94 protein-coding genes, 1 tRNA gene and 1 other RNA gene (1 of these 96 running past the window's edge) are annotated in these 115,343 nt (G+C 45.2%); 35 read left to right on the forward strand and 61 right to left on the reverse strand.

The genetic code is table 11. From position 1 onward, the window contains the following. Together AB4493_RS11970 and AB4493_RS11975 are read left to right on the forward strand one after the other, a co-directional pair. Window positions 1-607: hypothetical protein (locus AB4493_RS11970; protein ID WP_372155030.1), on the forward strand; the 607-nt coding region annotated here is incomplete at its 5' end. A gap of 410 nt (window positions 608-1,017) precedes the next feature. Then, window positions 1,018-1,863 (forward strand): LysR family transcriptional regulator, encoded by an 846-nt coding sequence (locus tag AB4493_RS11975; RefSeq protein WP_017059296.1) that lies wholly within the window; start codon window positions 1,018-1,020, stop codon window positions 1,861-1,863. Here AB4493_RS11975 and AB4493_RS11980 read toward each other — a convergent pair. The 22 genes from AB4493_RS11980 to rsmI form a co-directional block, all read right to left on the reverse strand. Next, the gene (locus AB4493_RS11980; RefSeq protein ID WP_372155032.1) at window positions 1,814-2,593 is read right to left on the reverse strand and encodes a TSUP family transporter; all 780 of its coding nucleotides are present in this window, start codon (window positions 2,591-2,593) and stop codon (window positions 1,814-1,816) included. The two genes, AB4493_RS11975 and AB4493_RS11980, sit on opposite strands and share 50 nt — an antisense overlap. A gap of 195 nt (window positions 2,594-2,788) precedes the next feature. Continuing rightward, on the reverse strand, window positions 2,789-6,019 hold the full coding sequence (gene carB, locus AB4493_RS11985) for a carbamoyl-phosphate synthase large subunit (protein WP_017059294.1): 3,231 nt from the start codon (window positions 6,017-6,019) through the stop codon (window positions 2,789-2,791). Between the two features lie 16 nt (window positions 6,020-6,035). Then, window positions 6,036-7,190 (reverse strand): glutamine-hydrolyzing carbamoyl-phosphate synthase small subunit, encoded by a 1,155-nt coding sequence (gene carA, locus AB4493_RS11990; protein WP_010434758.1) that lies wholly within the window; start codon window positions 7,188-7,190, stop codon window positions 6,036-6,038. A 503-nt stretch (window positions 7,191-7,693) separates the two neighbouring features. Beyond that, window positions 7,694-8,518, reverse strand: a complete 825-nt coding sequence (gene dapB / locus AB4493_RS11995; protein ID WP_020628676.1) for a 4-hydroxy-tetrahydrodipicolinate reductase — start codon at window positions 8,516-8,518, stop codon at window positions 7,694-7,696. A 92-nt stretch (window positions 8,519-8,610) separates the two neighbouring features. Continuing rightward, window positions 8,611-9,009, reverse strand: a complete 399-nt coding sequence (gene mutT, locus AB4493_RS12000) for an 8-oxo-dGTP diphosphatase MutT (protein ID WP_017062897.1) — start codon at window positions 9,007-9,009, stop codon at window positions 8,611-8,613. Window positions 9,010-9,357: 348 nt separating this feature from the next. Then, entirely contained in the window at window positions 9,358-12,084 is a 2,727-nt protein-coding gene (secA, locus tag AB4493_RS12005; protein ID WP_372155033.1) for a preprotein translocase subunit SecA, read from the reverse strand. Between the two features lie 390 nt (window positions 12,085-12,474). Continuing rightward, window positions 12,475-13,392: a UDP-3-O-acyl-N-acetylglucosamine deacetylase gene (gene lpxC, locus AB4493_RS12010; RefSeq protein WP_010434751.1), complete on the reverse strand. Its 918-nt coding sequence runs from the start codon at window positions 13,390-13,392 to the stop codon at window positions 12,475-12,477. Window positions 13,393-13,488: 96 nt separating this feature from the next. Further along, complete coding sequence (ftsZ, locus tag AB4493_RS12015; protein WP_017059291.1) at window positions 13,489-14,718, reverse strand: cell division protein FtsZ; 1,230 nt, start codon at window positions 14,716-14,718, stop codon at window positions 13,489-13,491. Between the two features lie 31 nt (window positions 14,719-14,749). Continuing rightward, window positions 14,750-16,018: a cell division protein FtsA gene (gene ftsA / locus AB4493_RS12020; RefSeq protein ID WP_010434747.1), complete on the reverse strand. Its 1,269-nt coding sequence runs from the start codon at window positions 16,016-16,018 to the stop codon at window positions 14,750-14,752. Next, window positions 16,011-16,703 (reverse strand): cell division protein FtsQ/DivIB, encoded by a 693-nt coding sequence (locus AB4493_RS12025; RefSeq protein ID WP_017059290.1) that lies wholly within the window; start codon window positions 16,701-16,703, stop codon window positions 16,011-16,013. Before AB4493_RS12025 ends, ftsA begins: the two co-directional genes overlap by 8 nt. 278 nt (window positions 16,704-16,981) lie before the next feature. After that, complete coding sequence (gene murC / locus AB4493_RS12030) at window positions 16,982-18,442, reverse strand: UDP-N-acetylmuramate--L-alanine ligase (RefSeq protein ID WP_017059288.1); 1,461 nt, start codon at window positions 18,440-18,442, stop codon at window positions 16,982-16,984. 13 nt (window positions 18,443-18,455) lie between these two features. Next, the gene (gene murG / locus AB4493_RS12035) at window positions 18,456-19,517 is read right to left on the reverse strand and encodes an undecaprenyldiphospho-muramoylpentapeptide beta-N-acetylglucosaminyltransferase (protein ID WP_017059287.1); all 1,062 of its coding nucleotides are present in this window, start codon (window positions 19,515-19,517) and stop codon (window positions 18,456-18,458) included. 12 nt (window positions 19,518-19,529) lie between these two features. Then, on the reverse strand, window positions 19,530-20,726 hold the full coding sequence (ftsW, locus tag AB4493_RS12040) for a cell division protein FtsW (RefSeq protein ID WP_017059286.1): 1,197 nt from the start codon (window positions 20,724-20,726) through the stop codon (window positions 19,530-19,532). 22 nt (window positions 20,727-20,748) lie between these two features. Then, complete coding sequence (murD, locus tag AB4493_RS12045) at window positions 20,749-22,065, reverse strand: UDP-N-acetylmuramoyl-L-alanine--D-glutamate ligase (protein ID WP_372155035.1); 1,317 nt, start codon at window positions 22,063-22,065, stop codon at window positions 20,749-20,751. Window positions 22,066-22,122: 57 nt separating this feature from the next. Continuing rightward, window positions 22,123-23,205 (reverse strand): phospho-N-acetylmuramoyl-pentapeptide-transferase, encoded by a 1,083-nt coding sequence (mraY, locus tag AB4493_RS12050; RefSeq protein WP_017059284.1) that lies wholly within the window; start codon window positions 23,203-23,205, stop codon window positions 22,123-22,125. Next, entirely contained in the window at window positions 23,202-24,575 is a 1,374-nt protein-coding gene (murF, locus tag AB4493_RS12055) for a UDP-N-acetylmuramoyl-tripeptide--D-alanyl-D-alanine ligase (protein ID WP_017059283.1), read from the reverse strand. The genes mraY and murF overlap by 4 nt, the downstream gene beginning before the upstream one ends. Next, window positions 24,575-26,059, reverse strand: coding sequence for a UDP-N-acetylmuramoyl-L-alanyl-D-glutamate--2,6-diaminopimelate ligase (gene murE / locus AB4493_RS12060; RefSeq protein WP_017062900.1), 1,485 nt, complete (start codon window positions 26,057-26,059; stop codon window positions 24,575-24,577). The genes murF and murE overlap by 1 nt, the downstream gene beginning before the upstream one ends. A gap of 18 nt (window positions 26,060-26,077) precedes the next feature. Continuing rightward, entirely contained in the window at window positions 26,078-27,835 is a 1,758-nt protein-coding gene (locus AB4493_RS12065; protein WP_017070830.1) for a peptidoglycan glycosyltransferase FtsI, read from the reverse strand. After that, a complete protein-coding gene (gene ftsL, locus AB4493_RS12070) occupies window positions 27,832-28,149 on the reverse strand; it encodes a cell division protein FtsL (RefSeq protein ID WP_019824585.1) in 318 nt (105 codons plus the stop codon). Before ftsL ends, AB4493_RS12065 begins: the two co-directional genes overlap by 4 nt. 3 nt (window positions 28,150-28,152) lie before the next feature. Further along, entirely contained in the window at window positions 28,153-29,103 is a 951-nt protein-coding gene (gene rsmH, locus AB4493_RS12075) for a 16S rRNA (cytosine(1402)-N(4))-methyltransferase RsmH (protein WP_017066240.1), read from the reverse strand. A gap of 228 nt (window positions 29,104-29,331) precedes the next feature. Continuing rightward, window positions 29,332-29,771: RNase P RNA component class A (rnpB, locus tag AB4493_RS12080), an RNA gene on the reverse strand. 176 nt (window positions 29,772-29,947) lie between these two features. Beyond that, window positions 29,948-30,814 carry a 16S rRNA (cytidine(1402)-2'-O)-methyltransferase gene (gene rsmI / locus AB4493_RS12085; protein WP_019824587.1) on the reverse strand — a complete coding sequence of 289 codons (867 nt, stop codon included), beginning with the start codon at window positions 30,812-30,814 and terminating at the stop codon, window positions 29,948-29,950. Window positions 30,815-30,875: 61 nt separating this feature from the next. Between rsmI and AB4493_RS12090 the strand changes: the two genes are divergently transcribed. From AB4493_RS12090 to AB4493_RS12105, 4 genes are read left to right on the forward strand one after another with little or no spacing between them, the layout of a single operon-like run. Next, the gene (locus tag AB4493_RS12090) at window positions 30,876-32,693 is read left to right on the forward strand and encodes a penicillin-binding protein activator (protein ID WP_137002193.1); all 1,818 of its coding nucleotides are present in this window, start codon (window positions 30,876-30,878) and stop codon (window positions 32,691-32,693) included. After that, a complete protein-coding gene (locus tag AB4493_RS12095) occupies window positions 32,680-33,078 on the forward strand; it encodes a YraN family protein (protein WP_372155079.1) in 399 nt (132 codons plus the stop codon). The genes AB4493_RS12090 and AB4493_RS12095 overlap by 14 nt, the downstream gene beginning before the upstream one ends. A 2-nt stretch (window positions 33,079-33,080) precedes the next feature. Further along, window positions 33,081-33,671: a phosphoheptose isomerase gene (locus AB4493_RS12100; RefSeq protein WP_004729817.1), complete on the forward strand. Its 591-nt coding sequence runs from the start codon at window positions 33,081-33,083 to the stop codon at window positions 33,669-33,671. Window positions 33,672-33,687: 16 nt separating this feature from the next. After that, a complete protein-coding gene (locus tag AB4493_RS12105; RefSeq protein WP_017062905.1) occupies window positions 33,688-34,293 on the forward strand; it encodes a BON domain-containing protein in 606 nt (201 codons plus the stop codon). A gap of 254 nt (window positions 34,294-34,547) precedes the next feature. Here the strand turns inward: AB4493_RS12105 and sspB are convergent, their stop codons facing one another. From sspB to zapE, 8 genes are all read right to left on the reverse strand, one after another. Further along, window positions 34,548-35,042 carry a ClpXP protease specificity-enhancing factor gene (gene sspB / locus AB4493_RS12110; RefSeq protein WP_017072808.1) on the reverse strand — a complete coding sequence of 165 codons (495 nt, stop codon included), beginning with the start codon at window positions 35,040-35,042 and terminating at the stop codon, window positions 34,548-34,550. A gap of 6 nt (window positions 35,043-35,048) precedes the next feature. Further along, window positions 35,049-35,684, reverse strand: coding sequence for a stringent starvation protein SspA (sspA, locus tag AB4493_RS12115; protein WP_009848943.1), 636 nt, complete (start codon window positions 35,682-35,684; stop codon window positions 35,049-35,051). 97 nt (window positions 35,685-35,781) lie between these two features. Next, window positions 35,782-36,519, reverse strand: a complete 738-nt coding sequence (locus tag AB4493_RS12120; RefSeq protein WP_017061436.1) for a cytochrome c1 — start codon at window positions 36,517-36,519, stop codon at window positions 35,782-35,784. Beyond that, window positions 36,516-37,781: a cytochrome bc complex cytochrome b subunit gene (locus tag AB4493_RS12125; RefSeq protein WP_017061435.1), complete on the reverse strand. Its 1,266-nt coding sequence runs from the start codon at window positions 37,779-37,781 to the stop codon at window positions 36,516-36,518. The genes AB4493_RS12120 and AB4493_RS12125 overlap by 4 nt, the downstream gene beginning before the upstream one ends. Beyond that, a complete protein-coding gene (petA, locus tag AB4493_RS12130) occupies window positions 37,781-38,371 on the reverse strand; it encodes a ubiquinol-cytochrome c reductase iron-sulfur subunit (RefSeq protein ID WP_017061434.1) in 591 nt (196 codons plus the stop codon). Before petA ends, AB4493_RS12125 begins: the two co-directional genes overlap by 1 nt. Window positions 38,372-38,701: 330 nt before the next feature. Further along, window positions 38,702-39,094, reverse strand: a complete 393-nt coding sequence (gene rpsI / locus AB4493_RS12135; protein ID WP_004740758.1) for a 30S ribosomal protein S9 — start codon at window positions 39,092-39,094, stop codon at window positions 38,702-38,704. Window positions 39,095-39,107: 13 nt separating this feature from the next. Further along, entirely contained in the window at window positions 39,108-39,536 is a 429-nt protein-coding gene (gene rplM / locus AB4493_RS12140; RefSeq protein WP_010434689.1) for a 50S ribosomal protein L13, read from the reverse strand. Window positions 39,537-39,783: 247 nt separating this feature from the next. Beyond that, window positions 39,784-40,887 carry a cell division protein ZapE gene (gene zapE, locus AB4493_RS12145; RefSeq protein ID WP_017061433.1) on the reverse strand — a complete coding sequence of 368 codons (1,104 nt, stop codon included), beginning with the start codon at window positions 40,885-40,887 and terminating at the stop codon, window positions 39,784-39,786. Between the two features lie 219 nt (window positions 40,888-41,106). Between zapE and zapG the strand changes: the two genes are divergently transcribed. The 3 genes from zapG (at window position 41,107) to degS (ending at window position 44,267) form a co-directional block, all read left to right on the forward strand. After that, the gene (gene zapG / locus AB4493_RS12150; protein WP_017061432.1) at window positions 41,107-41,562 is read left to right on the forward strand and encodes a Z-ring associated protein ZapG; all 456 of its coding nucleotides are present in this window, start codon (window positions 41,107-41,109) and stop codon (window positions 41,560-41,562) included. Window positions 41,563-41,688: 126 nt separating this feature from the next. After that, window positions 41,689-43,044 (forward strand): Do family serine endopeptidase, encoded by a 1,356-nt coding sequence (locus AB4493_RS12155; protein WP_017061431.1) that lies wholly within the window; start codon window positions 41,689-41,691, stop codon window positions 43,042-43,044. Between the two features lie 158 nt (window positions 43,045-43,202). Continuing rightward, entirely contained in the window at window positions 43,203-44,267 is a 1,065-nt protein-coding gene (degS, locus tag AB4493_RS12160) for an outer membrane-stress sensor serine endopeptidase DegS (RefSeq protein WP_171732331.1), read from the forward strand. 102 nt (window positions 44,268-44,369) lie between these two features. On the opposite strand, the gene parC is transcribed toward degS, so the two are convergent. The 6 genes from parC to nudF form a co-directional block, all read right to left on the reverse strand. Beyond that, entirely contained in the window at window positions 44,370-46,628 is a 2,259-nt protein-coding gene (parC, locus tag AB4493_RS12165; protein WP_017067236.1) for a DNA topoisomerase IV subunit A, read from the reverse strand. Window positions 46,629-46,631: 3 nt separating this feature from the next. Continuing rightward, window positions 46,632-48,512 carry a DNA topoisomerase IV subunit B gene (parE, locus tag AB4493_RS12170; protein WP_017061428.1) on the reverse strand — a complete coding sequence of 627 codons (1,881 nt, stop codon included), beginning with the start codon at window positions 48,510-48,512 and terminating at the stop codon, window positions 46,632-46,634. Between the two features lie 239 nt (window positions 48,513-48,751). After that, window positions 48,752-49,357: an esterase YqiA gene (gene yqiA / locus AB4493_RS12175; protein WP_102319687.1), complete on the reverse strand. Its 606-nt coding sequence runs from the start codon at window positions 49,355-49,357 to the stop codon at window positions 48,752-48,754. 15 nt (window positions 49,358-49,372) lie between these two features. Further along, on the reverse strand, window positions 49,373-50,197 hold the full coding sequence (cpdA, locus tag AB4493_RS12180; RefSeq protein WP_017061426.1) for a 3',5'-cyclic-AMP phosphodiesterase: 825 nt from the start codon (window positions 50,195-50,197) through the stop codon (window positions 49,373-49,375). A 59-nt stretch (window positions 50,198-50,256) separates the two neighbouring features. Further along, window positions 50,257-50,697 carry a DUF1249 family protein gene (locus AB4493_RS12185; RefSeq protein ID WP_008222561.1) on the reverse strand — a complete coding sequence of 147 codons (441 nt, stop codon included), beginning with the start codon at window positions 50,695-50,697 and terminating at the stop codon, window positions 50,257-50,259. 4 nt (window positions 50,698-50,701) lie between these two features. Continuing rightward, window positions 50,702-51,331, reverse strand: coding sequence for an ADP-ribose diphosphatase (gene nudF, locus AB4493_RS12190; RefSeq protein ID WP_017061425.1), 630 nt, complete (start codon window positions 51,329-51,331; stop codon window positions 50,702-50,704). A 227-nt stretch (window positions 51,332-51,558) separates the two neighbouring features. On the opposite strand from nudF, the gene tolC reads away from it, so the two are divergent. Continuing rightward, on the forward strand, window positions 51,559-52,884 hold the full coding sequence (gene tolC, locus AB4493_RS12195) for an outer membrane channel protein TolC (protein ID WP_017061424.1): 1,326 nt from the start codon (window positions 51,559-51,561) through the stop codon (window positions 52,882-52,884). A gap of 114 nt (window positions 52,885-52,998) precedes the next feature. Here the strand turns inward: tolC and hldE are convergent, their stop codons facing one another. The 3 genes from hldE to AB4493_RS12210 form a co-directional block, all read right to left on the reverse strand. Continuing rightward, window positions 52,999-54,429, reverse strand: coding sequence for a bifunctional D-glycero-beta-D-manno-heptose-7-phosphate kinase/D-glycero-beta-D-manno-heptose 1-phosphate adenylyltransferase HldE (hldE, locus tag AB4493_RS12200; RefSeq protein ID WP_372155038.1), 1,431 nt, complete (start codon window positions 54,427-54,429; stop codon window positions 52,999-53,001). Window positions 54,430-54,550: 121 nt separating this feature from the next. Beyond that, entirely contained in the window at window positions 54,551-57,400 is a 2,850-nt protein-coding gene (gene glnE, locus AB4493_RS12205; protein ID WP_372155040.1) for a bifunctional [glutamate--ammonia ligase]-adenylyl-L-tyrosine phosphorylase/[glutamate--ammonia-ligase] adenylyltransferase, read from the reverse strand. Window positions 57,401-57,625: 225 nt separating this feature from the next. Further along, a complete protein-coding gene (locus AB4493_RS12210) occupies window positions 57,626-58,882 on the reverse strand; it encodes a methyl-accepting chemotaxis protein (protein WP_372155041.1) in 1,257 nt (418 codons plus the stop codon). Window positions 58,883-58,979: 97 nt separating this feature from the next. Here AB4493_RS12210 and AB4493_RS12215 point away from each other — a divergent pair, with 97 nt between their 5' ends. Next, entirely contained in the window at window positions 58,980-59,729 is a 750-nt protein-coding gene (locus AB4493_RS12215; RefSeq protein WP_102321461.1) for a potassium channel family protein, read from the forward strand. 51 nt (window positions 59,730-59,780) lie between these two features. Here AB4493_RS12215 and AB4493_RS12220 read toward each other — a convergent pair whose 3' ends face one another. Further along, window positions 59,781-61,298 carry a CYTH domain-containing protein gene (locus AB4493_RS12220; protein WP_372129610.1) on the reverse strand — a complete coding sequence of 506 codons (1,518 nt, stop codon included), beginning with the start codon at window positions 61,296-61,298 and terminating at the stop codon, window positions 59,781-59,783. A 207-nt stretch (window positions 61,299-61,505) separates the two neighbouring features. On the opposite strand from AB4493_RS12220, the gene AB4493_RS12225 reads away from it, so the two are divergent. The 3 genes from AB4493_RS12225 (at window position 61,506) to AB4493_RS12235 (ending at window position 64,394) form a co-directional block, all read left to right on the forward strand. Continuing rightward, window positions 61,506-62,186: a TIGR00153 family protein gene (locus tag AB4493_RS12225; RefSeq protein WP_010434644.1), complete on the forward strand. Its 681-nt coding sequence runs from the start codon at window positions 61,506-61,508 to the stop codon at window positions 62,184-62,186. 128 nt (window positions 62,187-62,314) lie between these two features. Then, the gene (locus AB4493_RS12230; protein ID WP_017062916.1) at window positions 62,315-63,577 is read left to right on the forward strand and encodes an inorganic phosphate transporter; all 1,263 of its coding nucleotides are present in this window, start codon (window positions 62,315-62,317) and stop codon (window positions 63,575-63,577) included. Between the two features lie 205 nt (window positions 63,578-63,782). Further along, entirely contained in the window at window positions 63,783-64,394 is a 612-nt protein-coding gene (locus tag AB4493_RS12235; RefSeq protein ID WP_017062917.1) for a TIGR04211 family SH3 domain-containing protein, read from the forward strand. A 105-nt stretch (window positions 64,395-64,499) separates the two neighbouring features. Here AB4493_RS12235 and AB4493_RS12240 read toward each other — a convergent pair whose 3' ends face one another. Together AB4493_RS12240 and AB4493_RS12245 are read right to left on the reverse strand one after the other, a co-directional pair. Then, window positions 64,500-65,474, reverse strand: coding sequence for a general secretion pathway protein GspB (locus AB4493_RS12240; protein WP_372155043.1), 975 nt, complete (start codon window positions 65,472-65,474; stop codon window positions 64,500-64,502). Further along, the gene (locus tag AB4493_RS12245) at window positions 65,474-67,144 is read right to left on the reverse strand and encodes an AAA family ATPase (RefSeq protein ID WP_372155045.1); all 1,671 of its coding nucleotides are present in this window, start codon (window positions 67,142-67,144) and stop codon (window positions 65,474-65,476) included. The genes AB4493_RS12240 and AB4493_RS12245 overlap by 1 nt, the downstream gene beginning before the upstream one ends. Window positions 67,145-67,180: 36 nt before the next feature. Between AB4493_RS12245 and AB4493_RS12250 the strand changes: the two genes are divergently transcribed. After that, on the forward strand, window positions 67,181-68,497 hold the full coding sequence (locus tag AB4493_RS12250) for a multifunctional CCA addition/repair protein (RefSeq protein WP_372155047.1): 1,317 nt from the start codon (window positions 67,181-67,183) through the stop codon (window positions 68,495-68,497). 91 nt (window positions 68,498-68,588) lie between these two features. On the opposite strand, the gene AB4493_RS12255 is transcribed toward AB4493_RS12250, so the two are convergent. From AB4493_RS12255 to folB, 3 genes are read right to left on the reverse strand one after another with little or no spacing between them, the layout of a single operon-like run. Beyond that, complete coding sequence (locus AB4493_RS12255) at window positions 68,589-69,392, reverse strand: undecaprenyl-diphosphate phosphatase (protein WP_010434624.1); 804 nt, start codon at window positions 69,390-69,392, stop codon at window positions 68,589-68,591. 15 nt (window positions 69,393-69,407) lie between these two features. Further along, window positions 69,408-69,890 (reverse strand): 2-amino-4-hydroxy-6-hydroxymethyldihydropteridine diphosphokinase, encoded by a 483-nt coding sequence (folK, locus tag AB4493_RS12260; RefSeq protein ID WP_017062921.1) that lies wholly within the window; start codon window positions 69,888-69,890, stop codon window positions 69,408-69,410. Then, on the reverse strand, window positions 69,887-70,246 hold the full coding sequence (folB, locus tag AB4493_RS12265) for a dihydroneopterin aldolase (protein WP_017061412.1): 360 nt from the start codon (window positions 70,244-70,246) through the stop codon (window positions 69,887-69,889). Before folB ends, folK begins: the two co-directional genes overlap by 4 nt. A gap of 138 nt (window positions 70,247-70,384) precedes the next feature. Between folB and plsY the strand changes: the two genes are divergently transcribed. After that, the gene (gene plsY, locus AB4493_RS12270; RefSeq protein WP_009847793.1) at window positions 70,385-70,981 is read left to right on the forward strand and encodes a glycerol-3-phosphate 1-O-acyltransferase PlsY; all 597 of its coding nucleotides are present in this window, start codon (window positions 70,385-70,387) and stop codon (window positions 70,979-70,981) included. Between the two features lie 43 nt (window positions 70,982-71,024). Here plsY and AB4493_RS12275 read toward each other — a convergent pair whose 3' ends face one another. Together AB4493_RS12275 and tsaD are read right to left on the reverse strand one after the other, a co-directional pair. After that, entirely contained in the window at window positions 71,025-71,840 is an 816-nt protein-coding gene (locus AB4493_RS12275; protein WP_017061411.1) for an alpha/beta fold hydrolase, read from the reverse strand. Window positions 71,841-71,946: 106 nt separating this feature from the next. Further along, complete coding sequence (gene tsaD / locus AB4493_RS12280) at window positions 71,947-72,963, reverse strand: tRNA (adenosine(37)-N6)-threonylcarbamoyltransferase complex transferase subunit TsaD (RefSeq protein ID WP_372155048.1); 1,017 nt, start codon at window positions 72,961-72,963, stop codon at window positions 71,947-71,949. A 258-nt stretch (window positions 72,964-73,221) separates the two neighbouring features. On the opposite strand from tsaD, the gene rpsU reads away from it, so the two are divergent. From rpsU to AB4493_RS12310, 6 genes are all read left to right on the forward strand, one after another. Continuing rightward, window positions 73,222-73,437: a 30S ribosomal protein S21 gene (gene rpsU, locus AB4493_RS12285; RefSeq protein ID WP_004396009.1), complete on the forward strand. Its 216-nt coding sequence runs from the start codon at window positions 73,222-73,224 to the stop codon at window positions 73,435-73,437. 25 nt (window positions 73,438-73,462) lie between these two features. Further along, window positions 73,463-73,906 carry a GatB/YqeY domain-containing protein gene (locus AB4493_RS12290; RefSeq protein WP_372155050.1) on the forward strand — a complete coding sequence of 148 codons (444 nt, stop codon included), beginning with the start codon at window positions 73,463-73,465 and terminating at the stop codon, window positions 73,904-73,906. Between the two features lie 119 nt (window positions 73,907-74,025). Beyond that, a complete protein-coding gene (gene dnaG, locus AB4493_RS12295) occupies window positions 74,026-75,777 on the forward strand; it encodes a DNA primase (protein ID WP_102428404.1) in 1,752 nt (583 codons plus the stop codon). Between the two features lie 99 nt (window positions 75,778-75,876). Beyond that, the gene (gene rpoD / locus AB4493_RS12300) at window positions 75,877-77,721 is read left to right on the forward strand and encodes an RNA polymerase sigma factor RpoD (protein WP_017061407.1); all 1,845 of its coding nucleotides are present in this window, start codon (window positions 75,877-75,879) and stop codon (window positions 77,719-77,721) included. A gap of 163 nt (window positions 77,722-77,884) precedes the next feature. Further along, a tRNA-Ile gene (locus AB4493_RS12305) sits at window positions 77,885-77,960 on the forward strand. Between the two features lie 204 nt (window positions 77,961-78,164). After that, window positions 78,165-79,433, forward strand: coding sequence for an O-acetylhomoserine aminocarboxypropyltransferase/cysteine synthase family protein (locus tag AB4493_RS12310; protein ID WP_017061406.1), 1,269 nt, complete (start codon window positions 78,165-78,167; stop codon window positions 79,431-79,433). 102 nt (window positions 79,434-79,535) lie between these two features. Here AB4493_RS12310 and glmS read toward each other — a convergent pair whose 3' ends face one another. After that, entirely contained in the window at window positions 79,536-81,368 is a 1,833-nt protein-coding gene (gene glmS, locus AB4493_RS12315) for a glutamine--fructose-6-phosphate transaminase (isomerizing) (RefSeq protein ID WP_017061405.1), read from the reverse strand. A gap of 107 nt (window positions 81,369-81,475) precedes the next feature. Continuing rightward, a complete protein-coding gene (locus AB4493_RS12320; protein WP_017061404.1) occupies window positions 81,476-82,246 on the reverse strand; it encodes a DeoR/GlpR family DNA-binding transcription regulator in 771 nt (256 codons plus the stop codon). 429 nt (window positions 82,247-82,675) lie between these two features. Here AB4493_RS12320 and pykF point away from each other — a divergent pair, with 429 nt between their 5' ends. Both pykF and AB4493_RS12330 read left to right on the forward strand, forming a co-directional pair. Then, window positions 82,676-84,088 (forward strand): pyruvate kinase PykF, encoded by a 1,413-nt coding sequence (pykF, locus tag AB4493_RS12325; protein ID WP_017061403.1) that lies wholly within the window; start codon window positions 82,676-82,678, stop codon window positions 84,086-84,088. Between the two features lie 176 nt (window positions 84,089-84,264). Then, entirely contained in the window at window positions 84,265-84,936 is a 672-nt protein-coding gene (locus AB4493_RS12330) for a GntR family transcriptional regulator (protein WP_080582236.1), read from the forward strand. A gap of 580 nt (window positions 84,937-85,516) precedes the next feature. Here the strand turns inward: AB4493_RS12330 and AB4493_RS12335 are convergent. The 10 genes from AB4493_RS12335 to AB4493_RS12380 form a co-directional block, all read right to left on the reverse strand. Then, window positions 85,517-87,400: a diguanylate cyclase gene (locus AB4493_RS12335; protein WP_017068819.1), complete on the reverse strand. Its 1,884-nt coding sequence runs from the start codon at window positions 87,398-87,400 to the stop codon at window positions 85,517-85,519. Between the two features lie 113 nt (window positions 87,401-87,513). Then, the gene (gene ilvN, locus AB4493_RS12340) at window positions 87,514-88,008 is read right to left on the reverse strand and encodes an acetolactate synthase small subunit (protein WP_008219984.1); all 495 of its coding nucleotides are present in this window, start codon (window positions 88,006-88,008) and stop codon (window positions 87,514-87,516) included. 1 nt (window position 88,009) lies between these two features. Then, window positions 88,010-89,767 carry an acetolactate synthase 3 large subunit gene (locus AB4493_RS12345; protein WP_017062926.1) on the reverse strand — a complete coding sequence of 586 codons (1,758 nt, stop codon included), beginning with the start codon at window positions 89,765-89,767 and terminating at the stop codon, window positions 88,010-88,012. A 460-nt stretch (window positions 89,768-90,227) separates the two neighbouring features. Then, a complete protein-coding gene (locus tag AB4493_RS12350) occupies window positions 90,228-92,036 on the reverse strand; it encodes a long-chain fatty acid--CoA ligase (protein WP_372155052.1) in 1,809 nt (602 codons plus the stop codon). Between the two features lie 201 nt (window positions 92,037-92,237). After that, entirely contained in the window at window positions 92,238-93,197 is a 960-nt protein-coding gene (gene leuO / locus AB4493_RS12355; protein ID WP_372155053.1) for a transcriptional regulator LeuO, read from the reverse strand. Between the two features lie 346 nt (window positions 93,198-93,543). Then, a complete protein-coding gene (locus tag AB4493_RS12360; protein ID WP_372082794.1) occupies window positions 93,544-94,599 on the reverse strand; it encodes an MJ1255/VC2487 family glycosyltransferase in 1,056 nt (351 codons plus the stop codon). A 54-nt stretch (window positions 94,600-94,653) separates the two neighbouring features. Further along, on the reverse strand, window positions 94,654-95,178 hold the full coding sequence (locus AB4493_RS12365) for a phosphatase PAP2 family protein (RefSeq protein WP_372155054.1): 525 nt from the start codon (window positions 95,176-95,178) through the stop codon (window positions 94,654-94,656). Between the two features lie 306 nt (window positions 95,179-95,484). Further along, window positions 95,485-98,592, reverse strand: a complete 3,108-nt coding sequence (locus AB4493_RS12370; RefSeq protein WP_372155055.1) for an efflux RND transporter permease subunit — start codon at window positions 98,590-98,592, stop codon at window positions 95,485-95,487. Then, window positions 98,589-99,926, reverse strand: coding sequence for an efflux RND transporter periplasmic adaptor subunit (locus AB4493_RS12375; RefSeq protein WP_050053092.1), 1,338 nt, complete (start codon window positions 99,924-99,926; stop codon window positions 98,589-98,591). Before AB4493_RS12375 ends, AB4493_RS12370 begins: the two co-directional genes overlap by 4 nt. After that, window positions 99,926-100,585, reverse strand: coding sequence for a TetR/AcrR family transcriptional regulator (locus AB4493_RS12380; RefSeq protein ID WP_136973941.1), 660 nt, complete (start codon window positions 100,583-100,585; stop codon window positions 99,926-99,928). The genes AB4493_RS12375 and AB4493_RS12380 overlap by 1 nt, the downstream gene beginning before the upstream one ends. A gap of 568 nt (window positions 100,586-101,153) precedes the next feature. On the opposite strand from AB4493_RS12380, the gene leuA reads away from it, so the two are divergent. The 5 genes from leuA (at window position 101,154) to AB4493_RS12405 (ending at window position 106,976) form a co-directional block, all read left to right on the forward strand. Further along, window positions 101,154-102,701 carry a 2-isopropylmalate synthase gene (leuA, locus tag AB4493_RS12385; RefSeq protein ID WP_229647478.1) on the forward strand — a complete coding sequence of 516 codons (1,548 nt, stop codon included), beginning with the start codon at window positions 101,154-101,156 and terminating at the stop codon, window positions 102,699-102,701. A gap of 97 nt (window positions 102,702-102,798) precedes the next feature. Continuing rightward, complete coding sequence (gene leuB / locus AB4493_RS12390) at window positions 102,799-103,890, forward strand: 3-isopropylmalate dehydrogenase (protein ID WP_017061390.1); 1,092 nt, start codon at window positions 102,799-102,801, stop codon at window positions 103,888-103,890. A 117-nt stretch (window positions 103,891-104,007) separates the two neighbouring features. Continuing rightward, window positions 104,008-105,420: a 3-isopropylmalate dehydratase large subunit gene (leuC, locus tag AB4493_RS12395; protein ID WP_372073167.1), complete on the forward strand. Its 1,413-nt coding sequence runs from the start codon at window positions 104,008-104,010 to the stop codon at window positions 105,418-105,420. Window positions 105,421-105,434: 14 nt separating this feature from the next. After that, window positions 105,435-106,037 (forward strand): 3-isopropylmalate dehydratase small subunit, encoded by a 603-nt coding sequence (leuD, locus tag AB4493_RS12400; RefSeq protein WP_017062937.1) that lies wholly within the window; start codon window positions 105,435-105,437, stop codon window positions 106,035-106,037. Between the two features lie 156 nt (window positions 106,038-106,193). Next, a complete protein-coding gene (locus tag AB4493_RS12405) occupies window positions 106,194-106,976 on the forward strand; it encodes a DUF547 domain-containing protein (protein ID WP_017061387.1) in 783 nt (260 codons plus the stop codon). Between the two features lie 95 nt (window positions 106,977-107,071). Here the strand turns inward: AB4493_RS12405 and AB4493_RS12410 are convergent, their stop codons facing one another. Together AB4493_RS12410 and djlA are read right to left on the reverse strand one after the other, a co-directional pair. Continuing rightward, window positions 107,072-107,617, reverse strand: coding sequence for a DUF924 family protein (locus AB4493_RS12410; RefSeq protein WP_372155057.1), 546 nt, complete (start codon window positions 107,615-107,617; stop codon window positions 107,072-107,074). Window positions 107,618-107,674: 57 nt separating this feature from the next. Beyond that, window positions 107,675-108,529 (reverse strand): co-chaperone DjlA, encoded by an 855-nt coding sequence (gene djlA, locus AB4493_RS12415; protein ID WP_017061385.1) that lies wholly within the window; start codon window positions 108,527-108,529, stop codon window positions 107,675-107,677. Window positions 108,530-108,678: 149 nt separating this feature from the next. On the opposite strand from djlA, the gene lptD reads away from it, so the two are divergent. The 6 genes from lptD to AB4493_RS12445 form a co-directional block, all read left to right on the forward strand. Continuing rightward, the gene (lptD, locus tag AB4493_RS12420; protein WP_372155059.1) at window positions 108,679-111,009 is read left to right on the forward strand and encodes an LPS assembly protein LptD; all 2,331 of its coding nucleotides are present in this window, start codon (window positions 108,679-108,681) and stop codon (window positions 111,007-111,009) included. Window positions 111,010-111,052: 43 nt separating this feature from the next. Then, a complete protein-coding gene (gene surA / locus AB4493_RS12425) occupies window positions 111,053-112,351 on the forward strand; it encodes a peptidylprolyl isomerase SurA (protein WP_017062940.1) in 1,299 nt (432 codons plus the stop codon). Beyond that, complete coding sequence (gene pdxA / locus AB4493_RS12430; RefSeq protein ID WP_372155061.1) at window positions 112,338-113,330, forward strand: 4-hydroxythreonine-4-phosphate dehydrogenase PdxA; 993 nt, start codon at window positions 112,338-112,340, stop codon at window positions 113,328-113,330. Before surA ends, pdxA begins: the two co-directional genes overlap by 14 nt. Then, window positions 113,327-114,142: a 16S rRNA (adenine(1518)-N(6)/adenine(1519)-N(6))-dimethyltransferase RsmA gene (gene rsmA, locus AB4493_RS12435; RefSeq protein WP_017062942.1), complete on the forward strand. Its 816-nt coding sequence runs from the start codon at window positions 113,327-113,329 to the stop codon at window positions 114,140-114,142. The genes pdxA and rsmA overlap by 4 nt, the downstream gene beginning before the upstream one ends. An 88-nt stretch (window positions 114,143-114,230) precedes the next feature. Next, window positions 114,231-114,611, forward strand: coding sequence for a Co2+/Mg2+ efflux protein ApaG (gene apaG, locus AB4493_RS12440; protein WP_004735899.1), 381 nt, complete (start codon window positions 114,231-114,233; stop codon window positions 114,609-114,611). A gap of 29 nt (window positions 114,612-114,640) precedes the next feature. Then, window positions 114,641-115,343: the 5' portion of a symmetrical bis(5'-nucleosyl)-tetraphosphatase gene (locus tag AB4493_RS12445; RefSeq protein ID WP_017062943.1), read on the forward strand. Its footprint extends 101 nt past the window's final position; only the first 703 of its 804 coding nucleotides appear in the window; the start codon lies at window positions 114,641-114,643; its stop codon lies beyond the right edge, outside the window.

Here is a 115,343-nt window from a genome sequence, read left to right on the forward strand (position 1 = left end):
ATTTAGGCAACAACGCCGCCTGATTGTCATTGGTTCATTCTTACCAGCAATCACCATTAACATGTGGGGAATCTCTGACTCAGTATCAGGGTTAGATTTTTATGGGTTATTCGCCGTATTCTTAATGCTTGCTGGCTCAATTGCTTGTGCAGTAGGTTTGCCAAAGCTTGTTGCAAAAGGCCTTGGTGCGCTTTCTCTAGCCTACTTATATTACCATCTGTTCAAATTATATGGTGAATTAAGAGATATGTATGTTGAGCTAAAACAAATGGCACAGTTCATGGGCAGCAACAATAGTCCATTTGAACAAATTATCGAAATTGCTGCTAGTTCAGTGAGCATTGGCAGCTTTGTTCTAGTCTTAGGGTTTATTTTGCTTAATGTGTTCATTTTCATGCCGTATAAAATACACCCTCGTTTTGAAGCTCTAGATACTATTTTGATGCATTACTCTTCAAAACTCTCTGAACAAGCTAAAGTAAAATCTCAAGAAATAAAGGTTGCAGCAACGAAAAAAGCAGCTTCTGTTCAAGAAAAATCCAAACAGATAAAACAGGAAGCAAAAGCAAAAAGTAAGGCAACTGAAGACAACAAAACAGATAAGTAACTAAGCCTGATTTCAGATCATAAGTGCAACATTCATGGAAAGGTATAGAAGACGACAACTGCTGAAAGTAGTGCGCTCTTCTCACCAAAGAAACAAGCAGTTGTAGCATGAATTATCAGCAATTCCTGAAATAGCTAAAACAACTCAGTGCCATCGCTCTACGATATATCTGGAAGTTATCATTGCCGACCTTCGCCATCAAATAAGCTAACGTTACAAAGTGAAAGGCTCCGTAAAGGAGCCTTTCTTAATTTGAGCTCCCCAACACAATTATTATGCTCTCGCGCTACACGTGCGAGCATAGCTAAAAATACCTAACTTGGTTCAAAGCTTTAGTTTCAAGACTAGAGAATGAATGTTGTTTGAGGTAAGTTGAAACAATCATTCCCAAATTTCATGAATATAACCCAATGCTACTCGAAGGAATCGAAACTCTACTGGTATTGAGTAAAGCAAAGACCATGAGCCGCACAGGCAGTTTGCTTTATATCAGCCAATCAGCGGTCAGCAAACGGATTGCGAATTTAGAAAAGAAGCTAGGTAAAAAGCTCATTGAACCGAGTGGCCGACAGATAAAACTCACGCCAGATGCGATAGCATTAATAGAGAGTATTGGCCCGACATTCAATGAACTTCGCGGGCTTATTTATGAACAGCAAGAGTTGGAAGATACTACTCTCATCACCCTAGACAGCTCTAAGTCTCTGATAGCCGGTTATTTAGGTGAGATGATGGGCCAGTTCATCCAGCAAGATAAGTACATCACCATTACCACCAACCACACGCCGAGAATCATAGAGCGAGTGCAATCTGGTAAGGCGACCTTGGGGTTGTGTGCTGGCTTACTGCCACCGCATCATGGGTTGATGACCTTCCATCTATTTGATGAGCCGTTTTACATAGTGAGTAAGTCACCGCTAACGGAGCTTCCTCCAATGGTCATCACTAACGACATGACCAACCCTGCCAATTCTTATCAACTTTCTGTATTAGAGAAGTTTGGTATCAAACCCTTGATGGAGATGGATGCCTACACCGCAGCGGCTCAACTTGCATTGGGCGGGACTGGGCCAGCGTTAATACCGCTCTCTATCGTAAAAACACTCAATATTGAGCCTCAATATCTGTATAGCTTCACCGAATTAGCAGGCTTGATTCGGCCGATTCATATCTGTGTCAGACCAAATAGTTACCAGTCTCCACGAGTTAAAACACTGATAGAATCCATTGTTGATGCTGTTCCCAAAGCAGTTTAGACGCCATTAGCATCGACATCACGATCACAAGGGGGCGAATCCATTTTTGCCCTTTTATCACCACCACTTTAGCGCCAAGCTGAGCGCCCATAAATCCACCGACCGCCATCACTAATCCCAACTCCCAAATAGGCAAACCAGCCAAAATAAAGAAAATTAAGGCAGCGATATTCGAGGTAAAGTTAAGTACTTTAGTACGCGCCGTAGCATCGACTAACGAGAAGTGACCAATAGCAACAAAGCAGACGGTGAAGATAGAACCTGTTCCTGGGCCAAAAAAGCCATCATAGAAACCCACGCCGCCACCAATACACAGAGCAAACATGGCCTCAGAGATCTTCTGTTTTCCTTCAGACGCTCTAGTTTGGGGTGCCAACAGGAAATAGAGAGAGATAGCGATAAGCAGCAGTGGGATAACACTGGTCAGTAGGCTCGCATCAATGTGCTGGACTAACTCAGCGCCAATTGCAGAGCCAATAAAGGTACAAAAGATAGCAAGGCGCATCTCTTTGATGCTGACGATACCGTTGCGCACGAAATACCAACTCGCGGAGAAGCTGCCAAATGAGCTTTGGAGTTTGTTGGTTGCCAGTGCCTGCGTGGGTGGAACTCCAGCCGCTAGCAATGCAGGTAGAGTCAGTAACCCACCGCCGCCAGCCATTGCATCAATAAAGCCTGCTGCCGTTGCAACAACAAACAAGATAGCCAATATTTCTAGAGTGATTTCCATATACCCAACGCCTTAAAATCCTGTGTAGCGACAAGTTACCACTCACAGCAGACGAGCAATAACGAAACACAAGATTCTAACCTATTCCAAATATTCATCATTAAGCTACCGCGGAATAACAGACATAAAAAAGCCCACTCCGAGGAGTGGGCTTTGAGCATTTATATCCGCATATCAGCGATACACTTTAGGCGATTAAGCTTGAGAAGCTTTAACCTGAGCGTGTAGCTCTTGAACTGAAGTTACTGACGTTTTCGCGTCTGCAGTGTGCGCCATACAAGTCGCGAATGCAGCATTTAGCGTAGTCGTGTAGTTAACTTTCTCAGCAAGTGCACCACGACGAAGAACTTTAGAATCTTCAATCGCTTGACGGCCAGCTGCAGTGTTCACGATGTACGTATACTCGTTGTTCTTGATACGGTCAAGAATGTGAGGACGACCTTCGTGTACCTTGTTTACTAGACGTGGGTTGATGCCCGCTTCGCCAAGGATAACCGCAGTACCGTGAGTTGCGTCTAGCTGGTAACCAAGCTTAGATAGTTTAGATGCTAGGTCAACAACACGCTCTTTGTCGCCTTCGCGAACAGAAAGAAGTGCACGACCGCCTTCTGGGTAGATGTTGCCACAACCCAATTCAGCTTTAGAGTATGCTTCAGCAAACGTTGCACCAACACCCATAACTTCACCAGTAGAGCGCATTTCAGGGCCTAACAGTGGGTCAACACCAGGGAACTTGTTGAATGGAAGTACAACTTCTTTCACTGAGTAGTAAGGTGGGATGATTTCTTTCGTAAAGCCTTGAGACTCTAGAGATTGACCCGCCATTACACGAGCGGCAATCTTAGCGATTGGCGCACCAGTTGCTTTAGATACGAATGGAACCGTACGTGCTGCACGAGGGTTAACCTCGATTAGGTACACTTCATTGTTCTTAACAGCAAACTGCGTGTTCATCAGACCACGAACACCCAACTCGAACGCTAGCTTTTCAACTTGCTCGCGCATTACGTCTTGGATTTCTTGGCTTAGCGTGTATGCAGGAAGAGAACATGCTGAGTCACCAGAGTGAACACCCGCTTGCTCGATGTGCTCCATAATACCGCCGATTACAACGCGCTCACCGTCACAAATCGCATCTACGTCTACTTCAACAGCGTCATCTAGGAAGCTATCAAGTAGTACTGGAGATTCGTTTGATACGCTAACTGCTTCGTTGAAGTAGCGACGTAGGTCTTGCTCGTCGTATACGATTTCCATCGCACGACCACCAAGTACGTAAGAAGGACGTACAACAAGTGGGAAGCCGATTTCACGAGATTTCTCTACCGCTTGCTCCATTGTTGTTACTGTCGCGTTTTCTGGTTGAAGTAGGCCTAGACGGTCTACAGCAACTTGGAAACGCTCACGGTCTTCTGCACGGTCGATTGCGTCTGGGCTAGTACCGATGATTGGTACGCCAGCAGCTTCAAGAGCACGTGCCAGTTTAAGTGGCGTTTGACCACCGTACTGAACGATAACGCCTTTTGGCTTCTCAACACGAGCGATTGCTAGTACGTCTTCCAGAGTTACTGGTTCGAAGTACAGACGGTCAGACGTATCGTAGTCTGTAGAAACTGTCTCAGGGTTACAGTTAACCATGATAGTTTCGTAGCCATCTTCACGTAGCGCTAGTGATGCGTGTACACAACAGTAGTCAAATTCAATGCCTTGGCCGATACGGTTTGGACCGCCGCCTAGAATCATGATTTTTTCTTTGTCTGTTGGGTTTGCTTCACACTCGTCATCGTAAGATGAGTACATGTAAGCCGTATCTGAAGAGAACTCAGCTGCACACGTATCTACACGCTTGTATACCGGGTGGATATCGTATTGGTCACGTAGACGACGGATTTCGCTTTCCGCTACACCTAGAATCTTAGATAGGCGCGCATCAGCAAAACCTTTACGCTTAAGCTTGTTTAGCTCGTCTTTATTTAGACCAGCAAAGCCTTTCGCTTTAAGTTCTTGCTCTAGCTTAACGATGTCTTCGATTTGAACTAGGAACCAACGGTCGATTTGCGTTAGGTTGAATACACCATCTACCGACATACCAGCACGGAATGCGTCAGCGATGTACCAAATACGCTCTGCGCCAGCTTCTTTAAGTTCGTGACGGATAGTCGTTAGAGCATCTGGTGCGTCTAGGTCTACCATTTCGTCAAAACCAGTCGCGCCAACTTCTAGGCCGCGAAGTGCTTTTTGTAGAGATTCTTGTTGGTTACGGCCGATAGCCATAACTTCACCAACCGACTTCATTTGCGTCGTTAGGCGGTCGTTAGCACCTGCAAACTTCTCGAAGTTAAAACGAGGAATCTTAGTTACTACGTAGTCGATTGTTGGTTCGAATGATGCTGGAGTTGCGCCGCCAGTGATGTCATTCATTAGCTCGTCTAGCGTGAAACCAACAGCCAGTTTCGCTGCAATCTTAGCGATTGGGAAACCTGTTGCTTTAGATGCTAGTGCAGAAGAGCGAGATACACGTGGGTTCATCTCGATGATAACCATACGGCCATCTTTCGGGTTGATACCAAACTGTACGTTTGAACCACCTGTTTCAACACCAATCTCACGCAGTACTGCTAGAGATGCGTTACGCATTAGTTGGTATTCTTTATCTGTCAGCGTTTGAGCTGGAGCCACAGTGATTGAGTCACCTGTGTGAATACCCATTGGGTCGAAGTTTTCAATCGCACATACGATGATGCAGTTGTCGTTTTTGTCACGAACCACTTCCATCTCGTACTCTTTCCAACCGATAAGTGATTCATCGATAAGAAGTTCATTAGTTGGAGATAGATCCAAACCACGACGACAGATTTCTTCAAATTCTTCTTTGTTGTAAGCGATACCGCCACCAGTACCACCCATCGTGAACGATGGACGAATGATACAAGGGAAGCCAACCATGTCTAAAACTTTGTAAGCTTCTTCCATCGTTTTCGCTGTATCAGCAGTTGGACACTCAAGGCCAATTGCTTTCATTGCTTTATCGAAGCGTGAACGGTCTTCTGCTTTATCGATAGCGTCAGCCGTTGCACCAATCATTTCAACACCGAACTCTTCAAGAACGCCGTGCTTTTCTAGGTCTAGAGCACAGTTCAATGCAGTTTGGCCACCCATAGTAGGTAGAACTGCATCAGGCTTCTCTTTAGCGATGATGTTACGCACAACTTCCCATTGGATAGGCTCGATGTAAGTTGCATCTGCCATATCTGGGTCAGTCATGATTGTCGCTGGGTTCGAGTTCACAAGAATAACTCGGTAACCTTCTTCGCGAAGCGCTTTACAAGCTTGAGCACCAGAGTAATCGAACTCACATGCTTGGCCGATAACGATCGGGCCAGCACCTAGAATAAGAATACTTTTAATGTCAGTACGTTTTGGCATTGTCTACTACTCCGAATTACGCTGTGTGCTGTTTGATTAGTTCAATAAAGTGGTCGAATAACGGCGCTGCGTCTTCTGGACCTGGGCTCGCTTCAGGGTGACCTTGGAAGCTGAATGCTGGTTTGTCTGTACGGTGAATACCTTGTAGAGAACCATCAAATAGTGATTTGTGCGTTGCACGTAGTGTCTCTGGAAGGGTTTCTTCGTCAGCAGCAAAGCCGTGGTTTTGCGAAGTAATCATCACAACATCACGATCTAAATCTTTAACCGGGTGGTTTGCGCCGTGGTGACCAAACTTCATCTTCACTGTCTTAGCGCCTGACGCAAGAGCAAGAATCTGGTGACCTAGACAGATACCGAAGATTGGTAAGCCTTTTTCTAGGAACACTTTTGTCGCTTCAATTGCGTAAGTACATGGTTCTGGGTCACCAGGGCCATTTGAAAGGAAAACACCGTCTGGGTTCAGAGCAAGTACTTCTTCAGCTGAAGTCTCAGCAGGAACAACCGTTAGGCGGCAGCCGCGGTCAACAAGCATTCGTAGGATGTTTCGTTTTGCACCGAAGTCATAAGCAACAACGTGGTATGGCAATTCTGAGTCTGCTTTCGCTTCAGGAAGTCCACCCGTAAGCGTCCACGAACCTTGTTTCCATTGATACGCTTCTTTTGTTGTAACTTCTTTCGCAAGGTCCATACCTTTCAGGCCAGGGAATTCTTTTGCTTTAGCTAGAGCCAAAGCTTCGTCTAGGTTTCCGTCGTTTACTGAAGAGCCAGCTACAATACAACCGTTCTGTGCGCCTTTTTCACGAAGAATACGCGTCAACTTACGAGTATCAATATCAGCGATACCAACAACGTTTTGCGACTTAAGGTAATCAGAAAGGGATTGTTCATTACGGAAGTTAGAAGCGATTAGAGGGAGATCGCGAATCACAAGGCCTTGAGCGTGGATTGAAGAAGATTCTTCGTCTTCGGAATTGGTTCCGGTATTGCCAATGTGAGGGTAAGTAAGGGTAACGATTTGTTGAGAATAGGAAGGATCAGTGAGGATTTCTTGGTACCCCGTCATCGAGGTATTAAAAACGACTTCACCAACTGCAGAACCTACAGCGCCAATGGCTTCACCGTGAAATACTGTCCCATCTTCTAGGACGAGTAGTGCTGACTTCTTCAAGACAACCTCCAGAAATAAAAATGCATTAAAATTGATTTAATTTGCAAATCTACCTTCCTGCAACACCAAAAACTGCGTGTTTATGGAAATTAGACAAATTGGCGGTATTTTAGTGATCTGCGTGATACGTGTCAACATTTAACTCAAAAGAAATTAAACATTTGTAAGGACTAATTCAATTTACCCCCTCAAAGCTCCAAAAGTTCAACTTTCATGCGCATTTAGCTCGAATATTACGATTTTCTAATTTTCACTCCTCATTTTAGCCAACCATAGAGTGATAAAAATATCAGCAACAAAACGCAATCGATAAATACCAAGAGAAAACATGACAATTTAAAGATCTAAAACAAAAAACACACTAAAGACCACATAAACAGCATAGAAATGGAGTCAAAAAGGCGATAAGAAGAAAGTAGAAGGAAGATCGGAGAAGTGAGATTACTAAGGAAAATGCACCAAATAAAGAAAGCGCCGGCAATTGCCAGCGCATAAATATCTATCTATAGGTCATTCAAACCAAGCACATCCGTCATGGTATAAAAGCCTGCTGGTTTATCATTTAACCAAACCGCGGCCTTGATTGCGCCATTAGCAAAGGTCATTCGATCAGTGGCTTTATGGGTAATTTCCACTCGTTCACCGATATCAGCAAACATAGCGGTGTGTTCACCAATAATGTCACCGGCACGAATCGTCGCGAAACCAATCTCATCTTTAGTGCGCTCGCCAGTAATACCCTCGCGTGACCATACAGCTACATCGTTCAGCTCATTGCCCATAGCACCCGCAATAGCTTCGCCCATACCAATCGCAGTACCTGACGGTGCATCGACTTTATGACGGTGATGAGCCTCAACGATCTCGACATCACAGTAATCGCCCATCACTTTAGCGGCCTTCTCTAGCAGCTTAAAGACCAGGTTCACACCAACGCTGTAGTTAGGTGCCATTACGATAGCCATCTCTTTTGAAGCAGCATCAATCACCTGCTTCTCTTCTTCAGAGAAGCCCGTTGTACCGATGATCAGTTTTTTACCGTGACGTTTACAAAGTTCAATATTCGCTAATGTGCTAACAGGGGCAGTAAAATCGACAATCACATCAAACTCTTCGATGGCTTTAGACAAATCATCGACTAAAGCAACATCAAAACGACCTTCACCGCATAACTCGCCGACATCTACGCCGACCAAAGATGACTCTGGACGCTCTGAACCAGCTCCAACACTTGCTTCTGAATTATGATGAGCGGCTTTCACCAAGTTGCGGCCCATGCGGCCCGCTGCTCCTGCAATTGCAATTCTTACCACTGCGAATATCTCCATTGTTTTGGTTACCGTTGCCACTTATCTCTTGCAGCAACGTTCAATCGATTAATCTCTTTAAACTAACAACAATCTCAAACTCAGGCTAGCAATTACGAAAACTCTTTTATTACTCGCTCTAAAATTGGCACATTTGCCTCTGGGAAGGCGTATTGATTCAATGATTCAAGGCTTACCCATTCACCTTGCTGACCTTCTTTACCATAAGGCTGCTCTTCAAAATCAGTCACGAGAATGAAATCGAACTTAAGTGACTTATCCGTGTAATCAAATTCAAGATGCTCAAACAGAGACTGCTCGGTCACCTTGATACCGACCTCTTCATCAAGCTCGCGAGTCATCGCTTGCTCAATAGTTTCGCCCTCTTCAACCTTGCCACCTGGAAATTCCCAGAAGCCACCTTTGTGCTTGTCATCTGGACGCTTAGTGATAAAGACCTGTGACTTATCTTGATTGAAGATAATACCCGCTACGATATGGATTCTTTTCATTGATGGTGTTCCTTAATAAAACGCTGAACTCACATAGTCCCTAAATACGTCATCCTCAAGAAAGAGGAACGACTGAGTTGGGGATCTAAAACTACGCGAGCCTAACTAAACAAGATTCCCTACTACGCTCACTCCTCGCCATAGGGAATGACAACTTCCTTGCGTAACAAAGTAAGCCATGAAATTTACATACAAAAAGAGCCGCCTAAGCGACTCTTTATATTCTATTTGTCAGTTTTATGAAGCTAAGTTGTAGTGTATGAGAGCAAGGCGGTGGCACGGAGCTTACGACTTTAAGTGAGTACCACCAACGCAGCTATCATGCGCTACAGCAACGATTCATTAAACTTACGCGATTTTACCGTGACACTGCTTGTACTTCTTACCGCTACCACATGGGCATGCCTCGTTACGGCCCACTTTACGCTCGTCACGCACTACCGTTTGTGGAGATGCCGCTTCAGCTTCATCGTCAGCTAGCTGGTTTTCAGCTGTTGCATGTTGCGCTTGTGCACGACGCGCCGCTTCTTCAGCTTGAGCTTGACGTTGAGCTTCCATCTTTTCAACTTCTTCTTGTTGCTGAACACGCACTTTAGAAAGGATGGTAACAACGTCTGTTTTCAGTACATCTAGTAGGCCTTCAAACAGTTCAAACGACTCGCGCTTGTACTCTTGTTTCGGGTTCTTCTGAGCATAACCACGTAAGTGGATACCTTGACGAAGGTGATCCATCGCAGCCAAGTGCTCTTTCCAAAGGCCGTCTAGCGTTTGTAGCATCACAGATTTCTCGAAGTTACGCAGTACTTGAGCACCAACCACTTCTTCTTTCTGTTTGTACGAATCAACCGCCATAGCAAGAATACGCTCACGCAATGCTTCTTCATAAAGCTTGTCGTCTTCGTCTAACCAACCTTGAATATCAAAGTCTAGATCGAAGTCATTCTTCAGACGATCTTGCAGACCCGCGATATCCCACATATCTTCAAGAGACTGAGGTGCGATGTATTCATCAATCACTGATGCCAATACATCTTCACGGTTGTGTTCGATCATCTCGCTGATATCGTCAGAGCTCATCAGTTCATCACGAAGCTCATAAACCACTTTACGTTGGTCATTGGCTACATCATCGTACTCAAGAAGCTGCTTACGAATATCGAAGTTACGACCTTCAACTTTACGTTGTGCTTTTTCAATTGAGCGAGAAAGCATCTTAGATTCGATCGCTTCGCCTTCGTCCATACCACTTTGGATAAGACCAGCCATACGATCCGATGTGAAGATACGTAGCAGAGAATCTTCCATTGATAGGTAGAAACGAGAAGAACCCGCATCACCTTGACGACCAGAACGACCACGTAGCTGGTTGTCGATACGGCGAGATTCATGACGCTCAGTACCAATGATGTGCAGACCACCTGACTCAAGCACTTTATCGTGGATTACTCTCCAGTCAGCTTTGATCTTCTCGATCTGCTCTTTGGTTGGATTCTCTAGCTTCTCAACTTGTGCCTGCCAGCTACCACCTAATACGATATCGGTACCACGACCAGCCATGTTAGTTGCGATAGTTACCGCACTCGGCATACCAGCTTGTGCAACGATCTCTGCTTCCATTTCGTGGAATTTAGCATTTAGAACGCTGTGCTTAATTTTTGCTTTTTTCAGTGCGTTAGACAGTAGTTCAGACTTCTCGATAGAAACCGTACCAACCAATGATGGCTGACCAGCAGCTACACGGTCTTTGATGTCTTCAATGATCGCATTGAACTTGTCTTCTTCGGTACGATAAACCACATCTGGCATATCGTTACGAACCATAGGCTTGTTGGTTGGGATAACCACTGTTTCTAGGCCGTAGATAGACTGAAATTCGAAAGCTTCTGTATCGGCTGTACCTGTCATACCTGACAGTTTTTCGTATAGACGGAAGAAGTTCTGGAATGTAATCGATGCTAGCGTCTGGTTTTCATTCTGAATCTTCACACCTTCTTTAGCTTCAACAGCTTGGTGTAAACCTTCAGACCAACGACGACCTGGCATAGTACGACCAGTATGTTCATCAACGATAACCACTTCGCCTTCTTCAGTAACGATGTAGTCGACGTCTTTCTCAAACAGTACGTGTGCACGCAGCGCTGCATTAACATGGTGCAATAGGCTGATATTAGTTGGAGAGTAAAGCGTGTCACCCTCTTCCATCAGGCCGTTTTTGACCATTAGCTCTTCTACAAATTCTTGACCGTTTTCAGTCAGGTGAACCTGTTTCGATTTCTCGTCCATGGTGTAGTGACCTTCACCACGGTACTCTTCAGAATCTTCTTTATCTTGGCGCTCAAGGTTAGGGATCAACGTGTTAATACGCGTGTAAAGATCTGAACTATCTTCAGCTGGGCCAGAGATAATAAGTGGAGTACGAGCTTCATCGATTAAGATTGAGTCAACCTCATCGACAACAGCAAAGAAGCGCTCACGTTGAACACGATCTTCAGCACGGAAAGCCATGTTGTCACGTAGGTAATCGAAGCCAAACTCGTTGTTTGTACCGTATAGGATATCCGCTTGGTACGCTTCTTTCTTCTCTGGTGGAGCCATGTTTGGCACGTTTACGCCAACAGTCATACCAAGGAATTCAAATAATGGGCGGTTTGTTTCCGCATCACGCTTCGCTAGGTAGTCGTTCACCGTTACTACGTGAACACCTTTGCTAGGTAGGGCGTTAAGATAAGCTGGTAGGGTTGCTGTAAGAGTCTTACCTTCACCAGTACGCATTTCTGCAATTTGGCCAGCATTTAGAACCATGCCACCAATCATTTGCACGTCAAAGTGACGCATGCCGTAAACACGCTTAGACGCTTCACGTACCGTAGCAAATGCTTCAGGTAGAAGTTGGTCTAGCGATTCACCTTTATCTAAGCGCTCACGAAATTCAACCGTTTTTGCTTTTAGTTCTTCGTCTGAAAGTGCTTCAAACGTTGGTTCGAAGTTATTAATTTCTTTTACAATTTTTCTAAGGCGGCGCAGTGTTCTGTCATTGCGACTGCCAATTACCTTTGTCAGCAGCTTAGTAATCATGTGCTTGGAATCTCTTCGTTCTCAGATCGTCCGCGATCTATTTTAAATGCCGTCAGTGTCTCTACTAGCTATGAACTAGTCTTCAGTTACTAACCAAGGATACTGAGATAAATCTAGTATCTTTGATATTGTACTTGAGAGTAGAGTTTTCAAGGCTTGAGTTAAAATTAATGCCCTTTAGTGTAAGTAATTTTCACACCAACAACCATTTATAACCCCATTTGTTTGATGTGCTTGGAACTTTTCTTTCTAATTGCTGATGGATTAGCCAGACTGCAGCTCATTGGGAGACAACTTTCGGATGTTGACGACACTGTATCTGGAAAATAGATACAAAAAAACCAGGTCAATGACCTGGTTTTCGAAATCTTATATTGCTGTAAACAACAATTACGCTAGAACCATTCCTGGTTCAGCAAATGCAACAGGAGAGCCTACTTCTTCTTCGAATGTTGCCCATTCCCAAGCTTCTGCGTCAGCAAGTACTGCACGTAGTAGTTGGTTGTTTAGGCCGTGACCTGATTTGTATGCACGAAACTCACCAATAATAGCGTGTCCACACATGTACAAGTCACCAATCGCATCTAGTACTTTATGAGTTACGAACTCATTGTCAAAACGTAGACCCTCTTCATTAAGAATTCGGTATTCGTCAAGTACGATAGCATTATCAAAGCTACCACCAAGTACTAGGTTTTGAGATTGTAGATACTCAATGTCGCGCATGAAGCCGAAAGTACGAGCGCGAGAGATTTCTTTCACAAAACCTTGTGAAGAGAAATCAAACAACAAACGTTGCTCATCAGATTCAATTGCTGGGTGGTTAAAGTCGATCTCAAAGTCCATACGGAAGCCGTTAAATGGAACAAACTCTGCCCACTTATCGCCATCTTCAAAACGGATAGGCTTTTTGATACGAATAAAACGCTTCGCTGCATTCAGTGTTTCTACACCCGCTTGCTGTAGCAAGTATACGAATGGGCTTGCGCTACCATCCATAATTGGGATTTCAGGAGCATCTACTTCAACAATAATGTTGTCGATGCCCATACCCGCTAAAGCTGCGTTAAGGTGTTCCACTGTAGAGATACGTACGCCTTCGTCATTAACAAGAGCTGTACATAGCATAGTGTCACGAACTGACGCTGGATCAGCTGGGAAATCTACAGGTGGATTTACATCTGTACGACGATAAACAATACCTGTATTTGCAGCTGCCGGGCGAAGAGTAAGTGTGACTTTACGACCAGAGTGGAGACCCACACCAGTTGTTTTCACAATTTCTTTCAGAGTACGTTGTCTGATCATCTGCTTGCCTCGTTATCAGTGCTACAAATCACGGTCAGTATTTACCGACCGCGAATTTTACCATTAATTCGACGATAGTCAAATTTTGGGTATTTGTTAATCAGCCTGACGTCGTAAGAATGCTGGAATATCTAAGTATCCACTCTCTTTCTCAGCCTTAGGTGCTGCACTTTGGCTAGCGCCTGTACCTGAAGAAACAGGTGACGTTGTTGGTTGCGGCTTAACTTGAGGTTTAACCTCAGTTTTTTCTTGCAATGGTTGTGCCACTTTCTCTTCCACTTTTGGTGCAGTTTGAGCCGCTACCTGTGGTTGAGGAGTTGGTGCAACCTTAGCTTTACCACCAGCAACTAATGTAATGTCTGGTTTTTTCTCTGTGCCGATACCTGTTGCAACAACAGTTACGCGGATTTCATCTGTCATATCAGGGTCTAGAGAAGTACCAATCACAACTGTTGCATTATCAGATGCGAATGCCTTAACTGTATTACCTACTGTTTCGAACTCATCTAGACGCATATCTAGGCCTGCAGTGATGTTCACAAGAACGCCACGCGCGCCAGCTAGGTCGATGTCTTCTAGTAGTGGGCTAGAAATTGCTGTTTCAGCAGCTTCTTCAGCACGGTCTTCACCTTTTGCGATACCGCTACCCATCATTGCATGACCCATCTCAGACATTACGGTGCGAACATCCGCGAAATCGACGTTAATCATACCAGGGCGAGTAATTAGCTCAGCGATACCTTGTACAGCGTTTTTAAGTACATCATTTGCACTTGCGAAAGCTTCTAGCAGAGTTACGCCGCGGCCAAGTACTTTAAGTAGCTTTTCATTTGGAATCGTAATTAATGAATCCACATGTTTAGAAAGCTCTTCAATACCTTGCTCAGCAAACGCTAAACGCTTTTTGCCTTCAAAGCTAAATGGCTTAGTTACAACAGCAACCGTCAGCACACCCAACTCTTTCGCAACTTCAGCAATAACTGGAGCAGCACCTGTACCAGTACCACCGCCCATACCAGCTGCGATAAATACCATATCGGCGCCAGTTAGAACTTCTTTAATTCTTTCTCGATCTTCGAGAGCTGCATCACGGCCTACTTGTGGGTTTGCACCAGCGCCCAAACCTTTAGTGATATCACCACCAATTTGGATCACGCTGCTCACGCTTGTTTTACGAAGTGCTTGTGCATCAGTGTTAACACTGATGAATTCTACGCCTTCGATTGATTCACGTACCATGTGCTCAACAGCGTTACCGCCACCGCCACCAACTCCAACGACTTTAATTACTGCATCGTCAGACATTTCCATCATCGGTTCAAACATGTGTTATCTCCGTTTTTTCCTGCAACTCAGGTTAAAACTCTTTTTGTATCCAATTACGCAATTTGCCAAATAAACCAGACATAGAAGGTGCTGAACGCTTAGGTTCGCTGTAATCACCTTCATCACTGATCTGACAATCTCTTGCGTAATGAAGTAAACCAACCGCCGTAGAATGATACGGCTCTTTAACATAGTCAGTTAAGCCACTAACTTCTAACGGCTTACCAACTCGAACTTGATTGCGGAAAACACGTTCCGCACACTCTACCAATCCGTCAATTTGTGCCGCTCCACCAGTAAGAACGACGCCAGCTGCAAGGTGGTGTTTAATACCTTCATCTCGTAGCTGTAATTGAACCGTATCAATAGTTTGGTTAACGAGACCCATAAGTTCAGTGTAACGTGGTTCAATCACTTCCGACAAAGTTTGTCGTTGCAAACTTCTCGATGGGCGACCACCAACACTTGGGACGTTAACAGAGTCATCCTTGCTTACGAGTTCACTCAGAGCGCAACCATGGTTTACTTTTATCTCTTCAGCATCGCTCACTGGCGTGCCGAAAGCGAAGGCAATATCACTGGTTACTGCATTTCCTGCGTAGGAAAAGACTTCTGTGTGTCGAAGTGCGCCGCCAGTCCAAATGGAAATATCCATTGTACCCGCACCGATATCGACAACACATACTCCAAGCTCTCTCTCGTCTTCAGTAATTACCGCATTGCTTGAGGCAAGTCCTGAAAACACGATTTGTTCTACTGTGAGACCACATCGTTCAACAGCTTTAATAATGTTTCTCGCCATGTCGCTATGGCAAGAAATTAGGTGAACACTGACTTCCATTCGAACACCAGATAAGCCAAGTGGGTTCTTAATCCCTTCTTGATAATCAATGGTAAATTCTTGTGGGATCACGTGCAGAATTCTCTGCTCATCACCTATTTTAATTGATTTCGCGGTATGGATCGCTCGATCCATATCGTCTTGAGACACCTCTTCATCAGAGATAGTGCCCATGCCTTTTTCAATTCGGCTTGCGATATGTTTACCCGATAGCGAGATAAATACATTGCTGATTTGGCATTCCGCCATCAACTCTGCTTGATCAATAGCTCGCTGAACCGACTTAACTACCGACTCTAGGTCGTTTACACCACCTTTATCCATACCTCTGGATGGGCTTTGCCCAGAACCAATGATATTGATTTGACCATCAGGCAATATTTCACCAACCAGAGCTGATATGGTCGCAGTGCCTATATCAAGACCAACGATTATGTTGTCATCTGCGGTCTTAGTCATCTGTGCTCTCTTCTAACTCTTGCTCTGGAAACCAGCCTACAGCGGCTCCCGTATCATACCTGAGGTCGATGTAGCTCACTTGATTCGCTTTACTACCAAGTTCGTTGTAAAGCGAAATGAAGCGTTCAACACGCTCATCTAAAGAATCTTTACCTAGTTCTAAACGGATACCGTTATCTAGGATTATTTGCCAAGCGCGACGCTCATTGAGAACGAGAGAGGTAACGGTTAACCCTAGACTGTTAATCAAAGGGGTTATCTGTCGCCACTTTTCTATCACTTCTTGGCTGGTGCCGTCTGGGCCGTAAAGCTTAACTCTATCGCCCTTCAACAGGCCGATATCACCATTAAACACCTGACCATCGTCATTCAGCAGCATGTTACCGTTCCAGATTGCTGCCGCATGGTACTCAGTCAAAAATACTTTTATTGTGTCTGGCCACTGCTTACGAATGGAGACCACTGAAACCCAAGGTAACGCTTCTAAACTGTCTTGCAACACACCGATGTCTTGCGACATGAAGGTTCCAATGTGCTCTAGCTCGCTAAAGGCATGTTGAACATCACCAGCGGTTACGTAAGTTAAGTCGCCTTGAAGTACTATTTTGGAGAGAGGCAATCGCTGATCGTCCCACATCCAAGTTAGTGTGGTATAGAAAAGAAACCCAATGAATAGCAATACCATGACAAAAAAAGACCCGCCTAAGGCGTGTTTCTTGAGCGACGGTAAACTGAATAGGTGGCGGTTTTCGCTAAAAGTACTTTCTACCAAAGCCCGCATTCCCTGTCGTTGGTTCGCAATTCTATTCCCTATCTTCGTAATAGAGGTAAAAGCACTTACTTTAACCTATGAATTATACTGAGCAAAATCAAACTATCAAACGTTGATAATAAGATTTTTGGTCAATTTTAGGTCAATCGCAAGAAGTGAGCGATTGACCACAGTCTGTAGACAGTATTCTGTTACGCGTTCTGCATTTTATTAATGTCTAACTGTAACGATTCCAACTGCTTCGCTACTCGACCAACATCGCCTGCACCCTGCGTTAAAACAAGGTCACCGCCTTGAATTACGTTGGCTAAAGCCGATGGCAGTGCGTTGATATCGGCAACAAAGATTGGGTCTATCTTACCACGCCCACGAATAGTTCGACTTAATGAACGTCCGTCAGCCCCTGCAATCGGTTTCTCACCTGCAGAATAAACATCTAACAGAATTAGGACATCAACCTGCTCAAGAACGTTCGCGAAATCATCATACAGATCGCGAGTACGGCTATAACGGTGCGGTTGGAAGATCATAACAAGACGTTTATCAGTCCAGCCACTACGAGCAGCTTGAATCGTCACATCAACTTCGGTTGGGTGATGACCGTAATCATCGACCAGCATTGCAACGCCTTTACCTGTTTCATACTCACCTAGGTGATCGAAACGGCGACCCGTGCCTTCCGTTCCCGCCATCGCTTTGAGAATCGCTTCATCGCTGATGTCATCTTCTGTTGCAACAGCAATCGCAGCCGATGCATTCAATGCGTTGTGGCGACCTGGAATGTTCAACGTGATATCTAAGTTAGCTTTACCTTCACGTACAACCGTAAACTTGCCTTGTTGACCTTCTTGTACGTAGTTTTCAATACGAATATCTGCGTCTTCAGAGAAGCCGTAAGTAATCACTTGGCGGCTCACCTGAGGGATAAGTTCACGTACAACAGGATCATCTACACACATCACAGCCTGGCCGTAGAACGGCAGGTTGTGTAGGAAATCGATAAATGTCTGCTTTAGCGTTTCGAAATCGCCGCCGTAGGTATCCATATGATCCGCTTCAATGTTAGTTACGATACTAACCATAGGTTGCAGATGTAAAAATGAAGCATCACTCTCATCGGCTTCAGCGATAAGAATACGGCTTGAACCTAAACGTGCGTTAGTGCCAGCACTTTTAACCAAACCACCGTTTACGAAGGTTGGATCTAGGCCGGCTTCCGAGTAAATCTGTGTCACTAGCGCAGTCGTGGTTGTTTTACCGTGCGTACCTGCCACAGCAATACCGTGACGAAAACGCATCAGCTCAGCCAGCATTTCTGCACGACGAACGATCGGTGTGCGCGCTTCACGAGCTGCAATAATTTCTGGGTTTTCTTCGTTGATAGCGGTTGAAACAACCACCACACTTGCGTCGGCAACGTTACTCGCTTGGTGACCGATATAAACGGTCGCACCCTTGCTAACTAAACGATCAGTCACTGGGTTTTGAGCAATATCAGAACCCGTGATCTGGTAGCCTTCATTTAGCAAGACTTCAGCAATCCCGCTCATTCCGGCACCACCAATACCAATGAAGTGGATAGATTTAACACGGCGCATCTCTGGCACCATTGCACGGATTTGCGCTAAGTCTTGGGTATGTTCAATCGTCATCAATTCAATCTCATTATTTTGCTAAAGCTTTAATCGCTTCAGCGACGGTCACATCAGCATCAAGCTTGGCGGCTTGACGAGCTTTTGTTGCCATCATTTTTAATTCATTTCTATCAAGCTGCGTGATAGTGTTCGCTAGCTTATCAGCCGTTAGTTGAGGCTGTTCAATCATTAACGCTGCGCCACATTCAACTAAATGGTCGGCATTCAACGCTTGTTGTCTGTCTTTGTGCATAAACGGAACGAAGATAGAACCGACACCTGCCGCAGACACTTCTGATACGGTTAATGCACCTGAGCGACACACTAATAGATCTGCCCACTCATAAGCTTGCGCCACATCATCAATAAATTCAGTCACTTGAACATTACCAACAGAATGTGATTTGTATTGCTCAATAACTTGTTGTTGATTGTTCTTACCCGCTTGGTGCATCACAGTGAAGCCTTCACCAAGCTGCGCCATCGTTACTGGCAAGGTATCGTTTAGGATTTTTGCGCCCTGACTGCCGCCCATAACCAAGATGCGGATGTCACCATCACGCTCAGCCATGCGTTGCTCGGGTTCAGCTAAGGCAACCACATCTTCGCGTACTGGGTTACCCACCACTTCTGCGGTAGGGAAAGCACCAGGGAAAGCTTGGAAAACCTTTTTAGCAATCTTAGACAGCCATTGGTTGGTTAAACCTGCCACTGCATTTTGTTCATGCAGAACCACTGGAATGCCAGACAACCATGCCGCGATACCACCCGGGCCACTCACGTAACCACCCATGCCAAGTACCACATCAGGCTGCCATGCTTTAATGTGTTGTCTTGCTTGAAGTATGGCATTAATAATCTGGAACGGCGCTTTAATTAACTTGCTAATGCCTTGACCACGCAGGCCTTTCACTTTGATGAAGTCGATTTCAATGCCATGCTTTGGCACTAAATCCGCTTCCATTCTGTCTGCTGTGCCTAACCAGCGAATTTCCCAACCTTGTTGCTGAAGCTTTTTCGCTACTGCTAACCCTGGGAAAACGTGACCGCCAGTACCACCAGCCATCACTAAAAGTTTTTTGTTTTGTTTCATCACGTTAGATTCTTATTCTACTAATTCGTTTTGACTATCAGCTTGTTCTTTTTGTTGCATTCGGCATTCGTGGTCAATGCGCAGCAGCATTGATACCGCCACAGACATAACAATTAAACTCGAACCACCATAACTGATTAGCGGTAGGGTTAGACCTTTGGTCGGAACGATGCCAGATGCAGCACCTACGTTAACAAGCGTCTGAAACGCAAACCAAATACCAATACCAAAAGCCAGATAGCCGCTGAACACTTGATCGTGTTCAAAGGCTTTTTTGCCAATAAAAATGGCTTTAAAAACCAAGCTAAAGATGAGTATCAAGACCAAGGTCACGCCAACAAAACCCAATTCTTCTGCCAACACAGCAAATACAAAATCGGTGTGCGCTTCGGGTAAGTATTCGAGTTTCTGAATTGAGTTACCGAGCCCTTGCCCCATCCAATCACCACGGCCAAACGCCATCAATGACTGAGTTAACTGGTAACCACTGCCGAACGGGTCGTTCCAAGGTTCCCAGAATGAGGTAACACGTCGAACACGATAAGGTTCTATAACAATCAAACCAACGACCGCGGCAATACCTGCCACCATCAAGGCGATAAACTGTGAAAGCTTGGCACCAGCAATGAATAGCATGCCGAACAGGGTCACTAGCATTACGACCACAGTACCTAAATCGGGCTGGCCTAGCAGCAGCACGGCAAAAGCGCCGAATACCATGATCGGTTTACCAAAACCACCGAAGAAGGTTTTTCTCACTTCATCTTGCTTCCGAACCAAGTAGCCCGCCATAAAGATAAACAGCGATAACTTGGCGACTTCAGCGGGTTGTAAGTTAAATAGCCCTAATGGGATCCAACGCGATGCGCCGTTAACCGACTTACCGACGGCTAATACCACAATCAGCAAGAAGAAGGACAAGCCCAGTAGATACATACTGTATTGAAACCAGCGTTGCATCGGGATTTGCAATATGACGCTAGAGACACCTAACGCCAATACAAGGAAGATGGCATGACGGAACATAAAGTGAAACGGCTGATCGGTTAAACGAGCACTGATGGGGAACGAAGCAGACGTCACCATCACCAAACCTGTCAGCATTAGCCCAAGAGCAATCCACACCAATTGACGATCGTAAAGCGCCTCGGGAGTAGCACGGTTTAGCCACTGCCAGATGGATTGATTAATCTCTTTGACTCTTTGCACTGAATGTTAGTCCTTCAACACGTTAAGCATACTCATGAGCAAGCTCAGTGAACGCATCACCTCTTGCCATGAAATTATTAAATTGATCGAAGCTTGCGCACGCCGGAGACAGCATCACCATATCTCCAGCCACCAGCTGTGGCGAGATAGATTCGATTATCTGCTGCATGGTATCGAACTTTTGTGCCGATGGGTGCAGAGGCATGAATTGATCTGCATCTTCACCGAAACAACACAGCTGAACACGCTCAAGTTGCGCCAATACTGGTTCAAGCTCACTAAAGTCAGCACCTTTACCAACGCCGCCAACCAAAAGATATAACGTACCTTGATACTCCAACCCAGACAGGGCTGCCAATGTGCTGGCTACATTCGTTGCTTTGGAGTCATTAACCCATTTGATTTCGCGCTTGTCAGCCACGACTTGGCAACGATGCGTCAAACCGTTATAGGCCTTCAAAGCATCAAGACTTTTGCTGTAGTCGATACCAACTTGCTTCAATAGTGCAAGTGAGACTAACGCATTCGCCACATTGTGACGTCCAACCAATGTTAAATCTTGGGTAGCAAGGACAGGTTTACCGTTGTCCATTAGCCATTCGGTACCATCAACTGTCGCGACACCAAACTCTTGATCGTCGAGTCCGAATGTTACTAATGACATGTTGTGGTCTGGATACGTCTCTTTGTCGTCGCGGTTAACAATCGCACACTGCGCGTTATTAAAAATTCTTAACTTGGCTTCACGATAATCAGCCATACCCTGATAGCGATCCATATGATCTTCAGACAGATTTAAGAATGCCGCAGCGGCAAGTTTTAAATTCGATGTAGTTTCTAACTGAAAACTTGAAAGTTCAAGGACATATAAATCCGCATCAAGTTCTAGAAGGTCTAGGGCAGGAATGCCAATATTGCCGCCAACGCCAACATTAAGCCCAGCAGCCTTAGCAAGCACACCAGTCAGATCAGTCACGGTACTCTTACCGTTTGAACCAGTAATCGCCACAACAGGCTTATCTACAGCCCAACCAAACAGCTCGATGTCGCCAACGACAGGCGTACCCGCTTGAAGCACATCTTGAATTTCAGGTGTCGCTAAAGCAATGCCTGGGTTAGCAACCACCAGATCAGCCTCAGCTAGCCATTGGCTATTCCAGCTTCCAGAATGCAGCTCAACCGACTCAGGCAAAGATTCCTTTCCTGGTGGTAGCTCTCGCGTATCAATTACCTTTACGCAAGTATGGGGCTGATATTTTACGAGATGTTTAACGACAGAGAGCCCGGTAATACCGAGCCCCACAACCACTACATTTTGAATATTTTGCCAACGTTCCATTTAAACAAGATGCTCTTAATAGTTTTAAAGAGCCCCTATTCAGAGGCTCATACAGGATTAACGAACTTTCAGTGTCGCTAGGCCAACCAGTACTAATACCATTGAGATTATCCAAAAACGCACGATAACACGCGGCTCTGGCCAACCTTTAAGTTCATAGTGGTGGTGAATCGGTGCCATGCGGAAAATACGCTGACCACGCAATTTGTAAGAGCCCACCTGCAGAATCACTGACAGAGTCTCCATTACAAACACACCACCCATGATCACTAGTACCAACTCTTGACGAACGAGTACCGCAATCACACCTAACGCACCACCCAGTGCTAGAGAGCCAACATCGCCCATGAATACTTGTGCTGGGTAAGTGTTAAACCATAGGAAGCCAAGGCCTGCACCAACGATAGCAGTACATACCACCACCAGTTCAGAGGTGTATGGGATGTATGGAATGTGTAGGTATGCTGCAAAGTTAACGTTACCTGTCGCCCAAGCGATAACAGCAAAACCCGCAGCAACCATAACCGTTGGCATAATCGCCAAGCCATCTAGGCCATCAGTTAGGTTTACCGCGTTACTGGTACCCACAATAACAAAGTAAGTTAGAACAATGTACAGTAAACCAAGTTGTGGCATCACATCTTTAAAGAAAGGCACCACTAATTGTGTCGCAGCAGTGTCTTGCCCATGAGCATACAGAGCAAACGCCACAACCAATGCAATAGCCGATTGCCAGAAGTACTTCCAACGCGCAATCAAGCCATCAGTGTTCTTACGAACGACTTTACGATAATCATCAACAAAACCAACTGCACCGTAACCGCCTAGCACGACAAGTACGGCCCAAACGTAAGGGTTTGATAAGTCAGCCCAAAGTAAGACCGTAATGATGATCGCAGCAAGGATCATCACACCACCCATGGTTGGTGTACCACGCTTACTGAAGTGAGATTCTGGGCCGTCATTACGAACAACTTGGCCAATTTGCAGCATTTGCAGACGCTCAATTAAACGAGGTCCCATCCACAGCGACAGACATAAAGCCGTCAAAATGCTCGCGATTGCACGAAACGATAAGTATTCGAACAAACGGAAAAAAGAAAAGTGTGGCTGTAGTAGCTCTGCAAGCCAAATTATCATGAAAAGTTCTCCTTTAAAGCAGCGGCTATTTTACTCATTCCTGCACTATTGGCGCCTTTTACCAACAAGGTATGTGGCGCGTTTTCTGGCAAGCTCAAGTGCTGCTCTATGTGCGCGATCATCGCTTCATGCGTTGCAAAGTGAGTGCCGTTACACACTTCACTAATCACCTTGGTATCATCACCGTAAGTGAGTACATGCTCAAAAGCGAATGGGGCAGCATATTCACCGACTTGACGGTGAAGTGCAAGGCTTTCATCGCCTAATTCAGCCATATTGCCTAAAATCAACCAACGCTGACCTTTGAAGCTCGACAACAATTTAGCTGCAGCCTTCATTGCCGGTACACTGGCGTTGTAACTGTCATCTATCAGCTTGATATTCTGACTTAATTGTTGAACCTCAACTCGGCCTTTAACTGAGATAAGATTCGCTAAACCGCTTTTAATTTCTGCAAGCGTGGCACCGAATTGAATGCTCAGTGCTGCTGCGGCTAATGCGTTGGCTACATTGTGCTGACCAATAATGCCAAGTTCGACATCGATAGCACCTTGCGGGGTCTGCATATCAAAGCAAGCTTCACCCTGCTCGTTGATGCGAATATTCGTCGAAAAGTAATCCGCCGTGTCATCACTTTCAGAAAAGGTCAGTACGTTTTTGTCTGCAAGCACATCTTTCCAGAAGTCACCACCATTGCTCTCTAGGTTAACAATAGCAGTATCACCAGCAGCAAGCCCCTGAAAAATTTCGCCTTTCGCTTGTTTAACACCATCAATTGAGCCAAAGCCCTCTAGATGCGCGGCAGCAACGTTATTCACTAAGGCCACCTGTGGTTTCACAAGCTGCGTGGTATAGGCAATTTCACCAATGTGGTTCGCGCCCAGTTCGATCACGGCATAGTCGTCATTGGGTTCACTGCGCAGCAAGGTTAGTGGTACTCCAATATCATTATTGAAGTTACCCGCTGTAAACAGCACTTTGCCACGTTGTTGTAGAATACTCGCGACCATCTCTTTGACGGTCGTTTTGCCACAGCTTCCTGTTATCGCCATGGTTGGCACGTTACATTGTTTGTGGATCCAAGCACTTAGCTGACCTAAAGCAAGTTTAGTGTCTTCAACAACAACTTGAGTAATATTTAGGTCAAGTTTTCGTTGAACTAATAACGCACTCGCATTGGCCTCAACAGCCTGACCACAAAAATCATGCGCATCAAAACGTTCACCTACGAGAGCAACAAACAGTGCACCTTCTTCAACGGTGCGAGTATCGGTAGAAACCGCATTGATCAAACTATTGCTCGATTTGCCAGCCTCTATCAGCTGACCGTTCACCGCTGAGCAGATCTGCTCGAGTGATACATCAATCATTATGAAATACCTAAAAGTTGTAGTGCTGACTCTCGATCCGAATAGTGGATCGTTTTGTCTTTTAATACTTGGTAATCCTCATGGCCTTTACCAGCCAAAAGAATAATGTCATTGCTGTCTGCCTGTTCAAGCGCGAACTTAACCGCTTGGTAGCGATCGTGTTCAACAAAGGCGACTTCAGGCTCACTTAAACCTGCCAGCATGTCTTTAACAATCAATGCCGGGTCTTCACTGCGAGGGTTGTCATCTGAAATAATAATGTTATCGGCGAACTGCTCTGCGGTAACCGCCATCATTGGGCGCTTGCCTGTATCTCGATCACCACCGCAGCCAAAGATTGCCCATAGCTTTCCAGAGCAATGTACACGTAGTGCTGCCAATGCTTTCTCTAATGCGTCAGGTGTATGCGCGTAGTCGACAACCACTTTCGCTTTGTTTGGTACTTGGAACAGTTCCATACGGCCAATCACAGGTTGCAATTGAGGTGCTGTGTCGATCAAGGTTTGCTTGTCGATGCCTAGTACAAGTAGGGTCGCGAAAGCAACCAATACATTTGATGCGTTGAACTGGCCAATTAAAGGAACAGACAGTTGTCCCTGCCCCCAGCTACCATCAAAAGCGAGTTTGATACCCGTCTCTGCATAAGCAACATCCGATGCCCACACTGACTGCTGGTAGCCCGATAACGGAAGCAATGACACAGCTACTGCATTGGACAGATCAGCCATCCAAGCTTTACCGACTTCATCATCAACATTAATCACAGCGTGCTTACACTTATGCTGAGTAAACAAGCTCTTCTTAGCCAGAGCGTACTCTTGCATCGTGCCGTGGTAATCCAAGTGGTCACGGCTCAAGTTAGTAAATACACCAGCCTCAAAATCCAATGCCTTAACTCGGCCTTGAACCAAACCATGAGACGAGATTTCCATCGCGGTATAAACAGCGTTTTCTTCAGCCAACTCACTCAGCGTACGTTGTATTTCAATCGCACTACCGGTCGTATTCGCCGCCGTTTTAAGGTTGTCTAGAAAACCGTTACCCGTGGTGCCCATTACCGCAGAGCGTTGGCCGACTAAATCTAGCCACTGAGCAATCAATTGGGTGATAGTGGTTTTGCCATTGGTGCCGGTAACACCAATCAGCTTAGTCGCCTGAGACGAGTAAACACGACCGGCCAACTCAGATAACACCAAGTTAAGGTCTTTAATGTAAACAACCGGAACAGCATCCAACCACTCAATCAGACCATGGGCCTTTTCAGCATCAGCTTGTGCGATAACGGCATTGGCTCCCTGTGAGACCGCTTTGTCAATGAAACGACGGCCATCAACAGCATGCCCAACTACAGCAACAAAAATATCGCCGTCTTTGATGGCACGACTATCCAACTCCAACTGTTCAACGGCAATCGCATCCAGCTCAGGTGAACTAAAGTCACCCCAAGGAGAAAGTAAAGATGACAGCGTGAGGCTATTACTCATATTGAATCCTGATTGGCTCTATTCTTGAAACTTGTTTTCATCAGCAGGGACATTCAGAATTTGCAGTGCGCCCTTCATGATTTCAGAAAAAACAGGGGCTGCGACCGAGCCACCATAGTAGAGGTCACCTTGAGGTTCATTGATCATCACAACCAAAGAGACTCTTGGGTCACTCACTGGAGCAACACCTGCGGTATAGGCGAAGTACTCGTCTCCATAACCACCGGAAATCGCTTTTCTAGATGTACCTGTTTTTGCTGCTACTCGGTAACCCGGCACGGCAGCTCTTGTCGCTGTACCGCCCTTTTGGGTTACGCCTTCTAGCATGTTCAAAACCAACTCAGCATTTTCGCGCTTGATGATCTGTTTTGAGAAATCTTGGTCGTTGCTTTTAACGATATGGATAGGTTCGTAAACACCGTGATTCGCTAACGTCGCATAGGCATGAGCCAATTGCAGCGGAGTAATCGCTAGACCATAACCAAAGGATAAGGTAGCGATTTCAAACTTAGACCAGCGTCGACGGTTCGGGAAAATACCCGCGGTCTCACCGACTAGATTCAGCCCAGACATCTCGCCAAGACCAACAGAACTGTACATGCCCAGTAGCGCTTCAAGTGGCATATCCAGTGCTAACTTCGCCACACCGATGTTACTCGACTTCTTAAGGATTAACGCCAAGTCTGCCTTACCAACTTTGGAAGTATCACGTACACGGCTACCACCGATTTGCATGATGCCGTTACCCGTATCAATTACAGTATCAGCATCCGCGGTACCATTTTCGAGAGCGGCAAGAACAACAAACGGCTTAACCGTCGAACCTGGCTCAAAAGCATCGGTGATCACGCGGTTACGCATCTTAAAGCTTTGTAAATCAGCACGATTGTTTGGGTTGTAAGACGGTGCGTTAACCATGGCCAAAACCGCACCCGTTTTTACGTCTAATAAGATGGCAGATCCAGACGTCGCCTTGTGATCGGCTACCGCCTGTTTAATCGCTCGATAAGCGATGGCTTGTAAGCGCTGATCGATGGTCAATTCGAGTGGTTTACCTTCTTCACGCTCTTCTAGTGCAATGTTTTCAACTACTCGCCCGTAACGGTCTTTACGGATTGTACGTTTACCTGCTTCACCCGTGAGCCACTTATCGTAGCTGCGCTCGACACCTTCTAGGCCGTGTCCATCAATTCCGGTCACACCAATAAGATGCGCGCTGACTTCACCGGCTGGGTAATAACGACGTGATTCTGCTTTAAGACCAATACCCACCAGCTTTAAGTCGCGGATGTATTTCGCCATTGCTGGGCTAACTTGTCTTTGCAGGTAAATAAATCGACGGGATTTGTTGCTAGAGATCTTGTCGATCATCGATTGTCGCTCTAAGCCAAGTACATCGGCTAACGCGTACCAACGATCAATTTGGGCCATGCCGTTTTTATCGAAAATCGTTTTAGGATCGGCCCATACCGCTTCAACTGGAACACTCACAGCAAGCGGCTCGCCATTGCGGTCTGAAATAATACCGCGAGCAGAAGGAATGGCCTTAACACGTACTGAGCGAAGGTCGCCCTGACGAATTAAGTTATCTGGTTCAATAATTTGGATGTAAGCCACACGACCAACCAGCGCAGCAAAGGCAAGAAACACGAAAGCAATAACGACGTTGAAACGCCATTTAATAAGAATTGGATCCGAATCCTTTTCGCTCTTCACTCGCTCTTTCGTTGGTTTCTTAACAGCTTTTGCGGGTGCTTTTTCCTTTTTACCGGTCATTTCAGTGTGATCACAACTTCTTTTTCAGAGTCTGGACGTTTCATGTCTAGCTCTCTTTTTGCCGATGCTTGAACGCGACTATGTTCAGCCAGAGCCGTCTCTTCAAGCATTAAATTTCGCCACTCATCATCAAGCTGTTCTCGCTCCACCAACGCCGTGTCTTTTTGCGTGATCGCCTGACGTGACATATGTGTCGTAAGAACGACCCCCATCGCACTCGCGAAGATACAGATAAGAAGCATCAATGGGACCTTGCCCACGGAGATCAAATCAAAAAATATTATCTTGGCTAAGTTCGGTTTGGAGGTCTTCATTGACTATAGCTTTTCTGCGATTCGTAATACTGAGCTACGCGAACGAGTATTCTCATCCACTTCATCTTTAGAAGGCTTGATCGCTTTACCAACAGGCTTAAGATCAGCACTGCCTAGCGCTTTGATCTGCTCTTCTGTTAGTGGCAGGCCATGTGGTACTTGCGGACCTTGGCTCTCTTTACGGATAAAGCGCTTCACCATGCGGTCTTCAAGAGAGTGAAAGCTAATAACAGACAAACGGCCTTCAGGAGCAAGAATGCTTGCTGCGCCTTTCAGGGCTGTATCGATCTCTTCAAGTTCACTGTTGATGTAGATACGGAAGGCTTGGAAAGCACGTGTTGCTGGGTGCTTTTTCTCTTTGAAGCTTTTTGGAGCTACATCCGAGATAAGCTTAGCCAACTGACCAGTGCGCGTTAGAGGTTCGTTCTCTTCATTCTCTTGATAAGCGATGATGCCTTTCGCGATACGACGAGCGTGTTTGTCTTCACCGAACTCACGGATAACCCATGTGATGTCATCAAGATCGGCTTCAACTAACCACTGAGAGACAGGAATACCGGTTGTTGGGTCCATACGCATATCAAGCGGACCGTCTTTCATGAAGCTAAAGCCACGCTCAGCGTCATCTAGCTGTGGTGAAGAAACACCTAGATCCAGTAACACACCATCCACTTGACCGACTAAGTCATAACGCTCCGCATATTCAGCCATACCTGAGAACGGGCCGTGAATAATCGTAAAACGAGGGTCATCAATCTTTTGCGCTTCTGCAATCGCTTGTGGATCGCGGTCAATACTAAAGAGTCGTCCATTCTCGCCCAGTTTAGACAGGATTGTACGGCTGTGACCACCACGGCCAAAAGTACCATCGATGTAGGTACCGTCAGGTTTGATCGCAAGTCCGTCAATAGATTCGTTAAGCAATACTGAAATATGTTTGAATGCTTCTGTCATAGTCTTCTCAGTGAGTGGATTGAGCCATTAGTTCGGCAATAATTTGTTCTATTAACGTTTTAGTGTACTGATTTCACGCCGTATCTCCACCATATTGTGTATAGGCTTTGGGAATTTTTGACCCAAGCTCATATCAGGGTGAAGGATTCTAAGGAAATCTAAATAATTTACGTCAATATAAAGCAAAAAACCCATCACTACCGTTAAGTAATGATGGGTTCTTTATATAGGTGGAGTTGACACATACGCCGGGTTCTGTTCCGCTTGCGCGGCGGTAACCATTCGTCTAGGCCTGCAATCGCTCACAGGCTCAAGCAATCTACCCGCCCCCATACGCGAGCAACGCAATGTGAGGGCCTATTTGATCTTGCTCCGGGTGGAGTTTACCTTGCTACGAACTGTTGCCAGTCGCACGGTGCGCTCTTACCGCACCCTTTCAGCCTTACCTGTGCCCCTTCCGAAGAAATGAGGCCATCGGCGGTCTTCTCTCTGCTGCACTTGTCGTGGGCTCGCGCCCCCCAGACGTTATCTGGCACCCTGCTCTATGGAGCCCGGACGTTCCTCCCCTCTACCAGTCTCCCGAAGGACTTCAACGTCAGTTTCCCGAAGGACCTCAACGTCAGTCTCCCGAAGGACATCAGCAAAGCAGCGATTACCCGTTCAACTCCGAGGGCGGATTGTATAGAGATTAGGGTGCAGTGTCTAGCGAGATCACAAATATGGTGCAAACCTCTAAGCAACTGCGTAAATTTCACACAATTCAAACAAAAAAAGAGGAATGACGGCAATACCATCATTCCTCACAAGCTTTTCAATACAGGTTAGCTACTCTATAAAGAGGTTTCTAGTTGTCTAGATGCTCTAGGCCCCATTTGTATAACGCGTTCTTTTTCAGATTGTAGATTTCTGCCGTCATTGCCGCCGCTTTTTTAAGAGGCAGCTCTTTGGTTAGAATGCCTAGTGTGCGAGTCGCTTCGTCTGGCAATTCTGTGCTCGCTTCTTCACGGTGGCCGTGAATCAGTAACACCATCTCACCGCGTTTACGGTTCGCGTCTTCTTCAATCCACTCAATAAGTTCACCCAGTGGCAGCCCTTGGATGGTTTCGAAGGTTTTAGTTAGCTCACGCGCCAATACAACCTCACGGTCAGGGCCAAGAATCTCAAGCATATCTTGCAAAGAGTCTGAAATACGGTGTGGTGATTCATAGAAGATGCAGGTGCGCTCTGCCTTTGCGATCTCTAAGAACTTGTCTTTACGACCTTTGCTTTTGGGCGGTAAGAAGCCTTCAAAGCTGAAACGATCTGACGGTAAACCAGAAGCACTTAACGCGGTAATCACAGCACAAGCACCAGGAAGTGGCACAACTCTCACACCCGCTTGACGACATTGTGAGACAAGATGGTAACCTGGGTCACTAATTAAAGGAGTACCCGCATCAGAGACTAATGCGATAGACTGACCTTCTAATAACCTTTCGACTAGAACTTGCGCTTTAGTTTGTTCATTATGATCATGTAAAGCGAACGTTCTGGTTGATATATTGAAGTGAGCAAGCAGCTTACCCGTGTGGCGTGTGTCTTCGGCTGCAATAACATCGACACTTGATAAAATTTCAATTGCTCTTTGAGTGATATCTCCCAAATTTCCGATTGGGGTTGGCACAATGTAGAGAGTTGGGCTCTCTGTGAGCAAGGTTTTGTTATCTGTCATTTGTTTACCATCACTTCAACGATTAATATAGATACAAATTTATACGGAATTTAAAGAACTCATGGCAACGATGAACCATAAGAGACTCAGTGTACCACGCTTACTAACTCCAATTGCATTAGCAATTACATTGGCGGCTTGTTCTTCAGGTCCTCAAGCACCAACGAGCGTTGATATTACACTAGATCCAGCGCAATCAACTGAAAGTTACATGATGCAAGCGGATAGTAGCAAAGGAAGTCTACAAAACGACTGGTTAATCATGGCGCTTAAGGCTTCTGTGCAAGCTGGAAAAACCGATCAAGCAACTCTGCTTATTAAACGCTTAGCAAAACAAGAGCTGAGCGAAACGCAACAAGCGGAATGGCAATTAGCTCGCGCTCAACTGTTGGTGAATAACTCGCAGCCTGAACAAGCTTATAGCCAACTGAACTTCCAGCCTTGGTGGAAGCTTCCGAACGAGCAGTGGAAAGATTATCACGAGCTACGCGCGAACATCTCAGAGATGAAGAGTGAGTATTTCGAGGCAAGCCGTGAGTTAGTGCTCTATTCAGAGTACCTAGAGGCTGACGACGAGCTTCAACAGCAAACTGCCGACCGTATTTGGCAAAACCTGAATAGCTACTCTCAATACGAGATTCTAGAACTGAAAACATCACCGACAGAAGATGTGCTTTCAGGTTGGTTACAACTGGCAATCTACATGAAGACGCTGAACTCAAATCTTCCAAACCTGCAGGAAACCTTATCGGATTGGTTAGCCGAGAATCCTCAGCACCCAGCTGCTACTTACACACCTCAGGCGATCACCGACATCTTGGCGCTAGAGATCAGCAAGCCAACCAGCACTGCACTGTTGCTGCCGCTAACGGGTAAATACGGTAAGCAAGCACAACTGGTACGTGATGGCTTCATCTTTGCGATGATGAACGACAAAGAACGCGAAGAAGATGCAACGCTGACAGTAATGGATACCAACGTGCAAAGTGCTGCTGAGATTAAAGCGACACTGGAAGAGAACAACGTTGATTTCATTGTGGGTCCGCTGATCAAGAGCAACATTACTAAGCTTCAGCAAGCGCAGAAAAACCACGAGAATTCGATTCCAGCTTTAGCTCTGAACATTCCAACGCAACTAGAACCTGATACCAATATTTGCTATCTCGCTCTATCGCCTGAACAAGAAGTTGCTCAGGCAGCGAAACACCTATTTGCTCAAGGCTACAAGTATCCGCTTATCCTTGCGCCAAGAGGACGTTTAGGTGAGCGTGTTGAGCAAGCGTTTAAAGAAGAGTGGAAAAAATACAGCAGCAACGATGTGGCTATCAGCTTGTTCTCTGACAAACGCCAACTGCAACGTAATGTGAATCAGGTATTTGGCTTGCAAGAGAGCCAACAACGTATCGCTCAAATGGATGGGTTACTGAACCTAGACCTAGAAACAGAGCCACGCAGCCGTCGTGATATCGATTCTGTCTACATTGTGGCTAAGAACTCAGAGCTAACGCTAATCAAACCCTTCATTGAAGTTGCAATTAACCCTGATGCTAGCCAGCCCGCTCTTTTCTCAAACTCACGCAGCAACAGCGGTGATAAGCAGTATGAAGACCTAACCGGCGTGTTCTACAGCGACATCCCACTATTGGTTGAGAACAAAAACGAGCTTAATAAAGAGCTAAACGACCTATGGCCTGCACACTCAAACGGCCAAAAGCGTCTGCAAGCACTGGGAATGGATGCATACTACCTAATGGATGCACTGCCACAGATGAAAGCCGTACAGGGTTACAGCATTCCAGGTGAAACGGGTGTGCTAACCATCGATAACAACTGTGTGGTTCAACGTGAAATCAGCTGGGCAGAGCATGGGGCTTTTTAGCCGAAAGTTCCTACCCAAACCAACCATCACCCACAAACAAGTGGGTGATAAATACGAGGCCGTGGCAAAATCTTATCTGATTAACCACGGTTTATCGTTAATAGAAGAAAACTTCATAGCAAAATGTGGCGAGATTGATCTTATAATGCGCCATAACAATACGGTTGTGTTTGCTGAGGTAAAATACCGCAAGCAAACCCGCTACGGACATGCCGCTGAAATGGTGACTGCCAAGAAGTCACAGAAACTGCTCAAAACAGCCAATGTTTGGCTTATGCAGCAAGGCTTGTCGGTGCACTCTACAGATTTCAGGTTTGATATTGTTGCCATTGAAGGGCCGAATGACACTATCGACTGGATTCAAAACGCGATTACCCAAGGATAAACATGCTAGACAGCATTAAAGAAAGTTTCACAGAAAGTATTCAAATCCAAATTGCGGCTGCAGAAGCTCTGCCTGACGCAATCACGCATGCCGCTCAAGCAATGGTTGCGACCTTGCTTAACGGAAACAAAATTCTTTGTTGTGGTAATGGTGGTTCGGCGTCGAATGCTCAGCAATTTGTATCGTGCCTACTCAACCGGTTTGAAACAGAGCGCCCTAGCCTTCCAGCAATGGCACTCACAGCAGACAACACCACGCTAACGGCTGTGGCTAACGACTACCACTATGAAGAGATCTTCTCTAAGCAGGTGCGTGCATTCGGTCAAACTGGCGATATTCTGTTGGCTATCTCGACTAGCGGTAACAGCAAGAACATCATCAAGGCAATGGAAGCGGCGGTAACTCGCGACATGACCATCATCGCCTTTACCGGTAAAGATGGTGGTGAGATGGCAGGTTTGCTTGGTGAACACGATGTAGAGATTCGTATCCCGTCACACCGTACAGCGCGCATTCATGAAGTACACATGGTGACACTGCACTGCCTATGTGACCTAATCGATCAAGTACTCTTCCCTGCCCACGAAGAGTGATATACGGAGCATCACAATGAAATCATTAACCTCTATGAGGCTGTTTAAGCTGATTAATGTTTCGCTACTTACACTGTCTCTGTCTGGTTGTGCTGGCATTTTCATTGCTGGTGCTGCAACTACTGCAAACCTAGTCACAGATACGCGAACAACCAAAGAGATTTGGAACGACAACAACATCGAATTTGAAGTTGCAGCGATTACCAATAAACAACCATTCCGTGGCAATGTACGTGTCACCGCAAGCTCATACCGAGGTTCAGTGGTGTTGATGGGGCAAGCAACCACAGATTCAGAACGTCGCGCTTTTGAAAACCAAGCCAAAGAAGTGGCTGGCGTTGAGAGCATCCACAATCAAGTTCGAGTGAAAGAACCTTTGTCTGTAAGTGCTATCAGTAAAGACAGCTGGATTACCACTAAGGTGAAATCAGCTCTGCTTGCGAATGCTGAGCTTAACGGCATCAAAGTAAAAGTGATTACTGAGGATTCTGAAGTATTCCTACTTGGACTCGTGACTAGAGAGCATGCCGATATCGCGACAGAAGTTGCGCGTAACATATCTGGCGTAAAACAGGTTATTCGAGCGTTTGAATACGGTGAAGAAGAGACGGCTGTTAACTAGCCGTAAGCCAGTCAACTAAATGCGATATAGCAGAAAAGAAAAAGCAGCGACGAGTCGCTGCTTTTTTATTTGGTTCGTTATCTAATACCAATCGTAGTAAATAATCTATCATTCTAGCTTGTTAAAAATCTCGATAACTGCGTTAGAATTTTTGATTGTAGAATAACTACTTATCAAAAAATTCCGCCTTGCTCTCAAGCTTTTTTCCTGCGCTATTTCTGATCACTTACTTACTGTGATTGGTATAACTAACGTTATTTGATAACACGAAGGCTTGGGCGACCTTTCGCTGGACGAGGTGGCTCAGGATCTGAGTCTGGCTCTTCAGCATCTACGTCTGCCGTTGCTACGCTCAAAGATGGGCCTTTTTCTGGTTCTTCAAAAGGACTTTCTTCAATCCCTTCTTCAAACGCTTCCATGTAAGCCTCTTCAGGTTCAAACATGGTACCAGCACCATTTTCACGAGCATAAATCGCTTGTACTGCGTAAAGCGGAACGATCACAGAGTGTGGACGACCACTAAAGCGAGCACTAAACGTCACAGCTTCGTTACCCAGTTCAAGTTGTCCAACCGCACGAGGCGCGATGTTCAGAATGATCTGACCATCTTGAACAAACTCTTCTGGAACTCGCACACCCGGTAATGTTGCTTCAACAACAAGGTGTGGAGTTAGTTCGTTATCAACCAGCCACTCATAAAATGCACGAAGCATGTATGGTCGGCGTGGAGTCATATTAGAAATATCCATAAACGCTTAGCGAACGAGTCGCATCTCACGCTCAGCTTCAGTTAGAGAAGCTAGGAATGAATCACGTTCGAATACGCGGTTCATGTAAATCTTAAGCTCTTTAGAACCAGGACCAATTAGTTCGATACCAAGCTCAGGTAAACGCCATAATAGCGGAGCTAGGTAACAATCAATTAGGCTAAACTCTTCGCTCATGAAGTATTCATACTCAGCGAAGATAGGAGCAAGAGTCAGTAGGTCGTTGCGCAGTTTAACGCGAGCTGCTTCAGATTCTTCAGCGTTGCCTTTAACGATCTTCTCTGCAACTGAATACCAGTTACGCTCAATGCGGTACATCATTAGACGGCTGTTACCACGAGCAACCGGGTATACAGGCATCAACGGTGGGTGAGGGAAACGCTCATCTAGGTATTCCATGATGATCTTCGAGTCATATAGAGCAAGCTCACGATCAACAAGAGTAGGTACTGATTTGTACGGGTTCAGTTCAACAAGCTCTGCTGGTAGATTTTTTTCATCAACCAACTCAACTTCAACACTTACGCCTTTTTCAGCAAGAACGATGCGCACCTGATGGCTATACATATCAGAAGCACTTGAGAAAAGAGTCATTACAGAACGTTTATTGGCAGCTACAGCCATGGAGCCCTCCAGTACACTTTAAATAAAAACAATGGAGGCCTAAAGCCTCCATTGAACATTAACATAATTTGGGAATTAGCACGGTATTATAGCACAATTAGTGCACATCACGCCAATACTCTTTCTTCAGTAAAATCACGATGATAGTGAAGATTACTAAGAAGGCCATTACCCACCAACCCATAGCGTGACGCTCAAGTTGAACTGGGTCGCCCGAGTAAACCAAAAAGTTAACAAGGTCACGAACTGCTTCGTCGTATTCACCAGCACTTAATTCGCCAGAGCCGTCAGTCTCAGTGCCAACAACAACCGTCACTTCCTCGCCATCTACCATATGAGTATCGTAGATTGGTGTTGGGATACCTTGCAGTTCTTCAAGAACGTGCGGCATACCAACGCTTGGGAAAACAATGTTGTTCACGCCAAATGGACGAGACGGATCTTCATAGAAAGTACGAAGGTAAGTGTACAGCCAGTCTGCGCCACGAACACGAGCAACCAATGTTAGGTCTGGTGGCGGAGCACCAAACCAACTTGCCGCTTGATCAGAAGGCATAGCATTAACCATCAAGTCACCGATTTTCGCTTCAGGGTCGAAAATCAGATTTTCCTTCATAAGATCAACGGGGATCTCTAAATCATTCGCAACACGTTCATAGCGCTGGTACTGCGTTGAGTGACAAGCGAAACAGTAGTTCATGAACATCTTAGCGCCATTTTGCAATGAAGCTTTGTCTGTTAAATCATTGTTCGCTTTGTCTAATGGTACGTTTGCACCCGCTGCCATCACCAGTGACGGCAACATAGCAAATAAAATTACAATCCACTTTTTCATTTGAATGTCACCCTTTCTGGTAATGGTTTCGTCGCTTCATTTTTACTGTAGAACCACAGTAGAACGAAGAACATGAAGTAACCTAAGCTAAAGATTTGAGCCAGTAGCGTGTATGTTGGCGTTGCTGGAAGCGCACCAAGTACACCAAGCGCAATAAAGCTTATTGTGAATTGGATGATGTTAATCAAATGCAGTTTGCTACGGTAACGGTAAGAACGCACTTTACAACGGTCGAACCATGGTAGTAGGAATAGCACAACAATAGATGCGCCCATTGCTACAACACCTAGCAACTTATCAGGAACAGCACGCAGAATTGCGTAAAACGGCGTGAAGTACCATACCGGAGCGATGTGCTCTGGTGTTTTCAGTGGGTTAGCAGCTTCAAAGTTTGGCGGCTCAAGGAAGAATCCACCCATCTCTGGGTTAAAGAACAGCACATAACAGAAGAAGAATAGGAAACCGGCCACACCAACCATATCTTTCACGGTCCCGTATGGGTGGAAAGGAATAGAGTCAATGATGTCGTATTTCTTAGTGTAATCCTTGTGGAATGGGAACTGCGTTTTGTAGTCGTCGCCCATTGTGCCTTTAGGAAGTTTCGTCTCAATACCGTCTGGGTTGTTCGAACCCACTTCGTGCAGTGCTAGTACGTGAAGTACGATAAGCAGCAGAAGTACAATTGGTAGAGCGATAACGTGCAGTGCGAAGAAACGGTTCAGCGTTGCACCAGAGATGATGTAGTCACCACGGATCCAAAGCGTTAGGTCATCACCGATAACAGGGATCGCACCAAACAGAGAAATGATTACCTGAGCACCCCAGTAAGACATTTGACCCCATGGTAGTAGGTAACCCATGAAAGCCTCAGCCATAAGCACTAAGAAGATCAACATACCGAAGATCCAAAGTAGCTCACGAGGCTTTTGGTAAGAACCATAGATTAGGCCACGGAACATGTGCAGGTAGATAACAACGAAGAATGCCGAAGCACCTGTTGAGTGCATGTAACGTAGTAGCCAACCGTATTCCACATCACGCATGATGTATTCAACAGAAGCAAATGCACCCTCACCTGACGGTACGTAGTTCATTGTTAGCCAAATACCCGTAAGGATTTGGTTAACCAATACCAACATTGCCAAAGAACCGAAAAGGTACCAAAAGTTAAAGTTCTTAGGCATTGGGTATTCAGATAAATGCTTTTTATACGCATTCATCGCGGGTAGACGTTTCTCTACCCAATCAAGCAATCCTTGCATTACGCGTCTCCCTCGTCCACACCGATCATGATCTTAGTGTCACTCAAATACATATGCTTTGGTACAACAAGATTCAATGGAGCTGGTACGCCTTGGAATACTCGACCTGCCATATCAAACTTTGAACCATGACAAGGACAGAAGAAACCAGACTTAACACCCTGAACTTGTTCTGCAAAAGAATCCGGCAGGTAAGTTGGAGAACAACCTAAGTGCGTACAGAAACCAACAGCAACGAAGAATTCCGGCTTAATTGAACGGAACTCGTTCTGTGCGTATTCTGGTTGTTGTTCAGCTTCAGATTGAGGGTCACGAAGTTGACCACCGATCGATTTTAGGTTTTCTAGTACCGACTCAGCACGGCGTACAACCCATACAGGTTTACCTTGCCACTCGACACGAACCATTTGTCCCGGTTCTAACTTACTGACTTCCACTTCCACCGGCGCGCCCGCAGCTTTCGCCTTGGCACTCGGATTCCATGATTTAATAAAAGGCACGGCTACAGCAGCTGCTCCTAAACCACCAACAACGGCTGTTGTTGCGGTTAAGAAACGCCTGCGACCGTTATTTAAAGGCGCGTTGCTCATCCAAACATTCTCCCATTTGCTCCTTGTGGATTGAAATAATTCCGATTAAAGAGCATGGCTAACAAAATATGTATTTAGTTCTATTTATTGACGGCAAATGATAAATAAAACCCTACTTTTTGACAAGATAAAGCTACCTTTTTGTAACAATCATGAGGCAAAGCGCACATTGGGTTACAAAAGCTTTCAAAATATAAGAATTTGGAAATAAAACGAGGAAGGGAAAGCGTTTAGAGGGGGTATAAAAACAAAAAGCCCGGCATATAGCCGAGCTTTGAACCACAATTCCAGTCGTAAAACTGGGGGCGTGTACTTTTTCGTAAAGAAAAATTAACGCTTAGAGAATTGAGGTTTACGACGTGCTTTACGTAGACCAACTTTCTTACGTTCAACGCAACGAGCGTCACGAGTAACGTAGCCAGCTGCACGTAGAGCAGGACGTAGAGTTTCATCGTACTCCATAAGAGCGCGAGTGATACCGTGGCGGATTGCGCCAGCTTGACCAGAAATACCACCACCAGAAACAGTGATGTAAAGGTCAAGTTTCTCAGTTAGTTCAACTAGCTCAAGAGGTTGCTTAACAACCATACGAGAAGTTGGACGACCGAAGTAAACATCAAGGCTACGCTTGTTGATTACGATCTCACCAGAGCCTGGTTTGATGAAAACACGAGCTGCTGAGCTTTTGCGACGACCAGTGCCGTAGTATTGATTCTCTGCCATTTTCATAATCCCCTTAGATGTCTAGTACTTGTGGCTGTTGAGCAACATGGTTGTGCTCAGTACCAGCGTACACTTTAAGCTTACGGTACATCGCGCGGCCTAGAGGACCACGTGGAAGCATACCTTTAACTGCTAGTTCTAGAACCATTTCTGGTTTCTTAGCAATTAGCTTTTCAAAAGTGATAGTTTTAAGACCACCTGGGAACTCTGAGTGACGGTAGTAAACCTTACCCTTAGCTTTGTTACCAGTTACAGCAACTTTCTCAGCGTTAACAACGATGATGTAATCACCAGTGTCTACGTGAGGAGTGTATTCTGCTTTGTGCTTGCCGCGTAGGCGAGAAGCGATTTCACTTGCTAGACGGCCAAGAGTTTTGCCTTCAGCGTCTACAACATACCAGTCGCGTTTTACAGTTTCTGGTTTAGCAACGAAAGTTTTCATGCTAATAATTACCTATTTAAAAAATTTACACTTAAGGAATACTCGCGTATTCCCACTGTCTAAGAGTTACCATTCATCACCCCTTCGAGTGTTGGAAAACTCTTGGCATAACGTGATTTTACTCATCGCTAGAGGCCCGCAGTAACGGTAGGTCGCAGGATTATAGAGAAGAGCGAAGAAAAAATCACCTCTTTTTGAACAAAATCACGATTTTTTTAATTCTATTTCTTATTCGAGATAATCAAAGCTAACTTAAGTGTTCTTTTGCCAAATATTCATGGCTCTGCATTTCAATTAAACGCGACTGACAACGTTTAAATTCAAACTCTAGCTGACCATGGGTGTATAGCTTTTCTAGCTCCACTTCCGCTGAAATAATCAGCTTCACATTGCGCTCGTAGAACTCATCAACTAATGCAATGAAGCGCCTCGCAGCGTCATCTGAAGTCGCGCCCATTTGCAATACATCCGCCAATAGAACTGTGTGATAAACCCGAGACAACTCAATATAGTCGTTCTGGCTACGAGCCGACTGACAAAGCTGAGCAAAGGTACCATGCAGTACGCCATCACTCGCTTCGACTACATCTAATTGACGGTGGTTAACCTCTATCTGCTTAAGCTTCTCTTTATCTTCACCAACGAGCTGAGCGTAATACTTTTCGAGATTAATATTCGCTTGGCTATCTAGCGGGTAATGGTAAATCTCAGCCTGTTCTAAGGTACGTAGACGATAGTCAATACCACTATCGACATTAAGGATATGACAGTTGTCTTGAATGAGCTTGATGGCAGGTAAGAAACGCGCTCGCTGTAACCCGTTGCGATACAGATCCGCAGGTGGAATATTAGAGGTCGCAACCAAGATAGCGTTTCGAGCGAATAACTCTTGGAACAAGGTTCCTAGGATCATCGCATCGGTGATGTCTGAAACAAAGAATTCGTCGAAACAGATAATGTCCGCTTCTTCCTTCAACTTGTCTGCGACTAAAGGCAATGGATCACTCACATTACCTAGCGCCTTTAGCTCATCATGAACTCGATACATAAAGCGGTGAAAGTGAACACGCATTTTTTTAGTGGTCGGTAAGGCATCATAGAACGTATCCATTAAGTACGTTTTTCCTCGCCCTACGCCACCCCAAAAATAGAGACCTTTCGGTGGTTGTGGCAGTTCTGGCTTTTTGCCTAGTAATTTCTGGAAGCGAGTCAGTTGAGGAATGGGCGTATTCATGTAATCTTGAAATTGATGAAAGAGTTCATCTAAAGATTTTACGGCTTGCTCTTGTGCTGGATCTCTTTGAAATCCATGTTCTTTTATATCTTGTTCGTATTTTTTAATGGGATTCATGACGACATTTCCACAATGAAAGCAATATCAGACAACAACTAAAAATGAGCCCAAACAGTACGAGGAATAACGTGATGTGGTGAATAATGCAGCATCAAACTGCTAACTAGCGCACACGCATTTCTCTTTATACTGCGGCTTTCTCATAGTACCATGGAGCTGTATCACGTGTAACTAAGTAGTAACAAACATGTTAAAAAACAATAATAAGGAGCTGTTATGCCTTGGATGTATGCCGTTGCCGGTTTACTAGTCGGAGTTATTTTAGGGGTCGCTATTTCTCGTCTCATGACACCTGAATACAAAAAACAAAAGAACGTACAGAAAGAATTGGATAGCGCAAAGTTTGCCCTTGAGCAGCAGCGACAAGAGCTGGCTGATCACTTTGCGAAATCAGCAGAAATGTTGGACACATTAGGTAAAGACTACACAAAACTGTACCAACACATGGAAAAAACAAGCTCAGAGCTGATTCCTAACCTGCCAGAGCAAGATAACCCGTTTGTGAAAACAGCCGCTGCCCATTCGGACAAGCCACAAGAGAAGCCTTCAGTAAAAGAGGCGACACTTGAGGAACAACCGAAAGATTACGCTAATGGCGCAACCGGTTTATTTACAGAGCAGAAGAAAGAAATCATGAATGCTCCCGATGTTGTTACAGCAAAAGCATCGTAAACATTTAACAACTCTGTGAACTTTACAAAGGTTTTTGAGTCATAACTTTCACTCAGGTCATTTGAAACTTATCATACTTATTAAACGTATAAGAGGGTTAAGACCTTAACTAGAGAGGAGTTTATGATGAAAAAACCTTTGCTTGCTTTATCAGTGCTAACTTTAAGCTTAAGTTCAATCATCACCCCCATTAAAGCAACAGCCGCACTGCCATTAAGTGTGGGTAATGAACAATTACCGAGCCTTGCTCCTATGCTTGAACAAGTGACCCCCGCTGTGGTTAGTATTGCCGTAGAAGGCAAACAGGTACAACGTCAGCAAATCCCTGAACAATTTCAATTCTTTTTTGGTCCAGAACAAACACGAGAGCGTCCCTTCCGCGGATTAGGCTCTGGTGTCATCATTGACGCCGAGAAAGGTCATATCGTGACCAATTACCATGTCATTAATGGTGCGGACGATATCAAAGTAAAACTGCATGATGGTCGAGAGTACGATGCTGAGCTAATCGGCGGCGACCAGATGTCTGATATCGCACTGCTAAAATTAGAAGAAGCCAAAAACCTGACCCAGATAAAAGTCGCAGACTCAGACAAACTAAGAGTTGGTGATTTTAGTGTCGCGATCGGTAACCCATTCGGACTTGGGCAAACCGTGACATCCGGTATTGTTTCTGCACTCGGCCGTAGCGGCCTGAATCTAGAAAACTTTGAAAACTTCATTCAAACCGATGCAGCAATCAACAGCGGCAACTCTGGTGGTGCGCTAGTGAACCTTAACGGTGAGCTAATTGGTATCAACACCGCCATTCTTGGCCCTAACGGAGGTAATGTCGGTATCGGCTTTGCAATCCCTTCTAATATGATGACAAACCTGACAGAACAAATTCTCGACTTCGGTGAAGTAAAACGCGGCATGCTTGGCGTTCAAGGCGGAGAAGTGACCTCTGAATTGGCAGAAGCACTCGGTTATGAATCAAGCAAGGGCGCCTTTGTTAGCCAAATCGTCCCTGACAGCGCAGCCGATAAAGCAGGACTGAAAGCGGGCGATATTATTGTCTCTATTAATGGCAAACGCATTGATACCTTCAGCGAGTTAAGAGCTAAGGTCGCAACACTCGGCGCTGGTAAGCAGATTGAACTGGGTGTGGTTCGTGACGGTAAGAGCAAAACCTTTGATGTGACGCTTGGTGAATCCACCAATAATAAAACACAAGCTGAGAAGCTCCATGAAGGACTAGCTGGTGCTGAGTTAACCAACACAACAGAGAGTGACTCTGCAACGGGCGTCAAGGTATCGAATGTTGCTCAAGGTTCACCAGCCGAAGCCTATCAACTCCTGAAAGATGACATCATCATCGGAGTAAACCGCCAGCCCGTTAAGAACCTTGCTGAGTTTAGAGAGATTCTTGAAAAACAACCTGGTGTACTGGCGCTTAATATCCAGCGAGGCGACCGAACTATCTATCTTGTGATTCGATAGTCTTACGTCAGCGCAATTACAGGGAGGCTCAGTAAGTTTGCTTTAAACTTACTCAGTCTCCCTTTTCTTTAGATCAATCAAAATGCTATGCTTCACTTGTAATCAAATCAGTCATCCATTGATGGAGGCTTCACACCTTACTTGTTGAAGAGGGAAACATGCTGTCCTTTCTATTTCGTTCTATTTCCCTTGGACTCGTTTCAGCGGCGCTTATTCTTCTCGCCTTCCCGAGCTTAAGACCAGCGATTGTCGCTGACGTCACTAGCCCTAAAGTCGATAATATTGGCTCTCTTCAGATTTCATTTAACCAAGCAGTTCGCCGCGCGGCGCCTGCAGTGGTTAACATTTATAGCCGTAAATACGCTGAAAGCGATCGAAACAAACTGCTCACACAAGGTTTGGGCTCTGGGGTGATTGTTAGCGAGAAAGGCTACATCATTACCAACTTCCATGTGGTGGCTCAAGCAGACCAAATAGTTGTGGCACTTCAAGATGGCCGAGTAGCAGCTGCGCAACTTGTCGGTTCAGACAAACGCACCGATATCGCGATACTTAGAGTCAGCGGTGATAATCTACCGGTGATCCCACTCAATCCTAATTACAAAGCCAATGTCGGTGATGTTGTACTGGCTATCGGTAACCCATACAACCTAGGTCAAACAACAACCTTTGGTATCATCTCTGCAACCGGCCGTTCTTCGATCAGTGCCGATGGCCATCAAGCCTTTATCCAGACCGATGCGGCAATCAATGAAGGTAACTCAGGTGGCGCACTGGTGAACTCACAAGGTGAGCTAGTCGGTATCAATACCGCCTCTTTCCAGCAAGCTACCGACATGGAAACCTATGGGATCTCATTCGCTATCCCCTATCCGCTTGCTAATAAAATCATGGAAAAGATCATCGCCGATGGTCGTGTGATTCGTGGCTATATTGGTATCGATGGACAAGACATCAACTCAGTCACCTCACGCATGTTGGGTACTAAGAATATCGGCGGGATCGTTGTGTTGGGGATAGACCCTAATGGTCCGGCTGCCGATGCGGGTTTTGAAGCTCAAGACATTATTGTCAGTATCAACGATAACCAAGTAAATGGTCGCCAGAGTGTAATGGACATCGTTACCGACCTGCGACCTGGTACAGTTATCGATGTGGGTATATTGCGCCAAGGTGAAAGCAAAACCTTAAAGGTGACCATCGCCGAAGATGCTCGCCTGTAGAGCAAACTCTGTAAGCAATGATTCAAGCTGCTAATACACAAGTACAAAAAACCCAGCTCATAGGCTGGGTTTTCTTTTATCTAAAGATTGTTTCAAGTATCTCTACGATTCACTTTGCTCTTCGATATCGATGCGAGTCACTCGCTGTAGTCCTCTAGGCAGTAGACCACCACGACGACCACGTTCACCACGGAAGTTTTCAAGATCCGCAGGTTTCAAACCAAGCTTACGTTTACCGGCGTAGATAGTCAGCGTCGCATTCTCTGGGATAGCCATAAGATGTGAGACAAACTCTTCACGCTCTTTTGCTTTCGCAGAAGGGATGTTGATGATCTTGTTGCCTTTACCTTTGCTCAGCTGAGGGAGATCTTTAATCGGGAACAACAACATACGACCTTGGTTAGTAATCGCCAGAATCTGATTACTGTCCAAGTCAGCAATAGGGCTTGGCATCATCACTTCAGAAGCTTGTGGCAAGTTAACCAAGGCTTTACCGCTCTTGTTCTTGGACAGCAGATCGCTACCCTTACAAACAAAACCATAACCTGCATCAGAACCGACTAACCATAATTGTTCATTCTCTCCCATCACCACTTGGCGAATAGAAGTACCTGGGCTGACGTTCAAGCGGCCTGTAATTGGCTCACCTTGGCTTCGCGCCGACGGTAATGAATGTGACTCAAGGGAGTAGCTTCGACCATCACTGCCGAGGAACACCGCTTGTTGGTTACTCTTACCCTTAGCACTCGCTAAGAATTTATCACCCGATTTGTAGTTCAAACCTTCAGCGTCAACTTCATGCCCCTTGGCATGACGAATCCAACCTTTCTCAGACAACACAACCGTGATTGGTTCGCTTGGTACTAAGTCGCGCTCTGTTAGCGCTTTCGCTTCAGCGCGCTCAATCAGAGGTGAACGACGATCATCGCCGTATTTATCCGCATCTGCTTGGATTTCTTTCTTGATCAGCGTATTCAAGCGACGCTCTGAACCGAGTAGCTTTTCAAGCTTCTCACGTTCAGCTTCAAGCTCTTCTTGTTCCGCTCGGATTTTAAACTCTTCTAACTTAGCTAAGTTACGAAGTTTAATATCAAGAATCGCATTGGCTTGAATTTCAGAAATGTTGAAACGGCTCATTAGGACAGGACATGGTTCGTCTTCTGTACGAATGATCTCAATCACTTCATCGATATTAAGATAAGCAGCAAGCAAACCTTCTAAGATGTGCAAGCGTGCCAGTACTTTATCTAAACGGTACTGCAAACGACGGCGAACCGTTGTGCGACGGAACTCGATCCACTCTTTCAGGATTTGAACTAAGCCTTTAACTTGAGGACGATTATCTAAACCAATCATGTTCAAGTTAACGCGGAAGTTTTTCTCTAGATCCGTCGACGCGAACAGGTGACTCATCAATTGGTCACAGTCGATACGATTCGAACGAGGAACGACAACGATACGCGTTGGGTTCTCGTGATCCGATTCATCTCGCAAGTCGTCAACCATTGGCAGCTTCTTAGCGCGCATCTGGTTAGCGATTTGCTCAAGTAACTTCGCACCTGACACTTGATGAGGTAAAGCCGTGATAACAATATCAGAGCCTTCCTTGTGCCAAACCGCGCGCATCTTGATGCTGCCACGTCCAGTACGGTAGATCTTTTCGATGTCCGATTTCGGGGAGATAATCTCAGCTTCAGTCGGGTAATCTGGACCTTGAATGAAACCCATCACGTCTGAAAGCTCAGACTTAGGCGTATCAATTAGGTGAATGGCTGCATTCGCGACTTCACGCACGTTGTGTGGTGGAATATCGGTCGCCATACCTACCGCGATACCAGTGATACCGTTAAGTAGGATGTGAGGTAGGCGAGCAGGCAACATTTGAGGCTCTTTCATCGTGCCATCAAAGTTTGGTTGCCAGTCAACAGTGCCTTGACCTAGTTCACCTAGAAGAACCTCAGCAAACTTAGATAATTTGGCTTCGGTATAACGCATCGCAGCGAACGATTTCGGATCATCAGGAGCACCCCAGTTACCTTGACCATCTACCAATGGGTAGCGGTAAGAGAAAGGCTGCGCCATCAATACCATCGCTTCGTAACAAGCAGAGTCACCATGTGGGTGATACTTACCTAATACGTCACCAACGGTACGTGCTGATTTTTTGTATTTCGATGCAGCCGATAAGCCTAGCTCAGACATCGCGTAGATAATACGACGCTGTACTGGCTTCAAGCCATCACCGATATACGGCAATGCACGATCCATGATCACGTACATTGAGTAATTTAAGTAGGCATCTTCGGTGAACTTGCGCATTGGCAGCTGTTCAACGCCATCATATGTAATTTCGTTAGACATCCATTATACCTCGGCCATATCACCGTTAGTCTGTAGCCATGTACGGCGATCATCTGCACGTTTCTTACCAAGCAGCATGTCCATCATCTCGTTGGTTGCTTCGCTGTCATCAATCGTTAACTGCACAAGGCGACGAGTGTTTGGATCCATGGTGGTTTCACGCAACTGAAGTGGGTTCATTTCACCCAGACCTTTGAATCGTTGCACGTTGATCTTGGCTTTCTTCTGCGATAGTCGCTCAAGCACACCGTCTTTCTCTGCGTCATCGAGTGCGTAGAACACTTCTTTACCGCAATCGATACGATACAGAGGAGGCATTGCCACATAGATATGACCCGCTTCAACTAATGCATGGAAATGGCGAGTAAACAAAGCACACAGCAGTGTCGCGATATGAAGACCATCCGAGTCCGCATCGGCAAGGATACAGATCTTACCGTAACGCAGACCGGATAAATCATCGTTGTCCGGGTCGATGCCTAGAGCCACCGAGATGTCGTGCACTTCTTGCGAAGCCAATACTTGGTCGGCTGACACTTCCCATGTATTTAGGATCTTACCGCGAAGTGGCATAACTGCTTGGAACTCACGATCACGTGCTTGTTTAGCAGAACCACCCGCCGAGTCCCCTTCCACGAAGAAGATTTCGGTACGGCTTAAGTCTTGAACTGAACAGTCAGTTAGCTTACCCGGCAGTGCTGGGCCTGAAGCGATTTTCTTACGCACAACCTTTTTGCTTGCGCGCATACGGCGGTGGGCATTCGCAATACAAGCTTCTGCTAGCTGTTCTGCCAGTTGTGGCTTTTCGTTCAACCACAGGCTAAACGCATCTTTTACCACACCAGACACAAACGCAGCAGTTTGACGTGAAGACAAGCGCTCTTTTGTTTGACCAGCAAACTGCGGATCTTGCATCTTCACCGACAGTACGTACGAACAGCGATCGAAGATATCGTCGCCCGTTAGCTTAACGCCACGCGGCAGCAAATTACGGAATTCACAGAACTCACGCATTGCATCAAGAAGACCTTGGCGAAGACCGTTTACGTGTGTACCACCTTGTTTAGTCGGTACTAAGTTCACGTAACTTTCGGTGATCATGTCGCCGCCTTCTGGCTGCCAGATGATCGCCCAGTTTGCCATTTCTGTTTCAGCAACGAATTCGCCAACATACGGTTCTTCAGGCAGCAAGGTGTAACCTTTCACGCCTTCGGCAAGGTAGTCTTTTAGACCATCTTCATAGAACCATTTATGCTCTTCACCACCGACTTTGTCGATAAAGGTAATTTCTAAACCTGGGCAAAGCACTGCTTTTGCACGTAGGTTGTTAATCAGACGAAGTGTCGAGAATTTAGGGCTATCGAAGTACTTAGGATCAGGCCAGAAATGTACTGATGTACCACTGTTACGATGACCACAAGTGCCCGTCACAGTAAGCTCTGTTACTGCATGACCGCCTTCAAGTGCGATCTCGTGAACCTGACCTTCTCGGCGTACGGTCACTTCAACACGTTTTGACAGCGCGTTTACAACCGAGATACCTACACCGTGCAGACCACCAGAGAACTTATAGTTGTTATTCGAGAATTTACCGCCAGAGTGGAGCTTAGTTAAAATCAGCTCAACACCTGAGATCCCTTTTTCAGGGTGGATATCGACAGGCATACCACGGCCGTCATCGGTAACTTCTAACGATTGGTCTGCATGAAGTACCACTTTGATCTTCTTAGCGTGTCCCGCTAGTGCTTCATCGACCGAGTTATCAATGACTTCTTGGGCAAGGTGGTTAGGTCTTTCTGTCTCGGTATACATTCCCGGGCGGTGTCGCACAGGGTCGAGACCTTCAAGTACCTCGAGGTCTTTTGCATTATATTGTTCAGTCATAATACGGAGTTTACTCAAAAAGTTTGCGTCAGTTCGCTGGCTCCAGTTTCACTAAAGCAGAATCATTACTATGAACCGTCATAGTAGAGCGAACGAGCGAAGTATTGGGGAATATAGTCTGGAAGCTGAGTAATGATGTCAAGCTAGTTCAAAAACTAAGACATCAAACTATGATATTTCACCATTGATAGATGAAATAACAGGCAAACAAGAGAAAATCACTTGGTTGGTGGAACAGATTAAAGATTTAGAAAGGTGATGATTTGTTGTGGGTAGCGTTCAAAATCAACAAAGCTATGATCCCCGCCCTCTTCTACTGTCTGTGTTGCACCTTGGTACTTCTCTACCGCTTGTCGGTAATCCAGAACTTCGTCTTCCGTTTGCTGAAGTAACCAGAAGTCGCTCGGCTTAGCGATAGCCGAAACCTCTAACGCCTTCAGTTCATCAATATGTTTTGTTTCCAGTACATATCGTTCATCTGTGTATGGGTTTACTTGTTCACCTAAATAGTCAGCAAGAAGCTCATACGGCTTCACTGCTGGGTTTACAACCACCGCTTTAAAACCATAGTGGCTATTCAGCCATGTTGAAAGATAGCCACCCAGCGAGCTACCGACCAACGCTATTTGATATTGCTCTTTGTATTGCTCCACCAGCTGCTGTAAATGAAGTGCCGCTTGTTGAGGGAAACTCGGCAGTTGAGGGGTTACGACTTTAATATCAGCGCGATGCTCCGCACAGTAATCTGCCATCACATTCGCTTTATGAGAACGTGATGAGCTGTTAAATCCGTGAATATAGAGAAGCAGCGATGGCTTATTAGCTTGTTGATTAGAGCCTAGCATCAATAACCGCCTTCATTAGTAACCAGCAGCCTTAAAATCAGGCAAGAACTGCCCATGAGGCAGACGACGAACTTGCGTGCTAACGGTACCGTCTTGATGTAATTCAATCTCTCTCCAGCCCGGAGACAAAGTATCAACCGCGAAGTCATCTGAGTTAGGTTTGAATTGCACACAAGTCGACGGTGTTGCCATGACTTGTACACCATGATGATCTCGGTTCATGTCTTGATGAACGTGACCACACAGTACGGCTTTAACATTGGTGTGCTGTTGAACCACATCCCAAAATTGATCGGCGTCTTTTAGGTTATGTTGATCTAACCATGCGCTGCCAACCAACAATGGATGGTGGTGCAATAGAACCAAGGTATTACGTTCAGGGAACTCCGTCAGCTTCTGTTCTAATAGGTCAAGCTGTTGATCGCTGAGGCGACCATGAGGCACACCAACCACCTGCGAGTCTAGCATCACCATCTGCCAGTTATCGCCTAGCAAGACATGCTCAACACACTGTATTTGTGGTGATGGTAAAACACTGCCCATATTAGGCTTAAAGTCATGGTTCCCTGGCAGCCAATAGCATGGCTTTTCCAAAGGCTGAATCCCTGACTCAAATTTCTGGTACGACTCAGCACTGTGATCTTGAGATATATCACCGGTTGCTAAAATCGCTTGATAGTCAAAGCCCTGACTAACAATGCCATCGACTACAGCACGAAAGCTATCTTGAGTGTTGATGCTTAATAAGCTGCCATTGCTCGGCGCAAATAAATGCGTGTCCGTTAGCTGCACAAGCTTAATAGTGCTCTCATCAAATTTTGAAGTGTGTGATAATTCCAAAATAACAAATCCAGATACGTTACTGTTTAGACTTTAAAAGTGTTGATAAATAGGCTCAATTAAAAGGCAATTGGGGTTCGGCTGATACCCGTTTTTAAACAAAACGTTAACCATTCCCCAAGAAATTTATTCAATTGAAATTTCTCGTCCTTTTGCAGAAGCTTAGTGTTGGGGTAGTCATATTTCGCTTTGACTCGCGAAAAATCCCCGCTAGCGCACACTTCTGCAACTCGAGCGTCGTGATATAGCCTGACAGACATTTTTGGCAAAGGAAACACTGGCATCGCATCACTCTGACATATATCTATTAATGTGGTGTATTTTGTGACCTCATTCACTGTCAATTGATACACCATATTAACGGCTTGGTAACAGCGAACGTCACCAACCTCATGCCCAACCGGTAACAAAGCGTTCAGTTTGGCATAGTTAGTCTCGTAAACTCGCATCAATTCAGCAAGATCAACATGATACGGTTTTTTGACCGCGATATTTGGCATGACGTTAATCTATCCACTCTGACTGTAATTCTTGGTAGTTCAATTGTAGCCACTGTAGCGCAATGATCGTGGCTCCATTTTCAAATACACCATCTTTTACCAACTGATAAGCCGCTTCGCGACTCATCACTTGTACACGAATGTCTTCACCTTCGTAGTCCAATCCGTGTACCCCTTTGGCTGTCGTTGCATCAACACAGCCAACAAAGACGTCGAGCTTTTCAGAGCAACCACCAGATGAAGGATAATACGAAGTAATAGGCAATACAGATCCGACTTCGACTCCGGCTTCTTCCATTGCTTCACGACGAGCGACGTCTTGTGGCGATTCGTCCGTATCAATGATCCCAGCAACAATTTCGTATTGCCATGGGTTCTCATGCTCTAGGGCTCCGACACGGATCTGTTCGACGATCACCACTTCATCACGCACAGGATCATAAGGTAGCAAAGCGGCAGCATGTCCACGCTCAAACATCTCACGCTCTATTGGTTGGCTCCAGCCTCCCTCAAATAGTCTATGTTTAAATGTGTACTTGACCATTTTGAAAAAACCACGAAACAGCGTCTCTTTTGAGACTATTTCCACATCTTGCGGAGTAAACTCATGTCGTTGATTGTCATACTGTTGCATTTGGTACCTCACTAAGTGATCTTTATAGTTTACTCATTGTCCGAGTTAACTACCAAGGATAAGGTTCAACTTTTTATATAAAATTTATAATTAAAGTTAAGCTTTAAAAAATAAATATTGCACAAGTGGACAGTTAACTGTAAAAAAGTGCAAAGTTTCGAGTAAATTACCACCAAACTGGGTTAAACTCTTCTAAAGAAAATTCCATAAAAGGCAGGAATAGGAAAATGAAAAAACTGCTTCCACTATTTATCAGTGCAGCAATTGGCAGCCTGAGTTCGTCAGCTTTTGCTGATACGCTAGCTGAAGTTTACGACCAAGCAAAACAGAACGATCCACAACTTCTTCGTTCAGCAGCGCAGCGCGATGCCGCTTTTGAAGCAGTAACGTCAAGTCGTAGCTCTTTGTTACCGCAAATCAACCTAACAGCAAACTACGACATTAATCGTGGTGATCGAGATACATCAGGTGTTGGTAATTCAAGCATTGATAACAACACTTGGGGAGCTGCTATCGGCTTCAGCCAAGAGCTTTACCAGCGTTCTTCATGGATCACACTAGATACGGCAGAGAAAACCGCTCGTCAATCTGATTCAGCTTACGCGGCAGAACAACAAGCCTTGATCCTTCGTGTTGCGACAGCATACTTCGAAGTGCTTCGCGCTCAAGATAACCTAGAATTTGTTCGTGCAGAGAAAGCAGCGGTTGCTCGTCAACTAGAACAAACTAAGCAACGTTTTGAAGTAGGTCTTTCAGCAATCACCGATGTACATGATGCGCAAGCTCAGTACGATGGTGTTTTGGCTGATGAAGTTCTTGCAGAGAACGACCTAACGAATAGCTACGAAGGTCTTCGTGAGATTACAGGTCAGGAACACTCTAACCTAAGCATCCTAGATACTGATCGTTTCTCAGCAAGCAAATCTTCTGAGTCTGCAGTTGCACTTGTTGAACAAGCAGAACAAAAGAACCTTAGCTTATTGGCTGCACGTATCTCTCAAGACGTAGCAAAAGACAACATCTCTCTAGCAAGCTCTGGTCACCTACCAAGCTTAACCCTAGATGGTAGCTACGCTGTTTCAGATCAATCAAACAGCACCCAAGATTACGACCAAGACAACCTAAACATTGGTTTGAACTTAGTTGTACCTCTATACACGGGTGGTAACACAACTTCATTGACTAAACAGGCTGAATACAACTACGTTGCAGCAAGTGAAGATCTAGAAGCAACTTACCGTAGCGTTGTAAAAGACGTACGTGCATTCAACAACAACATCAGCGCTTCGATCGGTGCTCTACGCGCTTACGAACAGTCTGTAGTTTCTGCTCAGTCTGCTCTAGAAGCAACAGAAGCTGGTTTTGATGTAGGTACTCGTACTATCGTTGACGTACTAGATTCGACTCGTCGTCTATATGATGCGAACAAAAACCTTTCAGATGCTCGTTACAACTACATCCTAAGTGTACTTCAGCTTCGTCAAGCAGTTGGTACGCTAAGCGAACAAGACATTGTTGATGTAAACGCAGGTCTAAAAGTAGCAAGTAAGTAACTCTTAATTACTCAAGTTACCGTTACAAAAATGCCGCTCATTGAGCGGCATTTTTATTATCGATTAAAGCGAGATTTACTGCCTAACTAAAAGCTTAACGCCAAAAACTAAAAACTAGCCTCGACCACCTTTAATCGCTTTAATGATTTCAGTGGTAGAGCAACCATCTTCAAAGTTAAGTACTTTCACTTCACCACCAGCAGCAATCACTTCCGCACCACCAGCAATCTCTTCAGGCTTGTAATCACCACCTTTCACAAGAATGCTTGGCAGTACCTCAGAGATTAAACGTTGAGGGGTATCTTCAGAGAATGGCACAACCCAATCAACTGCACCTAAGCCAGCCAATACCGCCATACGACGATCAGTTGGGTTCACAGGGCGACCAGGGCCTTTCAAGCGTTTCACTGATTCGTCAGTATTCACCGCAACGATCAAACGATCGCCCAACTCAGCCGCATGGTTCATGTAAGAAACATGACCAGCATGCAGAATATCAAAGCAGCCATTGGTCATCACCACTTTCTCGCCTTTCGCACGAGCACGCTTCACCGCTTCAACCAGTGCCGCTTCAGAGATAACACCGTAGTCTGTGTCTTGACTACCGTGAATCGCTTCCGCTAACTCAATCGTAGACAGTGTAGATGTACCAAGCTTACCTACTACCACACCCGCAGCAGCGTTCGCCAGTGCACACGCCTCATCCAGTGGCTTACCAGCAGCAACGGAAGCTGCCAGTACCGAGATAACCGTATCACCCGCACCTGTCACGTCATACACTTCTTTAGCTTGAGTCGGCAAGTGGAATGGTTCCAAACCTTTGCGAAGCAAAGTCATACCATGTTCGCTGCGCGTTACCAACAAAGCCTCGAAATCAAACTCTTCGATTAACGCGAGTCCTTTTTCGATCATTTCTTCTTCAGATTTTACTTTGCCAGCCACCAACTCGAACTCAGCCATGTTTGGTGTAAGCAACGTTGCTCCACGGTAGCGTTCAAAGTCTGCGCCTTTCGGGTCGATAAACACAGGAACTTTTACTGCGCGTGCTTTTTGGATAAAGCTCTGCACGTGCTCCAACGCACCTTTCGCGTAATCAGATAGAATTACCGAGCGCACGTTAGGGAGCGCTTGCTCCATACGAGACAAAACAAGCTCAGGATCCGTATTCTCGAATTTGTCTTCAAAATCAAGGCGAATGAGCTGCTGACCACGACTCATCACTCGCAGTTTAGTAATGGTTGGGTAGTCTTCCAACTCAACGAAATCACATTTAACCTTTAGTGCGCCTAAGGTATTTTTTAACACCTCAGCAGGCTCATCTTTACCGGTCAAACCAACGATATGAGCATGGCCACCAAGAGAAGCAATATTCATTGCTACGTTGGCTGCACCACCAGGACGCTCTTCGTTATTTTCTACTTTTACAACGGGTACAGGCGCTTCTGGTGAAATACGGCCAGTTGGGCCATACCAGTAACGGTCAAGCATTACGTCACCGACAACAAGAACGCCTGATTGGCTGTAGTCAGGTAGAATTGGTTTCATTATGGATCTCCAAAAATCGAATCTGGCTAGAGTCTAGCACACTGATTACAGAGGCTAAACTATAGATAAATGAGTAAAAGCCTATCAAGATAGGTACATCCGTCATTACTGTATGACTGGGTTATGCTTCCATCCACTGCTTCCATGCTTGAACAACATGTTCTCTTTCCATTTCAAACTTTTCAATCGCCACATCCGCATCAAGATTAAGTAGATTACGGTGGTGGATTTCATCTCTTAATGTTGTATAAGCATGGGTTAATGCCATGCCTTGCTGCTCGTCCATAATCCCTTGTGACAACAAGCTTTCGAAGATTCGTACATTGTCACACCAACGAGTAAGCTTTGGCTTCTCATTACTGTATCTAAGCACTAAATATTGCGCTAAGAATTCAATATCGGTAATACCACCCGCATCTTGTTTAAGCATGAATCTATCGACTTTTTTACCGCCTAAATGGCCGCGCATTTTTTCACGCATATCCACAACGGACTTTTTGAGTGTTGCCTCATCTCGTGGCAAGCACAAAACCTCATGCCTAGTTTTGTTAAACGCAGATACCAATAAGTCATCACCGTAAATCATACGAGCACGAGTGAGGGCCTGGTGCTCCCATGTCCACGCGTCATTGTGCTGATACTCGTCAAAGGCATCGGTTGGACTCACCAATAGACCAGATGCACCAGAAGGGCGTAGGCGAGTATCGACTTCGTACAAAATGCCAGAAGCAGTTCTGGTCGAGAAAATATGAATAATACGCTGCGCTAATCTTAAGTAGAATTGGCGTCCATCGATCTCTTTCTTTCCATCAGTATAGATGTGTACCGGGCAGTCGTGCATGAACACGATATCAAGATCGGAGTTATAACCAAGCTCCCAACCACCGACTTTGCCATAACCAACGACAGCAAAACCGCGACCTTCGCGATCTTTAACATGGGTCGGTTCACCAAACTTGGCGGATACTTGTAACCAAGCTTGATTGACCCCCGCCTCCACAATGGCTTCTGCTAAGTAGGTCAGGTGATCACTGACCTTCATGACAGGTAGAGCACCCGCAATATCCGCGGCTGCAATTCTCAATATACAGGTCTGCTTAAACTGACGCAGACCTTCCATCTGTTGCTCCATATCATCTTCAGGGATACGGGCTAGATAATCACGCAACTCGGTCTTGTAAGACTCTAAAGGCACGGGATTGTAGAGTTGCTGAGGGTCGATAAGTTCATCTAACAGAATTGGATAACGACCCAACTGCTCCGAAATCATCGGGCTTGCTGTACATAAGCGAACTAACTGAGTCAGCGCTGCTGGGTGTTCATCCAATAGCTCAAGGTAAGTGGTACGCGTCACTATTTTTTGCAGTAAATGTAGCACTCGCGACAAACCAAACTCGGCGTCTTTATTCGTATATAAAGCTTGAAATACTTTAGGCATTAGACGATTCAGGACTTCCCGCCCACGAGGGCCAAGGGTCTTTTTAGCCAAATCGGCTTTAAACTGAATGATCGTTTTCGCCGCATCAGGCGGGCTCGCGACCGCAATATCGTGTTCCAACACGTGCTCAATTACATCGGGTTTATGGGCCATATCCCACAACTCGCTAAAGTGGCTCGCGATTGGGTTCGCATCTTCTTCATCGACCCCAATCAAGTCTTCAAATACCGTATGTACATTTGCCATATGAGCACGGGTCGCATCAATCAAACCATCCCAATCGGAAAACTGCATGGCGACGGCTAGCTGTAACTGTTCGAATTCACCATCGGGTAGGGTTTGAGTTTGCTTATCGGCCATCGCTTGTAATAGGTTTTCTAGGCGGCGTAAAAACAGGTAAGCTTCACGTAAATGTCCCACCTCTTGAGCTTCCAGAAGGTTAAGTGACTCAATCGCACTCAAGGTTTCTAATAATCCTCGGCCACGAAGGCTTGGTTCGCGTCCACCACGAATCAATTGGAAGACTTGGGCTATAAACTCAACTTCGCGAATACCACCAGAACCAAGCTTGATATTGTTTGAAAGGCCACGGCGGCGTACTTCGCTGCTGATCATTGATTTCATACGGCGCAGAGATTGAATCGCACTAAAATCAATATAACGGCGGAACACAAACGGGCGTAGCATTTGGCGAAGCTCTTGATACTCAGGGTACATCTCACTGCCCATCACACGCGCTTTGACCATAGCGTAGCGTTCCCAATCGCGACCTTGTTCTTGATAGTAATCTTCTAGCGCAGCGTAACTCATGACCAGTGGACCACTCTCACCGAATGGACGCAGGCGCATGTCTACTCGATAACAGAATCCATCGAAGGTTTGCTGATCAAGCGCCTTAATAATACGTTGCCCGAGACGTGTAAAGAACTGCGCATTGGCAATGCTGCGTCTTGCACCTTGGGTTTCACCATTCTCTGGGTAGGTGAAGATCAGATCGATATCGGAAGAGAAGTTAAGCTCACCGCCCCCTAGCTTGCCCATACCAATGATCAACATCGGCTGTGCTTCGCCTTGTTCATTACAAGGTGTGCCCCACTCTTTACAACAAATATCGTACTGCCATTGGTAGGTTTCGAAGATCATCGCCTCAGCCAACATCGATAGATGATTTAGGCTCTGCTCTAGCTCCCACGAACCCATGAAATCACGCCAAGCAATGTAGGTCATTTCTCGATTGCGGAATTGACGCAGCACGCGCTGACCGCTCATTTCATCGGTGCAACCAGAAAGTAATTCAGCCAAGCGTTCTCGGTATCCTTCAGCACGTTCTTCGTATGCCAACATATCAGGTAAGTCACCGCATAAAACCGTATCACGCTGCAGGCAATCACCAATAAAACAGCTTAAACCGAGTACACGTTTAAGATCTTCAGTCAGTGGCTCAGACCAAGTATTGATGGCTTCACTTTGATGCTCTAATAATTGCTCAAAAGCAGACTGGGAGTGAGTGATGAGTTGAGAAGGCAATGGCATGTTTCTTCCTTGTATAAGCTGCGCGCCGAACAATCGGTTTATCGATTCAGTTCTTCAATAACGAGTTTTCATAACTAAAGATAAGTTATACCAAAGTTACGCCAATAAAAAACGCCCACATTAGCAATGTGGGCGTTTTATCGATTAACTTATCTGGTTGAGCTTACAACCGAGAAACAGTCTCTGGGAATTAGCCTTTGACGGATGAAGATTGGGTGCTGAGGACTAAACCTTAAATTTCTTAATCTTACCGTCGAGTTCTTGCGCGTTACTTTCCATAAGCTGAGAGGTCTCGAGCAGTTCACCAACCACCACAACTGAAGCTTCAACAAGCTCGCGTACATTGGTCAGGTTGACGCTCATCTCTTCAGCAACACTGCTCTGTTGGCCTGCAGCGGTCGCGATCTGGAAGTTCATATCATTGATTTGATTGACTTGGCTTACAATGCCGTCAAGCTCACTTCCCGCGTTAGTCACCAGATCAACACCTTCAGCCGCTTCAACAACACTCTTCTCCATCAGTTCTACCGCAGAGTTAGCGCTGCTTTGTAGATGACTGATCATGTCTTGAATCTCTACCGTCGCTTGCTGAGTGCGCTGTGCAAGGTTACGAACCTCATCAGCAACAACCGCAAAACCACGACCCGCTTCACCGGCACGTGCCGCTTCAATTGCAGCGTTCAATGCTAGTAGGTTTGTCTGTTCTGAAATGCCTTGGATAGTACCAACCACACTGCCAATTGAGTCAACGCGTTCTTCTACTTGGTTTACCGCTGCTGCAGATGCTGCGATATCTGAAGATAGCTCACTCATCTTAGACACTGATCCTTGAACGAACTTCTGACCAGTAAGAGCTTGGCCTGATGCCTGTTCAGTCAATGACGAAGCGCTTTGTGCATGCTCAGCGACAGTTTGCACCGTCGACGTCATCTCACTCATTGCTGTTGCCAGTTGATCGATCTCGTTGAACTCTTCTTGAGCTGACTCTTTGGTTTCAGACATGCTGATGGTCATCACTTCCGTCAGAGCAAACAGCTCATCAGAAGAGGCCACCTGAGTTTTGATCATGTCGTTCAGTTGGACGCGAGTTTTTTCAAGTTCGCGTGCCACATCGCCGTATTCATCTTTACAATCCATTTGAATCGGCACTGATAAGTTCTTATCTGCCATGGTTTTAATGGCGTCATTAAGGTATTGAGTCTGGCGCAGCATAACGCGCGCCGCTGCTAACAGAAGAACCACAAACACAATGATCATCAAGGCTGTTTGCCAAGCCACTTGAACTAGGTAAGTCTCGTAATGCTGTTGTGCGACTTGCGCATTGTTCGTTACAGCAAGCAATGAATCGTAAAACGTACTTGCGTCCCATAGCTGCTTCGAAATGATCAAGATAGTGCTGAATATCATCAACATGACCATTTTTGGAACGAGACGAACGTCAGAGATTATCCTTTCCCACGGCTTGAATGACAGTTTAGTCATTGTCAGTTCTCCATTAATTCTTATATATTGATGGCTTCTATATCCGCGAGGTGGCTATGTCAGTCAAAGTTCGCGATTTATTTTGAGCCTCGTATGAATGTTGAATAATACCAAAGACGCCACCAAGCCGATGAGCTTATTGTCACTGATTCTCTCTTTCTTAGCGTTATTTGTGATCTCAGGCTTATTGTTCGTACCGATCGATAAAGAATCGAAACAAGTCCTTATCGGCCTCGATTTTATAATCTGTAGTGTTTTTCTTTTTCAGCTCACAATTGATCTATTTAGATCACAAAACAAAAAAGAATTTCTAAAAGTACACTGGATCGATTTCTTAGCAAGTATCCCAATGATCGAGCCTCTTCGTTTCGCCCGTATTTTTCAAATTCTGCGAGTCATCTTAGTTCTGCGTTCAAGTAAACGTATTTTCAGAGAGTTATTTCGTAATAGGAAAGAGACCACTTTCGCTTCCATCATTCTGCTTTTGGTGATCTTACTGACTATCGGTGCTGGCACGATCCTGCTATTGGAACACAAAGATCCGAACGCCAACATCACTACAGGTCATGATGCTTTATGGTGGGCGTTTGTGACCATCAGTACTGTGGGTTATGGCGACCATTACCCAGTGACAACTTCCGGTCAGTTAGTGGCTTCAATGGTGATCATCTGTGGTGTCGGTGTGTTTGGTATGATTTCAGGCTTGATTACTTCTTTGATCACCTCCCCAACTCATCATGAGAATCAACGAGCGGAAAACAAAGAGAAACACCTTGAGAAGATCATCGAGCAGCAACAGAAAATCTTAGAGCGACTCGAAAAACTTGAGCAACAAACAAAAAAATAGGGCCCGAGCCCTATTTTCAAATTCATACTTCTATTGATACAGGTATCGAGTTTAGTCTTGCCAGTATGGCTCAACCTCAACACTGATTTGGCGTGTCTGTTCCATCGCATGCAGAATGGACACTTCTTGACGAGCTAACCAACGCTCTAGCTGAAGCTTCTCATCGCCTTCCAGCTTCTCAGTCAAAGGCTCTAATGTTTTAAGTGCCAGCAAGTCATCAATGCCTTGCACCATATCGGCCCATGGCAAGCGGAAGCTGTTTCGTTCATCGTCATCATACAAACTCGCGAAACCAACGCCAGAATACAGATTACGCATCAAACGGTATTGCTGATCAATATACGCTTGGCTAGTCATCACTCGCTCTGGCGGGAAAGCTTCCATCAAATCGGCCCATGTGCGATCGAGTTGCTGCACGGAAAACCATTCGATACCACGAGCCATTTGCTCACGTGCTTTTTCATCTAAGAAAGGTTGCCAGCCACGAGACAAGATCCAACGGCTCAGATCTAATAATAACCCAGTGTATCGAGCAGAACTCAGCAAGGTAAGCAGATCTTCACGATCTGGCAGTTGCTCTTGCATCTCTTTAAGCTCAGCGACTAAGAACTTACGCGCATCGAGTTTACGTAGTACATGGCCTTTATCTTCCAGCAAGTCTTCGAAGTGATCATAACTTTTCAGCCAGTCGAGCTCTTGCTCAAGCCACTTCAACTCTTGACGTAAAATAGCACTCGCACGTCTAGGGACAATGCCACCATAAATGGTGAAAGTCTGGCGGATAAAGCTCAGTGAATGACTGATCTCATGTAGCGCTTCAATCGATTGACGCTCAGTGAAAATCTGCTCGTGATAGTGCCAATGAGCGAGAGCATGCTCTAAAGATTGAATGAAACACGATTCAACGGTATCACTTTTGTCAGTATCAACTAAGGTCAAAGGAGTGACTTCATCTCCTTGATAACCTTGAGCAAGGCGGTAACCCTTAGCTGCTTTACTTAGGTTACCCAAACGCATGCCACCTTGTTCGCAGAATTGGCGAGACAATGTAAATAGCGCATCCGTTTGACCGGATTTAAGTTCCAATTCGACTTCGCAAATCGGTTCTTGCAGGTCGCCTGATTCAACAAAGCCTTGATCGAATGCGACCTCGACTTGGCTACCATCAGGCATACCAATCAACCACTGCTCACGCGTGAAGTTGGTAGAGAACAGAGGAGTCAGCTCAGCTTGCAACGTTTCGATGTCTTTACCTGCTGGCCAGATATCCTCTGGGTGCAGGGCTAACTTAGGTTCGTTGCTGTCGTGTTCTGCATTGTATTCAGGCCTTTGATGCAGGCCAGCAACCACACGACCAGCAGTCTTTACGGTTTGTACAAATACGTCATCAAAGCGTCGAATGCGTAAGCCTGTATCGTGCTTACGTAGCCAGTTGTCAGCGGTGTCAAAGTAGATGTTACCTAGCTCACGACAACTGTGCTGAAGTACTTTAGTTTCAGCAATTTTATTGCGTAAAGTCTCTGAAAATTCAGGAGAAACAAAAAACTTCAGTTCTATCTCGGTTTCCATAGTTATACCTTTCTGTGAAGATAGGGACAGGATATTGCCAATTTGAAAAGTCGGCAAGTCAGAAATATCGCCCTTATGATGATCTAAAACAGTTTTAATGAGAGATTGATTAGGTTAACATGCGCGACTTTGTAGCCATCGCTTAACATTTCACCATGAATATGGTGTATGTTGTTTTAAGGTTATTATTTATTAGGTTGGATGACCATGCCAGTAAATACAATTATGGGGTTATTTGCAAAGTCCCCAATTAAACCTTTGCAGCGTCACGTAGTATGCGTGAACGAATGTTGTTCTCACCTAGTTAATTTCTTTGAAGTTTCTTCAAAAGGTGACTGGGAAAAAGCATCAGAAATTCGAGCTCAAATTTCTCACCTTGAGAAAGAAGCTGACGTACTAAAACGTGAAATTCGCCTTAAACTTCCTCGTGGTTTGTTTATGCCAGTTGATCGCACCGATATGTTGGAGCTATTAACTCAACAAGACAAACTCGCAAACCTAGCGAAAGACATTGCTGGCCGTGTATATGGTCGTCAACTTGTCATTCCTGCTCCTATGCAAGAAAACTTCATCGCTTACGTTAAACGTTGTCTAGATGCAGCGAACCAAGCACAAAACGTAATCAATGAATTAGACGAATTACTTGAGACTGGCTTTAAAGGCCGTGAAGTAACACTCGTTGCCGAAATGATTCATCAATTAGATGTAATTGAAGATGACACGGATGCGATGCAGATCGAACTACGCCAACAACTAATGGCAATTGAAGGCGATCTGAATCCAGTTGATATCATGTTCTTATACAAAATTCTTGAATGGGTTGGTGGTATTGCAGATCAAGCACAGCGTGTAGGCGCTCGTCTTGAAGTAATGCTTTCTCGATCTTAAATCATACGTTAACCATATAACGAAGAGCATTTTTTGAACAAACCACTTATGCGCTGAGTATTCCTCTCGCTGAGCGGTTTTTTGCGTCTAAATTTGTTCCGCTTGTTATCAAACAACTAGGTATTACGATGGATATCCTTGCTAACTACGGCACTGTCCTGATTATTGTTGCAGCAGCTTTCGGTTTCTTGATGGCTATTGGTATTGGTGCAAATGACGTTGCGAACGCAATGGGCACCTCAGTAGGCTCTAAAGCTTTAACCGTTAAACAAGCGATCATTATCGCAATGATCTTTGAATTCGCAGGTGCTTACCTTGCGGGCGGCGAAGTAACAGACACGATCCGTAAAGGTGTTATCGAAACGTCTCTATTCGCTCATCAACCAGATGTACTTGTGTACGGCATGATGTCAGCACTTCTTGCTGCGGGTACATGGCTACTTCTCGCTTCTTACATGGGCTGGCCGGTTTCTACGACTCATTCAATCATCGGTGCAATCATCGGCTTCGCTTGTGTGTCTGTAGGTACTGAAGCGGTAGACTGGAACAGCGTTCAAGGCATTGTGGGCAGTTGGATTATCACACCGGTTATTTCCGGTTTCTTCGCTTACGTCATATTTGTAAGTGCTCAACGACTGATTTTTGATACAGAGAACCCGCTATTTAACGCGAAACGCTTTGTACCGGTATACATGTTCATTACAACAATGGTAATTGCACTTGTAACCATCAAGAAAGGCCTTAAGCACGTTGGTCTTCACCTAAGCAACACTGAAGCATGGGTTTGGGCTGCTGGCGTTTCTGCGCTTGTAATGATCGGCGGTTACCTATACATCCAGAAGAAATTCGCTAACCGCGAAGAAGACCACGGCTTTGCAGGTGTTGAAGGCATCTTCTCTGTACTCATGGTTATCACAGCTTGTGCGATGGCATTTGCACACGGTTCAAACGACGTTGCGAACGCGATTGGTCCACTGTCTGCTGTTGTATCAACCGTTGAGCACATGGGTGAAATCACAGGTAAGAGTACTATCGCATGGTGGATTCTTCCTCTAGGTGGATTCGGTATCGTTGTTGGTCTTGCAACAATGGGTCATAAAGTAATGGCAACCGTTGGTACTGGTATTACAGAACTAACACCAAGCCGTGGCTTTGCTGCACAACTTGCAACTGCATGTACGGTTGTACTAGCTTCAGGTACTGGCCTTCCAATCTCTACTACACAAACACTCGTTGGTGCTGTTTTAGGTGTTGGTTTTGCTCGTGGTATCGCAGCACTAAACTTAGGCGTTGTACGTAATATCGTGGCTTCTTGGATTGTGACACTACCTGCAGGTGCTCTACTTGCTGTTGTGTTCTTCTACGGAATTCAAGCTGCGTTTACTATGTAATCGCGACTGCGTTAGTGAATACTAGCGTCAGAACAGTGTGAGCTTCAGTAACGATATGTAAATGCCATGTCATTATTGACTCAAACGCACAGAAAGGGAGGCTTTGCCTCCCTTCTTTGTTGCACCGCATAAAGAAACTAAATATTATTTGCTGATTGAGGCTGACTCATACGCCTACCCAATTTGAATCGTTAAGGGATTTACTGTGAAAAAACTGATTAGCTTAGTTTTGTTCGCAATGCTTGCGGCTCCAGCTGCCTTTGCACAAGACCGTTATATTGCTGACAAACTATTTACTTATATGCATTCTGGCCCAAACAACACATTCCGTATCATCGGTAGTGTTGATGCTGGTGAAAAGATTACATTCCTACAAACTAACAAGAGTACGGGTTACACCCAAATTCAAGACAACCGTGGCCGTAAAGGTTGGGTTGAAAGCAAGTTTGTAAGCACTCAAGAAAGCATGGCACTGCGTATGCCTAAGCTAGAGAAAGAGCTGACGGAAGTTAAAGGCAAGCTAGCGAATGCTCGTCAGAGTGCTGACAGCGAAAAAGCTGGCCTAGCAAGCTCTCTAGATTCTCGTAACAAGCAGATTGCTGAACTAGAACAGAACTACAGTGAAATTAGCCAACAGCTAACGAGTTCTCAAACAGAGAACCGTGAACTGCGCGCTAAGCTAGACACTCAAAAAGACGACCTACTATTGAAGTACTTCATGTACGGTGGTGGTGTTGCGGGTATTGGTCTACTTCTAGGCCTTGTTCTGCCACACATCATGCCTCGTCGCAGAAAATCACCAAACGGTTGGGCGTAGACTTAACGCTTGTATCAGGTACAGTAAATTCAGTATCGAATATCAAAAAGGAGCACCGAGGTGCTCCTTTTTATTTATCTGTTATCTAAATACGTATAGAAATCGCTAACCTTTCCACTCGTACAGAGCCGGGATTTCTATCTTCTGTTGATTGAACTCTATGATCACTGATTGTGGCTTAATCTCTAGTAATTGAATGTCTTGTCCAATCCAATCTCCTTGCGCCACTTCTTGGCCGTTCACTTTTACCCAACGCTTGGTTTCGCTGCTCGAGTACATATGGGTTTGTAGGTCTAACTTAGGAAGGACGCCTGATAAGCTATTGGTGTGCGTTTCCAACTCAATGACCGGAGAACCCCTTTGCCCTGAGGGTCTAGAATCCATCGGCTCAGGAGCGCTTTGTTGCTCCCCCATAATGGATTCAAGCTTCAATGCCAAATCAGGTGGCAACTCACTGAGGTCTAGCCCTTGCAGCAGATCACTGTCCGATTGTAAGTCACTATTTGATTGCAGAGCAGTCGTTTCATCACTCGCGCCTGGCTGAACGGATGACGATTCAGAACTGGCTGTCATTTGAGTGTTGTTATCAGCATTAGCGAAGATCACTGCTGAGCCACCAGCGGTGTTTGCACGATTAGCGCCAGAATCAATCTGTGCATACATCTCTTGGCGTGGCAATGCTTTCAACGGTTGGCTCGCCGGTGCAGGGCGAACGGTGAACAAGGCATCTTCTTCCTCAGACACGGCATCCATGCTTGCTATATCAGCATCCGCAATTTCAGGCTCAATGTCTGATTCAGTTTTAAATTCTGGCAGAGCGACATTGGCAGCTTGGTTCACGGCTTCTTGTTGTTGGATATACGATTGATAAGCCAAGACGCCACCCACCAACAAAGAAGGAACCAAGATTAAGAGTAGCCCCATCGCTAACGATGAACCTCGCTTGTTGCTCATCCCTTTTGCAGAATTAGGAACATGATGATTCTGGTAGCCTTTGAAGCTTGGTTTGCTAAGAGAGTGCTGATTAATAGAAGATGGCTTGTGAGACGGCTGTTTAAGTTCGTGCATAATACGTGACATTAGCTTTCGCCCCCTTCTAGTGACATCAGCTTAGGCGAATCGAGTTGAGCTAATCTCTGCAATCTTGCTAAGGTGCGCTTACCTGCAATGCCATCAACAGACATACCTTGCCACGTTTGAAATGCTTCGATTTTCATTTTTAACTCATAATCAAATACATCACTACCGGAAACAACCTCTCCTAATACTTCAGAAAGCAGTAGATCAAGCAAAGCAACCGCTTCACCTTGATAGCCCTCTTTAAGGGTCTCTCGCAGCGGCTGCTTCCAAATAGCGACGTAATCGCCTTGCCAGATTTGCTCTAAGGATTGCTTCGGCATCACCAAGAGCTTTTCGTTAACGAGGAGCTCGACAGACTCCTCAGACGCACCATAAAGCACAGCAAACACTGGTTCTTGATCGATATCCAGATTAAGGACCACGGGTACGCCAAGCTCTAACAATGTATCCAAATTTGACTGTTGTTGCTCGCACACAAAGACACTTTGCGGCTCACTTAAGCACAAGCCATCACGCAGTGAAGACTGATACCCCCAGAGCGTATACAAGTCCTTGATAGCGAGAGAACGATTGGTTCCCTGCATCAAGTGCTGTTGAATATCTTGTGGCAAAGCAAACTTGGAAGGTTTTGGCTCAGCAACCAACTTAGGAACATCTGATACCAAAGAACGCTGAGTACGTGCTAACACTTCCGTCTTTGCTCCATTTGATGCATCCGTAGGCAACCAAGCATTGATATAGCTTGGAGCGAAGTTAAAGGTCGCTATTGCAAGACCAACGCTTAACGTCGCAATCCCTGCGTATTGGAATAACTTAGGCGCGACACGAGAAGTTAGAGCTTTCTCGACGTGATACACATCGGCCTGAAAGGACATAACCTGCTGACACGCTCGGTTAACCGTTTCATTGCTCGGTAGCTGCTCACCGTCATGAAAAGCCAACTGCAGTGCTTTATCACACACCAAGTTAATGAGCCTTGGAATACCATGCGTATATTGAGCAATCAGCTTGATAGAACGGTTCGAAAACAACATCTGCTCGCCACCCGCCGTCTCCAAACGAAACGCGATGTACTTGCCCGTTTCTTCGGTATTAAGAGGCAGTAAGTGATAACGACCAGTAATGCGCTGTGCTAGCTGACGTAGCTGCGTGGTTTGTAAGTGCTGTTGTAATTCCGGCTGGCCGACCAACAGTACTTTTAACAGCTTACGATTGTCGGTTTCCAAGTTTGTTAGAAGGCGTAACTGCTCCAACACATCGGCAGCGAGGTGTTGGGCTTCATCGATCACCAATAGGGTTTGAATGCCTTCGGCATGGCTATCAAGTATAAAATAATGAATAGCCTGACTGAGCTGTTTCAACGATGCTTGTTCTGGGTACTCGACCTCAAACTCATCGCAGATAGCTTCTAGTAAATCCGTATTTGAAAACGTAGGGTTAAGTATAAGGCCAGCCTGAGTATGACTATCCAATGAAGACAACATCGCCTTAGCGACCGTTGTTTTCCCTGTACCAACCTCACCAGTAAGCATCGCAAAGCCCCCACCCTCGCCTAAACCGGCTTGTAGGTTCTGCATCGCTTCTTGATGGCGCTGACTCAAAAACAAGTAGCGAGAATTTGGTACAATCGAAAATGGCATCTCAACGAAGCCAAAATATTCCTTATACATGTGCTGCCCTATAATTACGATTAATGGAAAGTACCATTGCTTGCAGTAAAGTCCAGCAGTGATAAAACATTTCGAGGTGATAAGTTGCAAATTTACGATAGCCTACCAAAAGACAACGGGCTACAACGCTATCTAGTCGGTGGAGCAGTGCGCGATAAGCTGCTCAATATTGATAGTTATGATAGAGATTGGGTCGTGGTAGGGAGTACCCCTCAAGAGATGGAAAACCTTGGCTTTACTGCTGTGGGAAAAGATTTCCCGGTATTCTTGCACCCAAAAACCAAAGAAGAGCACGCACTGGCTCGCACTGAGAGAAAATCAGGCTCTGGTTACACAGGCTTCGAATGTTACTTCGCGCCAGACGTGAGTTTGGAAGAAGACCTGATGCGTCGAGATCTGACCATCAACTCTATAGCTCAAGATGATAAAGGCCAACTTCACGATCCTTATCATGGCCAGAAAGATCTCTCTGATCGTATTCTAAGGCACGTCTCGGACGCTTTTGTTGAAGATCCTCTTCGTGTGCTGCGTGTGGCTCGCTTCGCCGCCAAACTCCATCACCTCAACTTTACGGTTGCACCAGAAACCATGGTGATGATGAGCGAGATAGTTCAATCCGGTGAACTGGCACATCTCACTGCCGAACGAGTTTGGCAAGAGTGGCATAAATCCCTTAGTACTCCGCACCCTGAAGTATTCCTTTCGATACTTAAAGAGTGTGGTGCATTGGCTGTTGTGTTGCCTGAAATTGACGCGCTGTTTGGTGTACCTCAACCGGAAAAGTGGCACCCTGAGATCGACACGGGCATTCACACTCTGATGGTTGCTCAGCAAGCTGCGCGATTAAGCTCATCGTTACCCGTGCGTTTTGCCGCTCAAGTACATGATTTAGGTAAAGGCGTCACGCCAGAAAGCGAGTGGCCAAGCCACAAAATGCATTGCCATACAGGCTTAAAAATCATTAAGAAGCTGTGTGAAAGAGTCAGAGTGCCCAATGAATTCAGAGACCTTGCGTTGTTAGTGTGCGAGCAACATTCTAATATCCACCGCGCAGGCGAGCTCAAACCAACCACCTTTCTCAAGGTTCTCAACAAGTTCGATGTTTGGCGTAAGCCAGATAGGCTCGACGATATACTACTTTGCTGCCAGGCCGACCACGCAGGCCGAAAAGGATTAGAAGATCAGCCTTATCCTCAAAAAGCGCGCTTTGAAGTCGCCTACCAAGCGGCGCTTCAAGTCGAAGTAAAAGCGATCATTACCGCTGGTTTTAAAGGCAAAGATATTCGAGAAGAACAAGAGAAACGCAGAGCCATCGCAATTGAAAACGCCCTATCAGAACTCGCTAGCAGTTAATCGTCGCCGCTCTACCTAAAACGTATAAAAAGCCCGCAGTTAAGCGGGCCTTTTGTTTCAATTCTTACAGCGAGACCGTTGCCTGTGTCTGTTACTGCATCATTAAGAAAGCAAACAGACCACAACCTAGAATCAGGCGGTAGATAACGAACGGTGTCATGCCCATACGAGAGATAAGCTTCAAGAAAAAGTGGATACAGATGTAAGCACTGATGAAAGACACCGCAACGCCCGTTAGCAAAGTGCCAACATGGATTGGATCACCGCTTGTCACCAACTTAAGACCTAAATAACCACCAGCCAGAGTGATGATTGGGATAGACATCAAGAAAGAGAATCGAGCCGCCGCTTCACGTGTGAAACCAAGGTAAAGCGCCGCGGTAATGGTTGCGCCAGAACGAGACGTGCCCGGAATGATCGCCATTGCTTGAGCAAGACCAATAAACAGCGCCTTTTTCCAACCCGCTTGGTATTCGTCATCGCGCAGGCTTGAGTTCTTGTCCACCCACCATAACAATAGACCAAAGATAATCGTTGTCGTCGCGATCACCCACGCACTGCGTAAGTAAAGCTCAACAATATCTTTCATCAACAAGCCAAAGATACACGCAGGAATCGTCGCGAGAATGATCATCCACGCTAACTTCGCTTCTTTACTACGATCGCCTTTAAACACTGAACCAAAGAATGCGCTCAACAGAGAGACCACTTCTTTACGGAAATAGATAACAACAGCTGCCAAAGTACCAACGTGGACAGCGACATCAAAAGCCAAACCTTGATCTTCCCAGCCTAAAACAGCTGAAGGAAGGATTAGGTGTGCAGAACTGGAAATAGGTAAAAACTCTGTAAAGCCTTGCACCAACGCCAATATAAACGCTTCAAAATAACTCATTACTTACCTTAAAAATTATAGTTTTATATCTACGACAGAGAGCGAGTCTAATTGCTGCATCTTCTGCCATATTTCACTGACGGTTCTTCCGTCTTGCGGGATCACTCGCGCAGGACAAAGATCATAAAGCGGCTGTGTTACAAAAGGATATTTGTAGATATCACTGCGTGGTAATTCTGGTTCACACTCAGAAACCTCCTCTCCAAACAGCACAATATCAAGATCGAGCTTTCGATCTTGTAGTTTGTGCGCATCTTGAGAGCGACCCCATTTAAACTCAATTTTACGCAGCTGCTGTGAAAATTCAGTCAATGAGAGTGACGTGTCGAGCTCTATCACAAAGTTATAAAACGGATGGCTATTAAAACCGACGGGCTCACAGTGATAGATTTTAGAGCATTTAAGGTTAGTCCCTAACGATTGAAGCTCTGTCCATGCCACCCTTGCATGCTTGTCGCGGTCTATGTTCGTGCCAACACCAACATAGGCTACTGTCATGCTTGACCTCGTTCGATGATCACACCAACGGCTTTTGCTTGTGGCACTGCGCCAGGTTTAGCCAATCGGATTTTAATCCACGGCACAGAGAACTGAGTCATAATAAGCTCTGCGACTTCTTCAGCAACACGTTCTACGAGTAGAAAACGGCCATTTGCAATGTGCTCAAGTACTGCAGTGCTCACTTTCGAATAATCCAAAGCATCAACCACATCATCACTCTTGCCTGCTGGGCGGTTGTCATGAGCCATTTCAATATCAAGCACCAGTTTCTGTTTGATCTCTTGCTCCCAATCGTAAACACCGATCGTTGTAATTACTTCTAGCTGCTCAATGAAAACTTTATCCAGTGCCATGACTTGTCCTTTTAGAGGTCGGATACCCAAATTGGGGAAAAAAACGTATTATTTGCGTAATTCGAGATATGATATCAATTACTCTTGGATTGAGCATTATTTTCCCATCGTTAGGCGTATAACCGTTAAAGGACAGACATGACCCCATTGGCACTTATCATGATCATTGCTGCCTACTTACTAGGTTCAATCTCTAGTGCGGTCTTGATATGCCGAGTTTTGAGGCTCCCAGATCCTCGAACAGTAGGTTCTAACAACCCAGGAGCAACCAATGTCCTGCGTGTTGGCGGTAAAGGCGCAGCAGCTGCCGTCCTTTTGTGTGACATGCTGAAAGGCACTATCCCTGTCTGGCTTGGCTACTACCTCAAGATCGACCCAATCATTCTTGGGGTTGTGGCAATTGCGGCGTGTCTTGGCCATATGTATCCGATCTTCTTCCACTTCAAAGGTGGTAAAGGCGTGGCAACCGCACTTGGCGCTATCGCCCCAATAGGATTCGATCTAACCGGAATGATCATGGCGACTTGGTTAGTGGTCGCGTTTTTGTTTCGTTACTCTTCTTTAGCGGCACTGGTTACTGTGCTACTTGCCCCTTTCTACGCTTGGTTAGTCAAACCTCAATACACATTGCCAGTAGCCATGCTGTGCTGTTTGATCGTGTTACGTCACCACCAGAATATCCGCCGCCTACTCGATGGCAGCGAACCAAAACTCGGACAAAAAAAATCGGCTTAAACTGTCACGTCTAAGCCGAACCATAATATTCAGTATTTAAAGCTTATAGCAGATGTTTATCTAAAAACGTCTTCAGCATTGTGTTCACAAACTCTGGTTGCTCTAACGAGCTAATATGACCTGCGCCAGGAATCACCACTAATTCACTGCCCGTAATGCAATCGTGCATTAGGTATGACTCAAGTACCGGACGTGGTTTATCTTCTTGTCCTACAGCAATCAAAACAGGCAGAGCAAAGTTCTCTACCGATTCAATCATATCGCGACGTCCAAACACCATTCGACCAATTCGTGCCACTTCTTCAGCGTTGTCGCCCTCAAGAGCTGATAACTGCTGAGTAAACCCTTCCACTAAAGCTGGCGTGTTGGTTTGCGTATCATTAGCGAAGAACAGTGGAACAACCGCTTCAACAATTGGCTGAGGAACCGTCTTGGTTTGAGTGATGGTATCTAACATGCTGAAGTACTTTGCGTGAGCAACTTCTGGTTCTAAACCCACAAAAGTATCCATTAGAACCAAAGACTTAATACGTGCAGGTGCAAGTTCCGCTAACTCAGTCCCCCACATACCGCCAACCGATAAGCCAACCACTGAGAATTCTTCGATCTCTAAATGATCAAGCAGAGCCAAAACGTGCTGAGCGTAATCTTTCAAGTTACGCATCGAAGTGGGTGCTGCTTGAGATTCACCATGAGACCAAAGCTCTGGAACAATACAGCGATACTGAGTTTTTAACGCTTCGATCTGCGGCTTCCACATTGCACTATCCCAAAGGTAGCTGTGGCCGAGTACAACAACAGGGCCTTGACCTTCATCTAGGTACGCCATCGATTGATTGTCTACTGTGAACTTGTTCATTTTCTTCCCTAATCTCTATCAGCAATTATTTATCGACATACAGTCGGTAAGCTAGGATATAAAAACGGCCGCACAAGGCGACCGTTTATCGAAACACTATAGTCAATTACGCAATTGGCTCTAGCTGGTCAATAGGCCAACGCGGTGTGGCATGAACAGACAAATCAGCCGTTTCGCCATTCTTTAGGCGCTGCATGCCCGCATAAGCGATCATCGCACCATTATCTGTACAGAATTCTGTGCGTGGGTAGTACACCTCACCACCGACTTTCTTAGCAAGAGCTTCAAGCTCAACACGCAGTTGTTTGTTGGCACTTACACCGCCAGCAATCACTATACGTTTCATGCCCGTTTCAACCAAGGCTCGCTTACACTTGATTACTAAGGTTGCACAAACAGCTTCTTGGAATGCATAAGCGATATCAGCGCGAGTTTGGTCATCATTATCGTTATCGCGAATGGTATTCGCTGCGAACGTCTTCAAACCAGAAAAGCTCATATCTAGACCCGGACGATCGGTCATTGGACGCGGGAACTTAAAATGACCCGGAGTGCCTTTTTCCGCCAAACGAGATAACAGTGGACCACCAGGGTAATCTAAGCCCATCAGTTTCGCGGTTTTATCAAACGCTTCACCCGCTGCATCATCAATCGATTCACCAAGGATTCGGTATTCACCAATACCTTTCACTTCTACCATCATGGTATGGCCGCCAGAAACCAGCAGAGCCACAAATGGGAATGGTGGTGGGTTATCTTCTAGCATTGGCGCAAGAAGGTGACCTTCCATATGGTGAACAGGCACTGCAGGCACTCCCCACGCATAAGCAATACTGCGACCAATCGTTGCACCAACCAGCAGTGCACCCACTAAACCAGGGCCAGCCGTGTAAGCCACACCATCAATGTCTTTCGACGTTAGGTTCGCTTCAGCTAATGCCGCTTTAATAAGAGGAATTGTTTTTTTCACGTGGTCACGTGAAGCTAGCTCAGGTACCACACCACCGTAATCGGCGTGCAGCTTTACTTGGCTATATAATTGATGAGAAAGCAGCCCTTGCTCATCATCATAAATCGCGATTCCTGTTTCATCACAAGAGGTTTCAATACCAATAATGCGCATAATTTTCTCGGCACGCTTTCGTCTAAAATGGGAAATTAGCGCAATATTACCCTGCCTAAGCTCTTCAAACAAATATTGTACAGACTATAATCGACAAAGTGCTTTACAAAGCCACTGTGATCGGATTAAAATTCCGCACCATTTTTGATCAAGCTGGTTAATGGCCAAACGCGAATAGAGAGTTAGCTCGATGGGTAACTTCTCTGATTTGGTACTGAGTAGCCAGCGATAATGAATAACCCCTGAGGTGAAAGGCATATGCCAATAGTTAAAGTACGTGAAAACGAACCGTTCGACGTTGCACTACGTCGTTTCAAGCGCTCTTGTGAAAAAGCAGGTATCCTTTCTGAAGTTCGCCGTCGCGAGCACTACGAAAAGCCAACTACAGTTCGCAAACGCGCTAAAGCAGCAGCTCAAAAGCGTCACGCTAAGAAGCTAGCTCGCGAAAACGCACGTCGCGTTCGCCTGTACTAATAACTTAATCCATAAGGACTGAGTTATGGCTCTTATTGAACAACTCAAAGAAGAGCAAAAATTAGCGATGAAAGCCAAGGACAAACCGCGCCTTGGCACTATCCGCTTAGCTCTTTCAGCAATTAAGCAACGTGAAGTTGACGAACGGATCACTCTGAACGATGACGACATTCTTGCTGTATTAGTTAAAATGGTTAAGCAACGTCGCGATTCTGTTGCTCAATATGAATCAGCAAATCGTCAAGATCTTGCTGACGTGGAAAAAGCAGAAATTACGGTACTTGAAGGCTTTATGCCTCAACCGCTAACTGATGAAGAAGTTATTGCACTACTTGATAGCGCAATCGCTGAAGCTCAACCAGCGGGCATGCAAGACATGGGTAAAGTAATGGCTATCTTGATACCACAAATTCAAGGGCGTGCAGATATGGGTAAAGTTAGTGGTTTAGTTCGTTCTAAACTCGCTTAATCCCAAATCAAATTGCAACAAGCCGTGCAATCCTTCGGAACGCACGGCTTGTTTGTATCTGTAACCTATTCAAACTATTATTATCCACACTCTCAGTTAGTGCATTTTTCTAAGGTTTTATGGCAGGACACATCCCGCGTAGTTTCATCGATGATCTCCTAGCGCGTCTCGACATTGTCGACATTGTGGACGCACGCGTGAAACTTAAGAAAAAAGGCAAAAACTATGGTGCTTGTTGCCCATTCCACAACGAAAAGACCCCTTCTTTTAGCGTAAGCCAAGAAAAACAGTTTTATCACTGCTTTGGTTGTGGCGTACACGGTAATGCTATCGACTTCATTATGGAGTTCGAACGTCTCGATTTTGTTGAAGCGATTGAAGAGCTTGCCTCTTTCTTAGGCCTCGATGTTCCTAGAGAGCAACGTAGCGGCGAGATATCAACAGCACCAAGAGCCAACAGCGAACAAAAACGTAACCTCTACGATTTGATGGGCGGCATCAGTAATTTTTACCGCTCTCAACTGAAAATATCAGCCAACAAACCTGCGATTGATTACCTAAAGAATCGTGGCCTTTCGGGCGAGATCGTCCAGAAGTTTGGCATTGGGTATGTGGCCGATGAGTGGGACTTAGTTCGTAAGAACTTTGGCCAACAGAAAGAAGCCCAAGACATGCTCGTAACTGGCGGCATGTTAATTGAGAACGATAAAGGTAACCGATACGACCGATTCCGTGGACGCGTAATGTTCCCGATTCGCGATCGTCGTGGCCGTGTGATTGGTTTTGGTGGTCGTGTATTAGAAGACGGTACTCCAAAATATCTCAACTCACCAGAAACGCCTATCTTCCATAAAGGTAAAGAGCTTTACGGCCTTTATGAAGTGCTGCAAGCCTACCGTGAACCGCCGCAAATACTTGTGGTTGAAGGTTACATGGATGTCGTGGCATTAGCGCAATATGGTGTTGATTACTCAGTAGCATCACTGGGCACCTCGACAACCGGCGACCATGTTCAAATGTTGTTCCGTCAAACCAGCACTGTGGTTTGTTGTTACGATGGTGACCGAGCAGGTAAAGAGGCCGCATGGCGCGCACTAGAAAACGCACTTGAGTATCTCAAAACCGGTAACACGCTTAAGTTTCTGTTCTTGCCCGACGGTGAAGACCCAGACAGCTATATTAGAGAGCATGGCAAAGCCGCTTTTGAACAACTGGTCCACAATGCGACGCCGCTTTCGACCTATTTGTTCGATAACCTGATTGAAATACACAAGTTAAACTTGGGAACAACCGAAGGGAAATCGGCACTGCGCGCACACGCTAGCGCATTGATTAACAAAATCCCTGACAGTTACTTCCAAGAGTTGCTCGAAAAATTGCTCGATGAGCGCACTGGATTTGATAACCAATTGAGGCGAGCGCGTGTTCATACACAGAACCCGATACCTCAACCGCATAAAGAGCTGAAACGCACTCCAATGCGTGAAGTTATCGCTTTGCTTATCCAAAATCCGAGCTATGCTGATATGGTACCGGATTTATCAAGTGTCAAAGGCTTACAGCTGCCTGGACTAAGTTTATTCGTCGAAGTACTTGATAAATGCCATGCGCATCCCCATATCAACACAGGCCAATTATTAGAGCATTGGCGACACAATAAACATGAGGCTCTTCTGTCTCGTCTCGCGAGCTGGGAAATCCCCCTCGACGAAGACAATCAAGAAGACATATTTTTAGACTCATTGGACAATATACTTGCCCAGTGCGTTGAAAAACAAATTGAAAACCTGCAGGCCAAAGCAAGAAGCGTCGGTTTATCAGCCGAAGAAAAAAGGGAGCTACTAGCTTTAATGCTAGATCTAAAAGCGTAACCCTGTTTGATTAGTCAGCATTTAATAAATTTGTTAACATAATTGGTTTGCATTTGAGAATGCAACGTCCTTCACCAGACCTGAAGTTGGATATCATCTATGGATCAAAATCCGCAGTCACAGCTTAAATTACTTGTTATTAAAGGCAAGGAACAAGGCTATCTGACCTACGCCGAAGTAAACGACCACCTACCTGCAGAAATCGTGGATTCTGAACAGGTAGAAGACATCATTCAAATGATTAACGACATGGGTATCAAGGTAGTTGAAACTGCACCTGATGCTGATGATCTAGCACTTAATGATGACGATGCCAATATAGATGAAGATGCAGCCGAAGCTGCAGCTGCTGCGCTTTCAAGCGTAGAAAGCGAGATTGGCCGTACTACTGACCCAGTTCGTATGTACATGCGTGAAATGGGTACAGTTGAACTACTGACTCGTGAAGGCGAAATCGACATTGCGAAGCGTATTGAAGATGGTATCAATACAGTTCAACTATCGGTTGCTGAGTACCCAGGCACTATTCCATACATCTTGGAACAGTTTGACCGCGTACAAGCAGAAGAGATTCGCTTAACAGACCTAATCAATGGCTTTGTTGACCCAGACGACGATGGCACAGCTGCGCCAACGGCGACTCACATCGGTTCAGAACTTGCTGAAACTGATCTGGAAGACGAAGACAAAGAAGACGCAGAAGACGACGAGGAAGAGGAAGAAGAAGATACAGGTATCGATCCTGAACTTGCTCTTGAGAAGTTCACAGCACTTCGTACTAGCTACCAGAATCGTCAGCTAGCGATCAACGAGTACGGCCATGAAAGCCCGAAAGCAACGCTTGCAACGACAATGATGCAAGACGTATTCAAAGAGTTCCGTCTAACACCAAAACAGTTTGATTACCTAGTAAACGAACTGCGTAACTCTATGGATCGCGTACGTACTCAAGAACGCCTAATCATGCGTCAAACGGTTGAGTACGGCAAAATGCCGAAGAAATCTTTCATTGCTCTATTTACTGGTAACGAATCTAGCGAAGCATGGTTGGATGAAGTTCTTGCTTCAGACAAGCCATACGCAGAAAAGATCAAACGTAACGAGCACGACATCCGTCGCTCTATCCAAAAACTGGATATGATCGAACGTGAAACGTCTCTTACTGTTCAAAGCATCAAAGATATCAGCCGTCGTATGTCTATCGGTGAAGCGAAAGCTCGTCGTGCGAAGAAAGAGATGGTTGAAGCGAACTTACGTCTAGTAATCTCGATTGCTAAGAAGTACACAAACCGTGGTCTACAATTCCTGGATCTAATCCAAGAAGGTAACATCGGTCTGATGAAAGCGGTAGATAAGTTTGAATACCGTCGTGGTTACAAGTTCTCTACTTATGCTACGTGGTGGATCCGTCAAGCAATCACTCGTTCGATTGCCGACCAAGCTCGTACTATCCGTATTCCGGTTCACATGATCGAAACGATCAACAAACTAAACCGTATCTCTCGTCAAATGCTACAAGAGATGGGTCGTGAACCACTTCCGGAAGAGTTGGCTGAGCGCATGCAAATGCCTGAAGACAAGATCCGTAAAGTACTGAAAATCGCTAAAGAGCCAATCTCAATGGAGACACCAATCGGTGACGACGAAGATTCGCACCTAGGTGATTTCATCGAGGATACAACGCTAGAACTGCCTTTAGACTCTGCAACGGCAACAAGCCTGCGCGGCGCAACTAAAGACGTTCTTGCAGGCCTAACTCCTCGTGAAGCGAAAGTACTGCGTATGCGTTTCGGTATCGACATGAACACTGACCACACTCTAGAAGAAGTGGGTAAGCAGTTCGACGTTACTCGTGAACGTATCCGTCAGATCGAAGCAAAAGCACTGCGAAAACTTCGTCACCCAAGCCGCTCAGAAACTCTGCGTAGCTTCCTAGACGAGTAATTACACGCTTTAGTGTGGTTAGCTTTTAAGCATAAAATAAAAAAGGTGAGCGTTGGCTCACCTTTTTTTTATCCGTGTGATTTAAGTGGCTAAGATGTAAGCGGAATTGCCCCTTATAGTGTCTAGACACCACTGAATGCTTCCCCTATAATCTATGCCCTACGGCCCCTTAGCTCAGTGGTTAGAGCGCACGACTCATAATCGTTCGGTCCCCAGTTCAAATCTGGGAGGGGCCACCAAATTAGAAAAGCCAGAACAGTTCACGCTGCTCTGGCTTTTTGCTTTTCTGATTCAGTACCAATCACACCCTGCACTTCCGAACCAAAAACGAATCGTCCCGCACACAATTCCAATTGCCTCTCTGTGACTAAACATACTTTTCTTTTATAAAAAAATCGGCAATATGAGAGTACATAAATCGCTCAATAGTTCAGGGAAGACTCATGAAAGACGAAACACTCTCGATTCACTTCGGTTACGACACTGATCCAACAACCAAATCGGTTGCCACTCCAATCTACCAAACCGTCGCGTACGAATTCGATGACGCACAACACGGCGCCGACCTCTTCAACCTTGCGGTGCCAGGCAATATCTACACTCGCATAATGAACCCAACCAATGATGTGTTAGAAAAACGCATGGCCGCCTTAGAAGGAGGTATCGCAGGCTTAGTGGTAAGTGCGGGCAGTGCTGCGATCAACTACGCGATTCAAACGTTGGCGCAAATCGGTGACAACATTGTCTCAACGCCTCAGCTTTACGGTGGTACTTACACCCTATTTGCTCACATGTTGCCAAACCAAGGAATTGAAGTTCGTTTTGCTAAAGACGACAAACCAGAAAGCTTAGCGGCACTGATCGATGAAAAAACCAAGGCGGTTTACTGTGAAAGTATCGGTAACCCAGCAGGTAATATTATCGACTTAGAGCGTGTTGCTGAACTTGCTCACGCACAAGGTGTACCTGTGATTGTTGATAACACGGTGGCGACGCCTGTACTGTGTAAACCTATCGATTTTGGTGCTGACATCGTGGTGCACTCACTAACTAAATACGTGGGTGGTCACGGTACAACGTTAGGTGGCGTGATTGTCGACTCAGGTAAATTCCCATGGGCACAGCACAAGGACCGCTTCCCTGTGTTTAATCAGCCAGAGCCTTCTTATCATGGCGTGGTTTATACCGAGGCCTTTGGTGAGGCTGCGTTTATTGGTCGTGCTAGAACGGTTCCCCTACGTAATACAGGTGCAGCACTGTCACCAATGAATGCTTTCATGTTGATGCAAGGTTTGGAGACGTTGTCGCTACGCATGGAGCGACACACAGAGAATGCCTTGAAAGTAGCGGAATACCTCAAGCAACACGAGAAAGTCAGTTGGGTAAGTTACGCTGGCCTGCCTGATTCAGAATTCTATCCACTCGCTGAAAAGTACATGCAAGGTAAGCCATCGGCCATTCTATCTTTTGGTTTAAAAGACGGTTATGAAGCCGGTGTTCGCTTCTATGATGCACTGCAAATCTTCAAGCGCTTAGTTAACATTGGCGATGCGAAATCTCTCGCTTGTCACCCAGCTTCGACGACACACCGTCAACTAAGCGAAGCTGAACAGAAACAAGCCGGTGTATCACCGGAGATGATTCGCCTATCAGTAGGTATCGAGCACATTGACGATATCTTGGCTGACCTAGAGCAAGCACTGAGCGCTTAATGACGCTACAGCTAGCTCTAACACTGATCGTTAACTAACAGACATAAAAAAGCCCATCACAGGATGGGCTTCTTATTATCTATATCTTAGGTAAGCTGTCGATTACTCAACTGTTACCGCTTTCGCTAGGTTACGAGGTTGGTCAACGTCGGTACCTTTTATTAGTGCGACATGGTAAGACAGCAGCTGCATCGGTACTGTGTAGTAGATAGGCGCTGTTACTTCACTTACGTGAGGCATCTTGATGATCTTCATGTTCTCATCGCTTTCAAAGCCCGCATCTTCATCAGCGAATACGTAAAGTAGACCGCCACGAGCACGCACTTCTTCAACGTTCGATTTCAGCTTCTCTAGCAAGTCGTTGCTTGGTGCAATAACGACTACAGGCATATCTGCATCGATAAGAGCCAAAGGACCGTGCTTAAGCTCACCAGCTGCGTATGCTTCTGCGTGGATGTAAGAGATCTCTTTCAGTTTAAGAGACGCTTCCATCGCGATTGGGTAGAACTCACCACGACCCAAGAACAGTGTGTGATGCTTATCAGCAAAATCAGGTGCCAGTGCTTCAATTTCTTTATCGAACGCTAATGCTTTCTCGATATCAGCAGGCAGTTGGTGAAGTGCTTGAACGATTTCCGCTTCTTTTTCTTCATTGATACGACCTTGTAGACGACCAATTGACGTTACCATCATCAGCATCGCTGCTAGTTGAGTTGTGAAAGCTTTAGTAGAAGCAACACCGATCTCTGTTCCTGCGCGAGTCATGAAGGCAAAATCAGATTCACGAACCAGTGAAGAACCCGCAACGTTACAGATAGTCATTGCAGACATATAACCCTTCTCTTTTGCAAGACGAAGTGCAGCAAGCGTATCCGCCGTTTCACCAGATTGAGACAGAGTCACCAATAGGCTGTTCGGACGAACAACGAAATCACGGTAACGGAATTCAGAAGCAATCTCTACGTCACAGCTTACGCCAGCTAGAGATTCAAACCAGTAACGCGCTGCCATGCCTGAGTTGTAAGACGTACCACATGCGATGATCTGCACGTGTTCAACCTTGCTTAGGATCTCTTCAGCTTTAACGCCGATCGCGTTAGTGATAACCGAAGTGTCAGAGATACGGCCTTCCATTGTATTGATCAGCGCTGTTGGCTGCTCGAAGATCTCTTTCTGCATGAAGTGGCGGTATTGACCTTTGTCACCTGCGTCGTGTTCAGCGTTTGACTCAACGATTTCACGCTCAACACGCTCACCCGCTACATCAAATACCGTAACATCACGACGAGTTACCTCAGCAACATCACCTTCTTCTAGGTACATGAAGCGACGAGTTACGCTCAGTAGCGCCAGTTGATCAGAAGCAAGGAAGTTCTCGCCGACACCAAAACCGATAACGATCGGGCTACCAGAACGAGCTACAACGATACGGCTAGGATCTTTACGATCAACCGCAACCGTGCCGTACGCACCGTCTAATTGTTTTGCTGTTTTCTGTAGCGCTTCAACCAAAGAAGCTGAAGTGCGAAGTTCCCACTCAACTAAGTGAGCAATAACTTCTGTATCCGTTTGTGAAGTAAATACGTAACCACGCTCTTGCAGCATAGCGCGCAGTGCTTCGTGGTTTTCGATAATGCCATTGTGTACAACGGCAATATCACCAGACATGTGTGGGTGTGCGTTCGCTTCAGACGGCTCACCGTGTGTCGCCCAACGTGTATGAGCGATACCTGTACCACCAATCACTTGTTGCTCTTCTACTGCGTCAGCTAGCTCTTGTACTTTACCTAGGCGGCGTACACGAGTTAGGTTAGATTCAGTATCGACTACAGCGACACCAGCTGAATCGTAGCCACGGTATTCTAGACGACGAAGGCCTTCTACTAAAATTTCAGCTACATCACGCTGTGCTACTGCACCAACAATTCCACACATAGTTTCACTCCATCAATTTTGTTTTATTCCTATTGGCAGCAAGCAAAGGCCAAATCTTCATTAAGATCAATTATAGGAAGGTAAATGCATAATACTTAAATTTGTTTTTACGCTGGATCGGTCAGGATCACTCGAACATCATGTGATTCGATACTTGCTTTGGATTCTTCGCCTAAGTCTGTATCGGTAATTAAGATGTCAATGTGTTCCCATGCCAGCTCTAAGTTCGGGATCTTTCGTCCCACCTTTTCCGACTCAACCATCACGATCACTTCTCGTGACACTTCAGCCATTACTTTGCTCAGGCCAACCAGTTCGTTAAACGTGGTTGTGCCTCTATCGAGGTCGATACCATCAGCCCCAATAAATAGTTGGTCAAAATCGTAAGCACGAAGTACCGACTCTGCAACTTTGCCTTGGAAAGAGTCCGAATGGGTATCCCAAGTGCCGCCAGTCATTAATAACGTCGGCTCGCTTTCAAGCTCATTAAGCGCATTAGCAACGTGCAATGAGTTGGTCATAACAACCAAGCCACGCTTAGCATTAAGCTGCTGAATTAGAGCACCGGTCGTACTGCCACTATCGATCACGATGCGGTTATGGTCGCGAATTAAATCTGCAGCGGCTTTTGCCAATGAAATCTTTCGAGTCGAAACTTGTTGACCCAGCTCTTCGTTGACAACCTCTTTCGGTAACGAAATCGCACCACCATAACGGCGTAAAAGCTGACCGTTTTTCTCTAAAGACGCCAAGTCCTTTCTAATAGTGACTTCTGAGGTTTCGAACTTAGCGGATAATTCATCAACACTAACCTCCCCTTTTTCATTCACTAGGTTAGAAATTGCATGTCTTCTGAGCTGAGTGTTTCGTTTCGACATTTAAAAAAGGCCATTAAGTTTCGATATGAAACATATTATAGTTACAACGAAACTATTTAGTCCATTTATTTTGATCCAAAAAATTAATAAATAGCGATAAAACCTTGTCCTAAGACAATTGTTAAGCAGTGATATTGAACTCATTAGGTGGTAGAATCCGCACCCGAAAAGAAAAAAAATTACAAAACTGACTGTTATTTTTTTGCAACTTACCCCCTATATAGTGGGGTAAGTCACAGAAAACCGATATTGAATCAAAATCTTTTAGTCATAAAATGACTAAAATTGATGAAAGACTTACAACTCTGAAGGACATATTGGAAGTCCCGCGCTTTTACACAACAGGCACAAAATGTTGATGTAGCGGACCAATCTTCAGAACTTAAATAAATTTCAAATTGTAACAATACTTACCGGAGAGTACCTTCCATGAAAAAGACCAAAATCGTATGTACGATTGGCCCTAAAACTGAATCTGTAGAGAAGCTAACTGAACTAGTAGATGCTGGCATGAACGTTATGCGTCTTAACTTCTCTCACGGTGATTTCGCAGAGCACGGCACTCGTATCGCGAACTTCCGTAAAGTAATGGAAAACAAAGGTGAGCAACTTGCTATCCTTCTAGATACTAAAGGTCCAGAAATTCGTACTATCAAACTTGAAGATGGTAACGACGTAGATCTAGTAGCTGGTCAAGAGTTCACTTTCACAACTGACGCAACAGTTGTTGGTAACAAAGACGTAGTAGCAGTAACTTACCTAGGTTTCGCTAAAGACCTAACAGCAGGTAACACTATCCTTGTTGATGACGGCCTAATCGAAATGGAAGTTATCGCAACAACAGAAACTGAAGTTAAGTGTAAAGTTCTTAACAACGGTGCTCTAGGCGAAAACAAAGGTGTTAACCTTCCTGGCGTTTCTGTTCAACTTCCTGCTCTTTCTGAGAAAGACAAAGCTGACCTTAAGTTTGGTTGTGAGCAAGGCGTAGATTTCGTTGCTGCTTCTTTCATCCGTAAAGAAGAAGACGTTAAAGAAATCCGTGAGCTTCTAAACGCTAACGGCGGCGAGAACATCCACATCATTTCTAAGATTGAAAACCAAGAAGGTGTAGATAACTTCGATTCAATCCTTGAAGCTTCTGACGGCATCATGGTTGCTCGTGGTGACCTAGGTGTTGAAATCCCAGCTGAAGAAGTAATCTTCGCTCAGAAGATGATGATCGAGAAGTGTAACCGTGCACGTAAGATGGTTATCACTGCAACTCAAATGCTTGACTCTATGATCAGCAACCCACGTCCAACTCGTGCTGAAGCGGGTGACGTTGCGAACGCAATCATGGATGGTACTGATGCAGTAATGCTTTCTGGTGAAACTGCTAAAGGTAAGTACCCAGTTGAAGCTGTTACTATCATGGCTCAAATCGCGAACCGTACTGATTCAGCTCTTAAAGCTGAGCTAGGTTCTCGTCTAGACAGCCCACGTCTACGCATCACTGAAGCAGTATGTAAAGGCGCCGTAGACACAGCAGAGAAGCTAGCTGCTCCTCTAATCGTTGTTGCAACTGAAGGCGGTAAATCTGCACGTTCAGTACGTAAGTACTTCCCAACTGCAAACATCCTAGCTCTAACAACTAACGAAAAGACAGCTGCACAGCTAGTTCTTACTAAAGGTGTTAAGCCAGTTCTTGTTGACTCTATCGAGAACACAGACGCGTTCTACATCAACGGTAAAGAAATCGCTCTACAATCTGGCCTAGGTAACAAAGGCGACATCGTAGTTATGGTTTCTGGTGCTCTAGTAGCTTCTGGTACTACAAACACGGCATCTGTTCACGTTCTATAAGAATGAACCGATTCGCATAAAATATAAAAGAGGGCTTCGGCCCTCTTTTTTTATGAAACAAAATCTTGCCTAACTTTTCAGTACGCTGTATTATCAATCACAATAGAACTACGTACTGTTAACCTCCAACTGACTCTTTCTAAGAGACGGATTAGCAGACTAGAAATCATATATAGATGAGGTTTGTAATGTCTAGTCCTACGCTCACTGACAAAGTATCAAAGATGATTCGCCAAGATATTCTTAATGGTGAGTTAACCCCAGGCCAAAAGCTTGTTGTTGCTGATCTAAAAGCACGCTACAACGTTGGCGCATCCCCTATTCGCGAAGCCTTGGTACAGTTATCTTGGAGCAAATACGTAAAGCTAGAGCCACAAAAAGGCTGCTGGGTATCTCCTGTATCAAAGAAAGAACTGAATGACCTATACGAAAGCCTTCGTGTTGTATCATCGGTTCTGCTTAAAAAAGCGATTGCAGCAGGTGATGAGAGCTGGGAACTGGATGTACTAACGTCTTACCATAAACTATCGCGAGTACAGTACGTATCTGAAGAGTTTGACTGTGTAGAATGGGAAGAGCGCCACCAGCAATTCCATGTCGCACTGCTTGAAGGTGCAGATTCAGAGAACATGTTTAAGTTCTTTGATGACCTAATTAACCAAGTGAAACGTTACCGCTTCCTCGCTATGTCTGCAGAAAGCGCATCAGATGATCTGTTCAATATTGATGAACACGAAATGATCATGAAACTAGTACTCTCTAAGAATGTAGAACAAGCGACTGAACTGCTTGATCAACACCTGCTAGGTTCAATGAAACGAATTGAAGAAGTTATCGAAGCGGCATAACGCTAAAGTAGCTTCTAACCAAATAAAAACGGAGCCCAATGGCTCCGTTTTTTGTTTCCAGTATTACGACTGAACTACCACCCAAAAAACTCTTTGTGATGAGTATTGAGTAGCACAACCATAGGTAAAAAATACAAAGCACTCAATTGAAAGCCAAGAATGGCTAATGTGCCTATGGTTAACCTCACTAAAAAATCGACAAACATACCACGCCTCTTTTAACCAGACTGTATGATCCCCAAACTCTTGCTCCAGCTAACCTAATTCTACTGCTGCCTTTCAAACCATTGAAAAGGCTAGCTAATCAGTTGAATTAAGTTAACGGTGTCATCCTTTTACATCTGGTAAACACTCTATTTATTACACCGTTAAGCACGATGTAATCTGAAGCAAGGTAGTTTACTTATTGTTCATTTTAGCTCAAATTTCCACCAGCATTAGACTTTAGTCTAACTGTATAGATTTTGTGACATAGGTCGCTCAAAAGTGAGATTCCTATAAAAAGGGGGAGAGATAAAGTGAGTCGGGGCCAGCTTGAAGAGGTGAAGCAAAGAGAAGACAGGACTAGATAGAAGCGAACCTAAGCGACATCATCGTAGCTAGGACACATAGAGACCGTATTACGACCAGACGATTTAGATTCGTAAAGCGCAACATCGGCACACTTGTATGAGCGAGTACTGTTACTTGTTAAATCAGTAAAGCCAACACTCACCGTTACCTTAGTTCCGGCTGCCAGTTCAATCTCTATTCGCAAGCGATCCAATACGCGCTTTGCTTCTGGCAGAGACGTGTGTGGCATCAAGAGTGCAAACTCTTCTCCTCCGACACGTGCAACAAAGTCCGTCCCACGAAGGCTATCTTGCAGAAGTTTAGCAACACCAGCGATCACACGGTCACCTTCGTCGTGGCCAAGCTCATCATTGATTCGCTTGAAGTTATCGATGTCCACCAAGGCTAAGCAGGTGGTCGCTTCGATCGGGTAACGCTCAACTAAGCGAGAATAGTAGGCCAGCTGCTCTTCGAATTTTCGTCGGTTCCAGAGATTACTCAAAGAGTCACGTTCACTTAAAATCCTCAAACGTACCTCAAGCTCCTTCCTTACGGAAATATCAACCAACGAGGTGATGTAGTAACTGACTTTGCCTGAATTGTTTTTGACCGCATGCACTCGCATGATCGCAGTAAAAGGAATACGCAGCTTGTTCTTACACTGAACCTCCCCTTCCCATACTTCTTCTTGCTCTAAATGACTCCAAATAGCCGAGCTTGAGAGCACTTGGTCGGTATTCTCAAGCAGCAACTGCAATGCATTTTGACCGATCACCTGTTTTTTGCAGTACCCAGTCATGTTCTCAAATTCGTTGTTGATCATCATTGTGCGGTGCTGCTTGTCAGAGATCATCACTGCCGACATACCATTCAATGCGGCTCGTGCCAATTTACTCTCTAGGCTTCGGCGTCGGCAGTGCGTCACCAGGTAAGCAAACGGGAAAGCGAATATCAGCACCGTAATCAGAACAATGATCTCTTCATGGGCCAAATCATCTAGATCACGCTCAGCCCGATCCATCAGTTGCTTTTGATTAAGTTGAATCAGTAAATGGACCTTTTGACTGTTCGCGAGCATAACCGTGTTAAAGGCAAACAAATTACCATCTTCAAAAACGTATCCCACCTGATCATTGGAGATCGCATCCCACGTCTTCGGCGCGATATTTTTCAGGTTATAGCCTTTTCTTTCAGGAATAGAGTCTCCGAACAACTTACCGCTGTTGTTACTCGCGATGAAGTAACCCGCGTCATTGAGAACTTCTGCTCTAAGATCGTTATCTGGTGAAAAGCTCAGACGCGACGATAAGCCCCATACATCAAGATTGATGACGAGGTAGCCTACTCTTTCGTCAGGGGTTTCTACTGGGGTAAAGACACGGATTACCGGCGAATAAGGGAAGGTGACTTCACCATGCTCAGTTTCAAGCTCAATACCCCAACCGCCAATCTGTTCGGCTTCTAGTTTTTGAGCGTATTGGAAGTAGTTAGAATCCGACCTATCTTGCAGCTGTTGAGGAAACGTCACTCTACCGGTATCAGAGGAGTAGTTAACACGCACCAATTCTTTGCCAGTGACATCTAACAGATGGATTTGTGTATACCACTTCTGGTTCACGAGAACAGATTGCCAGACCTCTTCAAGTAGATGTTTGGTTTGGTCTGAGGGAGAGGAAGCAAAGTTAACCAAGCTCTGGCTATGACTGAGTAGCTCCATGACCGAGACTAACTGAGTCTTGAGAAGATCATAATCTCGCTTGGCATACACTAACTGATGAACGGCTTGCTTAGCTGAGTAGTCAAAGCTCTGCTGTTTTACTTCTTTGTAGCGCTGCAAATAATACAGACATACTGCAGAAGACAATATGATAGAGATAATCAGCAATGTAATTATTGATTTTTTATTTCGCATTGCTAACTCAGATGAATGGAAGTGCAGCGCGGGATTATAGCACTCTATAAAATTAACAAAATAAAAGCCGCTTAAAAAAGCGGCTTTTAAGTTATTTTTTAAAGACTTATCGTCTAGGCTTTCAACGCACGTTCGCCTCGTGCGATGCCAACAACACCACTTCGAGCAACTTCAAGCACTTCCGTCACTTCAGACAGTGCCTGAATGAAGGCATCCAGTTTCTCGCTAGTACCCGCCATTTGAACCGTATATTGAGAAGCCGTGACATCAACAATCTGACCACGGAAGATATCCGCTGTGCGCTTCACTTCCGCACGAGCAAAGCCGCTCGCACGTACTTTTACCATCAACAGCTCACGTTCAATATGCTCAAGCTCAGACACTTCTTGTACTTTAAGTACGTCGATTAGCTTATGTAGCTGTTTCTGAATCTGCTCAAGCTGCATTTCGCTCGAGTTAGTAGTGACGTTCAAACGAGACAGCGTCGGATCATCGGTTGGAGATACGTTCAAAGACTCGATGTTGTAGCCACGTTGAGAAAACAAGCCAACCACACGAGAAAGCGCACCAGGTTGGTTTTCCATTAGTAGTGAAATAATGTGTCTCATATTATGTTCTCTCCGTTTTGCTTAGCCACATGTTATCCATACCCTCGCCTTTGATCTGCATTGGGTATACGTGCTCGGTGTCATCCACACTAATATCGACAAATACCAAACGGTCTTTCATCGCTAGTGCTTTTTCCAAACCTGATTCCAGTTCATCCGGAGATGAAATGCGCATACCAACGTGGCCATAAGCCTCAGCGATAGCAGCAAAATCAGGAACAGAGTCCATATATGAGTTAGAGTAACGGCCTTGATAAACAATGTCTTGCCACTGTTTTACCATGCCTAGGAAACGGTTATTAAGATTAATAATCTTAACCGGGATATTGTATTGCAGTGCTGTCGACAGCTCTTGGATATTCATTTGAATACTGCCGTCACCGGTTACCACAACCACCTCTTCATCTGGCTTAGCAAACTTAACGCCCATACCAGCAGGCAGGCCAAAGCCCATCGTGCCTAGACCACCAGAGTTAATCCAACGACGTGGCTTGTTAAACGGGTAGTATAAAGCAGCAAACATTTGGTGTTGACCTACGTCAGAAGCAACATAGGCATCGCCATTGGTTACTTTATGCAGTGTTTCAATTACTTGCTGTGGTTTGATGCGCTCAGACGATTTCTCGTAAGCTAGGCAGTCACGCTCTTGCCACTGCTTGATTTCACTCCACCAGCTTTCAATCGCTTCTGCATCGTTAGTGCCGCCTTGCTCAACGAGCAAGTTCACCATGCTCTCTAGAACCTTTTCAGCAGAACCTACAATCGGTAGATCCACTTTTACGTTCTTAGAGATCGAAGATGGGTCGATATCAATGTGCATGATCTTCGCATCAGGGCAGTACTTATCTAGGTTATTAGTCGTTCGATCATCGAAACGTACGCCAATACCAAAGATCAAATCCGCATTGTGCATCGCCATATTGGCTTCATATAAACCATGCATGCCTAACATACCCAAAGAGTTCTTATGGGTGCCAGGGAAAGCGCCAAGCCCCATTAGGGTGCTTACCACAGGTAAATTCAGTGCCTCTGCTAATTTTAACAGCGGCTTATCTGCCTCAGAAATAACCGCACCACCACCGACATAAAGTACCGGCTTCTTCGCTTCAAGAAGGGCTTTTAGCGCCTTTTTGATCTGACCTTTATGACCCGTAACCGTTGGGTTATACGAACGCATTTTGAGCGTTTCTGGGTATTCATAAGGAAGCTTGATTTGTGGGTTTAAGATGTCTTTCGGCAGATCAATAACCACAGGACCGGGACGTCCTGTCGTTGAAATATAGAATGCTTTTTTAACGACTTCAGGGATATCTTCCGCTTTCTTAACTAAGAAGCTGTGTTTAACGATCGGGCGTGATACACCCACAATGTCACACTCTTGGAAGGCGTCGTTACCAATAAGGTTATTTGGTACGTTACCAGAAATAACAATCATTGGGATTGAGTCCATGTAGGCTGTTGCAATGCCAGTAACGGTATTGGTCGCACCTGGACCAGAACACACAAGTACTACGCCCGGTTTGCCGGTAGAACGAGTATAGCCATCTGCCATGTGGGTAGCAGCTTGTTCGTGTCGTACTAATACGTGTTTGATTTCAGCAGTTTTAGCATGCAGCGCATCGTAGATATCAAGTACAGAACCACCTGGGTAACCAAAGATTTGTTCTACACCCTCTTCAATTAGAGACTGCACCACCATCTCAGCGCCGGATAACATTTCAGCGCCGGATGACATGGCTGTTTCAGGTTTTGTTGTCATATTGCTCTCCTCACCAGTTTCCAATCATATTTGGTGAACATGTTGGGCTGGTTTTTCATAGTCTAGGGCTTATTCGTAGCCTAATTCGAAATACTTCCACTTTTTCGGCTATGGCTGTCTGTCGTGATAACAACAAACAGTAATACGAAACAACTTTAACGCTTTATTATCATCTGGTCTAACACCTGTTATTCGGCAACTGTGCCAAAAAACCAACTATTAGCTCAAAGCATTAAATAAAACCCAACCCAGCCCCCCACGCTAGGTTTAAACACTAGTTAGCGAACAAAAAAAAGCACTTAATATTTTAATAGATTGCTATTTATCGATAAACCACGAGCTTGCTGGTGTGCGCTTTCGCACATTGTGCTGTGTCATTAGATACAAAAAATCCCCCTAAAAATGCAATCACATTCGTAGGGGGATTTTTAAACAACTGAAAATTTATCTAAGCAGAAAACTACTTATCTTTAGGCTTTTCGTTGTACATTTCTTCGATTTCGTCTTGATACTTATCGTTGATAACTTTACGACGCAATTTTTGAGTTGGTGTCAGTTCACCATCATCCATAGAAAATGCTTTTGGTAGCAGTTTGAATTTCTTCACTTGCTCAAACTTAGCCAGTTCTTGCTGTAGGTCATTCACACGCTTTTCTAGCATCTCGACGATTTGGTGATGCTTAACCAGCTCAACGCGATCGTGATACTTGATATTAAGCTCTTTGGCGTACTCTTCTAGCGAGTCATAACAAGGAACAATCAGCGCAGAAACGAATTTGCGTGTATCAGCGATAACAGCAATCTGTTCGATAAAGTGATCTTTACCAATCGCACCTTCAACCACTTGCGGGGCAATATACTTACCACCAGAAGTTTTCATCAGCTCTTTGATACGATCAGTAATGAACAGGTTACCATTTTCATCAAAATGACCCGCATCACCAGTTTTCAAGAAACCGTGCTCATCGAATGTCTTAGCTGTCTCTTCTGGCATCTTGTAATAGCCACGCATCACCATTGGACCACGAACAAGAATCTCGTCCTTCGCACCAATTTTTACTTCTGCGCCCGGCATCGACATACCAATCGAATCAGGGTTAAAACAGCGGTCATCCCAACAAGATACTGTTGCTGTGGTTTCTGTCATGCCGTAACCAAGTTTTACGTTGATACCGATAGCATGGAAGAAACGACCAATCGTCTCATCAAGCTTTGCGCCACCACATGGCATAAAGTTGATGTTGCCACCTAGTAGAGCGCGCAGTTTAGATAGCACAAGCTTATCGGCTAGTGCATGGCTCTTTTTCAGAATTAACGATGGAGTACGACCTTCCTGGTGACAAACTGAAAGCTTTGCTCCCATGTTCACCGCCCAAGTAAATAGCACTTTACGAATAAATGGCGCTTTAGATACCTTCTCGTGAATCGCAGAGAAGATCTTCTCATAGAAACGTGGAACCGCACACATTACTGTTGGTTTCACATCGCTTAACGCATCACGCACTTGCATCGTGTCTTGCAGGTAGCAGTTGGTTGCGCCTTTATAGAGAACGTAGAACGTCCAAGCACGCTCAAATACGTGTGACAGAGGTAGGAAACACAGTGAGACATCGTCTTTGCTTAGGCTAAGGCGCTCATCGTGGCCTTCTAACTGGTAGCCAATATTGGTGTAATCAAGCATTACGCCTTTTGGCTGACCTGTGGTACCAGAGGTATAGATAAGAGTCAGTAAGTCGTCCATGCTTGCATCAGCAAGACGCATGTCAAGTTCAGCTTGTTGTGCTTCAACGCCACGCGCCATGAAGTCAGTCCACGATACTGCAAAGTTGTGGCCTTGGAGGTCAATGTCATCAGACATAGCAATAACCACTTCTAACTGTTCGCACTCTTCAAACAGGCTAACAGCCGCATCGAATTGAACCTGTTCGCCAACGAATAAGATCTTCACATCTGCGTTTTGGATGATGTAAGAAGACTGTGCTGCTGTGTTCGTCGGATAAATCGGCACAGTCACAAGACGCGCTTGTAAAGATGCAAAATCTGCCACTGTCCATTGAGGCATATTATTCGAATAGATACCGATCTTATCCTGAACTCTCAGTCCTTGAGCCAACAGTGCTAATGAAAGCGTATCGATTTGTTGTCCAAACTGTTCCCAGCTAATGCCTTGCCATACATTGTCTACTTTGTGCTTCAAAGCTGTACGGTTGCCGCCTTGGGCAATTTGGTCACGAAGTCTTTTTACGATATGAAAATCTAAATTGGCCATCTCTTTACCTTTGGCTTACACCTGTAAGCTTTTTTGAGCGCACAAGTGTACCTCTGATCATGGAAAAGGCAACTGATGAAGCTCAAAGTTATAAGTAATAGTACGTCTCACGCTAAGTTTTCTATCAACAAAAATAGCAGGTACAAAAAAGCCCCAAGCCAGTCTCCTAGCTTAGGGCTTATAAATCATAGGGATTAGTGTCTAGTTAAGTGCCACTACTTCGCCACAGATCATCATTAACTGATCTCGTAACCAAATGTGTCCTTTGTCCTTTTCACTTGATTCGTGCCAGCTTAGGAAGCCAGAAATCGCCGCATTATCGAATGGGAAATCTAGAATCTGAAGCTGCTCTTTGTTTGCTGCATGTTCTACCATCCAACGAGGAGCAATTGTTACTAGTTCAGATTGGCCTACAACGTAAAGAACGTTGCTTAGGCTCGTGCCTTCGTAGAAAGGCATGCAGTCTAGGTCACGGTAAGCTTGCTCAGAGAAGCTACGTTGACCATGGATGCGAGACAGTTTTGCGTGCTTTTCGTTAAGCAGCTCTGCCGCAGAAACTTCACCGTTGATACGTGGGTGAGAAGCAGAAGCAACCACAACTAATTCGTCTTGGAAGATTTCAGTGCTTGAGAAGCCTTGCTCATCAAAACGAGCGTAATCAATAACGAAGTCGATTTCTTGGTAGCGCATACGCTCAGAAAGTTGACGATCGAATTCAGCATCCATGTGCAGTTTCACGCTAGGTGCTTGCTCGTTGATTGTCGACATAATCTTAGGAGCAAAACGCATATCACAAGGGCTGCAAATCGCTAGTTTGAACAGGCGAGAAGACGACTCTGGAGAGAACACAGAACTTGGTAGTTCGTTGCGTACTAACTGTAGCGCTTGGCGGATTGGACCAAACAACTGACGAGCACGTTGAGTCGGTTGAATACCACGACCTTGACGCATGAATAGTTCGTCGTTAAACATCACTTTTAGACGAGCAACAGCGTTACTTACAGCAGGCTGAGACATACCCAGATTGTGAGCTGCACGTGTAATGTTTTGCTCTTGCATAACTGCATCAAATACAGTCAAAAGATTTAAGTCGACTCCACGAAGTGTGCTTTCCATTCTGTAGCTTGCAATAGCACTCATTGCGTCTTTCTTATCTAACATTCAAGTTGCCTCTTGTCGGTTCGACAGCGTTAAATTGGTAATGGTATGAGAATAGATAACCACTAATTCTTATATTTATCAGACCGATGTTTTTCGGATTGACATTACTATTAACCAATGCATCTCGAGCTACCAACAAGATTGATAAAGAATAATTTTATTTTACCTTAATGATTAAACAACATCTAAAAATCAATTATTTATAGAGTTATAAAAAAACATAAAATGCGTCACTTATGAGTTTAATTTCGACTTATTTAGCTGTTCTATCGTTTGGTTACATTTGTTACAACTTATTGAACTCGTGAATTGTTCAACCGGCCAATTCAGAAATAGCACTTATGAGTTAGGTGAGCGATGCATAACTTGGAAAGTCGACCTTGTCCCAAAGTTGCTTTCTTAAATCATCTTGATTAGACCAATTCCCTGCTAATACCCACTCAACGAGTGCACTTGCCACGTCTGGATAGGTGACCACTTCGGCCTGTTTTTCACTGAGCCAAGCGCGCAAGATAGCCGCATCTAAAAACGTCATGGTTTGAGCTAACCCAAGGGCCTCTAGCGTCGCCACATTGCTCTGTTGTTCGAACTGTCCTTCGAGTGGTTTGAGAAGCAATTTCTTCCCCAAAGTTAGGGCTTCAGATGGCAATTCAAAGCCGCCATTTGCGACCACACCAGAGCACTGATTGAGGTCGAATTGAAAGCCCGCATGACTCAGTGGTTTGAACTCAATATTTTCAACTCGGCTATGCTCAATCACATCCGGGTGGTAACAGACAAAGTTTTGCGAAATGAACTTCATCAGCAGCTCTGAGATCGACTCAAGATCCTCAAATGGCAAATAGACCAACGTAAAATCTTGTGTTGTTTTTATTTGTTGATCACCAACCAGCGTGTGAACGATAGGCGGCAAAATCGGCTGTTCAAAGTGATACCAGTGCAAGCCAATAGAGTGCTCGGTTGGGGCGAAATGTTGAATCACTGAATGTTCAATCCAGTTGCCCCCTTCTTTGGGTACATCATAACGAAACGCATTCTGGTGGCTTATCCCAATGCATGGCACACCTTGTCTCTTAGCCGCCCATGCAGTGACAGGCTCAAAATCATTAATCACTAAGTCATAAGGCGTAAGATCGATCTGGTTAATCTCACGGAGAAATCGCCAGATGTTGTTCTTCATGAATGTTTTGCCGTATTTAACCTGCCCCTGCTCGCTGTAAAAAGTTAAGCCGCTGCGGGTCTGATAGTTGCCAAACGCTTCCATCGAAAAGTATTTGCTCTCATCTCGCCCAGAGAACAGAAAATCGACATCAATATTTTGCTGACGAAAAGCGACGGCCATTGCTCTCGCTCGAGCGATGTGCCCATTTCCTGTGCCTTGTACGCCATATAAAATTTTCATGCATGTTCCTTTAAATTTACCACTTAAGCTCGGCAGTGGTTGCCAACAAAATAATTACAGGATGAAGCTGATAGCTAGGCTGGTACAAGCGATGCCCAAGGCTGCGCCAATCAGTACGTCCGTTAAAAAGTGCACACCGAGCAGGATTCGAGAGCCTGCAATCGCAGTTGCCCACACCAAGCTAAAGAGGTACAAGATCGGATAGAAATGCCCGATTAGGGTCGCCATAACAAAAGCAGCAGCGGAATGCCCTGAAGGCAGACTGTATTTATCGGATGGCACAATATGAGAGTGAAGTAGTGAAGAGAATTCAGCTGGTCGACGGCGCTTGAGGGTATTTTTAGCAAACCAGTAAATAGGCAGTTCGATTGCGAAGGCGGTTAAGCCCACCAAAAGAAAGTCTCGACCGGTGTTGCTATCGACCAGCAGTGCAATCAAGGCAATCAAAACATAAAGGTGTCCATCTCCAGTATGAGACACCGCCTTACTGAGTGTCGCCTGTTGTCCGCTATAACGGCTGTTTAAACAGAAAACAGAAAATGCCACATCCCAGCGGACAATAGGTTCGATAGTACGCATACAATCTCCTTAACAATCCTTATTCAGTTAAGGCTCAAGTTATGCTCCTGAAATGACAGTTAAGTGACGTTTTGAATGAACTAAAATGAATTTTGAGGCGAATTGACCGCTTTCGCTAAGCAAGCTGATGAGGCCTAGAAACTGTCGATAAAAATAAAGCGACCCAAGGCCGCTTTATTCTTCTATGTTTTTACTTCTTTATATAAGCAAGCAAACGCTACTTCTATCGTGTTAATGGTTATAGCGTTCGCTAATGATAATAGTGCTCGCTAATGATAATAGCGCTAAAGGCTATAGCACTAAAAGTTATAGCGCTAATGGCTCGTGCTTTTTCACCAAACCGAAATCCGCCAATATCGCGTAGGCCGCTGGGATCATAAACAATACTAATAAGGTCGAGGCAAATATGCCGAATACGATCGAAATAACCAGTGGCTGGATAACCTGAGCCTGTAAGCTGGTTTCCGTCAACAGCGGTAGCAAACCTGCCGCAGTCGTCATTGAGGTCAAGAATACCGCTCGGAAACGCTCGCGACTGGCTTTCACCACCGAGTCATGCACGCTATCTCCCTCATCGACATGGTGACGAATGTACTGCACCAACAAGATGGAATCATTAACCACAATACCGGCAAGCGACACAAAGCCCATCATGCTTGGCATACTCAAAGAATGGCCAAGTATCCAGTGACCAACGACCACCCCAATAAAAGCGAGTGGAATCGCTAACATCACGACCACAGGCTCTAAATAGCTTCTGAACTGATAGCTAAGAATCGCAAACACGCCGAATAAGCCGAGCAAGAATCCTTTGCCCATCGAAGCGCCAGTCTTGGCTGCATCCTTGGCCTCCCCTTCGAAATCAAAGCGTAAACCCGGGTACTTCTGAATAAGTTTGGCGGCTTCATCTTTTTGGAACTGAGCCAAAATCGCGGATGAACTCGCTTTCTTATTATCAATATCACCAAAGATACTGATGGTTCTCAACCCATCGATACGTTGGATTCGCACATAGTTACGCTGAAAATCTAACGTTGCCAATGTTGCTAATGGAATCTGACTGCCGTCTGCAGTGATGATTGGGAAGTTAGCCAGCTGCTGTAAATCACCCGCTTGTTCTTTATCAAGACGAACTTCAATCGAGATATTCTCAACACCGATTTGAATCTCATCCGCTGTCTGACCAAAGAAAGCCGCACGTAATTGGGAAGCGATCATCTGTCCATTCACATTGTAGGTCTCAGCGCCCGGACGCAGCTTCACCAAAATCTCTTCTTTACCCATACGCATGTCATCCAGCACGCCGTGCACGCCATCAAACTGATTAAGGTATTCCTGAATATCCAAAGAAGCCGATTTCAATGCGCTCAGGTCATCATGCTTAGCACGAATCTCAATCGCACGGCCGCCCGGTCCCATGGTCGGTTGCTTGAAAACTAACGAGATAGGATCAGCCAAGTCACCGATGTCTTCTCGCCATGCATCAATAAAGTCATCAATAACCGTGTTACGGCTCTCAGCTCCGCGTAAGTCTAAGCGCACGGTAGCTAAGTGCGGACCAGATTCGTTGGCATCTGCGTTGGCATTAAATTGGCTAGTAATGTGCTCAACCAAGGTGTTGCCTTCTTCGACCTCTTCGCTCCACTGCGCATTTAAACGCTCGGCTGATGCAACAATCTTATCGACCACTATCTCGGTTTGAGACAGTGACGCCCCCGGCGGAAGAATGATACGCGCCTCGGCAATATCGCCATCCAACTCAGGGAACGGTTGGAATTTGACAACACCACCAGCAATCAAGGCGACCGAAAGTAACAACAGCGTAATCACTCCGCCCATAAAGGCGTAGCGGAAGGTCACGACTTTCTCAACCATGTTCATCAAAGTGGTATTACGGAAGTTCTCAAACTTCTCAAGCAACACCACTTTAAAGCGCAGCGCTGGCTTATCGTTTTTTTCTTTATGCAGCGAGTGAGACAGGTGATTAGGCAGAATTAGGAAGGCTTCGATTAAGCTCAACGACAGCACCAAAATCAATACTTGAGGAACGGCCTTAAGCACCGCGCCCATCTCGCCATCTAGGAACAGTAAGCTACCGAAAATACACACCGTGGTTAAGAAAGAAGACAACACTCCGGGAAACACTTTCTTAACGCCGTTGTACACCGCATCATCGACGCTTTGTCCCCTATCTAAGTGGGAGGCTATCGATTCGGCTATCACGATGGCGTCATCCATCATGATACCAATCGCCATCAACAACCCGACCAGCGACATAATGTTAATCGACAAACCAAGGTTGGCCATTAAGAACAAGCCACCAAGGAAGGCCACTGGCAACCCTGCCGCCACCCAAAATGAATAACGTAAGCTGAAGAACAGCCACATGGTGGCGAACACCAGCACAATACCTTGCCAGCCATTGCTCACCATCATGGTTAGACGATCCCAAAGCACAGATGAGAGATCGTTGGTCATTTGTAGTGTCACGCCATCAGGAGCAATCGCGCTTTGATCTTCAACGAATCGTGTTACGTTCTCTTTGATTCGCAGCGCATCGTCTTCTTTGTTCTTACTGATCTTAAGCAGCGCTGAAGGCTTGCCATCAAATAGCACCTTTTGCTCATCAAGCTCAAAGCGGTCGGTTATTTTGGCTATGTCTCTCAAACGAATCACCGAGCCATTAGGCGCAGATCCAACCACGATGCTTTCCAGCTCAACAGGCGTAACTCGTCTCTCGTCGAAACGAATCAGAAAGTTTTTGTCTGGTGTTTCAACGTTACCACTCGGCAGTTTTACATTCTGTCGACCAATTTGATCCGCGATATCACCGACACTCAAACCCAACTGACGAATAGCTTGGGTATCCAGTTCCACTCGATATTGATGATCCGAGAAGCCGCTAACCTCGACCAAAGAGACATCGTAATCAAGCTTCATGGTGCGCTTAAGATCTTCCGCGTAGGCCTTAAGTTCTGGCCACGACGTTTCGGCTGTTATAGCGATATCGACAACCGGTTCATTCCAATCTAGCTCTTGAACAACAGGCGATTCAATCTCAGTTGGGAAATCATTGATCGAGTTGATCTGGGTTTGCACATCCACCAGCATTCGGCCGATGTCCGCTTTTTCATTTAACTTTAGAATTAAACGAGCGCTGCCTTCGATGGCTTCACACTGAGTTTCTTCAATGTTGGCTAAGCCGTCTACTGCATCTTCCATTCGCACACACAAGCTCTCTTCCACTTCTTGTGGAGAGGCGCCGGGATAAACAATCGCAGCCATAATGTAAGGCGGATCGTAAGCGGGGAAGGTTTCACGTTTGATGGTTGATAGTGAGCTTATACCCAAGATCAACAACCCAAGCATCAACAAGTTTGCTGCTGTTGGGTGCCGAGAGAAAAACTTGATCATGACGCACTCTCCTGAGTATCTGATTCAAGCTCAGCCTCTTCAGAGTTGGACTCTCTCAGTAACATGCCTTCTATTGCTGGCAGGACATCATTGAGAACCAGTTTATCTCCAGTTTGTAGCTCTCCACTCACAACCACTTGATTGTCTCTGCGATAAAGCACTTCAACATTGACCACTTGCAAACGCTGGTTGTCATCCATCAGGTAAACCTTATCACCATGCAGTGCTCGCTCTGGAACCACCCAACTTAGATTCGCGACACCCTCAATCTCGGCTTTGACAAACATACCGTTAACCAAAGGCGTTGCGCTGTCTGGTTGCAATTGCGAGTAATCTTGAGCGATCTCGAGAATAATCCCCGCCGTCGCTTGGTTTTCATCAACCGTTTCACTGATTCTTGCCACCTTCGCAGGCCAACTGAGGTTAAGGTTGCCACTGTTAAGTTGAATGCTTGCTTTGATTGGCGCTTCATAAGGATTAGGGATTCCTGCAGCATCACGAGGGAACTGGTTAAAGCTGGAGGCTAAAGTTTGCATATCGTGAATAGAAAGTTGCGCCTCCACTTCCATGACATTAATCCCGTGAGCAATAAACATCTCCTGCTGAAGGTTAACTACTTGATTTTGTTCGATATCAACCTGAGCAATTCGCATCGCTCTTGGCAAAGTGATCGTGGTCTTATCGAGAGAGCGCTGCGCCTCTTTTACCTTAGACACGTTGACCTTAATCACCGCTTCCGCAACACGCTTTTCATCTGGCATCAACGCGATTTGGTTCGCGATATCTAATACCAACTTCTGCTGAGACAATGCGCTTTGTTGTTGCAGGTCGACATCCGATTGAGAGGTGAGCCCTTTCTTACGCAGATCCTGTTTACGTTGTAGCTCTTTATTGCTGATCACCAAACGATTCTTTTCGATCTTAAGAGTCTGATTAAGGTTGTCTTCTTCTTGATTCAATTTCGCTAATGAGGTTTGGCTTGATTTTAGATCCGCCTCTGCTTGTATCAGTTTCAATTCGTAATCCAATGGATCAACCTTGAGCACGACCGTTCCTGCAGGGATCACCTGGCCTTTTTCAAGATCTGGATGTCGATACACGATCTGTCCTGTCACCTCAGCAATCGCTTTCCATTCAACTTTAGGCACCACTTTGCCAAAGCCGACCGCTAACGGCGCTATCAGTTGTTGTTCTAGGCTCACAGTATCAACTAAGCGAGCCCTATCACCCGCAGGTTTGGTTGGAAGATCCGGCTTCAAGTTAATCGCGGCGACAAGGCCAATCACACCAACCGCAAGTGCTGGAAAGAATAGTAGTTTTTTATTTATTTTCATTATCTTTGGTCCTGCACGGAAGAAGGGCTCGGCGCATTGATAAAGCCTTCAGTCATCAGTTGAATGTTGTGTTCGATTAAACGATTAAGAAATTCTTCATTAATTTCAATCCCATGGATTGCCAATAAAGGCGGCGGAGCGATGAAAGGAAACACCATCAAGCTTACATACGAAACACGGCACAATTTTGGATCCATGTTCTGTTTTAAGATGCCTTGTTCAACCAGCTTTTCAAAAATGACATCTTGGGCTGGCTTTGCAACATCGAGGAAAACCTTTTCGAGCAACTCTCTTTGCACTTCAGAGGGAGGCATATTCATCACTTGGGCTATCAAGCGAGGAAACTTCGGCACCTTGACCATCTCTTTGTAGTAAGTCCTCATTAAATCAAGAAAGTTCTCATGACTGCTTTCTTCAACCAACCTCTGCATCTGCAATTGCATCGGTCGTAGCGTTTCACGCAGCATCGCTTCAAACAGCCCGGCCTTACTACCAAAGTAATAGCGGATCATCGCTATATTCACACCCGCACGCTCAGCAATCAGGCGCGTCGAGACCTTGTCGTATGCTTGAACGACAAACAGATCACGAGCATGCTCAATCAATAACTGTCGAACATCTAAGTTCTTTTGAGGTCGCCCCGCTTTTCGTGCCGTCATGGCAAAAATCCATCTCTATAATTAATCAAACGATTAATTATAGGGATAAATCGACATGGTTGTAGAAGATTAATTACTCACTATTTAATCAAGTGATTAATTAATTTAGCCACCCTTTTAATTTTATTGGTGAATCGTTCCATCAAAAAGATTTACTACAAAGTTTTAACCTACACATCAGCCAAACGATAAACTAACCGCCCAGTACAAAACACTCAATCAGCTGATAACACCAGCAAACAACACGCAAGCAGCACAAACCAAAAAAAAACACCGCCAAAGCAAGCTGATATTGGATTTTCTTGTTTGACGCTCAGAATAAATTGCGGTAAATATGATGTTAACAGTTTATTTACGGATATTTGTGTAATGATTTTTTCTTCTTCTCGACTGCTGAAACTTCTCCTTATCGTGAACCAATCGCGCGGGTAAGTTGTGGGTCAAGAACTACACAAATATTAAAACCCGCGCTGAGCGGGTTTTTTTGTAACTGGCACTTTTAAAAGAACATCATTCTTAATAATAATTTGGATAGCAATCGATTCATTATCGATATAAGGAAGCACCCATGAACGATCAAGTGATAATTTTTGACACGACCTTACGTGATGGCGAGCAAGCGTTGGCTGCAAGCTTAACGGTAAAAGAGAAATTACAGATCGCTTATGCACTTGAACGACTGGGTGTAGATGTTATTGAAGCGGGCTTTCCGGTGTCATCACCAGGCGACTTTGAGTCAGTACAAACCATCGCAAAAAATATTAAAGACAGCCGAATCTGTGCACTTTCTCGTGCTGTAGCGAAGGATATCGATGCCGCTGCAGAAGCGTTAAAAGTCGCTGAGCAGTTCCGTATTCACACCTTCATATCTACATCAACGGTTCACGTGCAAGATAAATTACGCCGTAGCTACGACGATGTTGTCGATATGGCAGTAAAAGCGGTAAAGCATGCGCGCAACTACACAGACGATGTTGAGTTCTCTTGTGAAGATGCCGGTCGTACACCTATCGACAACCTATGTCGTATGGTTGAAGCGGCAATCAACGCGGGCGCGAAAACCATCAACATTCCAGACACAGTGGGCTACACAGTACCTAACGAGTTTGGTGGCATTATCAAAACGCTATTTGATCGCGTTCCAAACATCGACCAAGCAATCATCTCTGTTCACTGTCACGATGACTTGGGTATGTCGGTTGCTAACTCAATTGCAGCTGTGCAAGCGGGCGCTCGCCAAATTGAAGGCACAATCAATGGTATTGGCGAACGTGCAGGTAATTGTTCTTTAGAAGAAATAGCAATGATCATCAAAACTCGTCAAGAGCTTTTGGGTGTTCATACTGGCTTGGATCACAAGGAGATCCACCGTACCAGTAAGTTGGTAAGTCAGCTTTGCCACATGCCAATTCAAGACAACAAAGCAATCGTCGGTGCTAACGCATTCAGCCACTCTTCAGGTATTCACCAAGATGGCATGCTAAAGAACAAGAACACTTATGAGATCATGACTCCTGAGTCTATTGGCTTGAAAAACAAAGCCTTGAACCTAACAAGCCGTAGTGGCCGAGCCGCTGTTAAGAGCCACATGGACGCAATGGGCTACAAAGACAATGAGTACAACCTAGATTCATTGTACGAAGACTTTTTGAAACTGGCTGACCGTAAAGGCCAAGTATTCGATTACGACCTAGAAGCACTAATGCACTTCGCAAATCTACGTGACGAAGATGACTTCTATAAACTTAACTACCTAAGCGTACAATCTGGTAGTGTTATGTCTACCACCAGCATCAAGCTGCAATGTGGTGATGAAGAGAAGTGCGAAGCGGCTGTCGGTAACGGACCTGTTGATGCTTTATACCAATGTATCTACCGCTTAACGGGTTACGAAATTGCATTGGATAAATTCGACCTTACCGCGAAAGGTGAAGGCGAAGATGGCTTAGGCCAAGCTGATATTATTGCTAACTATAAAGGCCGTAAGTACCACGGTACGGGCGTTTCAACGGATATCGTTGAGGCCTCTGGTCAGGCGCTACTGCACGTTATTAATAGCATTCAACGCGCAGACACCATTGCTGAAATGAAACAGCAAAGAATCGCAACAGTTTAAACACCCAATAACAGAGCCCTAGAGCCGATGTTATTGGCTTTAGGGACAAAATTTAAAACGAGCGAAAGAGCTCAGTAACAAGAATTAAAGGATTAACATGACTGATAAATCATACAAGATTGCCGTACTACCTGGTGATGGCATTGGCCCAGAAGTAATGCAGCAAGCACACAAAGTGCTAGACGCGATTGAAAAGAAGCATGCGATTAGCTTTTCTCGTGAAGAGTATGATGTTGGTGGTATCGCAATTGATAACCACGGCTGTCCACTTCCAGAAGCGACAGTAACAGGCTGTGAAGAATCTGACGCAGTACTATTTGGCTCGGTTGGCGGCCCTAAGTGGGAACACCTTCCACCAAACGATCAACCAGAGCGTGGTGCCCTACTTCCTCTCCGTAAACACTTCCAACTGTTCTGTAACCTACGTCCTGCACAAATCCACAAAGGTCTAGAGTCTTTCTCGCCTTTGCGTGCTGACATTTCAGGTAACGGCTTCGACATCGTTGTAGTTCGTGAGCTAACAGGCGGCATCTACTTCGGCCAACCTAAAGGTCGTGAAGGCGAAGGCGCAACTGAGAAAGCTTTTGATACCGAGGTTTACCACCGTTACGAGATCGAACGTATTGCCAAGATTGCGTTTGAATCTGCACGTCTACGTAACAAAAACGTTTACTCAATCGATAAAGCAAACGTTCTGCAGAGCTCTATCTTATGGCGTGAAGTGGTTGAAGAAATCGCAAAAGATTACCCAGATGTCACGCTAAACCACATGTACATCGACAACGCGACCATGCAGCTAATCAAAGACCCATCTCAGTTTGACGTAATGCTATGTTCAAACATCTTTGGTGACATCATCTCTGATGAGTGCGCAATGATCACTGGCTCTATGGGTATGCTTCCTTCTGCAAGTTTAAATGAAAGCAACTTCGGCCTATACGAACCAGCAGGTGGCAGCGCACCAGATATCGCAGGTAAGAACATCGCAAACCCAGTCGCGCAAATCCTTTCTGCAGCCCTAATGCTTCGTTACAGCCTAGGCGAAGAAGCGGCAGCACAAGACATCGAAGCAGCGGTTTCTAAAGCACTTTCTGCAGGCGAGCTAACGGCAGACCTTGCTGGCAAAAACCAAGCGCTGACTACCTCTGAAATGGGTGACAAGATCGCTGAGTACATCTTAGCTTCATAAGCTAAAGGCTCCGATTAGAAGCAAGTACATAAGAATAATATCAAGCCAAGTCAGCGTAAACCGCATGACTTGGCTCGAAACAAACACTGGGACTGATGCTCCCAAGGAAGAAAAGCTATGTCGACAAACCAGCACGCAAAAACCTTATACGAAAAAGTTTATGACGCTCACGTTGCGGTTGCAGCGAAGGGCGAAACACCAATTCTTTATATCGATCGTCACTTAGTTCACGAAGTAACGTCACCTCAAGCATTTGATGGCTTGCGTGAGAAAGGCCGCAAAGTTCGCCAAGTTGGCAAGACTTTCGCGACCATGGATCACAACGTATCGACACAAACTAAAGACATCAACGCTTCTGGTGAGATGGCTCGTATCCAAATGGAAACGCTATCGAAGAACTGTGAAGAGTTTGGTGTCACGCTTTACGATCTAAACCACAAATACCAAGGTATTGTGCACGTAATGGGTCCTGAGCTAGGTATTACGCTACCGGGCATGACCATCGTATGTGGTGACTCGCACACGGCTACACACGGTGCATTTGGTTCACTAGCATTTGGTATCGGTACTTCAGAAGTGGAACACGTTCTAGCTACGCAAACGCTAAAACAAGCTCGCGCTAAAACCATGAAGATCGAAGTAAAAGGCAAGGTTACTCCTGGCATCACTGCAAAAGACATCGTGCTAGCGATCATCGGTAAAACAACGGCTGCTGGCGGTACTGGCTACGTAGTTGAATTCTGTGGTGAGGCAATTACCGACCTTACGATGGAAGGTCGTATGACAGTATGTAACATGGCAATCGAGCTTGGCGCTAAAGCAGGCTTAATCGCTCCAGATGCAACGACATACGAGTACATCAAAGGTCGCAAGTTCTCTCCAGAAGGCGAAGACCTAGAAGCAGCAATCGAATACTGGGATACGTTAAAAACCGATGCTGATGCAGAATTCGATGCAGTTGTTACATTAGAAGCGGCAGACATCAAACCACAAGTCACTTGGGGTACCAACCCAGGTCAGGTTATCTCAGTAGACACACCAATCCCTGCACCAGAAAGCTTCGCAGACCCTGTAGAAAAAGCATCAGCTGAAAAAGCGCTGGCTTACATGGGTCTTGAAGCCGGTAAATCTCTATCTGATTACAACGTAGATAAAGTGTTCGTGGGTTCTTGTACTAACTCTCGTATCGAAGACATGCGTGCAGCAGCAGCGGTAGCGAAAGGCCGTCAAGTAGCGAAACATGTTCAAGCGCTTATCGTTCCGGGTTCAGAGCAAGTTAAAGCACAAGCTGAAGCTGAAGGTTTGGATGTTATCTTCAAAGAAGCAGGTTTTGAGTGGCGCCTACCAGGTTGTTCTATGTGTCTTGCAATGAACAACGACCGCCTAGGTCCACAAGAGCGCTGCGCTTCTACATCAAATCGTAACTTTGAAGGTCGCCAAGGCCGTGATGGTCGTACGCACCTAGTTAGCCCTGCAATGGCTGCCGCGGCAGCGATCGCTGGTCACTTTGTCGATATTCGTGAACTTTAATTAGAGGATTTAACATGTCAGGTTTTCAACAACACACCGGATTAGTCGTTCCTCTAGATACGGCCAACATCGATACTGATGCGATTATTCCAAAGCAGTTTCTACAGAAAGTAAACCGCATCGGTTTTGGTAAGCACTTGTTCCACGATTGGCGCTTCCTAGACGATGCAGGCCAACAGCCAAACCCTGATTTTGTAATGAACGAAGCTCGCTACCAAGGCGCTTCAATTCTTTTAGCTCGTGAAAACTTCGGTTGTGGTTCATCTCGTGAACACGCACCGTGGGCGCTTGCCGATTACGGTATCCAAGTAATGATCGCACCAAGCTTTGCCGACATTTTCTACGGTAACTCGATCAACAACCAAATGGTGCCAGTTCGATTGACTGAGCAAGAAGTGGATGAGCTATTCCAATTCGTTGAAGCGAATGAAGGTGCAGAAATTACGGTTGATCTAGAAGCAATGAAAGTCAGCGCGAACGGCAAAGAGTACTCGTTTGAAATTGATGAGTTCCGTCGTCACTGCTTACTGAATGGTTTAGATAATATCGGCCTTACACTTCAACATGCCGATAAGATCTCAGAGTTTGAAGCTAAGATTCCTAGCTTCCTAAAATAATGAGACGTTTCTGAATAAATCTAAAGGTTGGCCAAGTGCCAACCTTTTTTATTTGGCTAAGCTTTTAACTTAACTTCATATGTTTATTTAAATGAAGAGCAATGAAAGAAAATGGTAAGCCTTAAGGTCTTAGTAGTCAGTCATCAGGAGAATGCCATGAAACAACTACTTTTTATTGTCAGCCTACTTTTCTCAACCTTAGCTTGGTCTGCGCCTAAATCCGATCTTTGGCCATACTGGAAGCAAAGCGACGAAACCAACCTAGAACAGGTATCTCATCAAGATTGGCAGCAATTCCTCGATAGCTACTTGGTTAAACAGGGGCAAAATACGTTAGTTAGCTATAAAGCGGTAAACACTGCCGATAAGACCAAACTTAAGCAATACATCAAGCAACTCGAACAGGTGAATCCGCTCAACTATTCAAAAGCGGAGCAGTATGCCTACTGGGTTAATCTATATAACGCCGTGACTGTCGATTTGATTCTTGATGCCTACCCGATCAAATCAATAACTAAACTTGGCGGACTATTTAGTTTCGGTCCGTGGGGGGATGATGTGGTAGTCGTTAATGGGAAATCACTGACACTCAATGACATTGAACACCGAATCCTAAGACCAATTTGGCAAGATCCTCGCACGCATTATGCAGTGAACTGTGCCAGCCTAGGTTGCCCTAACTTACAACCTGACGCTTTTACCTCTAAAAATACTGAAGCCTTGCTAGAGCAAGCTGCAACTGAGTTTGTAAGCAGTGACAAAGGCGTGATGGTTACAAACAATAAGCTTCAACTATCATCGATTTACGAATGGTTTGCTGTGGATTTTGGTACGAAGAAACAGCTTATTCAGCACTTAGAACAATATCGAATTGAAGCAGTAACCAATACTCAAAACATCAGTTATGAATACGATTGGTCGCTCAACCAAGCAAACTAGCTCTAAGGCTAAAGTTGATCACTAAAGTAAAAAAGAGGCGAGAGGTTTTTATTAACCTCTAGCCTCTTCTCAATTCTTTGACCGTATTTCTACAATTAAAAGCTTGAGCCCGGTTGCTGCAAGAACTCAATCTCTTCGGGAGTCGAAGCTCGCCCTAACACCTCATTACGGTGCGGATAGCGACCAAATCGCTCAATGATAACCTTGTGCTTAAACTCAAAGTCCAGATTATGCTCTAATCCCGTTTGAGAAAAGAGTTCCACGGCTTGTTCATGGACTAACAAAGATTCACTGTGCATATAAGGCATATACAGGAAGCTTTTCTGTTGCTCGTTAAGCTGGTGATCAAAACCACCCGCTACCGCCTCTTGGGCTAGAGCCAACGCCATCGGATCAGCAGAAAATGCTGTCGGACTTTTTCTACCAATATTTCGAGAAAACTGATCAAGTACGATAACCTCAGCCAATCGTCCTTGCGCAGTTTGGCGCCACTCAAATAGCTCGCCTTGAATGGCTGCTTTATGCAATTCAGAAAATCGAGACTCTATCAAAGTGTCAATCTCGGCGCCGCCAGTAAACCAATCTTTAGGCGTCAACTCATCGAACCAAAACTCTAGAACATCCTGATACGTTACCGTCATATAATTCCCTTTAATAAAAAACCGAGTAACTTTGTTATTACTCGGTTTAGTGTTCAATTACTTAAAACCTTTTACTTTCTTTATCAGGTCATAAGCATTCTGAATTTCTTGCGATTTCTCTTTCGCAACATTCATCATCTCAGGCGGTAAGCCCTTCGCCATCAGTTTATCTGGGTGATGTTCATTCATCAGCTTGCGGTAGGCTTTCTTCACCTCTTTACCGTCAGCACTTTCACTCACACCAAGAACCTTATATGCGTCGCCAAGTTGGTTCTGTTGCGAAGCCTGTTGCCAACCTGATGATTGCCCATGCCCCTGATGGCCACCAAAGCTTCCACCTTGCTGTTGGAAACGGAACGCAGCTTCTTGCATCTGCAAGCGGCGTTCTAGTTGTGCTGCCGAAAACCCAAGCCCTTGCGCTATTTTATGCAGAACTTGACGTTCACTCGGGTGCAAACTTCCATCCGCAAATGCGGCAGATACCTGAAGCTCTAGAAAGAACTGCAGAAGATCAAAACGACCACCCGATGAGATTTTAACTCGCTCAAGTACGTCGTTCAGAGGGAAGTCGCTCTCTTTGCCGTCACGGAATGCATCTTGCGCTGCTTTACGCTGTTCGCCATGCAGGTTCATACGCTCCATCATGGTAGAAGCGAGTTGAATCTCTTCTGGCGTTACCTGCCCTTTCGCTTTAGCAACGTGCCCCATAACCGCAAAAGCGGATTTAAAAAACTCGTTCTGTCTTTCTGCTTGGCTTGGACCTCGACCAAAACCAGAGCTATTGAAGCCTGATTGGTTCAATCCGCGAGCTTTATCGAATTGGTGTCCTAAAAACAGACCAAAAACTAAACCGAGTGGCCCTCCAAATAAAAAGCCAAAAAACGCGCCCAAAATTTTGCCAAATATTTGCATTATGTGTTCTCTATCTATGAATTTTATCTGAGTAATGCTGTCTGATGATGCTGAATGCTATTATTTCCTTTATCATAAGGAAAATGCTTTATTAATTGGATTGATACTAGATCAACCCTTCATCTAGTGACACAGGATAGTTCAACTTCATGCAATCTTTTTCCCGCACCTTGTTAGCCGCGTCTATAAGTACGGCGTTATACGTGTCGACAACTCAAGCTGAAACAATCACCGATAGTAGTGTGCAGGAAATGCCCTCTATAGATCAATGCTTGATCGAGCCCGCTGCAGAAAACGAGACACAGCTACCCGCTCATGTTGAGTCAGATCGCTTAGAAGCTATCAATGGTGACAAGGCAATATACTCAGGTGACGTAGTCGTTACGCAAGGGAACAAGACCATCCTTGCAGATAACGTAACCCTGCACCAACAAGAAAATATCGTTGTAGCTGAAGGCAACGTAAACTTTAGTGATGGTCAAATCAAATCTATCTCAGACAGAGCGACCAATAATCTGACTACAGATGAAATGACGCTTGAGAACACCGATTACGAATTCCTTTGCGAGCCCGGTCGCGGAGATGCTGTTTATATAGCAAAAACAGGTAAAGCGGTTTATGAGATTGAAGATGGCTCCATTACCTCTTGCCCTATCGGCGATAATGCTTGGCGTCTAAGAGCATCGAGCATCAGTGTCGACCAAGACGAAGAACAAGCCACTTTTTATAATCCACGTTTTGAAATCCAAAGTGTTCCCGTCTTTTACTTACCTTACTTAACAGTACCGGTGGGTGATACACGTAAAACCGGTTTCTTGTACCCAACAGTTTCGTATGGTTCAAGCGATGGTTTTGAAGCTGAAATTCCTGTTTATTGGAACTTAGCACCAGACTACGATTTGGAAACTACCTTCAAGTACATGCAAGAGCGTGGCACTCAACTCAACAGTAAATTCAGATATTTAAGCGATTTTGGTTCCGGTAGTATCGAGTCTGAATATTTACCAGACGATCAAAAGTACACTGATCTAGGCGATCGTTGGGGTTTCCAACTAGAACATTCAGGAATATTCCAACAATCTTGGTTATTCGAAATTGATTACTCTAAAGTCAGTGATATTGACTACTTTTCGGACATGAGCTCAAATATCGGTAACCGTGAAGATGGACAACTGCTTCAAGAAGGGCAAGCAACATACCGTTCTCAAAATTGGGATGCGTCTGTACTTGTTCGAGACTTCCAAGTTCTTACCACCAGCAATAACTTGCCTTATCGTCTAATGCCACAACTCGAGTATAACTACTATGCTCCAGAGGTAATGGATTACCTAGATTTTGACTTAATCAGTCATATATCAATGTTCGATACCGACGCATCAGGCAAACCATCAGCCACTCGTGTTCACGTTGAACCTGGTATTACAATCCCAGTAGGTAACACTTGGGGCACTTGGACAACCGAAGCACGATTACTTGGTACATACTACCAACAGGATCTTGATGGCGTTGATACAACAAGTGACGAGTACAAAGATTTAGAAGAATCGGTAAGTCGAGTTATCCCTGAATTTAGAAGCCACGCTGGTATTGTTCTGGAGCGAGATACCACGATTGTAGGTAACTATACTCAAACCTTGGAGCCTCAAGTCCAGTACCTGTATGTTCCTGAAGAGGATCAAAGCGATATTGGTCTTTATGATACTACGCTGTTACAAACCGATTACTACGGCTTATTCAGAAGCCGCAAATACAGTGGTGTAGACCGCATTGCGTCAGCAAATCAAATTAGCTATGGCGCATCATCTCGCTTTTTTGATGATGAGTACCGAGAGCGCTTAAACATATCTTTTGGTCAAATTTTCTATTTTGATAAAGATACAAAGCAAACTTTAGGCAACGAAGACTCCGCTGACAAAACTAATTATTCATCTTGGGCTATTGAAATGGACTTCAACTACGATGATTACCTTTTCTACCATGGCGGTGTGCAATACGACATTGATTCATCTTCGATGCAACTTGCTAACAGTACCATTGAGTACCGTTTTGCCGGCGGCTATATACAAACCAACTACCGCTATGTAACAGAAGAGTACATAAATGAAACTGTAGATTTTGACGTATCATCCATAACTAGAGATGGTATCTCACAAGCAGGCTTACTTGGTGCTTACCAGATTTCGCGGAAGTGGAATGCCAGTGCTCAATATTTCTATGATTTAACCACACAAGAAAATCTAGAATGGTTGGCTCGCTTGAACTATAAATCGGATTGTTGGTATATCGGATTTACGTATAGTAACCAGCTGACAAATAACATTAGTGATCCAAATGTCACGCCTGAATATGAAAATAACTTTGGTGTGAATTTCGGTATTATCGGCTTTGGTACTAACTTAGGCTCTGATTCAGGCGCTGTTGGGGATAGCAGTTCTGATAACTCATTGAGCTACGGTCGCCCATTCTTCTTAAACAACTAATTTTCTTTACTGATAAGAAATCAGTAAATTTAAAGGATTACACATGACATTGTGGAAACGCACATTAATTGCTATTGCAGCGACTTGTACTTTATCAACAAGCTTTGCAGCACCGGTTGAGCTAGACAGCGTAAAAGTTATCGTTAACGAAGGCGTTATCTTACAAAGCGACATCGATGCTTCGATGAAGACACTGCGTGCCAACGCAAAAAAAAGCGGTCAAACACTGCCATCGCAAGATGTGCTCAATGAGCAAGTACTAGAAAAACTGATCATCGATACTATTCAAACTCAAGAAGCAGAACGTATCGGTGTTCGTATTGATGATGCTCGACTTGATCAAGCAATTGAAGGTATCGCTAAAGACAACAACCAAACGGTAGAACAACTTACCGCATCGGTTGCTGAAGAAGGCCTTAGCTACAATGCATTTCGAGAGCAAGTAAGAAAAGAAATTGCGGCAAGTGAGGCTCGCAATGCTCTAGTTCGCCGTCGTATTAACATCCTTCCTGCAGAGGTCGATAACCTAGCGGATATCTTAGCGCAAGAGACTAACGCAACCGTTCAATACAAGATTGGACACATTCAACTTCGCTTCAATGATGACCAAACCAAAGAAGAGCTAGAAGCCCAAGCTAAAGAACTTGTCGAAGAACTGAACTCAGGCAAAGATTTCAGCACCATGGCATATACTTACTCTAAGGGTCCTAAAGCGCTGCAAGGTGGTGATTGGGGTTGGATGCGTAAAGAAGAGATGCCAACCATTTTTGCTGACCAGATCAAAATGCAAAATAAAGGCAGCATCATCGGTCCTTTCCGTAGCGGTGTAGGTTTCCACATTCTAAAAATTGAAGATGTGAAAGGCTTAGAAACCGTAGCAGTAACGGAAGTGAATGCTCGTCATATCTTGATTAAGCCAACCGTAATCTTGAGTGACGATGGCGCGAAAGAACAACTTGAAGAGATCACGCGCCGCGTAAACACAGGTGAAGCGAGCTTTGGCGACCTTGCACAGCAATACAGCCAAGATCCAGGTTCTGCAGTACAAGATGGTGAGCTAGGCTACCAAACACCAGATTTGTATGTACCAGAATTCAAACACCAAGTAGAAACGCTACCAGAAGGCAAAATCAGTGCGCCATTCAAAACCGTACACGGTTGGCACATTGTTGAAGTACTAGACCGTCGCGAAGTCGACCGTACCGATTCAGCTTTGAAAAACAAAGCTTACCAAATTCTATTTAACCGTAAATTCAACGAAGAAGCTGGTGCTTGGCTACAAGAAGTAAGAGCAAGTGCCTTTGTTGAGATGGTTGAGGACGACCAAGATGACAACAACTAAACGTGTTGTCATAACCGCAGGTGAACCAGCAGGGATAGGCCCAGATTTAACTTTGGCTCTATCTCAAGAAAGTTGGCCTCATCAACTCGTGGTTTGTGCTGATAAAACACTGCTATCCGAGCGAGCTAAAATTCTTGGTATCGAAGTCGATCTTCTGGACTACGATGCAAATGCAGCTAAGCAACCGCAACGCGCTGGCACACTGGTAGTGAAACACGTTCCACTTGCTGAAACGGCAGTTGCAGGTCAACTCAATGAGGCTAATGGTCATTACGTATTAAATACTTTAGAAACCGCAGCAATTGGCTGTATGAATGATGAATTTGATGCTATTGTCACCGGCCCCGTTCACAAGGGTGTAATTAACCGAGCTGGCGTTGCTTTTAGCGGCCATACCGAGTTCTTTGCAGAGAAGTCCAATACACCACTGGTGGTGATGATGTTGGCAACTGAAGGGCTGCGTGTTGCGCTAGTAACAACGCACATCCCACTAGCTTATGTATCTCAAGCTGTGACCGAAGACAGATTAGAGCAAATTATTGCTATTCTAAATAAAGACTTGGTTGAAAAATTTGCTATTGAGAAACCAACTATCTATGTGTGTGGCTTGAATCCACATGCTGGTGAAGATGGTTGTTTAGGGCGTGAAGAGATTGAAACTATCACCCCGACGCTAGAAAAAATTCGCCAAAAAGATGGCATCAATTTAGTTGGCCCATTGCCAGCAGACACCATCTTTAATGAAAAATATTTGCAAGATGCAGATGCTGTTTTAGGTATGTATCACGACCAAGTACTCCCGGTATTGAAATACAAAGGGTTTGGTCGCTCAGTGAACATCACGCTTGGCTTACCGTTTATTCGCACATCAGTCGACCACGGTACCGCCTTAGACTTGGCAGGGAAAGGCCAAGCCGATACAGGGAGCTTTAGAACAGCGCTCACGCACGCCATTGAATTAGTAGAGAAAAAGCAATGAGAAATGATGTCCACTTAGGGCACAAAGCGCGTAAACGTTTTGGTCAAAACTTCCTTAACGATCCATACATTATTGATGGCATCGTATCGAGTATTAACCCACTACCAGGTCAAAACTTGGTAGAGATCGGTCCTGGTCTAGGCGCAATTACTGAGCCTGTGGGTAAGCTTGTCGATAAATTTACTGTTATCGAATTGGATAGAGACCTTGCAGAACGTCTTCGTAACCATCCAGATCTTGCGGACAAGCTAACGATCCGTGAAGGCGATGCGATGAAGTTCGATTTCCAAGAACTGGTTAAGCCAAACAATAAGCTACGCATCTTTGGTAACTTGCCATATAACATCTCTACACCATTGATGTTCCACCTTTTTGAATTCCATAAAGACGTGCAAGACATGCACTTTATGCTTCAAAAAGAAGTGGTTAACCGTCTAGCTGCTGGCCCTGGCAGTAAAGCTTACGGTCGTCTTACTGTAATGGCTCAATACTACTGTAAAGTAACGCCTGTGTTAGAAGTTCCACCAACGGCCTTCGTTCCGCCACCGAAAGTAGACTCAGCAGTCGTGCGCCTACAGCCATACGAAGTGCTGCCTTATCCGGCAAAAGATCTGAAATGGCTAGATCGCGTATGTCGTGAAGGCTTTAACCAACGTCGTAAAACAGTTCGTAACTGCTACAAGAGCTTAATCGATAAGGAAGTGCTTGAAGAGCTAGGTATCAACCCAAGCATGCGTCCTGAGAACTTAACGCTCGAGCAGTTTGTCGACATGGCAAACTGGTTGTACGACAGTCATAACGCTGACAAATAAATAAAAAAGGCTCCTACACTTCGGTTAGGAGCCTTTTTTATGTAATACTTTAATTACATTAAGTATATCAACAACAAAAGGTGCGAATATGGATATATCTACGCCTTGTATCAAATGCCAGGTTCACTCTAAGTACATAGAAGAACAATCTGAGCCAACGAAGAATCGTTATGTCTTCGCCTACATTATTACCATCAAAAATCTAAGTAAAACAACGGTGCAACTTATGTCTCGCCGCTGGTTAATTACCGACTCTAACGGCAAGCAGCTCACCATTGAGGGTGATGGTGTAGTTGGCCAACAACCCGTGATTGAAGCCAACGACGAGTACACCTACACAAGTGGTACGGTCATCGAAACCCCTGTTGGCGTTATGCAAGGTCACTATGTGATGACCGATAACAAGGGCATTGATTTTATTACCGAAGTTGACCCATTCAGACTCGCAATCCCTAATATTCTTAATTAGCCGTACATCCGTATCTACAGGAAACTATTGTGTCGAATTACATTGTCGGAGACATCCAAGGGTGCTTCGACGAACTTCAAGGACTACTTGAAAAAATTAACTTTGATAAACACCAAGATACTTTATGGGTCGCCGGAGACTTAGTTGCTCGAGGCCCTAAATCATTGGAGACGTTACGCTTTATTCGTAACCTTGGTGACGCAGCTAAGGTTGTATTAGGCAACCACGACTTACATCTTCTGGCGGTGTCCTTAGGACTATTTCCAGCGAAACCAAAAGATAAGACTCAAGCGATTCTTGATGCTGAAGATCGTGAACTGCTAATCGAATGGTTAAGACAACAGCCTTTGCTTCAAGAACACCCAGAGTTCGTGATGTGCCATGCGGGTATCTCACCGCAGTGGAATCTAGAAAGAGCACGTGTTGAAAATCGAGAGATCGTATCCTTGTTAAAGTCCGATAAATGGCAATGGCTAATCGAAAACATGTACAGCAACGCGCCTGATTTATGGCATCAGGATTTACATGATATTGAGCGCTATCGCTATGCGATCAATAGCCTGACAAGAATGCGTTTCTGTTTTGAAGATGGCCGTCTCGACATGGCATGTAAGCTACCACCGAATGAGATTACCGATGAACCATTAGTGCCATGGTTTGACCTTCCGCAACGCATAAAGCTCGATAAAACCGTTGTTTTTGGACACTGGGCTGCGCTTGAAGGCTATAACG

This window comes from Vibrio sp. 10N.222.55.A1 (assembly GCF_041473835.1).
GTDB classification, from domain to species: domain Bacteria; phylum Pseudomonadota; class Gammaproteobacteria; order Enterobacterales; family Vibrionaceae; genus Vibrio; species Vibrio crassostreae_C.

Bases quoted from the DNA above. Each gene is read 5' to 3' on its own strand.
- AB4493_RS11975 (WP_017059296.1), top strand. From the start codon at position 1,018: ATGCTACTCGAAGGAATCGAAACTCTACTGGTATTGAGTAAAGCAAAG.
- AB4493_RS11980 (WP_372155032.1), bottom strand. From the start codon at position 2,593: ATGGAAATCACTCTAGAAATATTGGCTATCTTGTTTGTTGTTGCAACG.
- carB (WP_017059294.1), bottom strand. From the start codon at position 6,019: ATGCCAAAACGTACTGACATTAAAAGTATTCTTATTCTAGGTGCTGGC.
- dapB (WP_020628676.1), bottom strand. From the start codon at position 8,518: ATGGAGATATTCGCAGTGGTAAGAATTGCAATTGCAGGAGCAGCGGGC.
- mutT (WP_017062897.1), bottom strand. From the start codon at position 9,009: ATGAAAAGAATCCATATCGTAGCGGGTATTATCTTCAATCAAGATAAG.
- secA (WP_372155033.1), bottom strand. From the start codon at position 12,084: ATGATTACTAAGCTGCTGACAAAGGTAATTGGCAGTCGCAATGACAGA.
- lpxC (WP_010434751.1), bottom strand. From the start codon at position 13,392: ATGATCAGACAACGTACTCTGAAAGAAATTGTGAAAACAACTGGTGTG.
- ftsZ (WP_017059291.1), bottom strand. From the start codon at position 14,718: ATGTTTGAACCGATGATGGAAATGTCTGACGATGCAGTAATTAAAGTC.
- ftsA (WP_010434747.1), bottom strand. From the start codon at position 16,018: ATGACTAAGACCGCAGATGACAACATAATCGTTGGTCTTGATATAGGC.
- AB4493_RS12025 (WP_017059290.1), bottom strand. From the start codon at position 16,703: ATGGTATTGCTATTCATTGGGTTTCTTTTCTATACCACACTAACTTGG.
- murC (WP_017059288.1), bottom strand. From the start codon at position 18,442: ATGACGATTGAACATACCCAAGACTTAGCGCAAATCCGTGCAATGGTG.
- murG (WP_017059287.1), bottom strand. From the start codon at position 19,517: ATGAAACAAAACAAAAAACTTTTAGTGATGGCTGGTGGTACTGGCGGT.
- murD (WP_372155035.1), bottom strand. From the start codon at position 22,065: ATGGAACGTTGGCAAAATATTCAAAATGTAGTGGTTGTGGGGCTCGGT.
- mraY (WP_017059284.1), bottom strand. From the start codon at position 23,205: ATGATAATTTGGCTTGCAGAGCTACTACAGCCACACTTTTCTTTTTTC.
- murF (WP_017059283.1), bottom strand. From the start codon at position 24,575: ATGATTGATGTATCACTCGAGCAGATCTGCTCAGCGGTGAACGGTCAG.
- murE (WP_017062900.1), bottom strand. From the start codon at position 26,059: ATGAGTAATAGCCTCACGCTGTCATCTTTACTTTCTCCTTGGGGTGAC.
- AB4493_RS12065 (WP_017070830.1), bottom strand. From the start codon at position 27,835: ATGACCGGTAAAAAGGAAAAAGCACCCGCAAAAGCTGTTAAGAAACCA.
- ftsL (WP_019824585.1), bottom strand. From the start codon at position 28,149: ATGAAGACCTCCAAACCGAACTTAGCCAAGATAATATTTTTTGATTTG.
- rsmH (WP_017066240.1), bottom strand. From the start codon at position 29,103: ATGACAGAAGCATTCAAACATATTTCAGTATTGCTTAACGAATCTATT.
- rsmI (WP_019824587.1), bottom strand. From the start codon at position 30,814: ATGACAGATAACAAAACCTTGCTCACAGAGAGCCCAACTCTCTACATT.
- AB4493_RS12090 (WP_137002193.1), top strand. From the start codon at position 30,876: ATGGCAACGATGAACCATAAGAGACTCAGTGTACCACGCTTACTAACT.
- AB4493_RS12095 (WP_372155079.1), top strand. From the start codon at position 32,680: ATGGGGCTTTTTAGCCGAAAGTTCCTACCCAAACCAACCATCACCCAC.
- AB4493_RS12100 (WP_004729817.1), top strand. From the start codon at position 33,081: ATGCTAGACAGCATTAAAGAAAGTTTCACAGAAAGTATTCAAATCCAA.
- AB4493_RS12105 (WP_017062905.1), top strand. From the start codon at position 33,688: ATGAAATCATTAACCTCTATGAGGCTGTTTAAGCTGATTAATGTTTCG.
- sspB (WP_017072808.1), bottom strand. From the start codon at position 35,042: ATGGATATTTCTAATATGACTCCACGCCGACCATACATGCTTCGTGCA.
- sspA (WP_009848943.1), bottom strand. From the start codon at position 35,684: ATGGCTGTAGCTGCCAATAAACGTTCTGTAATGACTCTTTTCTCAAGT.
- AB4493_RS12120 (WP_017061436.1), bottom strand. From the start codon at position 36,519: ATGAAAAAGTGGATTGTAATTTTATTTGCTATGTTGCCGTCACTGGTG.
- AB4493_RS12125 (WP_017061435.1), bottom strand. From the start codon at position 37,781: ATGCAAGGATTGCTTGATTGGGTAGAGAAACGTCTACCCGCGATGAAT.
- petA (WP_017061434.1), bottom strand. From the start codon at position 38,371: ATGAGCAACGCGCCTTTAAATAACGGTCGCAGGCGTTTCTTAACCGCA.
- rpsI (WP_004740758.1), bottom strand. From the start codon at position 39,094: ATGGCAGAGAATCAATACTACGGCACTGGTCGTCGCAAAAGCTCAGCA.
- rplM (WP_010434689.1), bottom strand. From the start codon at position 39,536: ATGAAAACTTTCGTTGCTAAACCAGAAACTGTAAAACGCGACTGGTAT.
- zapE (WP_017061433.1), bottom strand. From the start codon at position 40,887: ATGAATCCCATTAAAAAATACGAACAAGATATAAAAGAACATGGATTT.
- zapG (WP_017061432.1), top strand. From the start codon at position 41,107: ATGCCTTGGATGTATGCCGTTGCCGGTTTACTAGTCGGAGTTATTTTA.
- AB4493_RS12155 (WP_017061431.1), top strand. From the start codon at position 41,689: ATGAAAAAACCTTTGCTTGCTTTATCAGTGCTAACTTTAAGCTTAAGT.
- degS (WP_171732331.1), top strand. From the start codon at position 43,203: ATGCTGTCCTTTCTATTTCGTTCTATTTCCCTTGGACTCGTTTCAGCG.
- parC (WP_017067236.1), bottom strand. From the start codon at position 46,628: ATGTCTAACGAAATTACATATGATGGCGTTGAACAGCTGCCAATGCGC.
- parE (WP_017061428.1), bottom strand. From the start codon at position 48,512: ATGACTGAACAATATAATGCAAAAGACCTCGAGGTACTTGAAGGTCTC.
- yqiA (WP_102319687.1), bottom strand. From the start codon at position 49,357: ATGCTAGGCTCTAATCAACAAGCTAATAAGCCATCGCTGCTTCTCTAT.
- AB4493_RS12185 (WP_008222561.1), bottom strand. From the start codon at position 50,697: ATGCCAAATATCGCGGTCAAAAAACCGTATCATGTTGATCTTGCTGAA.
- nudF (WP_017061425.1), bottom strand. From the start codon at position 51,331: ATGCAACAGTATGACAATCAACGACATGAGTTTACTCCGCAAGATGTG.
- tolC (WP_017061424.1), top strand. From the start codon at position 51,559: ATGAAAAAACTGCTTCCACTATTTATCAGTGCAGCAATTGGCAGCCTG.
- hldE (WP_372155038.1), bottom strand. From the start codon at position 54,429: ATGAAACCAATTCTACCTGACTACAGCCAATCAGGCGTTCTTGTTGTC.
- glnE (WP_372155040.1), bottom strand. From the start codon at position 57,400: ATGCCATTGCCTTCTCAACTCATCACTCACTCCCAGTCTGCTTTTGAG.
- AB4493_RS12210 (WP_372155041.1), bottom strand. From the start codon at position 58,882: ATGACTAAACTGTCATTCAAGCCGTGGGAAAGGATAATCTCTGACGTT.
- AB4493_RS12215 (WP_102321461.1), top strand. From the start codon at position 58,980: ATGTTGAATAATACCAAAGACGCCACCAAGCCGATGAGCTTATTGTCA.
- AB4493_RS12220 (WP_372129610.1), bottom strand. From the start codon at position 61,298: ATGGAAACCGAGATAGAACTGAAGTTTTTTGTTTCTCCTGAATTTTCA.
- AB4493_RS12225 (WP_010434644.1), top strand. From the start codon at position 61,506: ATGCCAGTAAATACAATTATGGGGTTATTTGCAAAGTCCCCAATTAAA.
- AB4493_RS12230 (WP_017062916.1), top strand. From the start codon at position 62,315: ATGGATATCCTTGCTAACTACGGCACTGTCCTGATTATTGTTGCAGCA.
- AB4493_RS12240 (WP_372155043.1), bottom strand. From the start codon at position 65,474: ATGTCACGTATTATGCACGAACTTAAACAGCCGTCTCACAAGCCATCT.
- AB4493_RS12245 (WP_372155045.1), bottom strand. From the start codon at position 67,144: ATGTATAAGGAATATTTTGGCTTCGTTGAGATGCCATTTTCGATTGTA.
- AB4493_RS12255 (WP_010434624.1), bottom strand. From the start codon at position 69,392: ATGAGTTATTTTGAAGCGTTTATATTGGCGTTGGTGCAAGGCTTTACA.
- folK (WP_017062921.1), bottom strand. From the start codon at position 69,890: ATGACAGTAGCCTATGTTGGTGTTGGCACGAACATAGACCGCGACAAG.
- folB (WP_017061412.1), bottom strand. From the start codon at position 70,246: ATGGCACTGGATAAAGTTTTCATTGAGCAGCTAGAAGTAATTACAACG.
- plsY (WP_009847793.1), top strand. From the start codon at position 70,385: ATGACCCCATTGGCACTTATCATGATCATTGCTGCCTACTTACTAGGT.
- AB4493_RS12275 (WP_017061411.1), bottom strand. From the start codon at position 71,840: ATGAACAAGTTCACAGTAGACAATCAATCGATGGCGTACCTAGATGAA.
- tsaD (WP_372155048.1), bottom strand. From the start codon at position 72,963: ATGCGCATTATTGGTATTGAAACCTCTTGTGATGAAACAGGAATCGCG.
- rpsU (WP_004396009.1), top strand. From the start codon at position 73,222: ATGCCAATAGTTAAAGTACGTGAAAACGAACCGTTCGACGTTGCACTA.
- AB4493_RS12290 (WP_372155050.1), top strand. From the start codon at position 73,463: ATGGCTCTTATTGAACAACTCAAAGAAGAGCAAAAATTAGCGATGAAA.
- dnaG (WP_102428404.1), top strand. From the start codon at position 74,026: ATGGCAGGACACATCCCGCGTAGTTTCATCGATGATCTCCTAGCGCGT.
- rpoD (WP_017061407.1), top strand. From the start codon at position 75,877: ATGGATCAAAATCCGCAGTCACAGCTTAAATTACTTGTTATTAAAGGC.
- AB4493_RS12310 (WP_017061406.1), top strand. From the start codon at position 78,165: ATGAAAGACGAAACACTCTCGATTCACTTCGGTTACGACACTGATCCA.
- glmS (WP_017061405.1), bottom strand. From the start codon at position 81,368: ATGTGTGGAATTGTTGGTGCAGTAGCACAGCGTGATGTAGCTGAAATT.
- AB4493_RS12320 (WP_017061404.1), bottom strand. From the start codon at position 82,246: ATGTCGAAACGAAACACTCAGCTCAGAAGACATGCAATTTCTAACCTA.
- pykF (WP_017061403.1), top strand. From the start codon at position 82,676: ATGAAAAAGACCAAAATCGTATGTACGATTGGCCCTAAAACTGAATCT.
- AB4493_RS12330 (WP_080582236.1), top strand. From the start codon at position 84,265: ATGAGGTTTGTAATGTCTAGTCCTACGCTCACTGACAAAGTATCAAAG.
- AB4493_RS12335 (WP_017068819.1), bottom strand. From the start codon at position 87,400: ATGCGAAATAAAAAATCAATAATTACATTGCTGATTATCTCTATCATA.
- ilvN (WP_008219984.1), bottom strand. From the start codon at position 88,008: ATGAGACACATTATTTCACTACTAATGGAAAACCAACCTGGTGCGCTT.
- AB4493_RS12345 (WP_017062926.1), bottom strand. From the start codon at position 89,767: ATGACAACAAAACCTGAAACAGCCATGTCATCCGGCGCTGAAATGTTA.
- AB4493_RS12350 (WP_372155052.1), bottom strand. From the start codon at position 92,036: ATGGCCAATTTAGATTTTCATATCGTAAAAAGACTTCGTGACCAAATT.
- leuO (WP_372155053.1), bottom strand. From the start codon at position 93,197: ATGTTAGATAAGAAAGACGCAATGAGTGCTATTGCAAGCTACAGAATG.
- AB4493_RS12360 (WP_372082794.1), bottom strand. From the start codon at position 94,599: ATGAAAATTTTATATGGCGTACAAGGCACAGGAAATGGGCACATCGCT.
- AB4493_RS12365 (WP_372155054.1), bottom strand. From the start codon at position 95,178: ATGCGTACTATCGAACCTATTGTCCGCTGGGATGTGGCATTTTCTGTT.
- AB4493_RS12370 (WP_372155055.1), bottom strand. From the start codon at position 98,592: ATGATCAAGTTTTTCTCTCGGCACCCAACAGCAGCAAACTTGTTGATG.
- AB4493_RS12375 (WP_050053092.1), bottom strand. From the start codon at position 99,926: ATGAAAATAAATAAAAAACTACTATTCTTTCCAGCACTTGCGGTTGGT.
- AB4493_RS12380 (WP_136973941.1), bottom strand. From the start codon at position 100,585: ATGACGGCACGAAAAGCGGGGCGACCTCAAAAGAACTTAGATGTTCGA.
- leuA (WP_229647478.1), top strand. From the start codon at position 101,154: ATGAACGATCAAGTGATAATTTTTGACACGACCTTACGTGATGGCGAG.
- leuB (WP_017061390.1), top strand. From the start codon at position 102,799: ATGACTGATAAATCATACAAGATTGCCGTACTACCTGGTGATGGCATT.
- leuC (WP_372073167.1), top strand. From the start codon at position 104,008: ATGTCGACAAACCAGCACGCAAAAACCTTATACGAAAAAGTTTATGAC.
- leuD (WP_017062937.1), top strand. From the start codon at position 105,435: ATGTCAGGTTTTCAACAACACACCGGATTAGTCGTTCCTCTAGATACG.
- AB4493_RS12405 (WP_017061387.1), top strand. From the start codon at position 106,194: ATGAAACAACTACTTTTTATTGTCAGCCTACTTTTCTCAACCTTAGCT.
- AB4493_RS12410 (WP_372155057.1), bottom strand. From the start codon at position 107,617: ATGACGGTAACGTATCAGGATGTTCTAGAGTTTTGGTTCGATGAGTTG.
- djlA (WP_017061385.1), bottom strand. From the start codon at position 108,529: ATGCAAATATTTGGCAAAATTTTGGGCGCGTTTTTTGGCTTTTTATTT.
- lptD (WP_372155059.1), top strand. From the start codon at position 108,679: ATGCAATCTTTTTCCCGCACCTTGTTAGCCGCGTCTATAAGTACGGCG.
- surA (WP_017062940.1), top strand. From the start codon at position 111,053: ATGACATTGTGGAAACGCACATTAATTGCTATTGCAGCGACTTGTACT.
- pdxA (WP_372155061.1), top strand. From the start codon at position 112,338: ATGACAACAACTAAACGTGTTGTCATAACCGCAGGTGAACCAGCAGGG.
- rsmA (WP_017062942.1), top strand. From the start codon at position 113,327: ATGAGAAATGATGTCCACTTAGGGCACAAAGCGCGTAAACGTTTTGGT.
- apaG (WP_004735899.1), top strand. From the start codon at position 114,231: ATGGATATATCTACGCCTTGTATCAAATGCCAGGTTCACTCTAAGTAC.